106 protein-coding genes and 2 tRNA genes (1 of these 108 running past the window's edge) are annotated in these 113,765 nt (G+C 60.8%); 41 read left to right on the forward strand and 67 right to left on the reverse strand.

What is annotated here, in order from left to right; all coding sequences use genetic code 11:
* Positions 1–385: 385 nt before the first annotated feature.
* The 4 genes from RVM26_RS07205 to RVM26_RS07220 all read left to right on the forward strand — a co-directional run bounded on the left by RVM26_RS07205 (position 386) and on the right by RVM26_RS07220 (position 3,557).
* Complete coding sequence (locus RVM26_RS07205) at positions 386–1,429, forward strand: methionine ABC transporter ATP-binding protein (RefSeq protein WP_498941505.1); 1,044 nt, start codon at positions 386–388, stop codon at positions 1,427–1,429.
* On the forward strand, positions 1,410–2,063 hold the full coding sequence (locus RVM26_RS07210; RefSeq protein WP_498941506.1) for a methionine ABC transporter permease: 654 nt from the start codon (positions 1,410–1,412) through the stop codon (positions 2,061–2,063). Before RVM26_RS07205 ends, RVM26_RS07210 begins: the two co-directional genes overlap by 20 nt.
* Before the next feature lie 136 nt (positions 2,064–2,199).
* Entirely contained in the window at positions 2,200–2,994 is a 795-nt protein-coding gene (locus tag RVM26_RS07215) for a MetQ/NlpA family ABC transporter substrate-binding protein (protein ID WP_498941507.1), read from the forward strand.
* A gap of 95 nt (positions 2,995–3,089) precedes the next feature.
* Positions 3,090–3,557, forward strand: a complete 468-nt coding sequence (locus RVM26_RS07220; RefSeq protein WP_498941508.1) for a GAF domain-containing protein — start codon at positions 3,090–3,092, stop codon at positions 3,555–3,557.
* Positions 3,558–3,599: 42 nt separating this feature from the next.
* Here the strand turns inward: RVM26_RS07220 and RVM26_RS07225 are convergent.
* Positions 3,600–3,676: transfer RNA gene (locus tag RVM26_RS07225), tRNA-Val, on the reverse strand.
* A gap of 20 nt (positions 3,677–3,696) precedes the next feature.
* A tRNA-Val gene (locus RVM26_RS07230) sits at positions 3,697–3,773 on the reverse strand.
* A gap of 181 nt (positions 3,774–3,954) precedes the next feature.
* Between RVM26_RS07230 and RVM26_RS07235 the strand changes: the two genes are divergently transcribed.
* Positions 3,955–4,752 carry an endonuclease/exonuclease/phosphatase family protein gene (locus RVM26_RS07235; RefSeq protein ID WP_498941509.1) on the forward strand — a complete coding sequence of 266 codons (798 nt, stop codon included), beginning with the start codon at positions 3,955–3,957 and terminating at the stop codon, positions 4,750–4,752.
* On the opposite strand, the gene RVM26_RS07240 is transcribed toward RVM26_RS07235, so the two are convergent.
* On the reverse strand, positions 4,727–6,103 hold the full coding sequence (locus tag RVM26_RS07240) for a class II fumarate hydratase (protein WP_498941510.1): 1,377 nt from the start codon (positions 6,101–6,103) through the stop codon (positions 4,727–4,729). The genes RVM26_RS07235 and RVM26_RS07240 overlap by 26 nt on opposite strands.
* A 353-nt stretch (positions 6,104–6,456) precedes the next feature.
* On the opposite strand from RVM26_RS07240, the gene RVM26_RS07245 reads away from it, so the two are divergent.
* A complete protein-coding gene (locus RVM26_RS07245; protein ID WP_100731234.1) occupies positions 6,457–6,831 on the forward strand; it encodes a phasin family protein in 375 nt (124 codons plus the stop codon).
* Between the two features lie 100 nt (positions 6,832–6,931).
* Here the strand turns inward: RVM26_RS07245 and hda are convergent, their stop codons facing one another.
* Together hda and RVM26_RS07255 are read right to left on the reverse strand one after the other, a co-directional pair.
* Positions 6,932–7,636 (reverse strand): DnaA regulatory inactivator Hda, encoded by a 705-nt coding sequence (hda, locus tag RVM26_RS07250; protein ID WP_100731235.1) that lies wholly within the window; start codon positions 7,634–7,636, stop codon positions 6,932–6,934.
* Positions 7,633–8,736 carry an AI-2E family transporter gene (locus tag RVM26_RS07255; protein ID WP_498941511.1) on the reverse strand — a complete coding sequence of 368 codons (1,104 nt, stop codon included), beginning with the start codon at positions 8,734–8,736 and terminating at the stop codon, positions 7,633–7,635. The genes hda and RVM26_RS07255 overlap by 4 nt, the downstream gene beginning before the upstream one ends.
* Positions 8,737–8,928: 192 nt before the next feature.
* Here RVM26_RS07255 and purM point away from each other — a divergent pair, with 192 nt between their 5' ends.
* Positions 8,929–10,008 carry a phosphoribosylformylglycinamidine cyclo-ligase gene (purM, locus tag RVM26_RS07260; RefSeq protein WP_039182255.1) on the forward strand — a complete coding sequence of 360 codons (1,080 nt, stop codon included), beginning with the start codon at positions 8,929–8,931 and terminating at the stop codon, positions 10,006–10,008.
* A complete protein-coding gene (gene purN / locus RVM26_RS07265; RefSeq protein ID WP_096922877.1) occupies positions 10,005–10,748 on the forward strand; it encodes a phosphoribosylglycinamide formyltransferase in 744 nt (247 codons plus the stop codon). Before purM ends, purN begins: the two co-directional genes overlap by 4 nt.
* Before the next feature lie 100 nt (positions 10,749–10,848).
* Here the strand turns inward: purN and dcd are convergent, their stop codons facing one another.
* The 4 genes from dcd to cobA all read right to left on the reverse strand — a co-directional run bounded on the left by dcd (position 10,849) and on the right by cobA (position 14,459).
* Entirely contained in the window at positions 10,849–11,415 is a 567-nt protein-coding gene (dcd, locus tag RVM26_RS07270; RefSeq protein WP_039182260.1) for a dCTP deaminase, read from the reverse strand.
* 11 nt (positions 11,416–11,426) lie between these two features.
* The gene (apbC, locus tag RVM26_RS07275; protein WP_052196470.1) at positions 11,427–12,227 is read right to left on the reverse strand and encodes an iron-sulfur cluster carrier protein ApbC; all 801 of its coding nucleotides are present in this window, start codon (positions 12,225–12,227) and stop codon (positions 11,427–11,429) included.
* 152 nt (positions 12,228–12,379) lie between these two features.
* Positions 12,380–13,465, reverse strand: coding sequence for a coiled-coil domain-containing protein (locus RVM26_RS07280; protein ID WP_498941512.1), 1,086 nt, complete (start codon positions 13,463–13,465; stop codon positions 12,380–12,382).
* A 178-nt stretch (positions 13,466–13,643) separates the two neighbouring features.
* Positions 13,644–14,459 (reverse strand): uroporphyrinogen-III C-methyltransferase, encoded by an 816-nt coding sequence (gene cobA / locus RVM26_RS07285; RefSeq protein ID WP_498941513.1) that lies wholly within the window; start codon positions 14,457–14,459, stop codon positions 13,644–13,646.
* Positions 14,460–14,750: 291 nt separating this feature from the next.
* Here cobA and RVM26_RS07290 point away from each other — a divergent pair, with 291 nt between their 5' ends.
* The 4 genes from RVM26_RS07290 (at position 14,751) to RVM26_RS07305 (ending at position 18,925) form a co-directional block, all read left to right on the forward strand.
* Positions 14,751–15,662 (forward strand): GGDEF domain-containing protein, encoded by a 912-nt coding sequence (locus RVM26_RS07290; protein ID WP_144983261.1) that lies wholly within the window; start codon positions 14,751–14,753, stop codon positions 15,660–15,662.
* 30 nt (positions 15,663–15,692) lie between these two features.
* A complete protein-coding gene (locus RVM26_RS07295; RefSeq protein WP_039182269.1) occupies positions 15,693–16,031 on the forward strand; it encodes a 4a-hydroxytetrahydrobiopterin dehydratase in 339 nt (112 codons plus the stop codon).
* Positions 16,032–17,222: an amino acid aminotransferase gene (locus RVM26_RS07300; protein ID WP_287806543.1), complete on the forward strand. Its 1,191-nt coding sequence runs from the start codon at positions 16,032–16,034 to the stop codon at positions 17,220–17,222.
* Positions 17,223–17,440: 218 nt separating this feature from the next.
* Positions 17,441–18,925 carry an NCS2 family permease gene (locus tag RVM26_RS07305; protein WP_227406560.1) on the forward strand — a complete coding sequence of 495 codons (1,485 nt, stop codon included), beginning with the start codon at positions 17,441–17,443 and terminating at the stop codon, positions 18,923–18,925.
* A 13-nt stretch (positions 18,926–18,938) separates the two neighbouring features.
* On the opposite strand, the gene RVM26_RS07310 is transcribed toward RVM26_RS07305, so the two are convergent.
* From RVM26_RS07310 to leuC, 18 genes are all read right to left on the reverse strand, one after another.
* Complete coding sequence (locus RVM26_RS07310) at positions 18,939–20,270, reverse strand: MATE family efflux transporter (protein WP_498941514.1); 1,332 nt, start codon at positions 20,268–20,270, stop codon at positions 18,939–18,941.
* A 109-nt stretch (positions 20,271–20,379) separates the two neighbouring features.
* Positions 20,380–20,964 (reverse strand): YceI family protein, encoded by a 585-nt coding sequence (locus tag RVM26_RS07315; RefSeq protein ID WP_016914033.1) that lies wholly within the window; start codon positions 20,962–20,964, stop codon positions 20,380–20,382.
* 70 nt (positions 20,965–21,034) lie between these two features.
* On the reverse strand, positions 21,035–21,610 hold the full coding sequence (locus RVM26_RS07320; RefSeq protein WP_498941515.1) for a cytochrome b: 576 nt from the start codon (positions 21,608–21,610) through the stop codon (positions 21,035–21,037).
* A gap of 221 nt (positions 21,611–21,831) precedes the next feature.
* On the reverse strand, positions 21,832–23,031 hold the full coding sequence (locus tag RVM26_RS07325; RefSeq protein ID WP_498941516.1) for an O-succinylhomoserine sulfhydrylase: 1,200 nt from the start codon (positions 23,029–23,031) through the stop codon (positions 21,832–21,834).
* Between the two features lie 90 nt (positions 23,032–23,121).
* A complete protein-coding gene (purF, locus tag RVM26_RS07330; RefSeq protein ID WP_498941517.1) occupies positions 23,122–24,642 on the reverse strand; it encodes an amidophosphoribosyltransferase in 1,521 nt (506 codons plus the stop codon).
* A 104-nt stretch (positions 24,643–24,746) separates the two neighbouring features.
* Positions 24,747–25,295, reverse strand: coding sequence for a CvpA family protein (locus RVM26_RS07335; RefSeq protein WP_039179928.1), 549 nt, complete (start codon positions 25,293–25,295; stop codon positions 24,747–24,749).
* Positions 25,296–25,297: 2 nt separating this feature from the next.
* Positions 25,298–25,981: an SPOR domain-containing protein gene (locus RVM26_RS07340; protein WP_498941518.1), complete on the reverse strand. Its 684-nt coding sequence runs from the start codon at positions 25,979–25,981 to the stop codon at positions 25,298–25,300.
* Positions 25,982–25,998: 17 nt separating this feature from the next.
* Positions 25,999–27,294 (reverse strand): bifunctional folylpolyglutamate synthase/dihydrofolate synthase, encoded by a 1,296-nt coding sequence (folC, locus tag RVM26_RS07345; RefSeq protein ID WP_498941519.1) that lies wholly within the window; start codon positions 27,292–27,294, stop codon positions 25,999–26,001.
* Entirely contained in the window at positions 27,287–28,288 is a 1,002-nt protein-coding gene (gene accD, locus RVM26_RS07350; protein ID WP_498941520.1) for an acetyl-CoA carboxylase carboxyltransferase subunit beta, read from the reverse strand. Before accD ends, folC begins: the two co-directional genes overlap by 8 nt.
* A gap of 95 nt (positions 28,289–28,383) precedes the next feature.
* A complete protein-coding gene (gene trpA, locus RVM26_RS07355; RefSeq protein WP_498941521.1) occupies positions 28,384–29,187 on the reverse strand; it encodes a tryptophan synthase subunit alpha in 804 nt (267 codons plus the stop codon).
* A gap of 8 nt (positions 29,188–29,195) precedes the next feature.
* Positions 29,196–30,434 carry a tryptophan synthase subunit beta gene (trpB, locus tag RVM26_RS07360; protein WP_039179913.1) on the reverse strand — a complete coding sequence of 413 codons (1,239 nt, stop codon included), beginning with the start codon at positions 30,432–30,434 and terminating at the stop codon, positions 29,196–29,198.
* Between the two features lie 72 nt (positions 30,435–30,506).
* Positions 30,507–31,139 carry a phosphoribosylanthranilate isomerase gene (locus tag RVM26_RS07365; RefSeq protein WP_498941522.1) on the reverse strand — a complete coding sequence of 211 codons (633 nt, stop codon included), beginning with the start codon at positions 31,137–31,139 and terminating at the stop codon, positions 30,507–30,509.
* The gene (truA, locus tag RVM26_RS07370) at positions 31,136–32,074 is read right to left on the reverse strand and encodes a tRNA pseudouridine synthase A (RefSeq protein WP_498941523.1); all 939 of its coding nucleotides are present in this window, start codon (positions 32,072–32,074) and stop codon (positions 31,136–31,138) included. Before truA ends, RVM26_RS07365 begins: the two co-directional genes overlap by 4 nt.
* Before the next feature lie 9 nt (positions 32,075–32,083).
* Positions 32,084–34,069, reverse strand: a complete 1,986-nt coding sequence (locus tag RVM26_RS07375; protein WP_498941524.1) for a type IV pilus assembly protein FimV — start codon at positions 34,067–34,069, stop codon at positions 32,084–32,086.
* A gap of 195 nt (positions 34,070–34,264) precedes the next feature.
* Positions 34,265–35,377, reverse strand: coding sequence for an aspartate-semialdehyde dehydrogenase (gene asd / locus RVM26_RS07380; protein WP_096922862.1), 1,113 nt, complete (start codon positions 35,375–35,377; stop codon positions 34,265–34,267).
* Between the two features lie 160 nt (positions 35,378–35,537).
* Entirely contained in the window at positions 35,538–36,623 is a 1,086-nt protein-coding gene (leuB, locus tag RVM26_RS07385; RefSeq protein ID WP_498941525.1) for a 3-isopropylmalate dehydrogenase, read from the reverse strand.
* A 30-nt stretch (positions 36,624–36,653) separates the two neighbouring features.
* On the reverse strand, positions 36,654–37,301 hold the full coding sequence (gene leuD / locus RVM26_RS07390) for a 3-isopropylmalate dehydratase small subunit (RefSeq protein ID WP_039179896.1): 648 nt from the start codon (positions 37,299–37,301) through the stop codon (positions 36,654–36,656).
* A gap of 3 nt (positions 37,302–37,304) precedes the next feature.
* Positions 37,305–38,756, reverse strand: a complete 1,452-nt coding sequence (gene leuC, locus RVM26_RS07395; protein WP_498941526.1) for a 3-isopropylmalate dehydratase large subunit — start codon at positions 38,754–38,756, stop codon at positions 37,305–37,307.
* Between the two features lie 169 nt (positions 38,757–38,925).
* On the opposite strand from leuC, the gene RVM26_RS07400 reads away from it, so the two are divergent.
* On the forward strand, positions 38,926–39,810 hold the full coding sequence (locus RVM26_RS07400; protein WP_287806580.1) for a LysR family transcriptional regulator: 885 nt from the start codon (positions 38,926–38,928) through the stop codon (positions 39,808–39,810).
* A gap of 46 nt (positions 39,811–39,856) precedes the next feature.
* Here the strand turns inward: RVM26_RS07400 and RVM26_RS07405 are convergent, their stop codons facing one another.
* Positions 39,857–40,699: a FadR/GntR family transcriptional regulator gene (locus RVM26_RS07405; RefSeq protein WP_498941527.1), complete on the reverse strand. Its 843-nt coding sequence runs from the start codon at positions 40,697–40,699 to the stop codon at positions 39,857–39,859.
* A gap of 215 nt (positions 40,700–40,914) precedes the next feature.
* Between RVM26_RS07405 and RVM26_RS07410 the strand changes: the two genes are divergently transcribed.
* The 3 genes from RVM26_RS07410 (at position 40,915) to RVM26_RS07420 (ending at position 44,498) form a co-directional block, all read left to right on the forward strand.
* Positions 40,915–41,580, forward strand: coding sequence for a DUF1028 domain-containing protein (locus tag RVM26_RS07410; protein ID WP_498941528.1), 666 nt, complete (start codon positions 40,915–40,917; stop codon positions 41,578–41,580).
* A gap of 222 nt (positions 41,581–41,802) precedes the next feature.
* Entirely contained in the window at positions 41,803–43,068 is a 1,266-nt protein-coding gene (locus RVM26_RS07415) for a M20 family metallo-hydrolase (protein WP_498941529.1), read from the forward strand.
* 17 nt (positions 43,069–43,085) lie between these two features.
* The gene (locus RVM26_RS07420) at positions 43,086–44,498 is read left to right on the forward strand and encodes a YfcC family protein (RefSeq protein ID WP_498941530.1); all 1,413 of its coding nucleotides are present in this window, start codon (positions 43,086–43,088) and stop codon (positions 44,496–44,498) included.
* A gap of 67 nt (positions 44,499–44,565) precedes the next feature.
* On the opposite strand, the gene RVM26_RS07425 is transcribed toward RVM26_RS07420, so the two are convergent.
* A complete protein-coding gene (locus RVM26_RS07425) occupies positions 44,566–45,273 on the reverse strand; it encodes a Rossmann-fold NAD(P)-binding domain-containing protein (RefSeq protein WP_498941531.1) in 708 nt (235 codons plus the stop codon).
* Positions 45,274–45,380: 107 nt separating this feature from the next.
* Between RVM26_RS07425 and RVM26_RS07430 the strand changes: the two genes are divergently transcribed.
* Together RVM26_RS07430 and RVM26_RS07435 are read left to right on the forward strand one after the other, a co-directional pair.
* On the forward strand, positions 45,381–45,602 hold the full coding sequence (locus RVM26_RS07430) for a TA system antitoxin ParD family protein (protein ID WP_016914058.1): 222 nt from the start codon (positions 45,381–45,383) through the stop codon (positions 45,600–45,602).
* Positions 45,595–45,882, forward strand: a complete 288-nt coding sequence (locus tag RVM26_RS07435; protein WP_016914059.1) for a type II toxin-antitoxin system RelE/ParE family toxin — start codon at positions 45,595–45,597, stop codon at positions 45,880–45,882. The genes RVM26_RS07430 and RVM26_RS07435 overlap by 8 nt, the downstream gene beginning before the upstream one ends.
* Before the next feature lie 111 nt (positions 45,883–45,993).
* On the opposite strand, the gene RVM26_RS07440 is transcribed toward RVM26_RS07435, so the two are convergent.
* A complete protein-coding gene (locus RVM26_RS07440; protein WP_498941532.1) occupies positions 45,994–46,404 on the reverse strand; it encodes a thiol-disulfide oxidoreductase DCC family protein in 411 nt (136 codons plus the stop codon).
* A 51-nt stretch (positions 46,405–46,455) separates the two neighbouring features.
* Entirely contained in the window at positions 46,456–46,623 is a 168-nt protein-coding gene (locus RVM26_RS07445; protein ID WP_498941533.1) for a GNAT family N-acetyltransferase, read from the reverse strand.
* Positions 46,624–46,910: 287 nt separating this feature from the next.
* On the opposite strand from RVM26_RS07445, the gene RVM26_RS07450 reads away from it, so the two are divergent.
* The gene (locus RVM26_RS07450; RefSeq protein WP_498940534.1) at positions 46,911–47,948 is read left to right on the forward strand and encodes an IS630 family transposase; all 1,038 of its coding nucleotides are present in this window, start codon (positions 46,911–46,913) and stop codon (positions 47,946–47,948) included.
* A 31-nt stretch (positions 47,949–47,979) separates the two neighbouring features.
* Here RVM26_RS07450 and tnpC read toward each other — a convergent pair whose 3' ends face one another.
* On the reverse strand, positions 47,980–49,419 hold the full coding sequence (gene tnpC, locus RVM26_RS07455) for an IS66 family transposase (protein WP_498941534.1): 1,440 nt from the start codon (positions 49,417–49,419) through the stop codon (positions 47,980–47,982).
* A 556-nt stretch (positions 49,420–49,975) separates the two neighbouring features.
* Between tnpC and RVM26_RS07460 the strand changes: the two genes are divergently transcribed.
* Complete coding sequence (locus RVM26_RS07460; protein ID WP_081138960.1) at positions 49,976–51,292, forward strand: hypothetical protein; 1,317 nt, start codon at positions 49,976–49,978, stop codon at positions 51,290–51,292.
* 1 nt (position 51,293) lies between these two features.
* On the opposite strand, the gene RVM26_RS07465 is transcribed toward RVM26_RS07460, so the two are convergent.
* A complete protein-coding gene (locus RVM26_RS07465; RefSeq protein ID WP_039179834.1) occupies positions 51,294–51,812 on the reverse strand; it encodes a zinc ribbon-containing protein in 519 nt (172 codons plus the stop codon).
* 163 nt (positions 51,813–51,975) lie between these two features.
* Here RVM26_RS07465 and leuS point away from each other — a divergent pair, with 163 nt between their 5' ends.
* From leuS to RVM26_RS07490, 5 genes are all read left to right on the forward strand, one after another.
* A complete protein-coding gene (gene leuS, locus RVM26_RS07470) occupies positions 51,976–54,561 on the forward strand; it encodes a leucine--tRNA ligase (RefSeq protein WP_498941535.1) in 2,586 nt (861 codons plus the stop codon).
* Positions 54,558–55,052, forward strand: coding sequence for an LPS-assembly lipoprotein LptE (locus tag RVM26_RS07475; protein ID WP_498941536.1), 495 nt, complete (start codon positions 54,558–54,560; stop codon positions 55,050–55,052). Before leuS ends, RVM26_RS07475 begins: the two co-directional genes overlap by 4 nt.
* Positions 55,049–56,116, forward strand: coding sequence for a DNA polymerase III subunit delta (holA, locus tag RVM26_RS07480; RefSeq protein WP_498941537.1), 1,068 nt, complete (start codon positions 55,049–55,051; stop codon positions 56,114–56,116). Before RVM26_RS07475 ends, holA begins: the two co-directional genes overlap by 4 nt.
* 100 nt (positions 56,117–56,216) lie before the next feature.
* On the forward strand, positions 56,217–56,615 hold the full coding sequence (locus RVM26_RS07485; protein ID WP_498941538.1) for a PA2779 family protein: 399 nt from the start codon (positions 56,217–56,219) through the stop codon (positions 56,613–56,615).
* On the forward strand, positions 56,593–57,555 hold the full coding sequence (locus RVM26_RS07490; RefSeq protein ID WP_498941539.1) for a PA2778 family cysteine peptidase: 963 nt from the start codon (positions 56,593–56,595) through the stop codon (positions 57,553–57,555). Before RVM26_RS07485 ends, RVM26_RS07490 begins: the two co-directional genes overlap by 23 nt.
* A 187-nt stretch (positions 57,556–57,742) precedes the next feature.
* On the opposite strand, the gene sthA is transcribed toward RVM26_RS07490, so the two are convergent.
* From sthA to RVM26_RS07535, 9 genes are all read right to left on the reverse strand, one after another.
* Positions 57,743–59,134 (reverse strand): Si-specific NAD(P)(+) transhydrogenase, encoded by a 1,392-nt coding sequence (sthA, locus tag RVM26_RS07495; protein ID WP_016914076.1) that lies wholly within the window; start codon positions 59,132–59,134, stop codon positions 57,743–57,745.
* A 33-nt stretch (positions 59,135–59,167) separates the two neighbouring features.
* Positions 59,168–59,422 (reverse strand): (Na+)-NQR maturation NqrM, encoded by a 255-nt coding sequence (gene nqrM, locus RVM26_RS07500; RefSeq protein WP_039179819.1) that lies wholly within the window; start codon positions 59,420–59,422, stop codon positions 59,168–59,170.
* A 181-nt stretch (positions 59,423–59,603) separates the two neighbouring features.
* Positions 59,604–60,836, reverse strand: coding sequence for an NADH:ubiquinone reductase (Na(+)-transporting) subunit F (gene nqrF, locus RVM26_RS07505; protein WP_096922836.1), 1,233 nt, complete (start codon positions 60,834–60,836; stop codon positions 59,604–59,606).
* Positions 60,837–60,906: 70 nt separating this feature from the next.
* The gene (nqrE, locus tag RVM26_RS07510) at positions 60,907–61,524 is read right to left on the reverse strand and encodes an NADH:ubiquinone reductase (Na(+)-transporting) subunit E (protein WP_039179812.1); all 618 of its coding nucleotides are present in this window, start codon (positions 61,522–61,524) and stop codon (positions 60,907–60,909) included.
* A gap of 1 nt (position 61,525) precedes the next feature.
* Complete coding sequence (locus tag RVM26_RS07515; RefSeq protein WP_081138947.1) at positions 61,526–62,194, reverse strand: NADH:ubiquinone reductase (Na(+)-transporting) subunit D; 669 nt, start codon at positions 62,192–62,194, stop codon at positions 61,526–61,528.
* A gap of 2 nt (positions 62,195–62,196) precedes the next feature.
* On the reverse strand, positions 62,197–63,012 hold the full coding sequence (locus RVM26_RS07520; RefSeq protein WP_039179806.1) for a Na(+)-translocating NADH-quinone reductase subunit C: 816 nt from the start codon (positions 63,010–63,012) through the stop codon (positions 62,197–62,199).
* Positions 63,012–64,238 (reverse strand): Na+-translocating NADH-quinone reductase subunit B, encoded by a 1,227-nt coding sequence (locus RVM26_RS07525; protein ID WP_498941540.1) that lies wholly within the window; start codon positions 64,236–64,238, stop codon positions 63,012–63,014. The genes RVM26_RS07520 and RVM26_RS07525 overlap by 1 nt, the downstream gene beginning before the upstream one ends.
* The gene (locus tag RVM26_RS07530; protein ID WP_498941541.1) at positions 64,238–65,587 is read right to left on the reverse strand and encodes an NADH:ubiquinone reductase (Na(+)-transporting) subunit A; all 1,350 of its coding nucleotides are present in this window, start codon (positions 65,585–65,587) and stop codon (positions 64,238–64,240) included. The genes RVM26_RS07525 and RVM26_RS07530 overlap by 1 nt, the downstream gene beginning before the upstream one ends.
* A gap of 283 nt (positions 65,588–65,870) precedes the next feature.
* Entirely contained in the window at positions 65,871–67,334 is a 1,464-nt protein-coding gene (locus tag RVM26_RS07535; RefSeq protein ID WP_287805209.1) for a glyceraldehyde-3-phosphate dehydrogenase, read from the reverse strand.
* A 245-nt stretch (positions 67,335–67,579) separates the two neighbouring features.
* Between RVM26_RS07535 and mfd the strand changes: the two genes are divergently transcribed.
* Positions 67,580–71,029 carry a transcription-repair coupling factor gene (gene mfd, locus RVM26_RS07540; protein ID WP_498941542.1) on the forward strand — a complete coding sequence of 1,150 codons (3,450 nt, stop codon included), beginning with the start codon at positions 67,580–67,582 and terminating at the stop codon, positions 71,027–71,029.
* 97 nt (positions 71,030–71,126) lie between these two features.
* Positions 71,127–72,251 carry a L,D-transpeptidase family protein gene (locus tag RVM26_RS07545; protein ID WP_498941543.1) on the forward strand — a complete coding sequence of 375 codons (1,125 nt, stop codon included), beginning with the start codon at positions 71,127–71,129 and terminating at the stop codon, positions 72,249–72,251.
* Positions 72,252–72,431: 180 nt separating this feature from the next.
* Here the strand turns inward: RVM26_RS07545 and RVM26_RS07550 are convergent, their stop codons facing one another.
* From RVM26_RS07550 to RVM26_RS07575, 6 genes are all read right to left on the reverse strand, one after another.
* On the reverse strand, positions 72,432–72,695 hold the full coding sequence (locus RVM26_RS07550; RefSeq protein ID WP_287805203.1) for an Lpp/OprI family alanine-zipper lipoprotein: 264 nt from the start codon (positions 72,693–72,695) through the stop codon (positions 72,432–72,434).
* Positions 72,696–72,921: 226 nt separating this feature from the next.
* Positions 72,922–73,554: a L,D-transpeptidase family protein gene (locus RVM26_RS07555; RefSeq protein WP_287805201.1), complete on the reverse strand. Its 633-nt coding sequence runs from the start codon at positions 73,552–73,554 to the stop codon at positions 72,922–72,924.
* A 186-nt stretch (positions 73,555–73,740) separates the two neighbouring features.
* Positions 73,741–74,205 carry a 2-hydroxyacyl-CoA dehydratase gene (locus RVM26_RS07560; protein WP_498941544.1) on the reverse strand — a complete coding sequence of 155 codons (465 nt, stop codon included), beginning with the start codon at positions 74,203–74,205 and terminating at the stop codon, positions 73,741–73,743.
* Between the two features lie 60 nt (positions 74,206–74,265).
* Positions 74,266–74,727 carry a DUF6586 family protein gene (locus RVM26_RS07565; protein WP_287805197.1) on the reverse strand — a complete coding sequence of 154 codons (462 nt, stop codon included), beginning with the start codon at positions 74,725–74,727 and terminating at the stop codon, positions 74,266–74,268.
* Positions 74,724–77,351 (reverse strand): type I DNA topoisomerase, encoded by a 2,628-nt coding sequence (gene topA, locus RVM26_RS07570; protein WP_498941545.1) that lies wholly within the window; start codon positions 77,349–77,351, stop codon positions 74,724–74,726. The genes RVM26_RS07565 and topA overlap by 4 nt, the downstream gene beginning before the upstream one ends.
* Positions 77,352–77,671: 320 nt before the next feature.
* Positions 77,672–80,098 (reverse strand): DUF3141 domain-containing protein, encoded by a 2,427-nt coding sequence (locus tag RVM26_RS07575; RefSeq protein ID WP_498941546.1) that lies wholly within the window; start codon positions 80,096–80,098, stop codon positions 77,672–77,674.
* 226 nt (positions 80,099–80,324) lie between these two features.
* Here RVM26_RS07575 and RVM26_RS07580 point away from each other — a divergent pair, with 226 nt between their 5' ends.
* Together RVM26_RS07580 and lipA are read left to right on the forward strand one after the other, a co-directional pair.
* A complete protein-coding gene (locus tag RVM26_RS07580; protein ID WP_039179984.1) occupies positions 80,325–81,323 on the forward strand; it encodes a LysR family transcriptional regulator in 999 nt (332 codons plus the stop codon).
* Between the two features lie 85 nt (positions 81,324–81,408).
* Positions 81,409–82,461 carry a lipoyl synthase gene (gene lipA, locus RVM26_RS07585; protein ID WP_498941547.1) on the forward strand — a complete coding sequence of 351 codons (1,053 nt, stop codon included), beginning with the start codon at positions 81,409–81,411 and terminating at the stop codon, positions 82,459–82,461.
* Between the two features lie 73 nt (positions 82,462–82,534).
* Here lipA and lipB read toward each other — a convergent pair whose 3' ends face one another.
* From lipB to RVM26_RS07640, 11 genes are all read right to left on the reverse strand, one after another.
* Positions 82,535–83,185 carry a lipoyl(octanoyl) transferase LipB gene (gene lipB, locus RVM26_RS07590; RefSeq protein ID WP_498941548.1) on the reverse strand — a complete coding sequence of 217 codons (651 nt, stop codon included), beginning with the start codon at positions 83,183–83,185 and terminating at the stop codon, positions 82,535–82,537.
* Position 83,186: 1 nt separating this feature from the next.
* Entirely contained in the window at positions 83,187–83,501 is a 315-nt protein-coding gene (locus RVM26_RS07595) for an HP0495 family protein (RefSeq protein ID WP_039179775.1), read from the reverse strand.
* 127 nt (positions 83,502–83,628) lie between these two features.
* Positions 83,629–84,834 (reverse strand): D-alanyl-D-alanine carboxypeptidase family protein, encoded by a 1,206-nt coding sequence (locus RVM26_RS07600; RefSeq protein ID WP_498941549.1) that lies wholly within the window; start codon positions 84,832–84,834, stop codon positions 83,629–83,631.
* Positions 84,835–84,900: 66 nt separating this feature from the next.
* The gene (locus RVM26_RS07605; RefSeq protein ID WP_287805185.1) at positions 84,901–85,878 is read right to left on the reverse strand and encodes a septal ring lytic transglycosylase RlpA family protein; all 978 of its coding nucleotides are present in this window, start codon (positions 85,876–85,878) and stop codon (positions 84,901–84,903) included.
* Positions 85,871–86,896, reverse strand: a complete 1,026-nt coding sequence (gene mltB / locus RVM26_RS07610; RefSeq protein WP_498941550.1) for a lytic murein transglycosylase — start codon at positions 86,894–86,896, stop codon at positions 85,871–85,873. The genes RVM26_RS07605 and mltB overlap by 8 nt, the downstream gene beginning before the upstream one ends.
* 45 nt (positions 86,897–86,941) lie before the next feature.
* Positions 86,942–88,105, reverse strand: coding sequence for an FtsW/RodA/SpoVE family cell cycle protein (gene rodA / locus RVM26_RS07615; RefSeq protein ID WP_498941551.1), 1,164 nt, complete (start codon positions 88,103–88,105; stop codon positions 86,942–86,944).
* Entirely contained in the window at positions 88,105–90,012 is a 1,908-nt protein-coding gene (gene mrdA, locus RVM26_RS07620) for a penicillin-binding protein 2 (RefSeq protein ID WP_498941552.1), read from the reverse strand. The genes rodA and mrdA overlap by 1 nt, the downstream gene beginning before the upstream one ends.
* A 65-nt stretch (positions 90,013–90,077) precedes the next feature.
* On the reverse strand, positions 90,078–90,545 hold the full coding sequence (rlmH, locus tag RVM26_RS07625) for a 23S rRNA (pseudouridine(1915)-N(3))-methyltransferase RlmH (protein WP_016914102.1): 468 nt from the start codon (positions 90,543–90,545) through the stop codon (positions 90,078–90,080).
* The gene (gene rsfS, locus RVM26_RS07630) at positions 90,542–90,928 is read right to left on the reverse strand and encodes a ribosome silencing factor (protein WP_096922824.1); all 387 of its coding nucleotides are present in this window, start codon (positions 90,926–90,928) and stop codon (positions 90,542–90,544) included. The genes rlmH and rsfS overlap by 4 nt, the downstream gene beginning before the upstream one ends.
* 107 nt (positions 90,929–91,035) lie before the next feature.
* Positions 91,036–91,686, reverse strand: a complete 651-nt coding sequence (gene nadD, locus RVM26_RS07635) for a nicotinate-nicotinamide nucleotide adenylyltransferase (RefSeq protein WP_498941553.1) — start codon at positions 91,684–91,686, stop codon at positions 91,036–91,038.
* Positions 91,683–92,990 carry a gamma-glutamyl-phosphate reductase gene (locus RVM26_RS07640; RefSeq protein WP_498941554.1) on the reverse strand — a complete coding sequence of 436 codons (1,308 nt, stop codon included), beginning with the start codon at positions 92,988–92,990 and terminating at the stop codon, positions 91,683–91,685. The genes nadD and RVM26_RS07640 overlap by 4 nt, the downstream gene beginning before the upstream one ends.
* A 149-nt stretch (positions 92,991–93,139) precedes the next feature.
* Between RVM26_RS07640 and RVM26_RS07645 the strand changes: the two genes are divergently transcribed.
* The 3 genes from RVM26_RS07645 to RVM26_RS07655 are packed head-to-tail and all read left to right on the forward strand — an operon-like array spanning position 93,140 to position 96,333.
* Entirely contained in the window at positions 93,140–93,994 is an 855-nt protein-coding gene (locus tag RVM26_RS07645) for a hypothetical protein (protein WP_287805174.1), read from the forward strand.
* A complete protein-coding gene (locus RVM26_RS07650; protein ID WP_498941555.1) occupies positions 93,991–94,917 on the forward strand; it encodes a nucleotidyl cyclase domain-containing protein in 927 nt (308 codons plus the stop codon). Before RVM26_RS07645 ends, RVM26_RS07650 begins: the two co-directional genes overlap by 4 nt.
* Before the next feature lie 18 nt (positions 94,918–94,935).
* A complete protein-coding gene (locus RVM26_RS07655) occupies positions 94,936–96,333 on the forward strand; it encodes a bifunctional DedA family/phosphatase PAP2 family protein (protein WP_498941556.1) in 1,398 nt (465 codons plus the stop codon).
* Between the two features lie 37 nt (positions 96,334–96,370).
* Here RVM26_RS07655 and RVM26_RS07660 read toward each other — a convergent pair whose 3' ends face one another.
* From RVM26_RS07660 to mpl, 3 genes are all read right to left on the reverse strand, one after another.
* A complete protein-coding gene (locus RVM26_RS07660; protein WP_287805168.1) occupies positions 96,371–96,991 on the reverse strand; it encodes a LysE family translocator in 621 nt (206 codons plus the stop codon).
* A gap of 84 nt (positions 96,992–97,075) precedes the next feature.
* A complete protein-coding gene (locus tag RVM26_RS07665) occupies positions 97,076–97,690 on the reverse strand; it encodes a flavin prenyltransferase UbiX (protein WP_498941557.1) in 615 nt (204 codons plus the stop codon).
* Positions 97,683–99,083, reverse strand: a complete 1,401-nt coding sequence (gene mpl / locus RVM26_RS07670) for a UDP-N-acetylmuramate:L-alanyl-gamma-D-glutamyl-meso-diaminopimelate ligase (RefSeq protein WP_498941558.1) — start codon at positions 99,081–99,083, stop codon at positions 97,683–97,685. The genes RVM26_RS07665 and mpl overlap by 8 nt, the downstream gene beginning before the upstream one ends.
* 219 nt (positions 99,084–99,302) lie before the next feature.
* Between mpl and RVM26_RS07675 the strand changes: the two genes are divergently transcribed.
* Positions 99,303–99,692, forward strand: a complete 390-nt coding sequence (locus tag RVM26_RS07675; RefSeq protein ID WP_498941559.1) for a glutaredoxin family protein — start codon at positions 99,303–99,305, stop codon at positions 99,690–99,692.
* A gap of 24 nt (positions 99,693–99,716) precedes the next feature.
* On the opposite strand, the gene RVM26_RS07680 is transcribed toward RVM26_RS07675, so the two are convergent.
* Positions 99,717–100,232 (reverse strand): hypothetical protein, encoded by a 516-nt coding sequence (locus RVM26_RS07680; protein ID WP_287805163.1) that lies wholly within the window; start codon positions 100,230–100,232, stop codon positions 99,717–99,719.
* Between the two features lie 265 nt (positions 100,233–100,497).
* Here RVM26_RS07680 and RVM26_RS07685 point away from each other — a divergent pair, with 265 nt between their 5' ends.
* From RVM26_RS07685 to pepQ, 7 genes are all read left to right on the forward strand, one after another.
* Positions 100,498–102,069, forward strand: a complete 1,572-nt coding sequence (locus RVM26_RS07685; RefSeq protein ID WP_498941560.1) for an ABC transporter substrate-binding protein — start codon at positions 100,498–100,500, stop codon at positions 102,067–102,069.
* Positions 102,070–102,215: 146 nt separating this feature from the next.
* The gene (locus tag RVM26_RS07690; protein ID WP_144983133.1) at positions 102,216–103,265 is read left to right on the forward strand and encodes an ABC transporter permease; all 1,050 of its coding nucleotides are present in this window, start codon (positions 102,216–102,218) and stop codon (positions 103,263–103,265) included.
* The gene (locus RVM26_RS07695) at positions 103,262–104,206 is read left to right on the forward strand and encodes an ABC transporter permease (RefSeq protein WP_498941561.1); all 945 of its coding nucleotides are present in this window, start codon (positions 103,262–103,264) and stop codon (positions 104,204–104,206) included. Before RVM26_RS07690 ends, RVM26_RS07695 begins: the two co-directional genes overlap by 4 nt.
* A gap of 7 nt (positions 104,207–104,213) precedes the next feature.
* Positions 104,214–105,230 carry an ABC transporter ATP-binding protein gene (locus RVM26_RS07700; protein WP_081138905.1) on the forward strand — a complete coding sequence of 339 codons (1,017 nt, stop codon included), beginning with the start codon at positions 104,214–104,216 and terminating at the stop codon, positions 105,228–105,230.
* Positions 105,227–106,282: an ABC transporter ATP-binding protein gene (locus tag RVM26_RS07705; protein ID WP_498941562.1), complete on the forward strand. Its 1,056-nt coding sequence runs from the start codon at positions 105,227–105,229 to the stop codon at positions 106,280–106,282. Before RVM26_RS07700 ends, RVM26_RS07705 begins: the two co-directional genes overlap by 4 nt.
* A gap of 49 nt (positions 106,283–106,331) precedes the next feature.
* Positions 106,332–107,243: a LysR family transcriptional regulator gene (locus RVM26_RS07710; RefSeq protein WP_287805151.1), complete on the forward strand. Its 912-nt coding sequence runs from the start codon at positions 106,332–106,334 to the stop codon at positions 107,241–107,243.
* Positions 107,244–107,253: 10 nt separating this feature from the next.
* A complete protein-coding gene (pepQ, locus tag RVM26_RS07715; protein ID WP_498941563.1) occupies positions 107,254–108,558 on the forward strand; it encodes a Xaa-Pro dipeptidase in 1,305 nt (434 codons plus the stop codon).
* Between the two features lie 81 nt (positions 108,559–108,639).
* Here the strand turns inward: pepQ and RVM26_RS07720 are convergent, their stop codons facing one another.
* Both RVM26_RS07720 and RVM26_RS07725 read right to left on the reverse strand, forming a co-directional pair.
* Positions 108,640–109,251, reverse strand: a complete 612-nt coding sequence (locus tag RVM26_RS07720; RefSeq protein ID WP_096922812.1) for an OmpW/AlkL family protein — start codon at positions 109,249–109,251, stop codon at positions 108,640–108,642.
* Positions 109,252–109,822: 571 nt separating this feature from the next.
* Positions 109,823–110,917 (reverse strand): diguanylate cyclase, encoded by a 1,095-nt coding sequence (locus RVM26_RS07725; protein WP_498941564.1) that lies wholly within the window; start codon positions 110,915–110,917, stop codon positions 109,823–109,825.
* Positions 110,918–111,031: 114 nt separating this feature from the next.
* Between RVM26_RS07725 and RVM26_RS07730 the strand changes: the two genes are divergently transcribed.
* On the forward strand, positions 111,032–111,796 hold the full coding sequence (locus RVM26_RS07730; protein WP_498941565.1) for a Rossmann-fold NAD(P)-binding domain-containing protein: 765 nt from the start codon (positions 111,032–111,034) through the stop codon (positions 111,794–111,796).
* A gap of 74 nt (positions 111,797–111,870) precedes the next feature.
* On the opposite strand, the gene RVM26_RS07735 is transcribed toward RVM26_RS07730, so the two are convergent.
* Both RVM26_RS07735 and RVM26_RS07740 read right to left on the reverse strand, forming a co-directional pair.
* On the reverse strand, positions 111,871–112,935 hold the full coding sequence (locus RVM26_RS07735; RefSeq protein WP_498941566.1) for a 2,3-butanediol dehydrogenase: 1,065 nt from the start codon (positions 112,933–112,935) through the stop codon (positions 111,871–111,873).
* Positions 112,936–112,950: 15 nt separating this feature from the next.
* Positions 112,951–113,765 carry the final stretch of an NAD(P)-binding domain-containing protein gene (locus tag RVM26_RS07740; protein WP_498941567.1) on the reverse strand. It continues 1,000 nt past the right edge of the window, so the window shows 815 of its 1,815 coding nt (coding positions 1,001–1,815); its start codon lies beyond the right edge, outside the window; the stop codon is at positions 112,951–112,953.

Genomic DNA, 113,765 nt, shown 5'->3' on the forward strand with positions numbered 1-113,765 from the left:
ACCTTGTGCAGTGCAGGCCCGGCAAGTGCTTGAACAGCGTGTTTTTTGCTGTCTAATGCGGCCTGAAAAGGCCTAATTCAGAATCAAAAACTAAAAACAAGCTTAAAAAAAGCGGAAAAATCTGCATAAGCACGCTTAAACATGAAATAGACCGTATTTAATTGACAATTCTCCTACCTCTCTTTAGACTTTCGCCGCAAATGTAATGACGCCGATTTGTACCCAGATTGCGGGCGTCCACGCGGTTCCTGTAACCACGTGAAGTGCAGCTAAAAGGGTGTGTCCAGCGTTGATGGCCACCCGCAAGGGTGGCCTTTTTTTTGTTACCCTCCCTACGCTCGCCTCTTCCGCACTCCGTCTTCGGCCTAACATTAAGGCAGACGCTATGATTGAACTTAGCAACGTAAGCAAAACCTACGGCAGCGGCCCCAGCGCCGTTCACGCCCTTCAGGATGTCAATTTAACGATCCCCAAGGGCAGCATTCACGGCGTCATCGGCTTATCCGGCGCAGGTAAATCGACCCTGATCCGCTGCGTCAACCTGCTGGAGCGCCCCACCAGTGGCAAGGTACAGGTCGACGGCCAGGAAATGACTCAGTTGAGCCGCCGCGACCTGAATCAGGCACGCCATCGTATCGGCATGATCTTTCAGCACTTCAACCTGCTCACCACGCGCACCGTCTTCGATAACGTGGCGCTGCCGCTGGAGCTGATGGGTGAGAAGCGCAGCGCCATCAAGAACCGCGTCTTGCCACTGCTCGACATGGTCGGCCTGGCCGACAAGGCCAAGCAGTACCCCGCGCAACTCTCAGGTGGTCAGAAACAGCGCGTGGCCATTGCCCGGGCGCTAGCCAGCAAGCCCAACGTACTGCTCTGCGACGAGGCCACGTCGGCCCTGGACCCGCAAACCACCAGCTCCATTCTGGAACTGCTGCGCGACATCAATCAGCAGCTGGGCATTACCATCCTGCTGATCACTCATGAGATGGAAGTGGTCAAATCGATCTGCCATCGCGTCAGTCTGATTTCCGGCGGGCGACTGGTGGAAGACGCCGAAGTCGGCGATTTCTTTACCGCCCCAGCCACCCAGCTGGGTCGCGAATTCCTCAACGATTTCCTGCAGCTGAGCCCGCCCAAGGAGCTGCTGGCGCGCTTGCAAGCGCAGCCCGGCGAGCAGACCCACCCGGTGGTGCGGCTGACCTTCTCGGGCGATGCGGTCTCCACGCCGCTGATTTCACGCCTGGCGCGGGAGTGCAGCGTGGATGTCAGCATCCTGCAGGCCAAGGTCGAGTCGATTCAGGACCGCACGCTGGGCCTGATGATCGCCGAGCTGCTGGGCACTCCGGCACAGACCGAGCAAGCCATGTCTTATCTGGAATCGCATCAACTACAGGTGGAGGTACTGGGTCATGTCCAGCGCAATGTTTGATCTCGTGTTACAGGAGACGCTGAACACCCTTTACATGGTGACCGTGTCCGGCGTCATCGCCACACTGCTGGGCCTGCCGCTGGGGGTGCTGCTGTACGTCACGCGGCCTCGGCAGATTCTGGCCATGCCGGTACTCAACCAGGCACTGGGCATCATCACCAACGTAGGCCGTTCGATTCCGTTCATCATTCTGATGGTCGCCATCATTCCTTTCACGCGAATGCTGGTCGGCACCTCCATCGGCATCAACGCGGCATCGGTCCCTTTGACCATCGCGGCCATCCCCTTCGTCGCCCGCTTGATCGAAGGCGCGCTCAACGAAATTTCGCCCGGCCTGATCGAGTCCGCCCAGTCGATGGGCGCCACGCCCTGGCAAATCATCACCAAGGTGCTGATCCCTGAAGCACGCGGCGGCATCATCACCGGTCTCACCATCACCGTGGTGACTCTGGTGAGCTACTCGGCCATGGCAGGCGCCGTTGGCGGCGGCGGCCTGGGCGATTTGGGCATTCGCTATGGCTACAACCGCTTCAACCCGACCATCATGCTGATCACCGTGGTGATTCTGGTGGTCATGGTGCAAGGCTTCCAAAGCCTGGGCGACTATCTGGTACGCAAAAGCGATCGCAAGTAAGCCACCGACGGCTCAGCGAAATGACATAGCTTTTAGCTTTGATCAGCATAGCCACATATAGCGAAAACGAATTAGACTTGCGTTTCTTATTACCGCATCATTGCAACACGATTCACCACAACACTGGAGCAACGCCATGCAAAAACTCGTTATTGGCAGCCTGACCGCCCTGGCACTGGCCATCAACGTCGCCAACGCCGACACGCGTACCATCAAGATGGGCACGGTCGCTGGCCCGGAAACCGAAGTCATGGAAGTCGCGGCGCGCATTGCCAAGGAAGAGTTCGACCTGAACGTCGAAATCATCGAGTTTACCGATTACGTGACGCCCAACGCGGCACTGGCCGATGGCAGCCTGGATGCCAACGCCTACCAGCACGAGCCCTACATGCAAGCCATGGTCAACGACCGTGGCTACGACTTTGCCATCGCCGGTTACACCTTCGTGTATCCCATCGGCGCTTACTCTGAAAAGTACGACACCATTGATGAGCTGCCGGACGGCGCGCAAATCGCGCTGCCCAACGACCCTTCTAACGAAGGTCGTGCGCTGATTCTGATGCACAATGAAGGCCTGATCACCCTAAACGATCCGACCTTCCTGGAAGCGACGCCGATTGATATCGCCGAAAACCCGCGTAACTTCCGCTTCCGTGAAATCGAAGCCGCCCAGCTTCCCCGCGTCCTTCCCGACGTGGACATGGCCTTCATCAACAACACCTTTGCTCAGCCAGCAGGCCTCAGCCTGGATGACGCACTGATCAAGGAAGGCCCCGAGTCCCCCTACGTCAACCTGATTGCCGTACGCAGCGGTGACGAAGAGCGCGAAGAGATTCGCCAACTGGTCGAAGCCTACCAGCGCGACGAAGTCATCGAAAAAGCCGAAGAGCTGTTCAAAGGTGCCGCCGTACCTGGCTGGATCGAAGACTAATCCGCCGAGCAGCACACACGCTTTGCCATCAGGCCAGCCGCGAGGCTGGCCTGATGCGTTTTGATCCGAGACATTGATCCGAACCGGGAAACAACATGACCCCCATCGATTATGACCTGCTCAATCGACAGCTCGCTGCCCTGCTGGACACACGCGACTGGCTGACCAACAGCGCCCAGACCAGCGCGTTCATCCAGCAATCGCTGGAACAGCTCAACTGGGTAGGCTTTTACCTGCAGCGCCAGCCGGAAATATTGACCCTGGGCCCCTTCCAGGGCAAGCCCGCCTGCAACCCGATTCCGTTCAGCAAGGGAGTATGCGGCGCAGCGGCGCGCAGCCGCACCACCCAGCGGGTCGACGACGTACACGCCGTAGCCGACCATATTGCCTGCGATGCGGCCTCCCAGTCCGAACTGGTCATCCCCATCGTTCAGAATGGCTGGCTATGGGGCGTTCTGGATATCGACAGCCCCCAGCTGGCCCGCTTCAGCGCCCAGGACCAGGCCGGCATCGAGGCGCTGGTCGATACCTTCATCCTCCACACTGATCTGCCCCGCCCATAACGCAAAAAGCCCCGAGCACTGCTCGGGGCTTTTTGGGGAATCTGGTAGGACCAGGCGGATTTGAACCGCCGACCTCCACGATGTCAACGTGGCGCTCTAACCAACTGAGCTATGGTCCTGAAACGTGGCCGCACATGATTGGTAGGACCAGGCGGATTTGAACCGCCGACCTCCACGATGTCAACGTGGCGCTCTAACCAACTGAGCTATGGTCCTGCTGTGCAACGGATGCGTATTCTACGGCTTTATAGCTGAATTGCAAGTCATTTTTACGTCTTCTTCTCTGCAAGGCTCTGGCAACCGCCTGAGCTGGAAGAATTATATCGACACTTGATAAACGTAACCACTAAGCTTCATCTACGTTAAATCGTCCTATCATGATGCCAGGAGGTATCGCTTGCTCGGTCCATTACTGGGTTGTACCGCTCTGACACTCCTGTTCGCCACGCTGCTGGCCAGAGTCCGCCTACGCTGGTGGTGGATTCGCAGCGTCGAATTTCCACGTTTGCAGCTGGCGACAGCAGCGGCGCTCTGTGCGCTGCTGAGCGGCCTGATACTGCCTGCTGGCAATTGGCAGAGCATTGCTCTGGCAGCTTCCCTGGTGAGCCTGTTGCTTCAACTGCGCTACATCATCCCTTGGACCCGCTGCTGGCCAGTCCAGGTCAAGGCCACCCACGCCGACAGCCAGGCCCCGACGCTGACGCTGCTGATCGCCAACGTGCTCACGCCCAACCGCCAGTCAGCGAAACTGCTGGCCATGATCGAGCGCCACCAGCCAGACGTGGTGCTCACTCTCGAATCCGACCAGTGGTGGCAAGAGCAGCTCGATAGCGTTCTCCACGAACGGTGGCCCCACAGCGTCAAGGTGCCGCTGGACAACCTGTATGGCATGCATCTCTATTCGCGCCTGCCGCTGAGCAACCCACAGGTAAAGTGGCTGATTCAGGACGACATCCCTTCCATCCACACGCGCGTCACCCTGGACAACGGCGAACAGATTCGCTTCTACGCCCTGCACCCCAGACCGCCCGCCCCCAGCGAGAGCGAAAAGTCGCTGTGGCGCGACGCCGAGTTGCTATGGGTAGGGCAAGAAGTCCACGAAGAGCCTTTCCCCACCATCGTGGCGGGCGATCTAAACGATGTAGCCTGGTCGCGCACCACGCGGCTGTTTACTGAGGAATTCCCCCACGCGTGAGCACCGCCGGGTCCAGCAAGCGCTCTAGGGTCGCGCGGTCCAGGTCGGTTTCTTCCTCGGCCACGTCGATGATGGGCCGACCCGCCTGATACGCCTTCTTGGCAATGGCAGCGGCGGCGTTATAGCCAATGACACTGTTCAGTGCCGTGACCAGAATCGGGTTGCGCGCCAGTGGCCCCTGCAAATTATCCTCGCGCACCTTGAAAGTGGCGATGGCCCGCTCGGCCAGCAGCGTGGCGGTGTTGCTCATCAGTGTAATGGAGGTCAGCAGATTGGCCGCCACCAGCGGTAGCATCACGTTCAGCTGAAAGTTACCGCTCTGCCCGGCCACGGTCACCGCCGTATCCAGACCGATCACCTGAGCCGCCGCCTGGGCCGCAGACTCGGGAATCACCGGATTGACCTTGCCAGGCATGATGGAGCTCCCCGGCTGCAGCGCCTCCAACTCGATCTCACCCAGCCCTGCCAGCGGCCCAGAGTTCATCCAGCGCAGGTCATTGGCAATTTTCATCACCACACAGGCAAAGCCGCGCAGCTGCCCGGACAGCTCCACGGCAGCATCTTGAGAGCCCAGGCTGGCGAAGAAGCTGTCGTTGGGCACCAGGGAAAGCCCTGTTTGTCGACTCAGGTCCTCGGCCACCCGCTCGGCGAACCCTGCAGGCGCATTGATGCCCGTGCCCACTGCCGTACCGCCTTGCGCCAATCGGCACAGCCGCTGCTGGGCGCTGTCAAAACGCTCGATGGCCTGCCCCACCTGGCTGGACCAGCCGCCCAGTTCCTGGTCCATACGCAGCGGCATGGCGTCCATCAAATGCGTGCGCCCGGTCTTCACCACGTGGGAAAGCCCTTCGGCACGGCGGTCGATGGTCTCTTTCAGCTGCACCAGAGCAGGTCGGAGCTGGTCATGTACCGCAATCGCCGCGGACAGGTGAATGGCGGTCGGGATGACATCGTTACTGGACTGACCCATATTGACGTGATCATTGGGCGTGACCTCGACCCCTTCACGACTGGCCAGGGTCGCCAGCACCTCATTGACGTTCATGTTGGTGGAGGTGCCCGACCCCGTCTGGAACACATCCACTGGGAAGTGCTCATCGTACTGCCCGTCGATCACCGCCATGGCCGCCTTTTCGATGGCCGCGGCGCGCTGTTCATCCAGCAGCCCCAGCGCCTGATTGCTGCGCGCGGCAGCCAGTTTGATGCGCGCCACGGCGTGAATGAACGCCGCGGGCAGCGGGGTGCCCGACACCGGGAAGTTGTTCATCGCCCGCTGTGTCTGGGCACCGTAAAGGGCTTCTGCGGGCACTTCCAGCTCGCCCATGCTGTCTCGTTCAATCCGCGTGCTCATGGTGCTCTCCTTTTCCAATTGGCTCATCGAGTTCAGTTCGCTCGTCAATGGCTGGCATAGCCAGCACCGACGAACAAATGATAATGATTATCCATAACTTAAAGTGTAGCGATGTTCCGTGGATCGGTAAACAGCGTCCACACAGCATGGAGGGCAAGAGGCGATTGCGCCATGTTGCACTGCACAAAAACAGCTGTTATGCTGCAAAGCAAGATGAGGTCAGCAGTTGCAGTAGCGATTTCAGGAACGCGGTTGCTGAGCCTTGAATATTGGATTGCCCTACTCGATCAGCAATCCGTTTGCCTAAGACTTTTCCCAAGACTTTGCCCAAGACAAGGCCAGGAGACATCACCATGCGTACCTTCAACACCAACGAAATGACTCAGCAGTTCGACAACCTGTTCATGGCACCTGCCCGTGCTTACATGACCCTGAGCATCGACTACTCTGAAAAACTGCTGAAAGCCCAACTGGACGCGAACAAAGCGTACGTGGACACCGGCATCGCCCAGGTGCGTCAGCTGATGAGCGTCAAGGATGCCGATGGCCTGCGCAGCTACATGGAAAGCCAGCAAAAAGTGGCCAAGGACCTGGCCGAGCGCGTCAAGGGCGACGCTGACAAGGTGGTATCGCTGCAGCAGGATTTCCTGCAGAAAAGCCAGAAGCTGACCGAAGAAAACGTCAAGCAGGCTCAGGCAGCCGCCAGCAAAATGAGCAAGAGCGCCTGATCAAACGCCAGGCTGGTGGCACGTGAGTGAGGCCAGCCCAACGTAAAAAGCCCCGAGCACGCTGTGCTCGGGGCTTTTTCATGGTGCCTGCCAATGATGTCTACCAGTTGAGTGCGCCTTTCACGAAAGGGATGGTCAGCTTGCGCTTGGCCGACAGCGACGCCTGATCCAGGGTCTCCAGCGCCCGACACAGCTCGCCAAGCTCTCGGGGGCCGCGATGGAGGATATACCGCCCCACATCGTCGGGTAACTCCATTCCCCTGACCCGAGCCCGCAGCTTCAAGGCGGCCAGGCGCTCCTGGTCATCCAGCGGGTGAAGATGAAACGTCACCCCCCAGGTCAACCGTGAGGCCAGGTCCGGTAGCACGACGTCCAGCCGCCTGGGCGGCGCATTGGCGGCGATCAAGAGCGCTTTCCCGGCATCTCGCAAGCGATTGAACGCATGGAACAACGCCTCTTCCCAACGCTTGCGCCCGATGACGTATTCGAGGTCGTCGATGGCCACCAGGTCAAGACGCTCGATATCCTCCAGCATCAGCGGTGGGAAATGGCCCAGGTCGGCCAACGGCAGGTAAAGGGCACGCTTGTCCTGATCCGACGCCGCGTGGCAGGCCGCCTGCAACAAATGACTACGGCCGCTGCCCGGCGCGCCCCAAAGATAGATGAACGGCTCGGCGTCTGGCGACAGCTGTTGCGTCAGATGCTGCACCAGAGCTGCATTACCGCTCGAGGGATAGTAATTGTCCAACGTTGCGTCATCACGCAACCCCACCCCGAGCGGTAACTGTGCCGGCAATCGACTCATGAAGACTCCCTTTTGTCCTGGAGACCCAGTTCGTGCGGCGGTAACGTCGGCTCCAGCGTCTCATCATACAAGGCACTGTTCTGGTAACGCTCTTTGACTTCCTTGAGCAGCACCATGATGACCGAGGCCGCCGGCAAGGCCAGAAGCACCCCGGTCAGGCCAAACAGATTGCCCCCCGCGAGTACCGCAAAAATGACCGCCACCGGGTGCAAGCCAATCTTGTCACCCAGCAATTTGGGCTGCAGCACGACACTTTCGATGACTTGCCCCAGGCTGAATACCCCCAGCACTCCCAACAGCGCCCACCAGCTGTCGAACTGGAACAATGCCACCACCAAGGCACTGCTGAGCCCAACGATGAACCCCAGAAAGGGGACGATGCTCACCAGGCCAGAAATGACACCGATCAACAGGCCAAAATTCAGCCCCATCAGGGTCAGACCCACCGCATAAATAATGCCCAGGCACAGCATGACCAGCAACTGCCCCCGCAGGAAAGCCGCCAACACCTCGTCGCAGCGCTTGGCCAACCGAGTGGCGTCATCGACCCAGTGGCGTGGAATCAAGTCGATCAGATTGTTCAGCAACCGGTTCCAGTCGAGCAACAGGTAAAAGGTGACCACCGGGATCAACGCCACGTAGGTCACCCACGTGGCAAACGCCATGCCCGAACGGCCGATCTGACCAAGCGCCTGGGCCAGGTAGCTACCGGCATCGCGCCAATTTTCAGCCAGGGTCTCCTGAACATTGTCCAGCTCGGAACGCAGGTCATACCCCGTCCACTCCTGCACCTGCGGGGCCAGGTAGTTTTCCACCCAGTCGAACACCCCCGGCACCATCTCCCCAAGCTGCTTGATCTGCTGGATGACCAGCGGAATCAGAATCAACAGACTGATGGCCAGCACCAGCAATAAAATGAGGAATACGCTACTGACCGCCCACACCCGCTTGAGACCCAGCTGCTGAAAATAGTTGGTCAACGGGTCTGCCAGGTACGCCAGAATCAGTCCGGCAATGAAGGGCATCAAGACGGCATCCAGCAAATACACAACGCCAACCAGGGCCACCAAAAACAGGATGCCCCACCACGAATGTCGCATTTAACTCTCTCCTTCCCGGATAAACGGTCAGCGTCAAGCAATGAATAGTAACAAAACCTGGCCAGCACGCATCTGATAACGTGTCCATCGGTGCGACTTACGTCGCGCAGTGATACAATCGCAGGCTGTTATCGCTCCGGCACTGGCAATTTGCCAGCACAATCGCTTTGCATAGGCTTCACAGGACCCGTCATGACCGAGACCTCCTCTTCCCAGTCGACTCCCTCTCTCAGCTACAAGGACGCAGGCGTCGATATTGATGCAGGCAATGCCCTGGTGGACCGCATCAAGCATGTGGCCAAGCGCACGTCACGCCCGGAGGTCATGGGCGGCCTCGGCGGTTTCGGCGCCCTGTGCGAGCTGCCTGCGGGTTACCGTCAACCGGTACTGGTCTCTGGTACCGACGGCGTAGGCACCAAGCTGCGTCTGGCCATGGACCTGGGCAAGCATGACACTATTGGGATCGACCTGGTAGCCATGTGCGTCAATGACTTGATCGTGGCCGGTGCCGAGCCGCTGCTGTTTCTCGACTACTATGCCACGGGCAAGCTGGACGTGGATATCGCCGCCGACGTGGTCACCGGCATTGGTGCAGGCTGCGAACTGGCCGGCTGTGCCCTGGTGGGCGGCGAAACCGCCGAGATGCCCGGCATGTACGAAGGCAACGACTACGACCTGGCCGGCTTCTGCGTTGGCGTCGTGGAGAAAGAGGAGATCCTGGACGGCAGCAAGGTTGCCGAAGGCGACGTGCTGCTGGGCCTCGCCTCTTCCGGCCCTCACTCCAACGGCTACTCCCTGATTCGCAAGATCCTCGAAGTCAGCCAGGCGTCGCTGGAAGAGCAGGTGGACGGCAAGCCGCTGAGCGAGGCACTGATGGCCCCCACGCGCATCTATGTGAAATCGCTGCTCTCGATGATGCGTGAAACGGAGCTGGCGGTGCATGCGCTGTCGCACATCACCGGCGGCGGCCTGTTGGAAAACATTCCCCGCGTGCTGCCCGACCACCTGGCGGCACAGATCGACCTGACCACCTGGCAGCGCCCGGAAGTATTCAACTGGCTGCAAGCCAAGGGCAACGTCAACGAAACCGAAATGCACCGCGTGCTGAACTGCGGCATCGGCATGGTGGTGGTAGTGCCTGCGAGCCAGGCGGAAGCCGCCAAGGCTCACTTGCAGGCTCAAGGTGAAACCGTGTACCAGATTGGTCACATCGTGGCACGCGAGGACGAGGCTGTGGTACTGAACAACCTCAAGGCAGGCCCGCAGGCATGAGCAGTACCGAGTACAGCACGGACACCATCAACGACCTGACCCCGGAACCCGTGGGAGCGCGCCGTGTGGTGGTGTTGATCTCCGGCAGCGGCAGCAACCTGCAGGCCTTGATCGATGCCCAGCAGCACGACCGTCTGGGCGGCGAGATCGTCGCGGTCATCTCCAACGAGCCGGACGCTTACGGTCTGAAGCGCGCCCACGAAGCGGGTATCGAAGCGGTGGCTCTGCCCCACCGTGAATACGATAGTCGCGACGCCTACGACGGCGCGCTGATCAAAGTGATCGAACGCCATGAGCCGGATCTCATCGTTCTGGCGGGCTTCATGCGGATTCTGACGCCACGCTTCGTACAGCGCTTCCTGGGCAGAATGCTCAACATTCACCCGTCGCTGCTGCCTGCCTACCAGGGCCTCAACACCCACGCCAGAGCCTTGGCCGATGGCGTTGCCCAGCATGGTTGCAGCGTGCATTTCGTCACCGAAGAGCTGGACGGAGGGCCGGTGGTCTTGCAAGCCGAGCTTGCCGTCACCGCCGACGACAGCGTCGAGACCCTCAAGGAGAAGGTCCACGCCCGTGAACACCTGATCTTCCCGATTGCCGTTCACTGGTTCCTTGAAGGACGCTTGCAATACACCGCCGAAGGCGCACGCATGGACGGCCACCTGTTACCGCCCCATGGCATGCGTCTTTCCCATGCGGATGCCGCCGAAGAGCTGGACGAAGAAGCCAACGACGCCTGACCCATCGTTGCGCCCAATCCAAAACGCCCTGATGCATCACTGCATCAGGGCGTTTTTTCTCCTGCCATCTGACGATGGCTGATTACTCAGTCCTTCCCCATCACGTTCTGGGCAAGGTCACCCCACGCTGTCCCATGTACTTGCCGCCACGATCCTTGTACGAGGTTTCGCAGACCTCGTCGGATTCGAGGAACAGCATCTGGGCAACGCCTTCATGGGCATAGATTTTGGCAGGCAGGTTGGTCGTGTTGGAAAACTCCAGCGTCACGTGGCCTTCCCACTCCGGCTCCAGCGGCGTCACGTTGACGATGATGCCGCAGCGCGCGTAGGTCGATTTGCCCAGACAAATGGTCAGCACGTTACGCGGAATACGAAAGTACTCCACCGTGCGCGCCAGCGCGAACGAGTTGGGGGGAATGATGCACACGTCCCCTTTTACATCGACGAAGCTCTTGTCATCGAACGACTTGGGATCGACAATCGCCGAGTGGATATTGGTAAACACCTTGAACTCATCGGCACAGCGCACATCGTATCCGTAGCTGGACGTGCCGTAGGAGATCACCCGCTGATCGTTGACGTAGCGCACCTGCTCGGCTTCGAAGGGCTCGATCATGGCATCGCTCTGCGCCATGCGGCGGATCCACTTGTCTGATTTAATGCTCATCGGTTACTTCATCACTCGCTAAAGGAAATCGTCGGGCCACCGGATTGATGGGCGTTGACGGACTGCGCCACCTGACGGGCAATCTCGGCAAACGTTTGGCTCACGGAACTCTCCGGCTCGGCAACCACGCTGGGGCGCCCGGAGTCGGCCAATTCACGAATCGACAGGGTCAGCGGCAGCCGACCCAGCACCGCCGTATCATACTCTTCGGCAATGCGGTCACCGCCACCGGTGCCAAAGATCGCCGCTTCATGGCCGCACTGTTCACAGTGGTAAAGGCTCATGTTCTCGACTACCCCCAGCACAGGCACATTGACCTTGCGGAACATTTCGATGCCCTTGCGAGCATCCAGCAGCGCGATGTCTTGAGGTGTCGTCACGATCACCGCACCCGACACGGCCACTTTCTGCGCCAGCGTCAACTGAATGTCGCCGGTACCGGGCGGCATGTCGATCAGCAGGAAGTCCAGGTTGTCCCACTGGGTCTGGGTGAGCATCTGCTGGAATGCCCCCACCACCATAGGGCCACGCCATACCATGGCATCACGGGTATTGACCATGAACGCCATCGACATGGCCTGGATGCCGTGTGCCTCCAGAGGCAGAAACGTGTTGTTCTCCCCGGCTTGAGGACGCATGCCCTCCTTGACGCCCAGCATCTGGGCCTGGCTGGGTCCATAGATATCGGCGTCCAGCACGCCCACACGGTAGCCCTGAGCCGACAATGCCAGCGCCAGATTCACGGTCACGGTCGACTTGCCGACACCCCCCTTGCCCGAGGCCACGGCCACGATATGTTTCACACCATCCATCAATGGCTCTCCCGTTGTTGAATACCTGCATGGTCTGGCGGGAATGATACTCCTCCACCGCCCATTTCTAAACCGACAAAACAAAAGCGGGCATGGGAAGCCCCGTGCCCGCTCTTGGAAGAACACGATGGCCTCAGCCATCGGAACTCCGTTTACTGCGCTTGCGTATCGTCAGCGTCGTCGCCCTCGCTCTCTTGATCACCTGACAAGTCAGGCACCTCATCGTTGGCAGCATCATCCACGTGCAGGCGGTCGCCTAGCGCGGCCAGCTCTTCACGCCACTCGCGCAGTTGGCTCTCCAAGCGTTCCAGCTGCTCTTCGCGAGTCTCGATATCGCTCTCGACATTGGCAACTTCCTCACGGCCAATGTCCAACGCCACCATCAGGTCATCCATTTCACCGCGCACCTGGCTCAGGCTCTCTTCTTCCTCCTCGCGCAGCTGGGTCATGGACTCGATCTCGGACTGCATCGCATCGCGCTCGCTGGTCACGCTATCGCGCTCTTCCTGCAGCGACTCCAGCTCGCTCTGCTGGCTGGCAATCTGCTCTTCCAGCTCGGCCAGGCGCTCATTGGCCTCGTTGACCTGGGATTCCAGCTCACTGAGCTCGTCTTCGGCAGCCGTCTGCTCTTCGACCGCCTGCTGGCGCTGCTCTTCGGCTTCCTGACGGGCCGCTTCAGCCTCCTGACGCGCCTGCTCCGCGCTTTCACGGGCGTCTTCGATCTGCTGCAGGCTAGACTCGGCCTCATCACGCTCACTGACGATCTGATCGCGCGCTTCGCGCAGGCTTTCCATCTCGCTCTCGGCGCCCGCCAGACGCTCTTCCAGTGACGTCACTTCCCGCTCAAGGGCATCCCGCTGCGCTTCCAACTCCTCCAGACGAGACTGCACGGTGCCTACCTCGCCCTGAGCAGACGCCAGCGTTTCAGAGGCTTCTTCCTGCTGCTGCGCCAACAAGGCAATTTCTTCACGCATGGCGGTCAGGTCGGCTTCGGCTTCTTCGACCTCGGCCAGGCGCTGGCTCAACTGGGCATTCTCCTGCTCGACACTGTTGAGCTGGCCTTCCAGCCGCTCGACGCGATCACGATGGGTGCCTGCATTGGACTGCGCCATGATGGCCCATATCACCGCAATAGCCGCGATACCGGCAATCCCCTTGACGCGGTTATCCTGAAACAGCGTCTTCATATCAGGCTTGCCAGCAGGTGTGTGCGGCTCTGGGTGGTTTGCTTCTGACATGCTGCATCCCTCTCTTCGCTTGGCTGCTGGTAATAGCAACGTGAGTGACAAATCGCTCGATATCGTCAACGATCGTTTCTAAAAGTAGTCCTTACCAGCATACACAGCCACCCGCATATCGCCAGCGCTCAGCAAGATACGGCTTCGAACCCTGCCTCTCTCGAGTGACCAGATGCCGTCACGGGCGACGCACTCTGCAAAGATGGCTCTCTTCACCGAAGCCCTGAGCGGCTCCCTGCTCCACCTCGAACCACGAAAGTCGCGCATGCAATGTCACCACGCTTCCCACGATCAACAGCGTAGGCGGCTGGATGGCACCTTGCAGAAAAGCCGTCGGCAGTTGCCGTAGGGTGCCCGTATGGGTCTGCTGCTGGCGCGTGGTTCCCTGCTCGATCAGCGCCAAGGGCGTTTCCGGTGGCAAACCATGGGCCATCAGCCCCTCACAAATGGCCGTCAAATTACTCAGCCCCATGTAAAACACCAGGGTCTGGCCAGGCTGCGCCAGGGTAGGCCAATCGAGGGTAAACTCACCCTGCTGCAAATGCCCAGTCACGAAACGCACGGATTGCGCATGATCGCGATGGGTCAGCGGTATGCCAGCATAAGCCGCACACCCCGAGGCGGCGGTGATGCCGGGCACGACGTCTACCTCGATACCGGCAGCCACCAAGGTTTCCAGCTCTTCCCCCCCACGCCCAAAAATGAACGGGTCGCCACCTTTCAGACGCACCACCTGCTTGCCCTGCCGAGCCCACTCAACCAATGCCTGATTGATCCCCTCCTGAGGCACACTGTGGGACGAACGCGCCTTGCCGACATAGTAGCGCGCGGCTTCCTGTGGCAGCAGCGCGATGATTTCATCACTCACCAGACGGTCATAAAGCACCACCTCGGCACTTTTGAGCCGACGAAAGGCTTTCAGGGTCAGTAACTCCGGGTCGCCTGGCCCTGCGCCTACCAAACTGACACGGCCAACGCCTGTCTGTGCGCTCATGGTTGCCATTATGGACGTATCCACCTCGTGTGATTGCTGTGCAGCCAAACCCGCCACCAAAGTAATAAGAATAATAATTCATATGCCGAAAAGTAATTTTAAACCGAATGGTGCGCTCTGCACAGGCCATCTCCGCCAAAAACGGACCATATAGAATTTAAAACCTGCTTTTAATTCCAAAAAATTATTAATAAAAGACAATTTGTCAGCAATGGCTTACATCCCATTTACCTATTTAGGGCTAATCTTCACAGCTAACTTATAATAGGCCTATCGTCTGGAGATTCACGCATGTCCGTGAATGAGGCATCCGTTACTTCCAAGCCTGCCGCCCCGGGCACGGAAGAGTTGATCAGCAGCATCCCAGGGGTCATTTTTCAGTTTTACCGCACGCACGCTGGCCACATGCATTTTCCCTATCTGGAAGGGGGTGGCATGGCACTTGCCTATATCGACAAACACCAGCTCGCCGAAGATGCCCAGCCGCTGCTGGAGCAACTCACTGGCAGCGACTACCCAAAGATCATGTCGGCCATCGAGCGCTCAGCACGCTGGATGCTGCCGCTGACCACCCGCTTCCGATTCCCCTTTCCAGAAGAAAACCCTCGCTGGATCGCGGTCAGCGCCAACCCAGAACCTTTCACCAATGGCGTGCGCTGGAGCGGTATCATGATGGACATCACCGACCAGGTGCTGGAAGAGCAGCGCCTGCGTCGGCTTTGCGACACCGACCCGCTGACCGGCCTGGCCAACCGGCGCAAGTTGATGCTGCAACTGACGCATTTGAGCTCCCTGAGCACGCGCCACGGCTCACCACTGTCGGTCATGATGATCGACATCGACCACTTCAAGCAGCTCAATGACGCCTGGGGACATCTGCAGGGCGACAAGGTACTCAAACAGCTCGCCACGTTGACCTGCTCGCTGCTGCGCTGTGAAGACGTGGTTGCCCGCCTGGGAGGTGAAGAGTTCATGGTACTGTTGCCGCTCACCTCGCTGCAGCAATGCCATGCGCTTGCCGACCGCCTGCGCAAAACCATCGCCGAGCACGATTTCGGCATTGGCCAGAGCAGCGTCACGCTGAGCATCGGGGTTGCGGAGTACCGCTGTGGCGAACCCCTGACCAGCCTGATGGAGCGCGCGGATCAGGCGCTCTATCGCGCCAAGGAGGTTGGCCGGGACTGCGTGCGTCTTCTACCCTGACGCTAGTAACGTCGCCTTCGGAGACCGACCATGCAAAGCCTCGCTCGCACTGCCTTCCAGCCCGTGTCGTCAGATGCCATGCCGCTCGCTCATGAGGCATGCCAACCCCATCTGGCCGCACTTCCAGAGTGGCAGATTATCGAACACGATGGCATCATGAAGTTGACGAGACGCTTTGCGTTTCGTGATTTCGCGGATGCGTTGGCTTTTACCCAGCGTGTCGGTGAGGTCGCCGAGCAGGCTGGGCATCACCCGGTCCTCGTGACCGAGTGGGGGCACACCACCGTGACCTGGTGGACGCATACCCTGCGCGGCCTGCATCTCAATGATTTCATTCTTGCCGCCAGAACCGACGAGGTAGTCGAATAAATGTTTGAGCAAATTGAGCGAGTCCCTGGAGACGCCATTCTCGGGTTGATCGAAGCTTTCAAGAAAGACACCAATCCGCAGAAAGTGGACCTTGGTGTCGGTGTATACCGTGACGCAGCGGGCAATACCCCGGTCATGCGCGCGGTCAAGGAAGCAGAAGCTCGCCTGCTCAAGAATGAAACCACCAAGACCTACATCGGCTCCCATGGCGCGCCTGCTTATGGCGATGCCGTGCTGCCCATGGTACTGGGTGCCGACTCAGCGGTATTGAAAGCCAACCGTGCCAGCGCCACGCAGTCACCGGGCGGTACGGGCGCTCTGCGCCTGGCGGCCGATTTCATTGCCAGCCAGTTGCCCGGCAAAGGCATCTGGGTCAGCGACCCCACTTGGCCCAACCACCACGGCATCTTCACCGCGGCGGGCATTGCGCTGCACAAATACCCCTACGTCGATGCCGAGAACCGTCTGGATTTCACGGGCATGCTGGCAGCCCTCAAACAGATTCCAGAAGGCGACGTGGTCGTGCTGCATGCCTGCTGCCACAACCCTACCGGCTTCGATCTTTCTCAAGCCCAGTGGCAGGAAGTCATGGCCGTTCTGCAAGAGCGCAAGCTGCTGCCGCTGATCGACTTCGCCTACCAGGGCTTCGGCGAAGGGCTGGAAGAAGATGCCTACGGCGTTCGTCTGCTGGCTGAAAACCTGGATGAGGTGATCATCACCAGCTCCTGCTCCAAGAACTTCGGTATCTACTGCGAGCGCACTGGCTGCCTAATTCTGGTGGCCAAGGACGCCGAGCAGATGGAAAACGTACGCTCTCAGGCGGCCATCGTTGCCCGGGAAAACTACTCCAACCCGCCCGCCCACGGCGGCGCCATCGTCAGTGAAATCCTCCACGATGCCGAGCTGTCCGCCCTGTGGCGTGAAGAGCTGACGGAAATGCGCGACCGTATCAACACCCTGCGTCGCGATTTCGTCGAAGCGCTGAAGCCTTACGGTCTGGCGGAAAAATATGCCTGCGTAGCCGAGCAGCGCGGCATGTTCTCCTACACGGGCCTGACCCCGGAACAGGTAGACCGCCTGCGTGATGAGTTCGGCATCTACATGGTGCGCTCGGGCCGTGCCAACGTGGCAGGCTTCTCCCACGAGAACCTTCCCTACCTGGCCAAGGCCATCGCGGCAGTCAACGACTGATCTCGCGCACTGACGTATGACGCCCAGGCTTTGGCCTGGGCGTTTTTGTTTAGAAAGATCAACCTCTTGAACAATGATGTGTACAATTGCGCCTTCGCCGCCAGAGCCTGGGGCGCCCGCGCGGCGTCCGTGACAACGCAACGCTTGACCGATTAGTCAAATATTCGGCACACTCAGCGTAGCCTTGTATACAACACACCATAACCGAGAGGCACAACATGGCGGCTGCCAGCACTCCCTACCCCTGGTACAAAAAAGAAGATACCGACGCTTTCTTTGCGCTGTTTCAGAACAACATCGCCAATTTCGTCATTATCGCCATTACCATGCTGGGCATGGGTTTTCCTGCCTCCATCGTGTATGGGCAGGTGCTGCCAGGGGCGGCGGTCGCCGTCATGGTGGGCAATTTCTACTACGCCTGGAGCGCCGCTCGCTTGGCGCGCAAGGAGAACCGCAGCGACGTCACGGCGCTCTCCTACGGTATTTCCACGCCGGTGATGTTCGTCTTCCTGTTCGGGGTGCTACTGCCCGCCAAACAGCTGACCGGCGATGCCGAACTCGCTTGGAAAGTCGCCGTGGCCGCCTGCTTCATCAGCGGTGCCATCGAAGCCCTGATCAGCGTCGTAGGCCGCTGGGTACAGTATCACCTGCCCAGAGCCGCGATGCTGGGTGCCGTGGCAGGCGTTGCGCTGACCTTCATTGCGGGTGAAATGCTGTTCAAGACGCTGGAAATGCCGGTGATTGGCCTGCTGGTGCTGGGGATCATCATCGTGGGCCTGGTCGCCAGGGTGAGCATGCCCTTCAAGCTTCCCACCTCGCTGTTTGCCATCGTCATCGGGACGACCATGGCCTACCTGATTGGCGATGCAGGCACCGAGCGCTTCAGCGATGCCTTCACCCACTTGGGGTTCTACCCCTTGCTGCCCAATCTCGCCTGGTTCGAAGGGCTGGGCCTGCTGTTCACCGGCATGCTGGCCGTCCTGACCGTGGTGCTGCCCATTACCCTGTACAACGCCATCGAAACCATGAACAACGTCGAGGCCATGGAAGCCGCAGGCGACAAGTACGATGTACGGGAATGCCAGGCCGTGGATGGCGCGGGCACCATGATCGGGGCGCTGTTTGGCGGCGTGTTCCCGACGACGGTCTACATTGCCACGGTGGGTGCCAAATGGATGGGCGCCGGGCGCGGCTACAGCCTGCTGAACGGCGCCGTCTACGCGCTGGCCACCATGTTCGGCCTGATTGCTGCCCTGGCGGCCATCATTCCGGTCTCCGTCGTGGCGCCTATTCTGGTATTCGTGGGGATGTCCATGATCGCCACTGCGTTCCAGGCCAACGATACCCGCTACTACCCGGCCATCGCCCTGGCGATGCTGCCCTACTTCGCCAATTACGTGATGACGCGTTTCAACCGGGGAGCCGGTGAGGTGGTCAGCGACATCTCCAGCGCCATCGTCGTGCTGGGGCAAGGGGCCATGTTCATGGCCATCCTGTTAGGCGCCATGACCGTGTCGGTGATCGACCATCAGTTCCGCAGGGCAGCGGCCTTTGCCGCCATCGCGGCGGGCTTTTCATTCGTTGGCCTGATGCATGCGCCCCAGCTGGCCTTCAATGCGGCCCCCGACTTCGTCATGGGCTATCTCGCCATGGCGCTGCTGTTCCTGTATTTCTCGTTTCAGGAATCACGTCGCCAGCACTGAAGCTGTCGTCGGGTCATGACACTCCCGCCCGCCGATGCGGGCGGGAGAGAATCCGCCGCAGCGCTCCCCAAGCCATCAGGCCTGCCAGCACATTCCCCAAAGCGGCACCCGCAGCCAGCCCCGTCCAGCCAAACAGCTGCGCCCCCACCCAAAGGCACGGCAGGTAGCACACGAACAGCCGCGCACTGGAGAGCAGCATGGCCCGCAGCGGCCAGCCCAGCGCATTACCCGCCGACACCACCAGCATGCATACACCCAGCGCCGCATAGCTGGGCAGCAAAAAACGTATCAGCAGCGCCAGCTCGCTCTGCACTTCCGGATTACCGGCCAGCGCCATGGCCACCCAGGGTGACGCCAGCGCCAACAACACGCCCAACGCCAGCTGCCAGGCCACGGCCACGGTCAGCGCCAGGCGCATGAGACGATGAATCTGCTCCCAGTCTCCAGCCCCATAGCAGCGCCCCAACCAGGGGGGCAGCGACATGGTCATGGCAAGAATCACCATCAGCGAAAGGGTTTCCAACCGGCTGGCCAACCCCCAGGCCGCGACTTGGGTATCCCCCAGCCCCGCCACCGCCGCAATCGCCAGCATAGCGGCCAGCGGCGGCATCAGCTGGCTGACCATGGCTGGCGCGGCAATGCCGGTGAAAGGCCGCCAGGAGCGTTTGGCCTCTGGCCACAGCGCGACCATCGTCGCCCAGTCACGCCGATAGAGCATGCGGCAGGTAAACCACAAGCCCACGGCAAAGGCGATGGCCGTGGCCCAGGCAGCCCCCGGCAACCCCCACCCCTCCCAGGGGCCTATGCCAAAAATGAACAGCGGGTCCAGCACCAGGTTCACCAGACTGCTGACCACCATCATCTTGCCAGGCAACCGAGTATCGCCATGGGCGCGAAACACGCTGTAGATGAAGTAAAGCAAGGCGCCCAACCAGACGGCGAACAGCTGCGGCGCCCAGTAGGCTCGGATGCGCCCTAGCGCACGCTGGTCGGCCCCCAGCAGGCTGAACAAGGGCTCCTGCAACGCCCAAAGCACCACGACCAGCACACCGATGACCGCACCACCCGCCAACAGCACCAGGCTGCTCAAGCGCCTGGCTCTGGCCTGCTCACCGGCCCCCAAGGCTCGGGAGATTAGCGCCGCAATGGCGATGCCCATCCCCACCTGAATACCAATGATCAAAAACGACAGCGGAAAAGTGAACGACTGCGCGGCCAGCGGGGCCGTGCCCAGCCGCGCGATGAAGGCGCTGTCGACCAGCTGAAACCCGAGCAGCGCCAGAACACCAATGGCCATGGGCCAGGTTTGACGCCACAGGGTGATAGCCAACTCACGTTGTTGCATAGCGGCTGCCAACGGCGGCCTCCTTGGTGTATTGCTCGATTTACGGGGGCTTTAAAACGCAAAAAACGCCACCACCCGTGAAGGTGGCAGCGTTCTGGTCAGTCATCGCTTACTGGCGGATGCCTTCGAAGGTGACGTACAGCTCCAGCTCGTGCATGGCTTCCGGGAAGTCGCTCATGTCGATGCCGAAATCACTCAGCGTCAGCATGGTGCTGCCTTCGAAACCAGCGCGGTAGTTACCCCAGGGGTCTTCACCTTCGCCCATCAGGGTCACCGGCATTTCGATTTCCTGAGTTTCGCCATGCAGCGTCAGCTCGCCGGTCACCACGCCTTCGTTGTCACCCGTGGCTTCGAAACCAGTGGACGTGAAGGTCGCCGTGGGGAATTCGCTGGCGTTGAGGAAGTCAGCGCTCAGAATATGACGGTCACGCTCGGCATGGTTGGTGGTCAGGCTGTTGACCTGCACTTCCATGGAGACGGAAGACGCATCCAGGTCATCGGCATCGTAATGGAACTGGCCATCGAAGGTCTCGAAGCTGCCCAGAATGTAAGAGAAGCCCAGATGGTTGATCTTGAACTGCACGAATGCGTGCTGGCCTTCGATATCGATCTGATAATCAGCCGCCTGAGCCTGGCTCAAGGGAACCAGAGCCGCTGCGGCCAGTGCCGTGGCAATCGCTGTCTTCTTCAACATTGCTATCTCCTCGCTTTCCTTGGTCAAAACTGCGGATCCATCATGAGTCCGCGGTGAGTAGAACAGGGGTTCAAATTTTAGGCTGGGCATGGGGCTTTGGCTGCGCATGGCGCGGGTTGACCATGCGGCGCAGCGTGTCGTGCCGCCAGTGCCAATGATGCACCAATGCCGCCAACGCATGCCCACCTGCCAATACCATGAGCGCCAACGCGCTGTACCAGTGTATGTCGCCCGCCACGCTGGCCTGATTGGGCAGGCCATGCAGGATGGCAGGAGCATCGAACCAGCCAAACACACTGATGGAACGCCCGTTGGCGGTCGAAATCAGGTAGCCACTGAACAGTACCGTCAGCACCAAAACATAAAGTGCGATGTGGCCAAGGTGAGCCGCCAGACGCTCGAATCGCCCTCCCTCGGCCGCGGGGGTCGGCTGTATGAAACGCCAAGCCAATCGACCAAAGGTGACCAGCAGCAGTAGCACGCCCACCGAGCGGTGTATCCAGGGAGCCTGATTGTACCAAGGGTCATAATAACCCAACCCGGTCATCCACCAACCTAACGCGAACAACCCAATGATGGTCAAAGCGCTCAGCCAGTGAAACGCGATACTGATCACCCCCCAGCCACTGCGTGTATTACGCCACATCCTTGATTCCCCATTGACGGCTGCACGCTGCCCCACAGCATGCTTCACTTGTTATGAAAATCATAACCTTTCGAATGGCAAAACACTGCTGAAAAAAGCAGAACGCATCGTTCGGAAAAACCGTTTCATCGTGCCCGTACCGTGTCACTTTATGAAACGTTGGCGTGTTTCGCCAATAAAAAACCGGCCTCTCGGCCGGTCAGTCGTCACAATATCGTACTTCAACGAGCCGCCAGCGCATCCAGGCCACGCGCCAGGTCACGCTGGATATCCGCCTGACTTTCAAGCCCGACAGCTACCCGAATCAAACCCGGCGCAATGCCTGCGGCGGCCTTTTGTTCCCCGGAAAGACGCCCGTGGGTCGTGGTGGCCGGGTGGGTGATGGTGGTTTTGACATCGCCCAGATTGCCGGTAATCGACAGCATGCGCGTGGCGTCGATCACCTGCCAGGCGCCCTCTTGCCCACCCAGCACCTCGAATCCCAGCACGGCACCAAAGCCCTGCTGCTGGCGCTTGGCCAACGCATGCTGAGGGTGCGCTTCCAGGCCGCTATAATACACCCGATTGACGGCGGGATGCTGGTCGAGCCAGCGGGCCAGGCTCAAGGCGTTCTCGCAGTGGGCCTTCATGCGTAGCGACAGGGTCTCGAGCCCCTTGGTGAAGATCCACGCGTTGAACGGACTCAGGCAGGGGCCGCAGGTCCGCACGACGCCAAACACCTCTTCCAGCAGGTCATGACGCCCCACCACCGCTCCGCCTACGGCGCGCCCTTGGCCATCCAGGTATTTGGTGGCCGAGTGGATCACCAGATCGGCCCCCAGTGCCAGCGGCTGTTGCAGGGCAGGCGTAAGGAAACAGTTATCGATGGCCAGCAAAGCCCCGCTGCGCTTCGCCAACGCTGCCAGGGCCGGAATATCGGCCACTTCGGAAAGCGGATTGGACGGCGTTTCTGCAAACATCAGCCGAGTTGCGGGCGTCACTGCGGCTTCCCAGGCTGCCAGATTGGAAAGCTCCACATAGCGCGTGGTAATGCCAAACTTGCCCAGATACTTGTCGAACAGGCTGACCGTAGAGCCAAACAGCGAGCGCGAGGCGACGATCTCATCCCCCGCCGACAGCAGTGCCAGGGCAGTGGAAAGAATGGCGGCCATGCCAGAGCTGGTGGCTACACAACGCTCACCGCCTTCCAGGGCCGCCAGTCGGCGTTCGAAGGTATGTACCGTCGGATTGGTGAAGCGCGAGTAGACGTTACCCGGCTCTTGACCACCGAACTTGCGGGCAGCTTCGGCAGCACTCTCGTAAACAAAGCTCGAGGTGGGAAAAATCGGCTCGGCATGCTCCTGCTCAAACGTGCGGTGGTGCCCCGCGCGAATGGCGAGCGTTTCGAGCGACCACTCCTCCTGGTGATGATCATCGTGCATGGCAGCGCCCTCTTTTCCAAAACGTCCAGCTTCCAAAACGTCCATTCCCCCGGCAACTCCCCCTGAGGAAAGTTGCCAGCGCATGCGCGCTCAGTCGTCCAGGTCATCGTCTTGATTGTGCATGTCAACCAGCGCATGGTCACCCGCGCTGTTGTCCTTGGCCGCATCGTTACGGCTAGCCTCCAGTACCGCCAGGTAAGCCTCGTCGATATCGCCGGTGACGTAGTTGCCATCGAACACCGAGCAATCGAAGGCTTCCATCTCGGGGTTGACCTCGCGACAGGCGCTCTTCAGGTCTTCGAGGTCCTGATAGAAAATGCGGTCGGCGCCGATCAGCTGACCCACTTCATCTTCCGTACGGCCATGGGCAATCAGCTCGGTGGCCGCGGGCATGTCGATGCCGTAAACGTTGGGGTAACGCACTGGGGGCGCCGCCGAGGCGAAATAGACCTTGCGGGCACCGGCATCCCGAGCCATCTGGATGATCTGCTTGCAGGTGGTGCCGCGCACGATGGAGTCATCCACCAGCAGTACGTTCTTGCCGTTGAACTCGACATCGATGGCATTCAGCTTCTGACGCACCGATTTCTTGCGCTGGGTCTGCCCGGGCATGATGAAGGTCCGGCCAATGTAGCGATTCTTCATGAAGCCTTCGCGGTAGGTGACGCCAAGATGCTGGGCCATCTCCAGTGCCGAAGTACGTGAGGTGTCTGGGATCGGGATGACCACATCGATATCGTGGTCGGGCCACTCGTTCATGATGCGGTCGCCCAGCTTGCGACCCATCTGCATGCGCGTGCCGTAGACATAAGCGCCATCGAGGATGGAGTCGGGGCGCGCCAGATAGACGTGCTCGAAGATACACGGACGCAGTTCGGGGCGGTCGGCACATACCTGGGTGTGAACCTGACCCTGCATGTCGACGAAGATGGCCTCGCCCGGCGCCAGGTCACGCGCCAGCTCGAAACCACCCACGTCCAGCGCCACCGACTCGGAAGCGATCATCACTTCCTGGCCGTTGGGGTCCTGACGCGTGCCGAACACCACCGGACGAATGCCGTGGGGATCACGGAAGGCGACCATACCGAACCCGTTGATGATCGCCACGGCCGCATAGCCACCCTTGCAGCGACGATGCACGCGACGAACCGCATCGAAGATGTCCTCGGCTTCCAGGTGAAGCCCTTGCTTGCCCAGCTCGTGGGCGAAGACGTTGAGCAGCACTTCCGAGTCGGAGCTGGTATTGATATGGCGCAGGTCCGTGGAGAACAGCTCCTGCTTCAACTGCTCTGAGTTGGTCAGGTTGCCGTTGTGGGCCAGCGCGATGCCGTAGGGGGAGTTGACGTAGAACGGCTGAGACTCGGCCTCACTGGAGGAGCCTGCCGTGGGGTAGCGCACGTGACCAATGCCCAGGTTGCCTTTCAGGCGCGCCATGTGGCGAGTATGGAAAACGTCACGGACCAGGCCGTTACTCTTGCGCAGTAGGAAGCGTCCCTCGCTCCAGGTCATCATGCCGGCAGCGTCCTGGCCCCGATGCTGAAGTACGGTCAGGGCATCGTAGATTCCCTGATTTACCGCCTGCTTGGCCAGAAGGCCCACTATACCGCACATTCCAGTTACCTCGCTTTAAAACCACGGCTTGCTGGTGCAAACCCGTATGATCATCAAACTTACTCGTGCCGCTGCCAGACAGCGGCACGACATCCACCGCTCGGCTATTGCTGAACGGGAACGCGCAATTCGGGGAGCGAGACATCGCGCAGCGACGCCGGTGGCGTCGGCAGCTCACGCTCCCACTGGTCCAGTTGGCTCACGGCCCAGTCCCGCAACTCGATGAAGGTGGGGCGCAGCGAGGCTTCCTGCCATGCCTGAAGGTCTGCCAACGGTGTCAAGGTGATCAGCACGGTTACCACCAGCAGGATGACCGCGCCACGGGCAAGCCCGAACGCAGCGCCCGCAAAACGGTTCAACAGCCCCATGCCCACCCACTCCACGGCGGCGTGAACGATACGTATCACGATGCCGCACAGCAGAATCACCGCAAAGATAACCAGCGCAAAGGCCAGCACCAGGCGAGCATCGAAACTCTCGATGAAGCCGGCCATCAGCTCGGCCACCGGCTCGGCCAGCACCCGCGCCACCATCAGCGCGACGACCCAGGCAGCCAGCCCCAGCGATTCACGCACGAAGCCCCGTACGAAGCCTGCCAGCATCGATAGCGCCAGCACGGCCAGAAAAACGGCATCAATCCATGTCAGCGCCATGATCAGTCTCTTACCCGCACCAGAAGGCCTTGAACATTGGCACGCTCTTTCACCAGCGCCAACGCCGCCTCGCCATCTTCCGAAGAGCCGTACGGGCCCACCAGCACGGTGGTGAGGTTGTTGTCACGCGGACGCTGGAAAACGCGAAAACCTTGATTGGTAAGTTGGTCGCTGATTCGCTGTGCATTGGCGGCATCGCCAAAACTGCCTACCTGAACGGCCCATTCGCCCTGCTGCTGAGCCTGGGGAGCAGAACCATTGCTGCTGCCGCTGCTACTGCTGCCACGGTTCTGGTTAGCGGCCACCAGCTCGGCAATCGGGTCATTGGCGGGAGCGGGCGTCGGTTCGTTGCGCGGCGCTTCGGCGGGTGCTGCTGGCGGAGGCGTCTCAGCGGGCGCACTGGCAACGGCCTCGGTCTGCGGTTCCAGCGGCACGACCTCGATGGGCTCGTCCACTACCTCGGCATTCTCCAGCGGCTCGAGGGGAGACGGCGCGTTGATGGAAGCAGGCATCTCGGGCACAGGAACGTCCTGACGCACCACGTTCACCGGCTGTTCGATCACGAAGGTGGGCTGCGGACGCTCCTCCCGGGGAGCCGGGTCACTCATCAACCACGGCACGATGATCGCCAGCACGGCCAGCAGAATCACGAGACCGCTAATGCGTTCCGTTTTACCGTATTTCATATCCCTCTCCCTCCAGCTTAACGTGCCTGCGGCGATGCTTGAGGCAGTGACATCGCCAGTAGCGCTGCCACGGTAAAGAATGACCCCGTTGCCAATACCCGATCCTCTGGCGTCAGCCGTTGAGCCAGCCACTCTGCCCCGGCCTGCGGAGAATCGGCGCAATGATACACGCGCCCACCCAGCAACGTAATACGCTCGGCAAGCTCGCTGGCCAAGCGGCCACGTTCGCCTTCCAGGCTGACGCAGACCCAGTCACGGATACGCGGCAACAATGCCTCGATCACACCGTCGGCATCCTTGTCATTGAGCATGCCAAGCAGCCCCCACTGGCGACCACCGGCTGGCGGGGCAGGAAGCCTGCGCGCCAGATAGCTGGCCGCATGCGGATTATGCCCCACGTCCAGACACCATTGCCCGCTCCACTGCATGCGCCCCGGCAGCGTCACAGTGGCCAGCGCTTCACTGACCGGCCGCACCTTCAACGGCACGCCTGCCAGCGCCAGCGCCTGCAGCGCCGTCGCCGCATTGTCGATGGGCAAGCCTGGGTCGGGCAGCGCGTCAAGGGAAAGAGTATCCCCTTCACGGTTGAGCCCATGCCAGCACCAGGGAGTTCCTGGCGGCTCATCACCCGCGCTATGGCTGAAACCCACGCCCAGCACGTAGCTGGGCGCAGCCACGGCAATGGCCGTGTCCAGCACGCTCGTGGGCAGCGTCAAGCTTCCCAATACGGCGGGTTTCAGGGGGCGAAAGATGCCCGCTTTTTCGCGCCCGATCTGAGCCAGATCGGTTCCCAGGAAATTGGCATGATCCAGCGCGATGGTGGTCACGATGGCCACATCGGCATCGATGATGTTGACGGCATCCAGCCGCCCGCCCAGCCCTACCTCCAATACCGCCAGATCCAGCTCGGCATTGGCCAGGCACCAGAGCGCACACAGCGTGCCCGCCTCGAAGTAGGTCAGACTGATGGCGGGCGCTTCCAGGCGAGCATCCTCCACCTGAATGAAGCCTTCGACCAGGGTTTGGTCACTAGCTTCGCGCCCTTCCAGCGTGACCCGCTCGTTATAGCGCAGCAGATGAGGAGACGTGTAGGTACCGGTGCGCAGGCCATGCGCCCGCGCCACCGCATCGATCATGGCAAGGGTCGAGCCCTTGCCATTGGTACCTGCCACGGTAATCACCTGGCGGGCCAGGGGGCGGTCCAGCAGCCCCATGCGCCGGGCCACCTGCGACACCCGCTCCAGGCCCATGTCGATGCCTACCGGGTGCAGCGTCTCAAGATGATTCAGCCATTCGGCTAACGTGCTAGGCATTGCGCGACGCGTCATCGCTCGCAGGCTGGGCAGGCTCTGCCTGAGCCCTGCTCTCTGCAGCATCCGCCAATGCGGCTTCTTCCACCACAGGTTCGGTGATTTCACCTTCGACCACCGGTTCAGCGCTGGTTTCCACGGCGGGCTGATGGGTCAGCTTGCGCAGCACACCACCGACACGCGCACGCATGTCATGGCGATGTACGATCATGTCCACCGTGCCGTGTTCCAACAGGAACTCGCTGCGCTGGAAACCTTCCGGCAGCGTTTCGCGCACGGTCTGTTCGATGACCCGAGGGCCTGCAAAACCGATCAGTGCGTTGGGTTCGGCAATGTTCAGATCACCCAGCATGGCCAGCGACGCGGAAACGCCACCAAACACCGGGTCGGTCAGCACGGAAATATAGGGGACGCCCGCCAGCTTGAGCTTCTCCAGTGCTGCCGAGGTCTTGGCCATCTGCATCAGCGAGAACAGCGCTTCCTGCATCCGCGCGCCACCCGAGGCAGCAAAGCAGATCAGCGGAATACCCTCGTCCAGCGCAATGGTGGCCGCGCGGACGAACTTTTCGCCGACCACGGCACCCATGGAGCCGCCCATGAAGGTGAACTCGAAGGCCACGGCCACGACCGGCAGGCCATCCAGCTCGCCCCGCATGGCAACCAGCGCGTCTTTTTCACCGGTCTCTTTCTGGGCAGCCGTCAGGCGGTCCTTGTACTTCTTGGAGTCGCGGAACTTGAGGCGGTCATTGGGCTCGATCTCGGCCCCCACCTCTTCGCGCCCCTGCTTGTCCAGGAACCAGTCAAGGCGCTTGCGGGCGGTCAGACGCAAGTGATGGTCACACTTGGGACAGACGCTGTGGTGCTTTTCCAGCTCCGGCAGGTACAGCACCGCCTCGCATTTGGGACATTTACGCCAGAGGCCATCGGGCACGCTGGCACGACGGTCCTTCCGCTGGATACGCCCCATGGAGGGCACGATCTTGTCTAACCAGCTCATATCAAAAAGGCTTCCGTATACGTCAACGCTTGGCCAAGCCAAGCTTGATGAGTGTCGTCAATTCAAGATTCAGTGTAGACGATGAGAGGATGCACTCAGGCATCCATGGCGGTCCGCATTTCAGCCAACACGCTCTTCAACTGTCCGGCGATGGTTTCAGGGGCATCCTCGCTGTCCGCAATGCGGTTGACCAGCGCGCTGCCGACGATCACGCCATCGGCGACTTTCGCCACCTCGGCGGCCGTCACCCCATCGCGAATGCCGAACCCAACGCACAGCGGCAAATCGGTCATGTCACGCAGCGGCGCCAGGTGTTCAGCGACATCGGCTGCGTTCAATGTGGCCGCCCCGGTCACGCCTTTGAGCGACACATAGTAAAGATACCCCTCACCGTGGGCGCATATTGTAGCGGCACGGGCATGAGAAGTGGTAGGCGCAACCAGGAAAATCGCTGCCAAGCCGCGCTCTTTGAGCAGCGGGCCGAACTCGTCCGCCTCTTCCGGCGGCATGTCCACCACCAGCACGCCGTCCACACCGACGCTGGCGGCTTTATCGGCAAAGGCCGTGTAACCGATGCGTTCGATAGGATTCAGGTAGCCCATCAGCACGATGGGTGTCTGGGTATCGGTCTGGCGAAACTCGGCCACCATGTCCAGCAGGTCCACCAGCCGGGTGCCCTGCTTCAGAGCCCGCTCGCAGGCCTTCTGGATGACCGGGCCATCCGCCATCGGGTCGGAGAACGGCACGCCAAGCTCGATCACATCGGCCCCGGCATCCACCAGGGCGTGCATGAAGCCTACCGTATACTGGGGCGCAGGGTCCCCGGCGGTGATGTAAGGGATCAGAGCCTTGCGGCCCTGCTGCTTCAATTCGGAAAAACGCTGGTCGATTCGATTCATGCTAGCCCTTAAAACTCGATGCCGTCGATGTTAGCCACGGTCATGATGTCCTTGTCACCACGCCCTGAAAGGTTCACCACGATATGCTGATCAGGCCGCATGGTGGGCGCCAGCACTTTGGCATGGGCCAAGGCATGGGCAGACTCCAGCGCAGGCATGATGCCCTCCATGCGGGTCAGCTCGCGGAACGCTTCCAGCACCTGCTGGTCATTGGCGGCCACGTACTGCACGCGACCGGCGTCTTTCCACAGCGCGTGCTCGGGGCCAACGCCAGGATAATCGAGGCCTGCCGAGATGGAGTGAGTATCCATCACCTGGCCCGCTTCGTCGGACATCAGGTAGGTGCGGTTGCCGTGCAGTACGCCACGCGGTGCATTGGAAGACAGCGGCGCGGCGTGACGGCCGGTTTCCACCCCGTCGCCCCCTGCCTCGACACCGTACATGGCCACGGCGTCATCTTCGACGAACGGGTAGAACAGGCCAATGGCATTGGAGCCCCCGCCCACGCACGCTACCAGCGCATCCGGCAAGCGGCCGATCTGCTCCAGCGACTGGCGGCGCGCCTCGCGCCCCACCACTGCATTGAAATCGCGCACCAACAGCGGGTACGGGTGCGGTCCGGCCACGGTACCGATGATGTAGAAGGTGTTGTCCACGTTGGTGACCCAGTCACGCAACGCCTCGTTCATGGCGTCCTTGAGCGTGCGGGTGCCGGACTCCACCGGAATGACCCGGGCGCCCAGCAGCCGCATGCGGTAAACGTTCAGCTTCTGGCGCTGGACATCGGCGGCGCCCATGTAGACATCGCACTCCAGCCCCAGCCGCGCGGCAACCGTGGCCGTGGCCACACCGTGCTGACCCGCGCCGGTTTCAGCGATGACCCGAGGCTTGCCGGTCTTCTTGGCCAGCAGCGCCTGACCGATGGTGTTGTTCACCTTGTGGGCGCCGGTATGGTTGAGGTCTTCGCGCTTCAACCAGATTTGTGCGCCACCCAGTGAGTTGGACCAGCGCTCGGCGTGATACAGCGGCGAGGGGCGACCCACATAGTGCGCCAGGTCGCGGTCGAACTCCGCCTGAAAGGCCGGGTCGTCGCGCAGGCTGAAGTAGGTCTGCTCCAGCTCTTCAAGAGCGTAACTCAGGGTTTCCGACACGAACCGGCCGCCATAGGGGCCAAAGTGACCACGGGCATCCGGCATTCGGGTCAGGTCGCTGAACTTGGTTTCAGTTGCTGAGACTGTCACAGGCATACCTCACAGGATCGCCAGAAAGGCAAAGATGAATGAATACATAAAGGCAGAAGAAGGGTTTCACTCCCCTCGTCAGCGCTGATCGGCCCGCCCGACCTGAGCCACGAAGTCGGCCATTCGCCGAGCATCCTTTTGGCCTGGGGCGGCTTCGATTCCCCCTGATACATCAACCGCATAGGGAGCCACCTGCGCCACCGCGGCAGCAATGTTCTCGACCGTCAGCCCACCCGCCAGAATAACAGGTTTTTGCAGGGCTGCGGGGATTCTAGACCAGTCGAAGGTTTCTCCGGTTCCGCCTGGCACGCCCGGTCGGTAGGCGTCCAGCAGCAGTGCCTGGGCGGCCGCGTACTGCTGCGCTGCCTGATGCAGGTCGAGGTCGTCACGCATGCGCAGCGCCTTGATCCAGGGGCGATCGAACTGGGCGCAGAAGTCGGCGGACTCGTCACCATGGAACTGGATCAAATCCAGATGCGGCAAACACGCCTCCACCAGCGCTACGTCAGGGTTGACGAACAGCCCCACCCGCGTCACGAAAGCCGGTACCGGTGCTGCCAGCGCCGCCAACGCATCAGGGTCGATACCCCGCGCGCTCTTGGGCCACATGACGAACCCCAGCGCATCGACCCCCAGCGCCACGGCCTGGGCCACGTCCTCGTGGCGAGTAAAACCACAAAACTTGATACGCGTGCGACCAGATGCGGTCATGAGGCGCTCTCCTGCTGTTCAGGGCTGGCTTGCTGGGTAAAAGTGAGCTGGCGCCGGGCGGCCACTCGGGGCGTCTCCGGCAGCGCCCGCTCGCCGGTCCACTCGCCGGTGAAGGCCAGCAGATTGGGCCCCAGCGGCTCCTTGGGGATCGCGAAACGTTCGTCGTAGAGGGAGTCGACGAAATGCAGGCCGCAGGCAGGCGCCGTGACATCGCCCTTCTGGCGATTTTTCATCGCCAGCAGGCGGGCGATATGCCCTTCGTCCTGCGCCCCCCGGCCAACGCTGGCCAGCGCTCCGGCAATGTTACGGATCATGTGATGCAGGAAGGCATTGCCTTGGATATCGATCACCACCAGCGGGCCGTAACGCTTCACTTCGACGAAGTGCATCTGGCGCCAGGGGGATTTCGACTGGCAGCCCGCCGCGCGGAAGCTGCTGAAATCGTGCTCGCCCACCAGCACCTGGGCCGCACGATGCATGGCATCGGCATCCAGCGGGTCGCGACACCAGGTGACGTTGTGGCGCTCCATGACCGGGCGGCTGATCTGATTCAGAAAGATGTAGCGGTAACGGCGTGCCAGCGCGCCAAGGCGCGAATGAAAATCATCGGACACCGGCTTCACCCAACGCACCGCCACGTCTCGGGGCAGATAGGTATTGGAGCCGAAGATCCACGCTTTTTCAGTGCGCTGTACCGGCGGGTCGAAGTGAATCACTTGGCGCGTGGCGTGCACACCGGAATCGGTGCGGCCGCTGGCGTAGATATGCACGGGCGCCCCCGCCACCTTGCCCAGCGCATCTTCGATGGCCTGTTGCACGGAGGCGGCATGCTTCAGGCGCTGAAAGCCACAAAAACGTGTGCCGTCATATTCCACGCCCATGGCCAGTCGGCCAGCCAGCGGTTGTGTTTCATCAAAGTGGTAGAACAGCGTCATCAAGCCACGTCATTTGGAGGATTTGGAAGAGTCGCTATTATCCCGACGTCGCGGCTCGAATGCCACCTCTTCGATTTCCCACTCCTCTTCAGGGGTATAGCGGGTGCGCAGCGGCGCAGCGTCCGCGTTTCCTGACAAGGAGGGCTCGGCCTCGTCTGGCTCGTTGGCCTGTAACGAGGGCGGATGATAATCGATATAGTGCGCCCGATGATCGTCCGGCACCGGTTGCGCAGGCGCCTGGGACGTCGACGGCTCCGCAGCATCCTCCTCCCGTTCCGGCGGAGCGTCGGGCGCGGCCTGATTCACTCCGGCAGGCGTCGGCTCGACGAGCATTGGCTCTTCCATCGCCAGCGGCGAGCGTGGGCCTGGCTCTTCGACGGGCTCGGGGGTGTCCAGGAAAGCCGCTTCCAGGGCGGCTTCGTCTTCATCGACAGCGGATTCGGCGTCTTCCTGAATTGAATTCCACGTCACAGGGTTGGCTTGCGAAGGCGGCTCCTCCGAGGGGCCATGCTCGCCAGACGCTTGAGCAACAGGCTCTTGGACAGCAAGCTCCTCGGTCACCGGCTCGACAGCAGCAGACACCTGCTCATAGCGCTCGGCTACCTGCGGCGACGCTTTCGGGATATCGAAAGGCGGTGGTTCGGCAAGGGGCGGCTCCGCCAGAGGCGCGCCAGCGGTGCCGGTGCTTTCCATGACTGGCTCGGCGCGCCGTGGGGGCACTTCCACGGCAGCAGCGGGCGCTGGCACGTCCTCCCACTGGCGCTCGCGGCGTTTGCGTGACCACACCAGCGCCCCCAGCAACAGCGCCAGGGCGGCACTGGCCAGCGGCCACTGATAGGCCTCCAGCCGTGCGATCACCCCCGGCCCGGACGCTCGCGCACCGGCCGCCTGACCCGCGCTGGCCGCCATGGCTTCTGCGGCGGCCAGGGCACGCTGGGTTTCCTGTTGAGACGCCTGTAGCGCCTCTGTCAACGAGGCCACCTCCTGACGCAGCGCGGCCATTTCCGCCCGCATCAGATCACGCTCTTCGAGGACGGTTTGCAGCATGGCCTGGCTTTCGCGCAACTGTTCTGCCAGGTCGTTGAGGGTCAGCCCTGCCAGCTCGTTCTCTGTCTCGCCCTCTGTATCGCCCTCGGCATTACCCTCGGCCAATGGGCCTTCTGGCGCGCCCTGTGGCAACTGCTCGCTTGCCGCAGGGGTTGACGCAGGTGCGGGCGCAGCCGCCGTTTGGCGCATGGCCTGCACCGCCTGGGATGCCTGACTGGGGCTGCGTGCCATGATTTGCTCGCGACCTGGCACCATCAGGGTTTGCCCGGCGCGAAGTTCATCCGGGTTACCGGAAGGGAACGCCGCCGGATTGGCTTCGACCAGGGCCAGCATCATCTGCTGGACGCTGACCTCGGCGGGCTTGACTCGCGCCGCCACGCCCCACAATGAATCACCGCTGGCCACATAGGCCGTTCCGCCAGGCGCCTGGGCCGCACTGGCCACGGATGCGAGCGATGGCGATGGCGAAGAAGAGACTGCCTGTGGCGGGGCTTGTGCAGCCGTCGCGGACGGGCTGACATGGCTGGCAGGTGCCGCCACCGGCGCGCTGGCGGCGCTCTCCGGCAGGTCGAACAGTAGCGTGAACGCCTCGGCGCTACGCCCCTCGGGGCCGCTGATGGTCAACAGCAGATCCAGCCAGGGTTCCAGCACCTCCTGCTCGGTGCGCAGCACCACCCGAGCACCGCCGGGAAGGCGCTCGATCTCGGCGCGCACGCTGGCCGCCAGCGGTGTCCACTCCAGCCCTTGGGCGGTAAAGGCCGCTTCGTCAGCGACCTCCACCCGTAACTCGCCCAGCGCAGCCTCGGAGACATCCACGATGGGTGCGGAGGCATTCAGCGGTGCCTGCAGCGGTGAGTTGACCGTCACCTGCCCCAGCCCCACGGCCAGCGCCAACGGGCTTACCGCACCTAGCGGCAGCCATGACAACCATGCCAGCTTGTTTTTCATTACGGCCCCTACTGCCTGCGATTCCCTGCGTTACATTGTGCCGAGACGTTCACCCATCACAATGACTTAATTCGTTTTTATCATAACGTATTTAACATGCCGCTTGGGCCAATGCACCCTCGACACGCCTGACAGGCAAAAAAATGGGAAGCTGCGAACAGCTTCCCACTGGTTTACCTGACGACCCGCGCTGGATTACTGCTCGCGCAGGATCTTCAGCATGCGCTTGAGCGGCTCGGCGGCCCCCCACAGCAGCTGGTCGCCCACGCTGAAGGCGGAGAGGTATTCACCGCCCATGTTCAGCTTGCGCAGCCGACCGACCGGCACTTGCAGCGTGCCCGTGGCTGCTGCCGGGGTCAGGCCTGCCACGGTGGCTTCCTTGTCGTTGGGAATCAGGCGCACCCACTCGTTGTGCTTGGCAATGCGCTCTTCGATCTCGTCCAGCGGCACATCCTGCTTCAGCTTGATGGTGAATGCTTGGCTGTGGGAGCGCATGGCCCCGATACGCACGCAAAGCCCATCGATGGGAATCGGGTTGTTCTGCAGACCCAGAATCTTGTTGGTCTCGACGCTGCCCTTCCACTCTTCGCGGCTCTGGCCGCTCTCCAGCTTGGTGTCGATCCACGGCAGCAGGCTGCCCGCCAGCGGCGCAGTGAAGTTTTCCGTGGGGAAGTCGCCGCCACGCATGGCCGCAGTGACCTTGCGGTCGATATCCAGAATGGCGCTGGCCGGGTCGGCCAATTCGCTGGCCACGCTATCACGCAGGTGGCCCATCTGGTTGAGCAGCTCGCGCATGTGCTTGGCACCGGAGCCGGACGCCGCCTGATAGGTCATGGAGGTCATCCACTCGACCATATCGGCCTCGAACAGGCCGCCAAGGCCCATCAGCATCAGGCTGACGGTGCAGTTGCCACCCACGAAGGTTTTGGCACCTTTTGCCAGCTGCGCATCGATGACCTTGCGGTTCACCGGGTCGAGGATGATGGTGGCTTCGTCTTCCATCCGCAGGGTGCTGGCAGCATCGATCCAGTAGCCTTGCCAACCGCCGTTGCGCAGGTCGCCGTAGACCTTCTTGGTGTAGTCACCGCCCTGGCAGGTGATGATCACGTCCAGCGCTTTCAGGTCATCCAGTGCAAACGCATCTTTCAGCGGAGGCACGTCCACGCCGATGTCGGGGCCGGGCTGGCCAACTTGAGAAGTGGTGAAAAAAATCGGCTCGATACCGTTGAAATCACCATCTTCCTGCATGCGCTGCATCAGCACAGAGCCCACCATGCCACGCCATCCCACGAAACCGACTTTCAACATGTGAAGTCCTCCAACCAAGAATGAGATAAGTATTATACACAAATATCCGACACGACGTCGGCCACCCCTTGGGGCAGCCGACGTTGGTTGCTTTGCGACGAGTCGAAGCGAATCAACCCATTAGCAGGCTTTCTTTTTGCCCATGCTCTTCTTGCTAGCCTTAGGCTGAGCGTTGTGCAAAGGCCGCCAGCACCGCATCGCCCATCTCCACCGTGGAGACCCGACGGGTGCCTTCGGAAGCGATATCCGCCGTACGCAGGCCGTCGTCCAGCACGCTGCCCACCGCCGCTTCAATGCGCTCGGCCATGGCGGGCTCATTGAGCGAGTAGCGCAGCATCATGGCCACCGAGAGCATCATGGCCAGCGGGTTGGCGACGTTCTGGCCTGCGATGTCCGGCGCGCTGCCGTGGCAAGGCTCGTACATGCCCTGCCCGCTCTCGTTGAGCGATGCAGAAGGCAACATGCCGATGGAGCCGGTCAGCATGGCGGCGGCATCGGAGAGAATGTCGCCAAACATGTTGCCAGTGACCACCACATCGAACTGCTTCGGTGCACGCACCAGCTGCATGGCGGCGTTGTCCACGTACATGTGCGACAGCTCTACATCCGGGTATTCCGGCGCCAGCCGCTCCATGACCTCACGCCACAGAATCGTCACTTCCAGCACGTTGGCCTTGTCCACCGAGCAGAGCTTCTTGCCGCGCTTCTGGGCCATCTCGAAGGCGACACGACCAATACGCTCGATTTCACTTTCAGAGTAGATATAGGTATTGAAGCCGACCCGCTCGCCGTCGCGCACTTCGATACCCCGGGGCTGGCCGAAGTAGATGCCGCCGGTCAGCTCGCGCACGATCATGATATCCAGCCCGGCCACCAGCTCGGGCTTCAAGCTGGAAGCGCTGGCCAACTGCGGGTAGAGCATGGCCGGGCGCAGGTTGCCAAACAGCCCCAGGTTCTTGCGCAGGCCCAGCAAGCCTTTCTCAGGACGCTTGGAGAGGTCTTCGATCTTGTCCCATTTGGGGCCGCCCACGGCACCCAGCAGAATCGCGCTGGCAGCCTTGGCTTTTTCCAACGTTTCGGCGGGCAGCGGCTCGCCGTGTACGTCGTAGGCCGAGCCGCCCACCAGACCCTCTTCCACCTCGATGTCCAGGCCAGCGTCTTGGCAGGCTTTCAACAAACGCGCCGCCTGGGCGGCAATTTCCGGGCCGATACCGTCACCGGGCAGCAGTAACACCTTATGAGTCATGCTCAATCCTTAGCACAAAAAATGGAAGACTTACGCGGGCTGACGGAACAGCCACGGGCGCTGCTGACGATGCTGCGCTTCGAAGCTGCGAATGGCCTCTTCGTCTTGCAGGGTAATGCCGATATCGTCCAGGCCGTTCAGCAGGCAGTGCTTGCGGAATTCATCGACCTCGAATTCCAGAATCTCGCCGCTGGGCGTGATCACGCGCTGATGCTCTAGGTCGACGTCCAGCTGGTAGCCTTCGTTGGCGTCCACCTCGGCAAACAGACGATCCACCTGCTCTTCGGCCAGCGTCACCAGCAGGATGCCGTTCTTGAACGCGTTGTTGTAAAAGATATCGGCAAAGCTGGGGGCAATCACTACTTTGAAGCCAAAATCTTCCAGCGCCCAGGGCGCGTGCTCGCGGGAGCTGCCGCAGCCAAAGTTACGCCGTGCCAGCAGCACCTCGGCGCCTTTGAAGCGCGGCTGGTTCAGAACGAAATCCGGATTCAGCGGGCGCTGGGAGCAGTCCTGACCGGGTTGGCCTTCGTCCAGGTAGCGCAGTTCATCGAACAGGTTCACGCCAAAGCCGGTCCGCTTGATGGACTTCAGGAACTGCTTCGGAATGATCAGATCGGTATCGACATTGGCACGGTCCAGAGGCGCGACGATGCCTTCAAAACGTTCGAACTTTTTCATGGCTCAGGCCTCCTGGGCGTGGGTGGCATCGTTGGCAGGCAAGGTACGGACATCGACGAAGTGGCCAGCAATGGCGGCCGCAGCGGCCATGGCCGGGCTCACCAGATGCGTACGCCCGCCGTAGCCCTGACGACCCTCGAAGTTACGGTTGGAGGTCGAGGCGCAGTGCTCGCCAGCGCCCAGCTTGTCGGCATTCATGGCCAGACACATGGAGCAACCCGGCTCGCGCCACTCGAAGCCCGCTTCGATGAAGATCTTGTCGAGGCCTTCGGCTTCCGCCTGGCGCTTCACCAGGCCAGAACCCGGCACCACCATGGCCAGCTTGATGGTATCGGCCACCTTGTTGCCCTTGGCCACCTTGGCGGCTTCACGCAGGTCTTCGATACGCGAGTTGGTGCAGGAGCCGATGAACACCTTGTCCAGCTTGATATCGGTAATTTTCTGGTTGGCCTGCAGGCCCATGTACTCCAGCGCGCGGGAGTGACTGCGCTGGACGGTTTCGTCATCGGCGGCCTGGGGGTCGGGCACCTGACCGGAAATACCGGTGACCATTTCGGGGCTGGTGCCCCAGCTTACCTGAGGCTCGATCTCTTCAGCCTTCAGGGTGACCACTTTATCGAAGTGGGCATCGGCATCGGAGACCAGCAGACGCCAGTCGGCCACGGCGGCTTCCCACTGCTCGGTGGTGGGCGCAAAGGGGCGCTCGGCGAGGTAATCGATGGTGGTGTCATCGACCGCAATCAGCCCCACTCGGGCACCCGCTTCGATGGCCATGTTGCACACGGTCATGCGGCCTTCCATGGAGAGCGATTCGATGGCGCTTCCAGCAAACTCGATGGCATAGCCGGTGCCGCCGGCGGTACCAATCTTGCCGATGATGGCCAGCACCACGTCCTTGGCGGTCACGCCCAGGCCCAGCTCGCCTTCCACGCGCACCTGCATGTTCTTCATCTTCTGCGCCAGCAAACACTGGGTAGCCAGCACGTGTTCCACTTCCGAGGTGCCGATACCGTGGGCCAGCGCGGCAAAGGCGCCGTGGGTGGCGGTATGCGAGTCGCCGCACACCACGGTCATGCCGGGCAGTGTGGCACCCTGCTCGGGGCCCACCACGTGCACGATGCCCTGGCGGGGGTCGTTGATCTTGAACTCTTCGATACCGAAGGCCTGGCAGTTGTCGTCCAGGGTCTGCACCTGAATCAACGAGACCGGGTCCTTGATGCCGCTGTTGCCCTCGGCACGCTCTTTCACCGTGGTGGGCACGTTGTGATCGGGGGTGGCCAGGTTGGCATCCAGACGCCAGGGCTTGCGGTTGGCCAGACGCAGGCCTTCAAACGCCTGTGGCGAGGTCACTTCGTGGAGCAGTTGGCGGTCGATGTAGATCAGCGCCGTGCCGTCATCGCGCTGCTTGACCAAGTGCTGGTTCCAGAGTTTGTCGTAAAGGGTTTGACCTGACATGTGGCTCTCCTGGGCAGTGCCCTGCTAGTCGTGTTGGCGGCTTCTACGGGCCGCTCTTGTCGCGGGCGTCATGGACGATGACCCGAGTGTTACCCGACTCGCACATAAAAGCAATTCATGTTATTCATACTTTAGATTCCAAACAGGAATAGATAATCAGGGAGCCGCCGTGGATACCCAAAGCCTGCAAGCCTTTCTTGCCGTGGCGCAAACCCAAAGCTTTTCCCGGGCCGCCGAGCAGCTTCACCTTACGCAGCCAGCGGTGAGTAAACGCATTGCCACCCTGGAAGAGCTGCTGGGCACGCGGCTTTTCGACCGTATCGGGCGGAAAATCACCCTTACCGAGGCAGGCAACCTGCTGCTGCCCCGCGCCCAGCGTATCCTCTTCACCGTGGACGACAGCCGCCGCGCGCTGGCCAACCTTTCCGGCCAGGTAGGCGGCAAGCTCACCCTGGCCACCAGCCACCACATCGGGCTGCACCGGCTGCCGCCGCTGCTCAAGCTCTACACCCAGCGCCATCCGGAAGTGGCCCTCGACCTGCACTTCCTGGACTCCGAGCTTGCCTATCAGGGCGTGGTGGATGGCACCCTGGAAATGGCCATCGTCACCCTGGCGCCCCACCCGGTGGAGCAGCTGCAGGTGGTCGAGCTCTGGCGCGACCGGCTCTGCTTCGTCTGCGCCAAGGACCACCCACTGGCCCAGCGCAGCCGCACCCAGGCCACGCTGAGCCTGGCCGAACTGTGCGAGGTGAACTGCGTGATGCCCGGCGCCAAGACCTTCACCCACACCCTGATCGGCCAACGCTTCCAGGCCGCCGGCCTGACCCTGCCGGTCAGCATGTCCACCAACTACCTGGAAACCCTGAAGATGATGTGCAGCGTCGGGCTCGGCTGGAGCCTGCTGCCGGAAAGCATGCTCGACAGCGAACTGGTCGAACTGCCGGTGGATACCGACCCCATCCACCGCCCACTGGGTTATCTGGTGCACCACAACCGCACGCTCTCCAACGCAGCGCGCCGGATGATCGAGGCGCTGGAGAATGACCGCGAGTGATGGCCTGGTAGGCAGGTTTACAGTGCCAAGGCGTGAGGGCGTGCATTTACCTCTGGCTGTCGCGGCCATCATTCAGCAGAGTTGCATAATCCACCAAGGCCAGATAATCACGACTGGCGCCTTCACCTGTGTCACTACTGGCCTTGAAAAAGGCCTTTTCCAGCATTGCCTCACGCGACTCCATCAACTCCTGAGCAGCCTGCATGTGCTCGCTGACAATACGGCGTGCCTCTTCCATGTTGGCAGCTCGTAGTGCGTCCACCAATCGTCGCTGATAGCGATAACCACGCTGCCGGAGTTCCGGGTAGGGTAAATCGTAGATTTTTTGGCACACCGTCAGGCTCATAAGAAGGCGAATAGGAAAACGGCACATCATGGCGAGCAGCGGATTCGGGCAGTAGTCCACCAGCACGAGATGAAACTCCAGCTCCTTGATACGCTGTATTCGCTCTTCGTCCAATGACTCAGGTGCATGGTCATAGTAGGTAATCGTCTCTTCCAAACGGGCGAAGGCCGTCTCGTCCAACTGCCCTTCCAGACTGGTGATCAACGCGGGCCAGAGTGCTTTGCGGGCTTCGTAGATATCATGAATGGTGGGCGGTTTGAAAAAAAAGTAATTGCCCAGCAATTCCATGGCGCAGTCATCGCTCACGTTGCTGATAAAAGCGCCGCCACCAGGTCCTGTACGCGTTTGAATGAGCCCTTGTGCTTCAAGCCCTCTCAGGGCTTCTCTGATGGTCCCCTTGGAAGCCTGGAGCGCGTCAATCAAGTCAGACTCTTGCGGCAACCGGTCGCCAGGCTTGAGGCCATGACGGGCGATGTACTCCTTGACCGCGTCGGCGATGACTTCGGTGCGTTTGCGCCTGATAGGCTGGCGTGGTCGATTCATGCGATTCCTGAAAGAATTAACAAGCGCGAAAGGACAATCATCCATGGCTCGAACAGTGGCGTATAGGAGACGTTGGTAGAGAACCTGGCTAAGGCGCAAGCCACCCCGCACGTCTACCCATCAACATTTTGACTATGCTGTCAGGATGATGAACGATGCTTCGTTTCCAGCGCTTTGCTGCCTTCCTTTTTACTCAGCAGCCACGAGGTATGCCCATGACCTACAGCCTAATTGCACTGGATGCAGATACCAACACCCTGGGCGTTGCCTGCGCGACGGGCGGGCCAGCTTTGGGTGGTTTTGTGCCCCATCTGCTGCCTGGCGTCGGTGCCGCCATTACCCAAGGATTTAGTACGCATGTGATGGCGGCCGAACAAGGCCTCGCGCGGTTAGCACAAGGCATGGAGGTCGAAAACGTGATAGCGCAGCTGCGACATCATGATCAGGGAGAGGCGTGGCGACAGATAGCCATCATGGATATTCATGGCCAAAGTGCAGGCTGGACAGGCGAACAGAATGTCCCCAAGGTTGGGATGCACCTTTCGACGGGGCTTGTGGTCGCAGGGAACATGTTGGCCAACGATCTGGTGATCCCGGCCATGGTAGATGCATTCCAGCAACACCAGTACTCCGAGGGCTTGGCACACGCCCTGCTGGCCGCACTACTGGCCGCGCAAAGCGCAGGTGGCGACCAGCGCGGTACGCGTTCGGCAGCTATCAAGATGCGAGCTCCCGGCGGCTTGCCGTTGGACTTACGGGTGGATGATGCACCCAACGCGGCAACAGAGCTAGCCAAACTCTATCACCGCTTACAGGGTAACGAGGAATACCAGACGTTCTTGCAGCGGCTCCCTACCGCCAACAATCCCCATCGGCACTAGCCTTTGTGCACTTGCCCATCTGCCCAGGGCTAGACATACGTCTAACCCTGGGCGCACATCTTCCTGGTTAAGCCCCTGCCGTTACAAACGTTTTTGAAGCGCACTATCCGACAGCCCTGACATGGCCGTGAGCAAAGCGTTGACAGAGCCAAAGTGCGTCGCCTAGCCTAATTTATCATGATAAATAGACACGACACGCGCACGCTTGATAACGAGGTCACCATGACAATAACGCTGGAAGCGGCAGGTCAGCAGGCTTGGCATTGGCTTGAAGCAGCAGCACGCTGCTCGGAAACTCAGGACAGCGCTCAACAAGGCGTTACTCGCTTATGCGCTACGCCTGAGCACGAGGCAGTACTGGAAAAGCTGTCGAGCTGGATGGAAGCGCTGGGCATGTCGGTGAGGCGGGACCATGGCGCCAACCTCATTGGACGCCATGCCAGTCATTTACCCAACGCTAAAGTGCTACTGATGGGGTCTCACCAGGATACCGTTCCCAACGGTGGCAAATACGATGGCATGATGGGGATCATTCTGCCGCTAGCCTTGATCAATTATCTCCGCGCCCAGCAAATTTCTCTCCCCTTTCATATCGATATCGTGGCCTTCAGCGATGAGGAAGGCACTCGCTTTAGCTCTACGCTACTGGGTTCCAAAGTGCTGGCAGGCACGTTCGATGCCGACAGTCTTTCCGCCACCGACGACAACGGCATTTCCCTGGCACAGGCATTGCGCGATTTTGGCTGTGACCCCGACAGTATTCCTGAAGACCGCTACGCTCCTGACGAGGTATTGGCCTTTCTGGAAGCGCACATCGAACAGGGGCCCCAACTGGAAGAGGCTTCGCTACCCGTAGGCGTGGTCAATGCGATTACCGGAATCGAGCGTCACCAATTCGTCATTCAGGGCATGGCTGGGCACGCTGGCACTGTCCCCATGGCTCTTCGTCGCGATGCGCTAGTGGGTGCTGCCGAAGTCATCCGGCTGGTCGATAACCTTTGTAAACAGACCGATCAGCTGGTCGGCGTGGTAGGTAAAATCACCAATGCGCCCAACGGGGTCAATGTCATTCCGCAAACCACCACACTCACGGTGGAGTTACGTTCGCCGCAAGATGCCATACGCCAGCAGGCGCGTTCAACGCTGCTTGATCAAGTCAGCCATGCACTGCCAGCGCTGAACCTCACTTACACGCATACCCAAACCTACGAACAAGCCGCCGTGCAGTGCGCCCCTTGGCTAACATCGACGTTGGAGCAAGCTGTGCAAGACAGCGGCGTCGCCCCGAAAGTGTTGTTCAGCGGCGCAGGCCACGATGGGTTGGCCATGGCGCAGCTATGCGATATCGGCATGCTCTTCGTGCGCTGCCACAAGGGGATCAGCCATCACCCGGACGAAGCCATCACCCCAGAGGACCTGATGAAGGCGATTCAGGTGCTCTACCACACCTGCCAACGCTTGGCTAAATGCTGCAATCCACCACGATAACGACCCATGGGTGCCTCATGAACCAACCACCGCAACACTCCAACAAGGCGTCTGCGACGGCGCAACGAAAATGGTACCAACAGGTACCTGACCCGATGGTCCTGATTTTCCTGATTCTGGTAGCCGCCTACCTGATGACGTTCATCGTCCCAGCAGGCGAGTTCGAGCGGGAAACCATCGATGGTCGCACCACCGTGATTCCGGGATCGTTCGATTACCTGGCCGATGTCGCCAATTTGCACTTATTCCGAATCTTTGTCGCCATTCCCGAAGGCTTGATCAACGCCTCGCAATTCCTGTTCATCGTGTTTATCGCAGGCGGACTGTTTCATATCCTGCAGCGCACGGGCGCCCTGGAAAATGCGATTGGCGTGGCGGTACACCGAGTCGGCGCAGAAAACAATCCTCGAAGCCGTAACCTCATCATTGCCGCAGGCACTTTCATTTACGGCTTTTTTGGTGTCGCAGTCGGCTTTGAAAACAATATTGCGCTGGTACCCATTGGCGTACTGATTGCCACTGCTATCGGCTGTTCACGCCTGGTCGGTGTCGTCATGGCAGTGGGCGGTATCGGTATCGGCTTCGCACTCTCTCCCATCAATCCTTATACCGTAGGCGTCGCGCAGGGCATTGGCGAACTACCCACCTTTTCGGGCTGGTGGCTCCGACTGCTCATGGTGCTGGCTTGCCTAAGCACCCTAACGGTCTTTATCTGCCGCTACGTAGTGAATGTCGACTACAAGGACGACCAGCCCGCCGAGTTGAACAAGCGCCTTCAGGATTACAGCTTATCGCGTCGCAACATCATGACGCTGGGCATTTTCATTGCTGGCTTGGTTATCATGCTGGTCGGTGTTTTTACTCGCGGCTGGTACATCAATGAAATCGCTGCGATGTTCTTGCTCATGGCCATCGTGATCGGCTTTGCCAATGGCCTGGGCGCCAACGAGCTGGTCAAGCAGATGATGGAAGGGGCAGCCTCCGTCACTGCGGGCGCGCTGGTGATTGGTGTAGCAGCCTCGATTCAGGTCATTCTTCAGGATGCCCATATCATCGATACTATCGTCAATTCGCTGAGCAGCCTGGTAGGCGACATGCCTATTGCCATGGCAGCGGTGGCTTCCAGTGTCATCCAGGGGATCATTAACCTCTTCATTCCCGGCGGATCAGGCCAAGCGTTGGTCACCATGCCGATACTGATTCCTCTGGCGGATCTCATCGGCATGAGCCGCCAGTTGATGATCACATCGTTCCAGGTAGGCGACGGCCTCACCAACCTGATCGTTCCTACCTCAGGCGGCACCTTGGCCATGCTGGCACTGGGAAAAGTGTCTTATGCCCAGTGGCTAAAGGTAATCATGCCCCTGTTGGCACTCACTTACGTCATGTGCTGGATAGCGCTCGTGGCAGGGCATTATCTCGGCTACTGATCTCCAGTAACCAATGGGGAAGCGCCCGCTTCCCCTATAATATCTACCTCTTGGCGCAGATGCGTCACTAGCCACTAGCCCCCTGCCCCATAACCTCACTACAGCGGTGCATGTCAGCATTCGACAACACCCGCGACGTGGCTCCCGGAGCCTCCCCCAGAGCCGCCACCGCCATGGCAGTAGCCACCTGGCGGACATCGATGGGCCTCACGGAGGCGGGCATCCAGCCTGATGCGGGTGCCAGCACCGCGCTCGCCCACGTCTCTGCCAAGCGCCCATCCTGCGGCCGCCCCAACAACAGCGAAGGCCGAGCAAAGAACACACAGGGCAACCCCAGCGCCCGAATATCCCGCTCCACTTCGCCTTTCACGCGGTTATAAAATATCGACGAGCGAGCATTGGCACCGTGCGCCGTCACCACGGCTAACCGGCTCACCCCCGCCGCTTTACAGGCACGGGCAAACGCCAGCACCAACCCATGATCCACGCGACGAAACGCCTCTTTACTCCCTGCCTGCTTTTTCGTGGTGCCCAGCGTTACAAACGCCATGGCCCCAGCGGGCAACAGCTCGGCAACCTCAGCTTCCAACCGTTCGAAATCCAGCAGCACAGGCTGAAGCCTGGACGCGTTCGCGTGGGGAAATTCACGAGCAAGATCCAGCTCGCGGCGGGTCACGACGATGACGCTTTTCACCTCATCGCGCTGGGAAAGCTGCGTCACGAGGTGTTGGCCAATGGCGCCAGTGGCACCAAGAACGATGGCGGTGGTGGGCATAATTGACCTCTTGAAAATGTGAACGTCTGGTCAAGCCAGTACGCAGCAGCTTGCTACTGGTGTAGCGTCACGCTACAATTTTTTAAGTCCAACGACAGGAGTGACTGATGTCTACTGCAAGCATACGCTTAGATAAAGAACTGGTGGATAAAGCGGCCATCATGGCAAGGGCTTTACACCGTACAACACCCAAGCAAATAGAACACTGGGCAAAAATCGGCGAGATGATGGAAGACAACCCCGATTTGCCCTACGACTTTGTCCGCCAAGCCATCATCGCACAGGCAGAACGTGATGCTGGAAAGCTGGAGGCCTACGATTTTGATTAGCGCTACCAGCGTATTACAAACGCCTTCTTTCAAGAAAGCGGTCAAAAAACTCAAGCCAAATCAAAAAAAAGACCTGGACTCCGTCATCAGGCAGCTAATGGCCGACCCCTATATGGGAGAACAGAAGAAAGGCGACCTGGCTTTCCTGCGAGTACACAAGTTCAAAATGAACAAGCAACTGACCCTCCTGGGTTATAGCTTCCATGAGGGTGTTCTTGTGCTTGAGCTGATGGCACTGGGCTCACACGAAAACTTCTACCGCGATATCAAACGACAGTAGCACGTGGTAACGAGCGACTAGCGAGGCACCCGCGAGGCCGCGCCACCGAGAGAAAAGGTAAGCAACCCACGCCTCACCATCACCGGACTGGATTAACACCCGCCTCACGAATCAGATATCGCCCCCTACAAACCGCGACTTCACCTCTGCTGACGGCACCATACAGGCATCTTTCTTACCAAAGAGCCGATAGCGATGCCGCGCGAATAGTTTATAAGCCGCGTCCCTGATCGGCTTGGGCACCCTCTTGAGCGCATAACACAGCCGCCAAGGCCCTTTCAGGTCTTTGGCAATCTCAAGGGCGGCATCCGAGAGCACATAACACTCACCCTCCTTGATCAGCACCAGGGTGTCCGTGCCCACATCGGGGACGTTGAAGCGCTCCGTCAGCTCCTGGGCCAACTCACTCTGCATCGGGGTGAAGGCAAAGACCCCCTCTGGATCTCGCTGGATGATGAAACTCACTGCACCATTGCAGAAATTGCACACACCATCGAATATCACGATATGCTGATTATCCATAGGCTCCTGCAGAAAGAAGACGTTCGTTCGACATGAGTAGGTTGCCTGACACTACGGGCAACGGCGCACCATGGCAATCCGCTGCATCGGGTCAGGAAGCGCTGCCCAAGGTGCAGTGTTCCAATACCGCATGACCTCATGATCAGAAAAGATTTCCAGCAGGCTATCCGACTCATCGATGGTCAAGGGTTTGAGTACCAACCGCGCGGTTTCAATCACAGGGGAAAAATAATCCTTTCAATATCAGCACTCCATTTCCATATCTAGCACTGGCTGGCTACCATCACCAAGTCAGTCAATTCAACCCCCTGGCATCGCGCCGGAACAAAGCCGCACACTGCGCGCCACCAAGGGCAGCCACCCCTGTAGCGCGTGGTAACGAGCGATCAGCGAGGCACCCGCGAGGCCGCGCCACCGAGCAGCTATCCATGCTCAAAATTGTGATGCGTGGCGTGATCAAACACACTATTAACCCGGCATCCAAATAGCCATGCTATAATGCCGGCATGAACAGAGAAGATGCTCGCACACTCCATCCCGCCGCTCAGGAAGAAAAGCGAAAACTTGCGGTTCGCCTTTCCAAGCGTGGGATGAAGAACAAAGAGATCGCCAAGGAGGTTGGCGTTCACCCCCTCACCGTCGGCCGGTGGCTTACGAAATACCGTGAAGGCGGTCTAAAGGCCTTGCTCGCCCAGGTTCGTGGGCGAAGAGAGGGCTCTGGCCGCCAGCTCACCCCTGATGAAGAAAGTCGACTCCAGGCCATGTTGGTCGACAAGACACCTGACCAGTTGAAGCTTCAGTATGCCCTGTGGACACGCAAGGCCGTACAGGAGTTGATCAAGCTGGAAACCGGGAAGTGGGTGCCAATTCGCACCATTGGCGAATATCTGAAACGCTGGGGGTTCACTGTTCAGAAGCCCAAGAAGCAGGCCTATGAGCAGCGTCCAGCCGAAGTAAAGCGCTGGCTGGAGGAGGACTACCCAACCATTCATGCCCGAGCCAAGGCCGAAGATGCCGAGATTTACTGGGGCGATGAGACCGGGTTGCGTAGCGATAGCCAGCATGTGCGTGGCTACTCACCCCAAGGCGTCACCCCCGTCCTCCGGCTCAATGCGAGAAGAGCGACGATCAATCTCATTTCCGCCGTCACTAACCAGGGCAAGGTACGGTTCCGGTTTTTCGACGGCACCATGAATGCGCAAATTCTGATCGACTTCATGAAGCGCTTGATTCGTGATGCCAAGCGGAAGGTCTTCCTGATCCTGGACAACCTCAAGGTCCATCACGCCAAGATCGTCAAGGCCTGGCTGGCGGAGCATCGGGATGAGATTGAAGTGTTCTACCTTCCACCCTACTCGCCGGAATTGAACCCCGATGAGTATCTGAACTGCGACCTCAAAGCCGGCGTGCATAGCGGTACTCCGGCGCGCAGCAGAGACCAGCTGAAGAGGAAGGCGATGTCTCACCTTCGGAAGCTTCAGAAGCTCCCGAGGCGAGTCGCGAAATACTTCAAAGCCCCGTCAATTCGATACGCCGCATCATAGCTATTTTATTGCCGGGTTGTAACTGTTTAGCTCACGCCGCCTGGTCCAGCTCTTCCCGCCGCATGAAGGCGGGCACCTCACCGGCAAACAGCTGCTCCAGTGCCGTGTGCGCCGCCAGGCCCTGTTTGACCGCGGTCGAGAGGAAGCTGCGCATCCGGCAGAAGATCTCGGCGCCCTCCCAGGAGCGAAAACAGCCCGAGATCTTCTGCTGAACCTTGGTCATCCGCAGATCCCGCTCCCCCTGATTATTGGTGAAGGGAGCGGCAGGGTCGTCGAGGAAACGCAGCACGTCGTCCTCGTACGCCCGGAGGCGTTCCAGCAGATTGCGCGACTTAGTGCGCTTGACCCGGCCTCGTGTTCCAGAGGGTGGTGTGACCGGCGGTGGGCACTCGGCGTCCCCTTTTGCCAAACAGTCTCGGTAACGCTGTCGCCAAGCGCGCGTCTCATCGGCCGATAACCTGCCATCCGCCGCCTCCACGGCGCGACGCATGTCCAGCAGCAGGTCATGCAGCGCCTTGGCCCATGCATGGCCATCGTTCTCCCAGGCCGCCGTCAATTCCCGCAGGTGGTGGGCATTGCACAGGGCGTGCCGGCAATCCGAGTAGCGGTAGTAGGGCTTCCAGTGATCATGCACCAGCACACCATTCACGAAGGGCAATACGCCGATGGCGTCCATCGCCTCCTGGCCGCGTTTGGCGTGTGGGGCCAACCAGGTCAGGGCCTCGTTGGAGGCACTGTGAAGCCAGTAGCGCTTGCCGCCGACCTGCATCCCGGTCTCATCGGCATGCACTGTGGCCGCTTCGCGTAGCGCCGGGATCACCCACTCGGCGAACGCCTCGGCCCGCTGGTAGGCCTCCTGGTTGAAAGCAAACAGGGTGCCGGTGCTCAGCGCCAGGCCGCACTGGGAGGTCAGCAACTCGCGGATACGGGCATAGGGCAACAGCTGATACTGGGAGAGATAGACGACATGCGCTTTGAGGCGGGGGCCATACTGGATGGGCCGCGTCACACCCTCGGGAAACGGCGCCACGTAGCGTTGTCCCTTATCGTCTTCAAGAACCTCGGCTTGGTACTCGGTGACCACGGCCTGGATCACGATGTCCTGCACTTGGCGCGTTTCAACACCCACCGGGCGGTAAGTGCGCCCCTTGGGGAGTTGCCGACGATCGACGCGGAGCTTGACCACCTCGTCGGGGTCCGTCACCGGCGCCAACGTCTTGCCCTCATGCCCCGGTTGTCCGCCGGGGCGCCGCTCGCCTTTGGCGCGCGTGCGGCGCTGGCGGTTGGGGTCCTGGGACGGTGGCTTGCTGCTGTTGCGGCTGCTGGTGGCCAGTCGGTCGGCCATCAGCTTGACCAGCAGCATCAGGACATCGATGGCCGCACGCAGCGACGGCGAGACCGTCTGGTCTTCCTTGAGCTGCTGCCGGACCCGCTCCAGGGCCTCGTCGACGTTGATATCGCTGATGGTCATGTCACCGCATGGCATGTCGGTTGTCTGGGTACACTATGCAGAAAAATCAGGTGGTTGGCGACCCCCTACCTACAGCCAACTGAATAGTTACCCGGGTTAATATCGTGCCCGCTCGTTTTGCCTGTTAAATCATACTCTATGCATAAAATCTGCTTAGGTCACCTATCTGGCGAAAATTTTTCTCAGCTTGGGTGGCTGGATCGGCACTGCGTTGCAGTGCTTCGCGGGTGCCTCGCTTTGCTCGTTACGCCGCGCTACGGGGTTGGTCGCGTTATCGTTGGGTTGGTGGCTTGATCGTCGCGCGCTGAAGCGTCCTCCCACATCTCTCATCTGACACGCCTGCCTTTTCCCCACACCGTCCAACTCTGACAACTGTGATCTCTCACATATGTCAGCTCGCACCGCTGTCATTTCTCACACCTGTTATCTCCCTCATCTTTCATCTCTCACATGGTGCATCCCCAGCATTTGCTGTCTCACCTCTCCCCTCGTTCTTGCCGCTGGCCTTCTTTTGCAAAGCAGCTTAGCCTGCTAACTCAACCAGTAAGGGTGTGCGATGCAAGAGACGACGAGGCGGCAGCGGGTGGCGGGTGGGTTGTTGTTGCTGGGGCTGTTGGTGCAGGTGGTGGGCTTTACCGGGGCTTTTGCGGCGGCGCAGGGGGTGAGCTATCTGCTGTGGGCGGCGGTGGCGTTGCTGTGGCGGGAGATTCCTCGGCGTTCACGGCGTCAGGCGGGGGTGTTGAGCGCGCTGGGGGCTACGATGCTGGTGGTGGCGCACTCGGTGTATGGCGCGGCGGTGAATTGGCCTGCCATGCTGCAGGGCAATGTATTCGTGGCCACCATGCTGGTGGGGGTGAGCTTTATTTCCCTGATCGGCACTCAGGGCAACAAGCGTGCGCCGGGCAGGCGGTTGACAGGGGCGGCGGGCGTGCTGCGTACCTGGCTGGGGGTGCATTTTCTGGGCACCATTCTGAACCTTTCCACGGTGCTGATGGTGGGCGACCGGCTGGCCCGGCGCGGGCCGTTGACCACGCCGCAGCTGTTGGCATTGAACCGGGGGTTGAGCAGCGCGGCGCTGTGGTCGCCGTTTTTTGCCTCCATGGCGGTGGTCATCGCCCTGGCGCCAGAGGTGCAGTACGCGCAGATTGCCGTGGTGGGGTTTCCGCTGGCCATGCTGGCGGGGCTATTTACCACCTGGGAGCTACGGCGGCGGTTCGATTTGCGCGAGGTGGATGGCTTTTCGCTGTCGCCGCGTAGCCTGTTCATGCCTGCGGGCATGGCGGCGCTGGTCATGCTGTTCCATGTTTGGCTGACGCCTGCGCTGAGCATCGTCAGTATCATTACCTTCCTGATTCCCGGCGTGGCGCTGCTGAGCAACCTGCCTGCGGGGCCGCGCTTTACCCTGCGCCGTTTGCGTCAGCACACCGTCACACGGTTACCGGCCATGCGCGGGGAGATTTCGCTGTTTCTGGCGGCGGGCTTGCTGACCGTGGGGCTTTCCACGCTGGTGGCCGCAGCGGCAGGCGATGCGTGGACGCTGTTTGCGCGGTTTGGTGCGCCCCAGGCCATGGCCAGCTTTGCAGCCATTGCCCTGAGCGCGCTGGTGGGGCTGCACCCGATCATTGGGGTGTCGGTGCTGGCCTCGGTGCTCAACCTCAGCGGTGCGGAGCAAACCCTGTTTGCCTTCGTGGGGCTGAGCGCCTGGGCGGTGGGCACCAGCGTGGGGCCGCTTTCCGGCATCAACCTCTCGTTACAGGGGCGTTATGGGGTCAGCGGCTACCAGATGATGAAGAACAACCTGCCCTATGCGGCGCTCATGAGCCTGCTGTCGCTGGGCGCGATAGCAGGCTTGAGCGCCTGGTTGGGCCTGTAGCTCAGGTTTCGATGATCTTGTTGGGGAAGCGGTAGAAGTAGCGGTGGCCGCACTGGTGGCAGGGCTCCAGCCGGGCGACTTCGTTGAGCATCACTTGGGCGTCGCAGTGGGTGCAGGCCATCAGGCCCGGCGCGGCGATTTCGCCTTCGCAGTAGTCGGCACGGGCGGCTTCCAGATCGTCTTCGAAGCGCTCCCGCTCGACGATGCTGCGGTCGGCAATGGAAAGCAGCGACTCTGCCACGCGGCGGGAGAGCCGGTCCAGGTCGATGCCCAGCCAGCTGGCTACCTGCTTGCCGGTATCGGCCATGTAGTAGCGCATGTCTTTCAGGTCGCGCTCTACCCAGGCGCGCAGCAGGGCCAGCTCGTCCTTGGTGTACTCTTCCAGTTCGGCTTCAAAGGCAACGGCGTCGTCCAAATCCTTTTGCAGGTTTTCCCAGGTGAGTTCGTTGGCGCCATCCTGCATGCGTTCCAGCAGGCGCTCGTAGCCTTCGCGAAGGCGATGATCGTTATGTTTTTCCATGGGTCCTCTCCTTTTGTTGCCACAGGTGCTGCCTATCATCGGTTAGCCGTTCAAGGATACACCGGCATAGGATACAATCGACGTTACTTATCTGACAGTCGTCATCCACTATTCACTTTGCGCCCTTTTTCGGGCGAATGACCCCAAGGCATTGAAAACACCGATGGACGCACACTACAGCCCCCGTGATATCGAACGTGATGCTCAGCAGTACTGGGAAAAGCACCAGTGCTTCAAAGCCGTAGAAGACGCCAACCGCGAGAAGTTCTACTGCCTATCCATGTTCCCCTACCCCAGCGGCAAGCTGCACATGGGCCACGTGCGTAATTACACTATCGGCGACGTTGTCTCACGTTTCCAGCGCATGCAGGGCAAAAATGTCATGCAGCCCATGGGGTGGGATGCCTTCGGCATGCCGGCGGAAAATGCCGCGATCCAGAATCAGGTGCCGCCCGCCAAGTGGACCTACCAGAACATCGATTACATGCGCAACCAGTTGAAGGCACTGGGGTTTGCCTACGACTGGAGCCGTGAATTCGCCACCTGCGATACCAGCTACTACCGCTGGGAGCAGTGGTTCTTCACCAAGCTGGTGGAGAAAGGGCTGGTCTACAAGAAGATGTCCACAGTGAACTGGGACCCAGTCGATCAGACCGTGCTGGCCAACGAGCAGGTCATCGACGGCTGCGGCTGGCGTTCCGGTGCGCCGGTAGAGCGCAAGGAGATCCCGCTGTGGTTCCTGAAGATCACCGACTACGCCGATGAGCTGCTGGCGGACCTGGACAACGTCGAGTGGCCCGAGCAGGTCAAGACCATGCAGCGCAACTGGATCGGCAAATCCCGTGGCGTCGAGCTGAGCTTCGAGATCAAAGCTGCCGATGGCAGCGCCTGCGAGCCGCTGGCGGTGTACACCACCCGCCCGGACACGCTGATGGGCGTGACCTACGTGGCCGTGGCCGCTGGCCATCCGCTGGCCAAGCAGGTCGCCGAGCAGAGCAGCGAGATGGCTGCGTTCTGTGAAGAGTGCGCCAAGGGCGGCACTTCCGAGGCGGAAATGGCCACCAAAGAGAAGCTGGGCATGGCCACGGGCCATAAAGCCATTCACCCGTTAAGCGGTGAAGAAGTGCCGGTATTCGTGGCTAACTTCGTACTGATGGAGTTCGGCACCGGCGCGGTGATGGCCGTTCCCGCCCACGACCAGCGCGACTGGGAGTTTGCCACCAAGTACGGCATCGAGCTGAAGCCGGTGGTCGCCGACGAGCACGGCAATACGCCGGATATCTCTGAAGGCGCTTACACCGAGCGCGGCACGCTGATCAATTCCGGCGAGTTCGATGGTCTGGAATTCCAAGCCGCGTTCGATGCCATTGCCGCCAAACTGGCCGAGCTGGGCCGTGGCGAGGTGAAAACCAACTACCGCCTGCGTGACTGGGGTATTGCCCGCCAGCGTTACTGGGGCGCGCCGATTCCGGTGAAGTACGGCCCGGAAGGCCAGACCGTGCCGCTCTCCGATGACGAGCTGCCGGTGGCGCTGCCCATGGAAGTCACCGTGGATGCCTCCGGTTCGCCGCTGAAGAAGATGCCGGAGTTCTCCGAGCTGGGCGATGGCTGGGTGCGTGAAACCGACACCTTCGACACCTTTATGGAGTCCTCCTGGTATTTCGCCCGCTTCTGCTGTGCGGATAACCACGAAGCGATGCTGGATGAGCGCGCCAACTACTGGCTGCCGGTGGATCTCTACATTGGCGGCATCGAGCACGCCATTTTGCACCTGCTCTACGCCCGCTTCTTCCACAAGCTGCTGCGCGACTTCGGCATGGTCGACTCCGACGAGCCGTTCCAGCAGCTGCTCACCCAAGGTATGGTGATCGCTGAAACCTTCTACCGCATCAAGGATAACGGCGGCAAAGAGTGGTTCAACCCCGCCGATGTGGAAGTGAAGCGCGATGAGAAAGGCCGCCCGCTGAGCGCCGTACTGATGAGCGACGGCCAGCCCGTTGAAATGGGCGGCATCGAGAAGATGTCCAAGTCGAAGAACAACGGCGTGGACCCGCAGTCGATGATCGACAAGTTCGGGGCCGACACCGTGCGCCTGTTCATGATGTTTGCGGCACCGCCCGAGCAGTCGCTGGAGTGGTCGGATTCTGGCGTGGAAGGCGCGCACCGCTTCCTGAAGCGCATCTGGCGTCAGGTTACCGAGCATCTGGCGGCGGGCACCCCCGGCACCTTGAACGTGGATGCGCTGAACGACGACCAGAAAGCGCTGCGTCGCAAGACCCACGAGACCATCAAGAAAGCCAGCGACGACATTGGCCGCCGCACCACCTTCAACACTGCCATTGCCGCCGTGATGGAGCTTTCCAACGCGGTTGCCAAGTTCGACGACAGCTCTGAGCTGGGCCTGGCGGTGAGCCGTGAAGCGCTGGAAGCCTGCGTACTGCTGCTGGCCCCGATCACCCCGCACCTGTGCCACACGTTGTGGCAGCAGCTGGGCCACACCCAGCCTGCCATCGAAGCGCCGTGGCCAGCGGTGGATGAAGCCGCCCTCACCCGCGACAGCATCGAGCTGGTGGTGCAGGTGAACGGTAAACTGCGCGCTCGCCTGGAAGCCCCGGCCAGCGCCGACAAAGCCGCCATCGAGAAACTGGCGATGGAGAGCGACAACGTCCAGCGCCATCTGGAAGGCAAGACGGTCCGTAAAGTGATCGTGGTGCCGGGCAAGCTGGTCAACATCGTGGTGAGCGGATGAATCGACGTCACTTCCTGACCCTTGGCAGCGCTGCCTGTGCGGTGGCGCTGCTGGGCGGCTGCGGGTTCCGCCTGCGCGGCACCGACTCCATGCCCAACCTGCCGCCGCTGGCCCTGGAGGGGGATGCCAACAGCACCCTGGCCCAACAGCTGCGCACCCGTTTGCAGCAGCTGGGCACCGAGGTGGAAAACGGCGCGCCCTGGCGCGTCACTCTGGGCACCCCTTCGCTTCAGGAGCGGCGCATCGGGACCGATAGTCGTGCCAGCCGTGAGCATGAGCTGACGCTGAGCACGTCGCTGTCGGTGCAGCAGCGGGAAACCAATGCCTACGCCCTGAACAACGCCACGCTGAGTACCAGCACGCGGATTCGCGTCAGCGATGACGACCTGCTGAACCGCGAGACGCTGTTCCAGGAAGCCGAGCAGACCCTGACTCGACAGCTGGCCCAGCGCATCGTCGAGCGGTTGGCCAATCTCGAGGCGCTGCGGTGAAGGTATTTGCCGATCAGCTGCCTGCGGCCCTGGCCAAGAAGCTGCCCAAGGCAGTCATCGTGGCAGGAGACGAGCCGTTGCAGCACCGCGACGCCTGCGATGCGGTGCGTGCAGCGGCGCGCCAGGCCGGTATCGAAGAGCGCGAAGTGCTCGATGTGGAGCCCAACTTTGCCTGGGGGCGGCTGCTGGAAACGGCCAGCAACCTATCGCTGTTCGCATCCAACAAGCTGCTGGAGCTGCGCCTGGGCAACCACAAGCTGGGGCAGGATGGCAGCAAGGCGCTGGCCCAGTACGCCGAACTGATGGAAGGCAGCGATGACCTGCTGCTGATCAGCATGGGCAAGGTCGATGCCAAGCAGCAGAAGTCGGCCTGGTTCAAGGCGCTGGACAAGCACGGCCTGTTCGTGCCGGTCTGGCCGGTCGATGCCTCGCGGCTGGGCTACTGGCTGCGTGACCGGGCGGCCCTGCATGGCCTGCAGCTCGACCTGGACGCCGCCAGGCTGCTGGGCGAACGCACCGAAGGCAACCTGCTGGCCGCCGACCAGGAGCTGCAGAAACTGGCGCTGATGCACCCGCCCCAGGCCCGCCTGGGGGTCGAAAGCATCGCCCAGGGCGTGGAGGACAGCTCGCGTTTCGATGTCTTCAACCTGGCGGATGCCTGCCTGAAGGGAGAGCCCAGCCGCGCCTCGCGCATCGTCAACGGCTTGAAAAGCGAAGGTGTGGAAGCGCCTATCGTGCTGTGGGCACTGACCCGTGAGCTGCGCACCCTGCTCTCGCTGCATCAGCATCTGGATCAAGGGCAGAGCTTCGAGCACGCCTGCAAAAGCCAGAAGCCGATGATTTTCGACAAGCGCCGCCCGGCGTACCAGAAAGCCATCCAGCGGCTGCCCATGAAGCGGCTGCACAAGCTGTTGCTGATGGCCCAGCGGCTCGATCTGGCCGTGAAAGGAGCATCGCCGGTGCCGCTTTGGGCCGGGCTTCACGATCTGGCCATGAGCATGGCAGGCGCCCGGGGCATTCTCTCGGAACCCCCCTGGACCTACCGAATTAGTGCAAATAATTAGCACTTTTCCATTTTGTCTTAAATCTCTTGACGTTTGTTTCTATACTATTGATTCAAGCGCTAAAAACGCTTGCTCCCCGACCAGTCTAAGGAAGAAGACGATGAAAACAGTGCGTGCTTACCTCTCGACCCTTTTGATTGCTGCGTTAGTGCTGGCCAGCCTGCCCGTCGTGGCGGCACCCACCGCTCCTCAGGGCATGGATCTGGTATCGACGCAGTCTGTTTTAGCAGGCGACCGTGCCGGTGCGGACCGCGAGCGTATCAGTGAAATCCTCGCTCGTGCCGATGTGCAGGATCAACTGCTAAAGCAGGGTGTGAACCCCGCCGATGTGGAAGCCCGTGTGGCGGCGCTGAGTGATGCAGAAGCGCAACAGATGGCCCAACAGCTGGAAGAACTGCCGGCCGGTGCGGGTGTGATCGGAGCCCTGTTTGCGGTCTTCATCATTCTGCTGATCACCGACATTCTCGGGTTGACCGATGTCTATCCGTTTACCCGCTAAGCGCCTCGGCCTGCTCCACCGCTTGTTCAACGCCCGCACTGCGGGCGTTTTAGCGTTGGTACTGCTGCTCGGTGGCTGTGCCCGCGCCCCCGTGCTGCTGGAAAGCACCCAGCGTGACCTACCGCCGCAAGCAGAGCTGCAAGACGTGCCGTTCTTCGCCCAGACCGAGTACCAGTGTGGCCCCGCCACCCTGGCCATGGTGCTGACCCATGAAGGGGTGGACACCAGCGTCGATGAGCTGATCCCCCAGGTGTTCATTCCGGGGCGAGATGGCAGCGTGCAACCGGAAATGCTGGCCACGGTGCGTCGCCAGGAGCGGCTGGCGATCCCCATTCGCGCCACCATGGATGCCCTTCTCGGCCACCTGGCGGCGGGTGACCCTGTGGTGGTCATGCAGAACCTGGCGCTGCCCGCCTTCCCCATGTGGCACTACGCGGTAGCCATTGGCTACGACCTGCCCGATGAAACGCTGTTGCTGCGTAGCGGCGAGATCGAGCGCCATCGCCTGTCGTTCAGCCGCTTCGATGCCACCTGGGCGCGCAGCCAGCGCTGGGGGTTCGTGGTCAGCCAGCCGGGCACGCTGCCCGAAGGTGTCACGGCGCGCAATGCGCTAGAGGCCATTAGTGCCTTTGAAGAGCAGCACGGATCAGAGAAAACGCTGAGCAGTTGGCAGGCATTCAGTGAACGCTTCCCGCACAATCCTACAGGGCAATTTGCGCTAGGCAATGCGCTGTATGCCGATGGCCAGCCCGAAGCCGCCCTGGCCGCCTTCGAGACGGCCACGAACCTCGACCCGGAGATGGGTGCTGCGTGGCTCAACCTGGCCATTTTACAATTCCAGCAAGCGCGCCTTGCAGACGCCAGAGCATCGCTTACCCAAGCCGCTTCCCTTGAAGGCGAATGGCAGCCCCGGGCTAGACAGCTTTTGGAAACGCTATAGCGTCGCCCTGAAGAGCCGTGAGAGGAAGCTTCAACTCGCGACGGTGCTGAAATGCACCCGTGGGAGGGAGCTTCAGCTCGCGATGGGGGCCTGGCCGAGGCGTCTGACGACGCCATTCGCCCGCTAAAGCGGCCTCCCACCGATACTGACCAGGGCCAACCTTTGCAGGAAGACCCGCCCCGACCGCTTAGAACACCCGGTTCAGACCGTTTTGTGCCGCCACTCGATAGGCTTCTGCCATGGTGGGGTAATTGAAGGTGGTGTTGACGAAGTACTTGAGCGTGTTGGCCTTGCCCTCCTGCTGCATGATGGCCATGCCGATGTGCAGGATCTCCGATGCCTGGTCGCCAAAGCAGTGGATACCGAGGATCTCCAAGGTGTCCTGGTGGAACAGGATCTTCAGCATGCCGACCGTATCGCCGGTGATCTGGGCACGGGCGGTATCCTTGAAAAACGCCTTGCCGACTTCGTAAGGCACTTTCGCTTCGGTCAGCTCGCGCTCATTGGGGCCAAAGGAGCTGATTTCGGGAATGGTATAGATACCGGTCGGCACGTCGCTGACGAAACGGTACTCCTTCTCCAGCAGCTCGTTGCACGAGTTGAGCCCCTGATCGTAGGCGGCACTGGCCAGGCTTGGCCAACCAATCACGTCGCCTGCGGCATAGATATGTGGAATCCCCGTGCGGTAGTGTTCGTCCACGCTCAGCTGACCGCGGCCATTGGCCTCCAGGCCGATGTTCTCGAGCCCCAGGCTGTCGGTGTTGCCGGTGCGGCCGTTGGCCCACAGGAAGGCATCGGCGCGGATTTTCTTGCCGGACTTGAGGCGCACCACTACGCCGGCTTCGTCGCCTTCGACACTGGCGTACTCTTCGTTGTGACGAATCAGCACGCCGTGCTTGCGCAGGTGATACGACAGCGCATCGCTGATCTCGTCGTCCAGAAACGACAGCAGGCTATCGCGGTTGTTGATCAAGTCCACCTTGACGCCCAGGCCGGAAAAGATCGAGGCGTATTCACAGCCGATGACCCCGGCACCAAAAATCACCAGGGTGCGCGGCGTATGCGACAGGCTGAGAATGGTATCCGAGCAGTAGATGCGCGGGTGGCGGAAGTTGATGTCTGCCGGGCGGTAAGGCCGGGAGCCCGTGGCAATGACGATCTTCTTGGCCACCAGCTCTTCCATGCCTTCCTGGCGGTCACGCACCACCACGGTGTGTTCATCCTTGAAGCGGGCAACGCCATGGAACAGGTCGATGCGGTTACGCGCATAGAAGGTGGTACGCATTTCGACCTGTTTGTCGATGGTGCCGCGAGAGCGCTCCATCACCTTGGGAAACGAGAACCAGCGGGGTTCACCGATGTCGCGGAACATGCGGTTGGTGTTGAAGGCCATGATCTGCTTGACCTGATGGCGCAACGCCTTGGAAGGAATCGTGCCCCAGTGGGTACAGTTGCCCCCTACCTGCGCCTGCTTTTCGATGATGGCCACCCGCATGCCATGTTTGGCTGCATTGATGGCAGCGCTCTCGCCAGCCGGGCCAGTACCGATTACCACGACATCATAATTGTGAACCGCCATAGGGTTTCGTTCTCCTTGAAAATAAACGGGAGCTTAGCGACGCGTGGCATCGTAGCCCAGGTCGGCACCGCGGCTCTCGTCGCTGCGGCGGCGCGCACTGTTACGTTTGCGGTTCTCTTCTTCGCATACTTCGTCCTTGCCGCCGCAGATATCGCAGCCATCTTTCAAACCGAGCTGGTTGAGCCCGCCACAGGAGCCTGCAATGGGCTTGCGTCCCATCAATACGCCCACCGCCATTGCGGTCATTACCAGCGCCATGAAGCCAAATACCAGTAGCCAGATTGCCATGATGTTCTCCCAGCTGTGTTGCTAGCATCGTTGAATGGTCACACCTGCCGACCACGGTTGGGCCAATAAGTGCCTTGAAAGTTGGCCCTATTGTACCTCAGCCAACACAAAATGATCAGGCATAAACGCCAACGGGGCTGACCCGAAGGTCAGCCCCGTTGTGGAGCGCGTCTGCGCTACCTTAGCCGCCGAAGTCATCCAGCAGGATGTTTTCCGGCTCGACTCCCATATCAAGCAGCAGCTTGATGACGGAAGCGTTCATCATGGGCGGCCCACACATGTAGTACTCGCAATCTTCAGGCGCCGGGTGGTCCTTCAGATAGTTTTCGTACAGCACGTTGTGGATGAAGCCCGTCGGGCCTTCCCAGTTGTCTTCCGGCTGCGGATCGGACAGCGCCAGATGCCACTCGAAGTTCGGGAACTCTTCGGCCAACTGGTCGTACTCTTCGTTGTAGAAGGTCTCGCGCCAGGAGCGCGCACCATACCAGAACGAAATCTTGCGGTCCGACTTCAGTCGCTTGAGCTGATCGAAGATATGGCTACGCATCGGGGCCATACCGGCACCACCACCGATGAAGACCATTTCCGCGTCGGTGTCCTTGGCGAAGAACTCACCAAACGGACCCATGACCGTTACCTTGTCACCCGGCTTCAGGTTGAAGACGTAGGTAGACATTAGGCCAGGCGGATGGCTGCTGCCCGGAGGCGGCGTGGCGATACGGATGTTGAACTTGAGGAGGCCTTTCTCTTCCGGATAGTTCGCCATGGAGTAGGCGCGGATGACTTCCTCGTTGTTCTTGTGGGTAATATCGAACAGGCCGAATTTTTCCCAGTCGCCACGATACTCTTCTTCGATGTCGAAATCGGAGAACTTGATATCGTAAGGCGGTGCCACCAGCTGCACGTAACCACCCGCACGGAAGGCCACTTCTTCACCTTCAGGCAGCTTCAGGTTCAGCTCCTTGATGAAGGTCGCCACGTTGGGGTTGGCGGTGACTTCGGTTTCCCACTTCTTCACGCCGAAGACTTCTTCCGGCACTTCCACTTTCATGTCCTGCTTTACAGGTACCTGACAAGAGAGGCGCCAGCCTTCTTTCTTCTCACGCATGGTGAAGTGAGATTCTTCGGTGGGCAAGATCGAGCCGCCGCCCTCTTCCACTCGGCATTTGCACTGGGCGCAAGAACCACCGCCACCACAGGCAGACGACAGGAAGATGCCGTTGGCCGCCAGGGTGTTCAGCAGCTTGCCGCCAGCCTGGGTTCTCAGGGTGTGCTCGGGGTCGCCGTTGACTTCGATCGTCACGTCCCCGCTACTCACTAGCTTGCTTCGCGCTGCCAGAATGATCGCCGTCAAGCTGATGACGATGATCGTGAACATGACAACACCGAGCAAGATGACAGATGTATCAACCATGTCGGTTTCCTATTGCTGAAGGTTTTCTGTACCTCGGCAGCCCAGGGGCTGCCGAGAAAACCGGCTCCGATTACAGCTGGATGCCCGAGAAGGACATGAAGCCCAGTGACATCAAGCCAACGGTGATGAACGTGATGCCCAGACCCTGCAGGCCGCCAGGCACGTCGCTATACTTCAGCTTCTCGCGGATACCGGCCAGCGCGGTAATGGCCAGCGCCCAGCCTACTCCCGAACCGAAGCCGTACATGACGGATTCGCCGAAGTTGTAGTTACGCTCCACCATGAACAGTACGCCACCAAGAATGGCGCAGTTTACGGTGATCAGCGGCAGGAATACGCCCAGCGCGTTGTACAGCGCAGGTACGTATTTATCCAGGAACATCTCCAGGATCTGCACCAGAGCAGCAATAACGCCGATGTAGCTCAGCAGGCCAAGGAACGAGAGGTCGATATTCTCTGCACCGCTGATACCCGTCCAGGTCAGTGCACCCTCTGCCAGCAGCAGGTTGAATACCAGGTTGTTCACCGGTACGGCAATGGTCAGTACCACGATGACCGCGATGCCCAGACCAAATGCCGCCGAGACCTTCTTGGAAACCGCCAGGAAGGTACACATCCCGAGGAAGAAAGCCAGCGCCAGGTTCTCGACGAAAACCGAAGCAACGAAAAGGCTTAGATAGTGTTCCATGTTACACAGCCTCCTTCGGCTTGGTGTTGTGCTTCATCTTGAACTCGTTGTCTTCTACCTGCTCGGGGTTGTAGGCACGAATTGCCCAGATCAACAGACCGATGATGAAGAAGGCAGACGGCGGCAGCAGCAGCAGACCGTTCGGCACGTACCAGCCGCCGTTTTGCACGGTGGGCAGTACGGTGAAGCCGAAGATGCTGCCCGCACCCAGCAGTTCACGGAAGAAGCCAACGACCATCAGAACGAAACCGTAGCCCAGGCCGTTACCAATACCGTCCAGGAAGGACATGCCGGGAGAGTTGGTCATGGCAAAACCTTCTGCACGACCCATGACGATACAGTTGGTGATGATCAGACCGACGAAGACCGACAGCTGCTTGGACATTTCGTAGGCGTAGGCTTTCAGAATCTGATCGACCACGATAACCAGCGAGGCGATGATCGTCATCTGAACGATGATACGGATCGAGGAAGGAATGTGATTCCGAATCAACGATACGAACAGGTTCGAGAAAGCCGTTACGAAGATTACCGCCAGGGCCATGACCAGCGATACGCTCATGCTGGTGGTTACCGCCAGCGCAGAACAGATACCGAGGATCTGCAGGGCAATCGGGTTATTCTTGAAGATCGGCGCCGTCAAGACGCTTTTTGCATTTACGTCCGCCATGATCAAGCTCCTTCCGCTTCGAGTTCGACGTCAGCGTCCTGAACGTCTTCCTGGTCAACGCCGCTGCGGAACTTGGCCAGGTATTCACCGAAGCCTTCCGGGCTCAGCCAGAACTGCAGCATGTTGTTAACACCGTTAGCGGTCAGGGTGGCACCCGACAGGCCGTCGACTTCATAGTCACCGCTACCGCTACCCTTCACGACACGGATAGCCGGCACCAGATCACCCTCTTCGTCGAAGATCTGCTTGCCTTCCCACTGAGCCTGCCAACGGGGGTTGTTGACCTCGGCACCCAGCCCTGGCGTTTCGCTGTGCTCGAAGTAGGTGATACCGACGATGGTATTACCGTCACCTTCGACCGACAGGAAGCCGCGCATCAGGCCCCACAGGCCCTGGCCACGGATGGGCAGGATGATCTGCTCGGGGCTGTCCGGGTCGCCCACCAGGTAGACGGTAGCGTAGTTTTCGACGCTGGACAGACCCGCCGGGTCACGCTCACCTGACAGGGTGCGCGAGGCCGCCGGATCACGACGAACTTCGAAGCCGTCGAAGGTCTCGGGATCGTGCTGGTCCGAGTACTCGCCCGTTTCGAGGTTGACCACGCGTGGGGTTACCTCACGGAAAGCGGCTTCTACGTCCATGCCGCTCTCATAGAGATTGGCAACGCGCAGGATATTGGTCTTACGGTCGAGTTCCTGATTGAGCTGCTGCGCAGGGCGCAGTGCCACGGCCGCTGTCGAAACGATGACCGAGCACACGATGCACAGCGAAAACGCTACGATCAGTACTTTCTTGATGGAGTTGTTACCTTGTGCCATTAGGCAGTCTCCTCGGCCGGTGTGCCAGTCCGCTTGAGACGGCGCTTGACATTGGCCTGGACGAACATGTGGTCAATCAGCGGTGCGAACAGGTTGGCAAACAGGATAGCCAGCATGATGCCTTCCGGGAAGGCCGGGTTCACCACGCGGATCAGCACGGTCATGACACCGATCAGCGCACCGAACAGCAGGCGGCCCTGGTTGGTCATCGCGGCCGACACGGGGTCGGTTGCCATGAACACCATACCGAAGGCGAAACCACCCACCACCAGATGCCAGTACCAGGGCATCGCGAACATGGCGTTGGTGTCGGAACCGATCAGGTTGAACAGCGTGCTGGTGATCACCATGCCCAGGAAGACGCCCAGCATGATGCGCCAGCTGGCGATCTTGGTCCAAAGCAGTACCGCGGCACCGATCAGGATAGCCAGGGTCGAGACTTCACCCACGGAACCTGGCATGAAGCCCAGGAACGCATCCCACCAGCTATAGGTGTTGGTCAGCGCAGACATACCGTCTTGAAACGCCATGGAGAGCGCTGTCGCACCCGTGTAGCCATCGGCGGCCACCCATACTGCGTCGCCGGAAATCTGCGCCGGGTAAGCAAAGTAGAGGAAGGCACGGCCGGTCAACGCGGGGTTCAGGAAGTTCTTGCCGGTACCGCCGAAGATTTCCTTGCCGATCACCACACCGAAGGTGATACCCAGGGCCACCTGCCAGAGCGGGATGGTCGCCGGGAGGATCAGTGCGAACAGCACGGAAGTGACGAAGAAACCTTCGTTGACTTCGTGGCCACGCTTGACCGCGAACAGGACTTCCCAGAAACCGCCGACCGCGAAGGTCACCAGATAGATGGGCAGAAAGTAGGTGGCACCGAGGACGAAGTTGGCCCACAGGCTAGCCGGATCATGGCCACCCGCCAGGGTCATCATGATCGCTTCGCGCCAACCGCCCATGGAAGCATAGCCTGCTTCGATGGCAGTGTTGGCTTGCCAGCCAGCGCTCCACATACCGAAGAACATGGCCGGGAAAGTACACATCCACACGGTGATCATGATGCGTTTCAGATCGACGCCGTCACGAACGTGGGCAGTGGTCTTGGCGACACTCGGGGGTGAGTAGAAGATGGTGTCTACCGCTTCGTACAGCGGATAGAACTTCTCGTACTTGCCACCCTTGTGGAAATGCGGCTCGAGATTATCGAGTGTTTGTCGAATACCCATCATCAGGCCTCTTTCTCGATCATGGTGAGATTGTCACGCAGGATGGGGCCGTACTCGTATTTGCCGGGGCAAACGTAGGTACACAGCGCCAGATCCTCTTCGTCCAGCTCCAGACACCCGAGCTGCATGGCAACCTCAATGTCGCCCACAATCAGCGAACGCAGCAGCTGCGTCGGCATGACATCCAACGGCATGACGCGCTCGTAGTTGCCCACCGGCACCATGGCGCGCTCGGAGCCATTGGTGGAAGTGGTTGGCGCGTAGTTGCTCAGGCCTTTGAACTTGGACAGGTAGATGCCCATGATGGAGTGACGGTTCGCACCCAGCGAGAGCCATCCCATGAAGGTGCGCTTGTTACCCTCTTCCAGCAAGCTGACCTGATTATGGAAGCGACCCAGATAGGTGATATTGCCCTCGGCGGCAAAGCCTGAAAATACCGAACCGGAGATGACACGAGTATCCTCGGGTTGGATCACTTCGCCTGCCAGGAGTTCCTGGGTACTGGCGCCCACGCGGGTGCGCAGCAGACGAGGTTTCTCGGCGCGTGGGCCGCCTACCGCGACGATGCGGGAGACGTCCAGCTTGCCTTCCACGAACAGTTTGCCGAAGGCAATCACGTCCTGATAACCGATGTGCCACACTTTCTTATGCAGCGCCACGGGCGAGAGGTAGTGAATGTGTGTGCCGACCAGACCTGCAGGGTGCGGCCCGGCAAAGGTTTCGGTCTTGACGCCGCTGACATCGCTGCCGGGCAGTGATGCGTTGGCACCCGTGCACAGAAAAACGTTGCCCTCGGTCAGGTGGGTTAGCACCTTGAGGCCGTCTTCAAATGCTTGGGCATTTTCATTGATGATAAAGGCAGGGTCAGCGCTTAGCGGATGAGTATCTACAGCGGTGACAAAGATATCGGCAGGAACGCTATCGATGGCAGGCGTACGCGAGAAGGGACGGGTGCGCAAGGCAGTCCAGAGACCCGACTCGACCAGTTGGTCGACAACGGTCTGACGATCCAACTGTCCTAAAGTGCCACGATCATGGGAAGCGAATGTCATCGCTTCTTCATTTTCGTCGACTTTAATGACCACAGACAGCAAACGACGTTTTTCGCCACGGTTGATAGCTACCACTTCACCAGCGGCGGGTGCGGTGAAGCGCACGCCGTCGACTTTCTTGTCGGTGAAGAGCAGTTGGCCTAGTTTGACCTTGTCCCCTTCCTGAACTTCCATTGTTGGTTTCATACCAACATAGTCAGTGCCCAGGATTGCCACGTGACGCACAGGCTGCGCATCTTCAATACGCTGCTCGGGCGCTCCCGTGATGGGGAGATCCAGGCCTTTTTTGACTTCGATCATAGTCTCGCCCAGTTGATGGATCGGATATACGAAGGTAAGGGGTTCGAATGCTTAATTTCTGCTCAGCGAATTCTTGTTTTCTGTTCAGATTGTTACCAGTCCGGCCCAAGCAAGCTTGGACCACCCCGAAAAAATCCATCGTATTATAAAGATAAGCGCGGCCAATGACCACATCCCTGACCGCCTCCGAAAGTGCTATATACAAAACGCCACCCGAAGGTGGCGCTTGAAAGGCATGGTGTTTCATCTAATGCTGTATTAGTCGAACACCCTCCCCGATCGCTCAGCTGGCCTGACGCGGCAGTTTCAGGAACTGCACGTTGGACATGTGCTGAAGAATGCGGATGACCTGGCAGCTGTAGCCGAATTCGTTGTCGTACCAGACATAGACCACGGCATGGTTGCCGTTGGCGATGGTAGCCTTGGCGTCCACGATACCGGCATGACGGTTGCCGACGAAATCCGACGAGACCACCTCCGCAGAATCGACGAAGTCGATCTGTTTCTGGTAGGCCGAGTCGATAGACATGCGACGCAGGTAGTCGTTGAGCGCCACTGCATCGGTGCCCTTCTCCAGGGTCAGGTTCAGAATCGCCATGGAGACGTTGGGCGTGGGCACGCGAATGGCGTTGCCGGTCAGCTTGCCTTCCAGCTCGGGCAGCGCCTTGGCGACGGCCTTGGCCGCACCGGTTTCGGTCAATACCATGTTCAGGGCAGCGCTGCGTCCGCGACGATCGCCCTTGTGGTAGTTGTCGATCAGGTTCTGGTCATTGGTGTAGGCATGCACGGTTTCTACATGGCCGGTCACCACACCGAACTCATCGTTGAGCACTTTCAACACCGGCACGATGGCGTTGGTAGTGCACGACGCCGCCGACACGATGCGGTCGCTTTCGCCGATGGCTTCGTGGTTGATGCCAAACACGACGTTCTTGATATCGCCTTTGCCCGGCGCCGTGAGCAGCGCCTTGGCCGCGCCCTTGCACTCCAGGTGCTGGCCCAGGCCTGCTTCGTCACGCCAGATACCGGTGTTGTCCACCACCACGGCGTTATGGATATCGTAAGCGGTATAGTCGATCTCGCTGGGCGAATCAGCGTAGATCACCTGAACCACGTTACCGTTGATGGTCAGCGTACGCGCTTCGGCGTCTACCGTGATGGTGCCATCGAAGGGCCCATGGACAGAATCACGACGCAGCAGGCTGGCGCGCTTCTCGAGGTCCTTGCCCACGTCGCCACGGCCACGCACCACGATGGCGCGCAAACGCAACAGGTTGCCGCCACCGGCTTTTTCGACCATGACACGGGCCAGCAGGCGACCGATACGGCCAAACCCGTAAAGCACCACGTCCTGGGGCTCACCGGTGCTGGCACCGGGCTGGTAGCCATCGATGATATCGTTCAGCTCGCCGCGCAGGAAAGCGTTCAGGTCACCACCGCCCTGGCGCTTGAACATCACCGCCAGCTTGCCCACATCGACGTGGGCAGGACCCAGATTCATCTCGCTCATGGCCTGAACGATCGGGAAGGTGTCTTCCACGGACAGCTCGGTGCCCTCGATCTTGCGCACGAAACGATGGTCTTTAAGAATCCGAATAACCGACCGCTTGATCAGAGAACGTCCGAACATGGTGGCGACAACATTGTTCTGGCGATACAGCTTCCCGACCAGCGGGATCATTTGCTCGGCCAGAGCTTCGTTGTTCTGCCAATCCTGAAAAACGTTGTCGAGAGTTTGCTGACTCACGGGCGGCCTCATAGGTAGTGAAGGGGATTTTCAGGGGGCATTATCCGGAGCCAGCGGCGTGGCCGCAATGAATGGATAGTCGCACAGGATGTAGGGGTATTACAGAAATAGGGCATTGACTACAAACACCAATGATGCAACGCGCGATGACGACCCCGCCCGACCCACGGGCCGAAAGGCGCTGCGTAAAAGTGTCGTTCGTGTATGATTCTGGTTCCGTTCCAGCGCAAAACGAAGCCGACTCCATGACCTCTTTTTCTCTGCTCGAACCGCCTCAGCCGCAAGGGATACGCGATACGCTCTACCTGAAAGCGCCGCCGGGCAGCGCCACTGCGCTGGCACTGGCCCAGGTGGCGGCCAGCGCACCACTGCTGGTCATTACACCCAATACCGCCAGCGCCCAGCGCCTGGAGCAGGATCTGGCCTTTTACAGCAGCGTGCCGGTGCTGCCGTTCCCCGACTGGGAAACATTGCCTTACGACAGTTTTTCACCGCACCAGGATATTATCTCCGCCCGCCTGCGCACGCTGAGGCAGCTGCAGGACGGCGCGCGCGGCATCGTGCTGGTGCCCATCAATACGCTGATGCAGCGCTTGCCACCGGTGTCTTACATTGCAGGCCGCGTCATGACCCTGCAGTCCGGCGCCAGGCTCGACCGGGAAACCTTCCGCGAATCGCTTTCACGGGCGGGCTATCGCGCGGTGGAAACGGTCTACGAGCCGGGCGAATACGCCATGCGCGGAGCCATCATCGACCTGTTCGCCATGGGCATGGACGAGCCGATTCGTATCGACCTGTTCGATGACGAGATCGACACCCTGCGCCACTTCGACCCAGGCAGCCAGCGCTCTACCGACAAAATCGACGGCATCGAACTGCTGCCCGCCCACGAGTACTCGCTGAGCCGCAGCGCCATTGCCTGCTTCCGCGAGCAGTTCGAGACCCTGTTCGACGTCGACCCGCGCCAGTGCCCGCTCTACAACGACGCTCTGAAGGCCATTCCTTCACCGGGACTGGAGCAGTACCTGCCGCTGTTCTTCGACGAAACCGCGTCGCTGTTCGACCACGTGACAGATGACACCCGGATCGCCCTGCTGCCGGGCGTCTTCGCTGCCGCCGAACAGCACTGGCAGGCCATCGAAGCGCGCTACGTCAATCTGGGCGTCGACCCGACACGTCCCCTGCTGCCGCCCCATCGTGCGTTCTTTCCGGTCAGCGACGTGTTTGCGGCCATCAAGGCACGGCCCCGAGTGGAATTCACCGAGGACGAGCAGCAGCGCCATGCGCTGGCACCCCAAGCCCGCGCCCTGCCCTCGCTGGCCATCAATGCGCGGGCCAAGCAGCCGCTGGCCGAGCTGGCAAATTTCATGGCGGCGCAGCCCGCGACACGCCTGCTGTTCGTGGCGGAATCTCGTGGTCGCCGAGAAGCACTCGAAGAAGTCCTGGCACCGCTCAAACTCTCGCTACCCCACGTAGAGAGCTTCCACGCCTTCCTGCAAGGCAATCAGCCCCTGGCGATCACCGCAAGTCTGGTGGCCAGCGGCCTGTGGCTGGAAACGCCCGACCTGGCGGTGATCAGCGAAACCGAGCTGTTCGGCGACGTGGTACGACAAAGCCGTCGCCGCGAGAAAGCCACCGATGACAACGAACTGGCAGTTCGCCACTTGTCGGAACTCCGCGAGGGGGCGCCGGTGGTCCACCAGGCCCACGGGGTGGGCCGCTATCTGGGCCTGGAAACCCTGGAAGCCGGGGGCCAGGCCAACGAATTCCTGGCGCTCTCCTATGCCGACGGGGCCAAGCTGTACGTTCCGGTGGACAGCCTGCACCTGATTTCTCGCTACAGCGGTGCCGACGACGAGCTGGCACCGCTGCACAAGCTGGGCTCCGACCAGTGGGAGAAGGCCCGCCGCAAGGCCGCCGAGAAGATTCGCGACACCGCCGCCGAACTGCTCGACATCTACGCCCGGCGCGAGGCCCAGCAAGGGGTGGTCTACGAAGCCCCCGGCGAAGAGTACGTGCGCTTCGCGGCCAGCTTCCCCTTCGAGGAGACTCCCGACCAACAGGCCGCCATCGAAGCCGTGATCAGCGACATGGTATCGCCCCAGCCCATGGACCGTGTAGTCTGCGGCGACGTGGGCTTCGGCAAGACCGAAGTCGCCATGCGCGCAGCGTTCCTGGCCGTGCAGTCGGGCAGGCAGGTGGTGGTCCTGGTGCCCACTACCCTGCTGGCACGCCAGCATTTCGAAAACTTCCGTGACCGCTTTGCCGACACGGCGGTGAACATCAGCCTGATCTCGCGCTTTACCGGCGGCAAAGAGATGACCCAGACCCTGGCAAGCATCAAGAGCGGGCAGACCGATATCGTCATCGGCACCCACAAGCTGCTGTCCAAGAGCGTCGAGCTGCCCAAGATGGGGTTACTGATCATCGATGAAGAGCACCGTTTTGGCGTCGCCCAGAAGGAGAAGCTCAAGACCCTGCGGGCCGAGATCGACATTCTCACGCTGACCGCCACGCCCATCCCGAGAACGCTGAACATGGCGATGAGCGGCATTCGCGACCTCTCCATCATCGCGACGCCACCCGCCCGGCGCCTGTCGGTCAAAACCTTCGTCCAGCAGCGCGACGACAGCGTGATCAAGGAGGCCCTGCTGCGTGAAATTCTGCGCGGCGGCCAGGTCTACTTCCTGCACAACGAAGTCAAGACCATCGAAAACGCCGCCGAACAGATTCGCGCGCTGGTGCCGGAAGCCCGAGTGGCGGTGGCCCACGGCCAGCTACCGGAGCGTAGCCTGGAACGCGTGATGTCCGACTTTTATCATCGGCGCTTCAACGTGCTGGTGTGTTCGACCATCATCGAAACCGGCATCGACGTGCCAAGCGCCAACACCATTCTGATCGAGCGGGCCGACAAGTTCGGCCTGGCCCAGCTGCACCAGCTGCGTGGGCGCGTGGGCCGTAGCCACCACCAGGCCTACGCTTATCTGCTCACGCCTTCGCCGAAGGCAATGACCCTGGATGCCGTCAAACGCCTGGAAGCCATCAGCGCCTCCGACGACCTGGGCGCGGGCTTCACCCTGGCCAGCCACGACATGGAAATTCGCGGTGCCGGGGAACTGCTGGGCGACGAACAGAGCGGCCAGATGGAAACCATTGGCTACTCGCTTTACATGGAAATGCTCGACCGCGCCGTGAAGGCCATTCGGGCAGGCAAGACGCCCAACATCGACGCCCCCTTCAACACCGGCGTGGAAATCAGCCTGAACCTGCCCGCACTGATCCCCGACGACTATCTGCACGACGTGCAGCAGCGCCTGGTGATGTACAAGCGCATTGCCAACACCCAGTCGGATGGCGAGCTCAAAGAGCTGCAGGTAGAGCTGATCGACCGTTTCGGCCTGCTGCCTCAGCCGTTGAAGAACCTGATCCGCCAGACGCGGCTGCGCCAGCGCGCCGAGCAGCTCGGCATTGCCCGCATCGAGGCCGGTGAATCCCGAGGCCGAGTGCTGTTCGACGGCTCTACCCAGGTCGACCCATTGACCCTGGTGACGCTGATCCAGACCGCCCCGCAGCACTACCGACTGGACGGTTCCGACACGTTAAGATTTGAATTTGCGATGGAAACCGCCGAGCAACGCTTTGAGAAGGTTGAAACACTGTTAAACGCCCTTAATCAAAAAGTAGCGAAGGCGTGAACCTTGGGGCAAACTTGTCATTAAGCAGACAACCCTGCCAACGCATGGCCAACCACCGCCAGGCGTCTCTGCAGTGCATACTTGATTAGGAACGACCATGAAGACTCGCAAGATCATCAACCGTTGGGGCCCCACCAGTCTGGCGGTCCTGCTGGCCGCCAGCTTGACCGGACCCGTTTATGCCCAGCCCGCCTCAGAGCAGGCTGCGGTCAGCAGTGAAGCCACTGCCGGTGCCGAACAGGTCGCCGAGGCGCGCCACGACCTGCCACGCGGGCATTTTCGCCTGCCCGAGCAGGGTGACATCATCGGTGAGTACTACACGGTAACGGTGGACAACCCCGAGGACACCCTGATCGACATCGCCCGTCGCCACAACATCGGCTACGAAGAGATCCGCATGGCGAACCCTGGCGTCAGCATGTGGGTACCTGGCGAAGGCACGGAAATCGTCATTCCGGCCCAGTACATCCTGCCCCCCGCACCGCGTGAAGGGGTGGTGGTGAATCTGTCGGAACTGCGCCTGTACTACTACCCGGCCAACAACCCCGGCATCGTCGAGACCTACCCGGTCAGCGTCGGTCGTGACGGTTTCGCCACCCCGGTCGGCATTACCCGCACCACCATCAAGGTCAAGGACCCCGCCTGGGCACCGCCCGCCTCCATGCGTCGTGAAGCCGCCGAGCGCGGCGAGCCTGCCCCGGCCATCGTACCGCCAGGCCCTGACAACCCGCTGGGCCGCCACGCCATCCTGCTGGCCATGCCGAGCTACCTGATTCACGGCACCAACCGTCCTGACGGCGTCGGCATGCGCGCCAGCCGCGGCTGTATCCGCATGTACCCTGAAGATATCGAGTCGCTCTACGAGCGCCTGCCCAGCGGCACCCAGGTCAACTTGATGGATGCTCCCTTCAAGGCAGGCTGGGCGGCTGACGGCACGCTGTTCGTGCAGTCTTACCCGCAGCTGGAAGAGAACGTCGAAGGCTCTGAGCCCCTGCGCGACGCCATGGAGCGCCTGAACGCCCTGGTGGAAGACCAGGTGGATATCGACGAAGCCCAGATCCAGCGCGCCATCGCCGAGCCTGACGGCCGCTTTGTCGCGCTTCACGGCCCGCAAGCCGCCGCTGAAGAACAGCCCCAGCCTGAAGCGCAGCAGCCGCAGCTGGAAGGCATTCTAGGCGACATCGAGCTATCTACCGTGGTTCGTATCGAAGGCGACGCTTAACGCCTTCCAGGGCCGCCTCTGGCGGCCCTGTCATCCTCCGCCAAGCTCGCTCGACGATTGGCGACAGGAATGAAGGCTAAATCTGAAAAAACGTCAAAAAAAACCCCGCCAGTTGGCGGGGTTTTTTCACATCTAACAGCAGCCGTCGGGTTCTTGACGAACCTGACGACCCAAGCAGAATTACTTCTGCATGGAACGCTGGAACATGCGGTTCATTTCTTCACGGTTCTGCTCAGACATCTGCAGGGCAGCTTGCGCGTCGCGCTGAGCCTGGTTTGCAGTGTTCAGAGACTGTGAAGCCATGCTGCGAGCTTCTGCAGCGTCAGCTTGTGCAGATTCAGCAGTCATGCGAACTTCTTCCAGAGCGCTGGTAGAAGCACAGCCAGCCAGGATTGCCAGAGAAGCGGCAGCGGCGGTCATTTTCAGAGCAGTCTTAAGAGTCATGATGTTCTCCTTGAGTCTTCCTTGGGTACTACGTTTAAGGGTATGACAAAAAATAAAGCTAAATTATTAGCTTAGATTTGTCTACCTGCGATGCAGGTTCTTTTCACCGACTTGTACCAGGGCTTACCCGTGGGGTACGCAAGTCAAACGCTGTTTTATAATAGACCACAGCGGTTGTCTATAGTCGCGTGTCCAAAAACCTGGAACTTCCTTCAACAACGTAAGCCTAGCGGATCACCACGCGTGTGCCAACTCCTACTAGCTCGGCAACCCGCTCGATTTGCTCATTGGTCACTGCCACACACCCTTGGGTCCAGTGGAAGTTGCCATGGATATCGGGGTCTCCTCGGCCAATGCCGTGAATCCCAATGGCTCCCCCCAGCGCGGTATCCTGCGGTGGGGAGCCGTAACGCCGATAGTGGTCGAAATAGGCCTCGTAGTCCGCCTGGGAGTAGATGCCTTTTTCGAGCGCCATGCGCGCGTGAGGTGGCGTAGGATAATCGATACCAATAAAGATATGCCACTGGCTTTCGAAATTAAATCGATTAATTCTGAACTCACCCAGCGGCGTCACGTTACCGCCGCGTATACGATGCGTTCTGGCGCCCCCACGGCCTAGCGATACCGGCGCGAACCGCTCCAGCAGCGCATGACCACGAAACACGCTCAGCGTCGCCTCCTTGTCGTCTACCAGCACCCACACCTCGTTGCTGTGGCGTGGCACATCTGCCCTGGCCAGCAAGGTGGCGACCAGATCGGTAGGCTCGTAATCAGGCAGGGCACTGGTAGCCGCTGCACTGGCCACTACAGGCCAGCCCAGTGCCAGCGCCAAAAATCGGCGACGGTTTACAGGCATCATTGTTGCTCTCGAAAATGGGGTCGGCTCGACAACAGGTAAGCCAAGGCCGACCGATAACGCATGGATGGAGGCTGTTATACCCTATTCATACGGCTTTTGTCAGCGTATCGACCCCACAATAAACGCCCAAAATACCCGCCATCTCAACCGCCCACTGTGCTTCAACGTAGCTTTGCAGACCTGGCGCTAGACGCCCTCCAGCTCTTGCAGGCTAGCCACCAGCTTGCGCGCTTCGGCGGCATGCCCTTGGGCCAAGGTCGTAAAGAACGTTTCCTCAGGGGCCACTCTGGCCCGCGAGGCGCGATGCTCATAAAGGGCCTGAAGCTGCTCGTGCGACTCCACGGCCGTGGCGGTCAACTCATCCAGTGAACCGGCCACGTCCCGCTCAGCCAAGGCTTCCAGCATCGGCGGCTGAGGAAAATCGCCGGACTCGTCGAACCATAGCTCCAGCACTTCGCGCTGATCCGAGCCATCGTGAAACAGCGCCTCCAGCCCGGACTTCATGGTCAATTCACTGCTGGCGAGATAGTTGAGCGCCATGGCCAGCCGTTCGTGCTCTGCCGCATCGGCTGCTGCGCTGTACTGACGCGCCATACGCTCATGATAGCCAGCAGCCCACTGCATCAGATCCTTCACTTGGTTGTATCGCATCCTTGCCTCCTGTTGAGTGACACACTCCATAGCATGGACATGATCGGCCATTTTTCAAGCCTACCACTCCAGGCTAGTCTCCCTGAGCAGCGCCATTTCACGCTTCGCCGACTGAAGATGTTCCAGCAATTGCTCGCCCAGGGACGCCTGAGCGCCTACGGCGATCATGGCGGGGTTATGCACCTGACGCCGGGCTGCGCCCTCGTCGCCATGCAGCTTCTCCAGTTGCGCTGTGAGCCACGCCAGCCAGCTATCCGGGCGCTGCAGCTCGTCACGCAGGCGCTGCAGCTCGGCCAACTCTGGGCCATCGCTGGCCAGCAGCCGCCGCCAGTCATGATCCGGCAAGCGCGCATGCTCGGTGACCTCTTTCAACAACGACACCAGCGCCAGCTCGAACAGCGCCAGTGCGCCCTCCTCCAGCGCCATCTGACGAGCAGCAGCGTGCTCGTCATCGCCCACCGGAAGCCCAATCATCAGCTCAGCTTGATAGACGAGCTGGTTAGTACGCGAACGGGCACTCACTTGCGCTTGTCCTCCACGTGCCATTTACCGCCTTCGTAGGTGGCTTTCCAGCCCGTGGCCTTGCCCTCTTCATCGGTCATCACGTACTGCTCTTTATTCTTGCGTGAGTAACGAATCTGCGCCGGGCGGCCGTCCGGGTCTTCGCTGGGTGCCTTGAGCAGGAAGTGGTACTTCTCGGGCAGCTCGTCGGCATGGGCCTTCAGCTCGTGAACCAGCGGCGGGCGTGTTTCACGGTTCTTGGGGAACTTGCTGGCCGCCAGGAACAGGCCGCTGGCACCATCACGCAGCACGTAGTGGTCTTCCACCTTCTGACAGGCCAGCTCCGGCATGGGAATCGGGTCCATCTTGGGCGGTGCCACTTCGCCGCTGCGCAGCAGCTTGCGGGTGTTCTTGCACTCGCTGTTGGTGCAGCCGAAATATTTACCGAAGCGTCCGGTCTTGAGCTGCATGTCCGAGCCACACTTGTCGCATTCGATCAGCGGGCCATCGTAGCCTTTGATCTTGAATTTGCCGCCCTCGACTTCGTAACCATCGCAATCCGGGCTGTTGCCACAGATATGCAGCTTGCGGGTTTCGTCGATCAGATAGTTGTCCATGGCCGTGCCACACTTCGGGCAGCGACGCTTGGCGCGCAGCGCATCGGTCTCTGCCTCTTCCCCGGCATCTTCAGCCACGGCTTCTTCACCGGGAATGAGGTCGATGGTGGTCTTGCAACGCTCCTTGGGCGGCAGGTTGTAGCCGCTGCACCCCAGGAACACACCGGTGGAAGCGGTTCGAATCTGCATCTGACGGCCACAGCTGGGGCAGTCGATGTTGGTCGCCACCGGCTGATTGGGGCGCATCCCTTCATCGCTCTCGGCCTTGGCCAGCTCACGACGAAACTCGTCGTAGAAAGCATCCAGCAGCGCCCGCCAGTTGCGCTCGCCCTCGGCGACTTCGTCCAGGCTGTCTTCCATGCGCGCCGTGAAGGAGTAATCCATCAGGTCCGGGAACGACTCCTTGAGGCGCTCGGTGACGATATCGCCCAGCTTTTCGGCATAGAAGCGGCGGCTTTCCAGCTTCACATAACCCCGATCCTGAATAGTGGAAATGATCGAGGCGTAGGTAGATGGACGCCCGATGCCCTGCTTCTCCAGCTCCTTGACCAGGCTGGCTTCGGTGTAACGTGCAGGCGGCTTGGTGAAGTGCTGCTGAGGGTCGAGCACTTCGAGCCCCATGGGCGTGCCGGTGGGCAGGTCGGGGAGGGTCTGATCCTCGTTCTTGCCGGTCGGCTTCATGACTCGGGTGTAACCATCGAACTTGAGCACGCGCCCTTTGGCACGCAGCTCGTAGCCATCGACCTCGACACTCAGGGTGCTGGAAAGATATTCCGCCGGGGTCATCTGGCAGGCCACGAACTGCCGCCAGATCAGCTCATACAGGCGCTCGGCGTCACGCTCCATGCCCACCAGATCCGTGGACTTGCGCTCCACGCTGGAGGGGCGGATCGCTTCGTGGGCTTCCTGTGCACTCTCTTTGCTGCTGTAGCGGTTGGGCGCTTCGGGCAGGTAGCGCTCCCCATACTCATCACCAATAAACGAACGCACGCTCTCGACCGCATCCTTGGACAAATTGGTCGAGTCGGTACGCATATAAGTGATGTAGCCAGCTTCATACAGCCGCTGGGCCATGGTCATGGTCTTCTTGACCGAGAACCCTAGCCGCCCGCTGGCAGCCTGCTGCAGCGTCGAGGTAATGAAGGGAGCGGTGGGCTTGGAGCGTGTCGGTTTGTCTTCGCGCGACGTGATCGACAATTTGGCCTTGCGCAGCTTGGCAATTCGCTCCAGGGTCTCTTTTTCCGAAGTGGGGCGGAAGGCCTGGCCATCCTGCCGCGCCAAAGCAAAACGCACCAGCTCACCCTCGGGCGAGACCAGGTCCGCATGCACGTCCCAGAACTCTTCGGGGATGAAGGCACGAATTTCCCGCTCACGCTCGACGATCAAGCGCACGGCCACCGACTGTACACGGCCGGCAGACAGGCCGCGGGCAATCTTGGCCCACAGCAGCGGCGAGAGCATGAAGCCCACCACGCGGTCGAGGAAACGGCGCGCCTGCTGAGCTTCCACACGGGGGATGTTCAACACACCGGGGGTCTTGAAGGCATCCTGGATGGCATTCTTGGTGATTTCGTTGAACACCACGCGTTTGTAGCGGCTGTCGTCACCACCGATGGTTTCCCGCAGGTGCCAGGCAATGGCCTCCCCCTCGCGGTCCAAATCCGTGGCGAGGTAGACGGCATCGGCTTTCTCGGCCAGCTTCTTCAGCTCGGCCACGACCTTTTCCTTGCCGGGCAGAATGTCATAGTTGGCCGCCCAGCCATTGTCCGGGTCGATACCCATGCGGCGAATCAACTGGTCGTGGGCCTTGCGCTGCTTGTACTCGGCTTTCTCTTCCGCTGACATCTTGCGCGTTGCCGCGGCCTGGCGAGCGCGCTCCTTTGGGTCGGAGGCTGCCTTACCCGAGCCGCTGGTCGGCAGGTCACGGATGTGACCCACGCTCGACTTCACGATGAAATCGTTGCCGAGATACTTGTTAATCGTCTTCGCTTTCGCGGGCGATTCGACGATGACCAGTGACTTGCCCATAGTGCTCCACTTTCCTGATGCCGAGGCGCTATCGCCACGGCGCTAAATACGTTGTCGCCCCAAATCATGCCTTGGCGACCATGAGAAAAATGCGCCTACCCTACCCCAGCCCTTGCCCAAGCGCTAGTAGCAACCTTGTGCAGCGGCACACACGATGAGGTAGTGCCTCCTCGAAGAGGCCGTCGCAATCGACCATGCTTTTTTATATCGAGTAGCTAGACACTAGACTGCCGTATAGCACTCGGCAACCTAAAGCGGGGTTCTCCAACCAATCGCCCCCGCTGAAAAGCGGGGGCGTCGGCGGTGATGGCACGAGACGACTAGTGCTTGCGTGACGTTCCGCGCCGCGCATTGGCTGACCTGGCCGCAGTCTTTTTAGCGGCCGCGGCAGGGGCTGAAGATGCCGCCGAAGGCTTGGCTTCTTGAGTGGTCGCGCCCTCGGTGTCGGTGACGACTTCGGCCTTGGCTTCTGGCTTGTTCTCAGGCTTGACCTGAGGTTTGGTGTCAGGTTCAGCCTCCGAGCTTTGGACGGTTGCAGGCAGCACAGGACGCGCTTGACCAAACAGCGCCTTGACCTGTTCGAAACGCTCGGCGGCATGGGCAGTCAGCTCACCGCTGGCCGAGAACACGTGCTCCAGATGCTCCAGGTGACCATCGATGGCCGCATTGTCCTCACCTTCCAGCAACACGGGCAGCGTGCTCAGGGCCTGTTCACGATCCAGCTTGAGAATGAAGAACTGCTCACGCACCAGGCGCTTGAACTCGCTCAGCGAGCTACTGGGCTCGAGCTTCGCACGCGAGGCTCGCAACCGCTTGAAGTTGCGCTCGTCGGTGGCGGGCGCACCGCCCAGCACGTAGATCACCGCTCGCATCACGGCTTCATGCGGGCCACCTTGGGTGATTTGCTTGCGCAGCTCGTCCTGCTGATGCTGGATGAAGCGACGATGCTCCGGCTCGGCACCCGGACGACGACGATGCACATGGGCATCACCATAAAGCCCGACGGCCGCCTGCAGCAGTGGCTGGCCATAGATATCCATGAACAGCCGCTCGGTGCTGCTGTCCCTGAAATCGCGCCAGGCATTGAGGCTGGCGACGATCTGATCCGAGGCCATGGTTTCGAACGCCTTGAACACGTTGTCCTGCCCTACCGGCTCACGATGCTTGCGCACGTAATCGGCCATCACCGGCAGCGGCACGCTCAGCGGGTTACGGTCCGACAGCAGCTTGTAGCCCAGGCGAATGGGGTGCATGCGTCGGATCCAGCGTGCGGCCTCGGGCGTCATTACCGCCTGCAGCCAGGGCTGCATGTAAATCCGATACAGCCCGAGATTGATCTCCGAGATGCGTGCAACGGTGGCGAAACGGCGGTCATCTTCGGGCTTGTGCATGACATCCCGATCCAACTCCTCGAAGTTGCGCGGATTGAATTCGAGCAGGTAGTCACGCTCGATCAGCTCGGCATCGGCTCGTTCACTGGCATGGGAAATCGTCGTTTCGTAAAGCCCTGGCGGCATCACGTCGATGTAATCCATATTGGCCGTGAATTCGGAGTGTTCCTTGCGGGAAACGCTGCCGGAAACGAAGATTCCCAGATGGCCCGTGGTGTCATGCAGGCAGTAGATGATGGTCTGGTCGTTGGCGATGATGTCCTCTTCGCCTTCGTACAGGTCACGGATCCATCCCAGCGCCTGCGGCGGCGGGGTAATGTCGTCGCCACGGGAGCAGAACACCACCACCGGCGAACGTACGTTGCGCAGATCGATGCGCCGCCCGTCGCGGGTCACCAGCTGGGCCGTGGAGAGCCGGTTGCCCACGAACAGATTATCGACGATGTACTGGATTTCTTCCCCACCCAGCACCACATGACCACCCCACCAGCGCTCGAACTCAAGATAACGCGAGGTTTCGGTGTCGATATTGGCGTACAAGTGGTACTGCTTTTTCCAGTAGGTGTTGGCTGGGTTCAGGCGCTCGAAGTTCTGCACCAGCCAGGCGCCATCGAACAGGCCATTGCCCATGTCACTGGTCAGCGCCGTGATCCAGCTACCGCCCACCATGCCGCCGGTATAGCGCATCGGCGCCTTGCCGTGCTCGCCCGCCCAGTAAGAGAGCGGCGCACCGGCAATCAGGATGGGTCCGAACACGCCGGGCTCCAGTGCCGCCGCCATCATGATCTGCCAGCCCGCCTGACAGTTGCCTATCACCATCGGCTTTTCAGTGGTTTCTGGATGCAGCTCGATGACATGACGCAGGAAAGCGATTTCGGCTTCGACCACATCCTCGACCGTCTGACCGGGCTCGGGAAAGGGCAGAAAGCCAATGAAGTAGCAGGGATGGCCCGCCTTGAGCGCCACGCCCAGTTCGCTGTCGGGCTTGAAGCCGCCGATGCCTGGGCCATGCCCGGCCCGTGGGTCGACCACCACGAACGGGCGCTTGCTGGGGTCGGTGACCGTATCGCCCTTGGGCAATACGCGCAGCAGTTCGTAATTGGTCGGGTTGGGCAGCGTCCGCCCATCCATCAGTACTTCGGTATCGAACCCCAGCACGTTGGGCTTGGTCTGCTCCATATGGGCCAGGTACTGGTTGCCCCGTTCGCGCATCACATCCCAGTACAGCACGTTGCGCTCGACGCTGTCGCGCCAGTAGCTCAAGGCAGCACGGCCAAACCCGAAGGGGTCCATCATGCTCGTCAGCGCGCTGTTGACCAGAGTGGGGGAAAGCAAGGGATTAGCGAGAAAGTTCATAGAGTCTCCCGTGGGGTTGATGCGGGGCACCAAGCCCGAAGCCATGATGCTGCAATGCAATATAGTTTAGGGCACTCCTTGCCAGACGTCGATCATTACCCATGCATGAACCATCGAGCGACAGCGATTCAAGGCGTTAGCGGGCAAAGGATGGTAGCATTTCGACATGGATCCACGCGCTTGGGCGTCGCTGACGCTGACCGAGCACGTTTACCTCGAGGTGGTTATGTCATCCCCGTCGCTGCTCAACCGCTTGACGTTTCGCCAACTGCAGGTGTTTCAGGCCGTACATCGCCAGCGCTCGTATTCGCGTGCCGCCGAACAGCTGGGCCTGACTCAACCCGCCGTGAGCGCCCAGATTCGCCAGCTGGAACAGGCACTGGGGCAGCCGCTGTTTCGCTATGCCGGTAAAACCCTGCATGTACTGCCTGCGGCGGATACGCTGGCGCTTTCCACTCGGGAAATCTTCGGGCAGCTCTCGCGCCTGCAGATGCACCTTTCAGATATTAACGGCAAGATCAGCGGCAAGTTGAGCATTGCAGCGGTTTCTTCTGCCCAATACGTGGTGCCCTACCTGCTGTCACGCTTTCGCGCCCGCTACCCCGATGTGCAGCTGCGCCTGAAAGTATGCAACCGCAGCCAGGCACTGGAGCGCCTCGCCGACCAGCAGGATGACGTGGTCATCATGGCCATGGTGCCGGAGGACGATGGCTTGGTGGTCATGCCGGTATTGGAAAATGAGCTGGTGGCCGTGGTATGGCCGGAGCATCCGCTGCTCCAACTGGCCAACCCTACCCTCTCGGACTTTGCCCGCCACTATGTATTGATGCGTGAGCCGGGGTCAGGCGTGCGCAGCGCCTTCGAGCAGCTGGCGGTCGATCAGGAAGTCGGGCTGCCCCACCGTATCGAGCTGGGCACCAACGAAGCGATCAAACAAGGCGTGATGGCGCATCTGGGCGTGGCGGTACTGCCGCGCATGGCCATTCAGCTGGAGCTGGAACAGGGGCTGCTGGCCACGCTGGCGCTGCCCCACTTTCCGATCCGCCGCGCCTGGTGCACCGTCTATCGCCGTGACCACTTTCCCACGCCGGTGGCGGAGCTGTTCTTGCGTTTCACCCGCGAACACCTCAGCGAGCTGCGTGCGCATTTCCAGGCGCCCCCCAGCCCCCTCCCCAGCCACGGCGTTTCCTGCCTGCCTGGCCTGAGCGTCGAACAGACCCCGTGATGCGCGACGGTGTCTTGTTGATTGCCAGATATGTTACATTATCTACCACCTACGTATCAGTTAGCGTGACTCGAGGCTCTCTCCTATGAGCAACACCCCTTCCCAGCGCGTGCCCAGCGGCGAAAAATTCCGCAACGAACACGGCATGACGGTGATCAAGGACGGCATGAAGCAGCGCAAGGCGCAGGCCGATGCGCCCGCCCTTGAACGCAAGCCCAAATGGCTGCGCGCCCAGATTCCAGGCGGCGAGCGTTTCGAAGCCGTCAAGAAAAACGTATCGACTCACCGGCTGAGCACGGTGTGCGCCGAATCCCACTGCCCCAACATGGGCGAGTGCTGGAGCAACGGCACCGCGACCATCATGCTGATGGGCTCCGTCTGTACCCGCGCCTGCCGCTTCTGCGCGGTGGACACCGGCAATCCCAAGGGTTGGCTGGACAAGGAAGAGCCCGAGAATACCGCCAAGTCCGTCGAGCTGATGGGCCTGCGCTATATCGTGCTGACCTCGGTCGACCGGGATGACCTGGAAGATGGCGGTGCCACGCACTACGCCTCGTGCATTCGCGCCATCAAGGCACGCACCCCCGAGGTCGTGGTGGAGGCTTTGACGCCGGATTTCGACGGTGATCAGGCCGCCATCGAGCGCGTGGTCGACTCCGGTCTGGAAGTGTTTGCCCAGAACGTGGAAACCGTGGAGCGGCTGACCTCCAAGGTACGCGACCCGCGTGCCGGTTACCGCAAGACGCTGGACGTATTGGCCCATGCCAAGCGCCACCGCCCGGACGTGATCACCAAGACCAGCCTGATGCTGGGGCTGGGTGAAACGGAAGAAGAGATTCTGCAGACGTTCGACGACCTGCGCGCCATCGGTGTAGATATCGTCACGCTGGGGCAGTACCTGCGCCCCACCAAGAACCATCTGGCGGTAGAGCGCTATGTCACGCCGGAAGAGTTCGAGCGCTATCGCGTGCTGGGCCTCGAGAAAGGCTTTATGGAGGTTCCCTCCGGCCCACTGGTACGTTCGAGCTACCGCGCCGACCGCGTGTTCGAAAAGAACAACCTGGGCCTGGCCGCCCCTGCCGCAGTGCCTGGCCAGGAAACCGGCAGCAACCGTATTCCGGCCTTCAACGTCGGCTGACACCCCGCACGAATGTCACCGGCATGCCCCTTTCGGCATGCCGGTGAATCCGTCTTTTGCAGCACTTACTCGATCACGACGCCGAATCCACCAGTGATCGGCCTAGCTGCTCCGCCAGCGCCAGGGCCAGTGCCCCCCCGATATCTGCGCCATCGTCCAGCGTCACCAGATCGCCCAAGCGCGTCACCTGCATACCTGCATAGCCACAGGGGTTGATGCGCCCAAACGGCGACAGGTCGCCGTCCACGTTCAATGCAACACCGTGGTAACTGGCCCCTCGACGAATGCGCAGCCCCAGCGATGCAATCTTGGCCTCCCCCATCACCGTGCGGGTATACACGCCCGGCGCATCCGGCTTGGCCCAGGCATCGACACCATGGCGGGCCAGCACGTCGATCACCGCATTTTCCAGGGCGCTGACCAGCTCACGCACACCGATCTTGCCACGCCGCACGTCCAGCAACGGGTAAAGCACCACTTGCCCAGGCCCGTGGTAGGTCACTTGGCCGCCACGGTCGGTATTGACCACCGGGATATCGCCCGGCATCAGCAAATGTTCGGGTTGGCCCGCCTGCCCCTGAGTGAAGACCGGGTCGTGCTCGACCAGCCAGAACTGGTCGGGCGTATGCTCGTCACGGCAGTCGGTGAGCTCGCGCATGGCTTCCCAGACAGGCTGGTAGGGCCGACGCCCCAGGCGGCGCAGCTCGATGGGTGCGGGGCTCATGTCACACCACCATGTGCACGCGGCCCGTGGCTTTCAGCTCATCGAACAGGCTGGCCAGCTGTTGTTCACCGGTCGCCACGATGGTCACCCGTACCGATTGGAAGCGGCCATTGCGACTATCCACCACCTGCAGGGTGGTTTCGTCGAAATCCGGCGCGTGCTTGACGATGACCTGGCATACACAAGCGGGAAAATCATCCGCCGCATCGCCTACCACCTTGAGCGAGTAGTCGCAGGGAAAAGTGATCTTGGGCGGCTCACTGGCCGTGGAGGGCTGGCGCAGGTCACGCAGCGGAGACTTGGTATCTTTTTTCATGAGTTGCCTATCTATGACGAATGCTAAAACGAATGAAACCCTGACGATGACGCCAGAGCTTCTGGTTGCGACCGGGAGGCTGGAGCACCGCAGGCAGGCCACGTCGGCCTGCGGTGCTCGAGGCTCGTCAGCTTCTGAAGTTGCCGATCAGGTTGCTGAAGAAGCGCTGCACCTGATCGAAGAAGCGCTTGAACAGGCCGCCCTCTTCGACGTTTTCCAGCGCCACCAGCTGGCGCTCGCCGACCATTTCGTCACCCAGGTAGACTTCCAGAGTACCGACTTCGTCGCCAACGGCGACGGGCGCACTCAGGTCGCTATCCAGATTCAGACGCGCGCGCAGCTCTTCGTTGCGGTTGCGCGGCAGCGTCATGAAGACTTCACCATCGACACCCACGCGTAGTTCATTGGTGTCACCACCCCACACCCGCGGCGTGGCCAATACGGCACCGCGCTCATAGAGCTTCATGGTTTCATAGAAGCGGAATCCGTAGCTCAGCAGCTTCTGGGTTTCCTGGGCGCGAGCCTCTTCGGAGCTGGTGCCCATGACCACGGAGATCAGGCGCATGCCATCACGCTCGGCAGACGACACCAGGCAGTAGCCCGCTTCGGTGGTCCAGCCGGTTTTCAGACCATCCACCGACGGGTCACGCCACAGCAGACGGTTGCGATTGGGCTGGTCGATGCCGCCAAAGGAGAAGTTGCGCTGTGAGTAGATGGCGTAGTGGTCAGGGTAGTCGTTGATGATGTACTGAGACAGGATGGCCATGTCTCGCGCCGTGGAGTAGTGCTGGTCACCCGGCAACCCGGTGGCGTTCTGGAAATTGGTGTTGTGCATGCCCAGGCGCGTGGCATGCTGGTTCATCAGGTCGGCGAACGGCGCTTCGCCGCCGGCCAGATGCTCGGCCATGGCCACGCTGGCATCGTTGCCGGACACGATGATGATACCGTGCAGCAGATTTTCCACCGATACGCGGTCGCCCACCTCGATGAACATCTTGGAGCCACCGGTACGCCAGGCATTTTCGCTGATATTGACCATGTCGGTCAGGTTGATGGTGCCACGGTCCAGCTCCCGCTCGACCAGGTAGGCGGTCATCAGCTTGGTCAGGCTCGCCGGCGGCAGGCGCTCGTCGGAATTGTGCTCGGCGAGAATACGTCCGCTATTGGCATCCATCAGAATCCACGAGCTGGCCGCCAGCTGTGGAGGTGCAGGAATGATGGTCTGGGGTTGCGGCTGAGGAATCACCTGCGCCGAAGCAGGGATCGCCACGACGGTCATGGCAGCAAAAAGACACAGCTTGGCGGTCCGGCGAATCGATATCAATACATTCATCACACACGTCTCACTTACATTGGGTGGCAGCAGGGTGACGCTGCCGGGTGACTAAATTGGAACGCATTATCGCACTATAAACACTTGAGGAAAGCCCGCCCGGCGCAGATCTTCTCGGGCCTGGTTTTCCTGGGCAGGACTGACGGGCCCTACCTGAACACGATGCACCTCGGCCTCGCTTTTCACACGCACGCCGTGGGCCAACTCCCCAGAAAGGCGCTGCTGCAATTGCTGGGCACCCTCTGCCGTGCCTAACGCGGCAATTTGCAGGAAGATGCCGTCGCCGCTTGCCTGAGCGGGCGCTGGCGAAGGGGAAGACGCTGGCGCAGCCGGAGCGCTCTCGATACTCGGTGCCGACGCCGCGGGTACCGGTGCGCTTGCCACCGTCGAGCGGGTCGCCTCCCCACCTCGACCACGCTCTGCCAACCATTGCGCAGGGTCGATGGCCTCGACGCGAACAGGCCCCGTGCCATCGTCCAGAATGCCCAGCCGAGCCGCAGCGGCGTAGGAAAGGTCGATTTCGCGATCACTGTGGAAAGGGCCACGGTCATTGACGCGCACGATCACCGAACGGCCATTGGTCAGGCTGGTGACACGGGCAAAGGTCGGCAACGGCAGCGAGCGATGCGCCGCCGTCATCTTGTACATGTCGTAGATCTCACCGTTGGAGGTGGCGTAGCCGTGGAATTTTTCACCGTACCAGGAGGCCGTGCCTTGGCGAGCATAGCCCCGCGAGTCCGGCAGCACACGGTAGGTTTCGCCCCACACCTCGTAGGTGGGGCGATTGCCTGCACGTGAGGGCTGCTCGATGCGCGGCTCGGCATCGGGCACCTGGCTGACGTCCGGCGGTGCTACCGGATAGGCATCGCCGGACATGGCATAGCGTTCGCCGCTGGGAGCGGCGCTGGCCACGGGCGAAGCGCTGGGCTGCGACGCGGCGCTGCCGCTGTCACGCTGCGGCGCTTGGCTGGCACAGCCGCTCACCAGCATCGCCAACACGAGAGAACCGCTCACATAACGGGCATTGGTCAACAGGTTAGTCATGCTCACTCTCAAACTGATGCTGGATCGCGTCCGCCAATTCGGCCACGGCCATGCCGTAAAGGTGGCTGTGATTGTAGCGAGTAATCACATAGAAGTTGAATTCACCCAGACGGTAGCCTTGCTCATCTTCTGAAAAATCCAGCAATAGCGGCACCACGGGGGCATCAGGGGCCAGCGGCGCCTCACTAGTGATGCCCTGCTCCACCATGTCGGCGGCGGTCAAGGAGGGGCGCGAGGTCTGGTTGAAGGCGATGCCTTCGGGGGCTTCCTGTGGGCCGACGGCATCGTGGTAGATGGCGCCATCACGCTGCCAGCCATGCTCGGCAAAGTAGTTGGCTACGCTGCCGATGGCATCGACCGGGTTGTTCCACAGGTCGCGAATGCCGTCGTCATCGAAATCGACCGCGTAGGCCTGGTAACTGGTAGGAATGAACTGCGGATAGCCCATGGCCCCGGCGTAAGAGCCGTAGAGCGTTTCCGGCTCGACACCCTGCTCGTAGGCAATGGCCAGGAAAGCAGCCAGCTCGCCACGGAAGAAGCGCCCCCGCTGGGGGTGATGAAAGGCCAGCGTTGCCAGCGAATCGAGCACCTTGTGCGTGCCTTTGTGACGCCCGTAATAGGTTTCCACGCCAATGATGGCGGTAATCACCTCAGGAGCGACACCAAAGAATTCTTCGGCACGCGCCAGCGTCTCGGCATGCTCGCGCATGAACTCGGCACCTTCTTCGATACGCTGCTGGTTCAGAAAAATATCGCGATACTCGAACCAGCGCAGACGCCGTTCTGCCGCCCCCGCCATGGCATCCAGCACGTTCTGGCGAAATGTCGCCTGCTCCAGCGCTTGCGTCAGCCACTGCTCGGGTACGCCCTGCTCCACCAGTTCACTGACCAGTTGGCGCGTCTGCTCATTGACGCGGGGGTCGAAATCGACCTCCTCGGCCGCCCAGCTGGCCGAGGCTGAACATGCCATCAGCGCCGCCAGTAAATACCCGCCCGCTCTTCTTCGCGCCCTGTTCATTTGCTTACCACTCCTGTGAAAAAGCGTCGACTGCACTTTGATCATTCAACGCGGCAATAGCCGCCGATGGGCGTGTATCGACATGAGAATACCGAACCCGGCCAGCAAGGTCACGCTGGAGGTGCCGCCGTAGCTCACCAGCGGCAGCGGCACCCCCACCACGGGCAGGATGCCGCTCACCATGCCGACATTGACAAACACATAAATGAAGAACGTCAGAATGATACTGCCCGCCACCAGACGCCCAAAGGTGTCCTGGGACGCCGCCGCCAACCACAGCCCACGACCGACGATCATCACGTACAGCAGTAGCAGCAGCAGCATACCAACCAGGCCGAACTCTTCGCCCAGCACGGCAATGATGAAATCAGTGTGGCGCTCGGGCAGGAATTCGAGCTGTGACTGCGTGCCCTCCAGCCACCCCTTGCCCCACAGGCCACCGCTACCGATGGCGGTGGTGGACTGGATGATGTTCCAGCCGGAGCCGAGCGGGTCGCTCTCCGGATCCAGGAAGGTCAGCACCCGCTGACGCTGGTAGTTGTGCATGTTCATCCACAGTAGCGGCAAGCCCGCCACCACCAGGGCCACTACCAGGCTAATCAAGTGCCAGGAGAGCCCCGCCAGCAGCACCACGATCAGCGCCGCGCCGGCCATCAAGAGCGAGGTTCCCAGGTCTGGCTGGATCGCCGTCAAGACCACCGGCACGCCAATGATCAGGGCACACACCGCGATGTCCCGCAGCCTCGGGGGGAGCTGACAGCGATTGAGGTATGCCGCCACCATCAGCGGTACGGCCAGCTTCATCATCTCAGAGGGCTGGAAGCGAATCACGCCGGGTATTTCCAGCCAGCGCTTGGCTCCCATGCCGATATCGCCAGCAATCTCCACGGCCACCAGCATGGCAAGCCCTGCGCCATAAGCCAGCGGCGCCCAGCGCAAAAACGTGGTGGGGGAAAACTGTGCCAGCACGAACATGCCCACCAGGGCCAAGCCAAAGCGCATGGCCTGAGCAATCACGACTTCGATGCGCTGCCCAGAAGCGCTGTAGAGCACCAGCAGGCCGCCCGCCATCAGCGCCAGCAGCAGGCCCACGAGCCAAGGGTCGATATGAATACGCTCCCAAATGCTCTTGCGCCTGGCGATGCCGCTATCGGGTGGGCGAACCGGGTGCCCTCGCCAAGAGCGCATCAGCAGTTGCAGCGGCATCATCAGTTACCCTCCACGCGGCCGTTATCCTCTTCCAGCACTTCCTTGACCTCATCGGCTTCCGGCGCCGCCTCTTTCAGCAGCCAGGCATCGGTCATGGCGCGCGCCATGCGGGCAGCATGGGTACTGCCGCCCCCGGCATTCTCGACGATGACCGATACGGCGATTTCAGGCTCTTCCAGCGGGGCAAAGGCCATGAACAGCGAGTGGTCGCGCAGCCGCTCTTCCAGCTCTTCGGCGTTGTAGCGCTGATCCTGGCCCAGCGAAAACACCTGGGCCGTACCTGACTTGCCACCCATGCGATACTCCAGGCCCACCCCGGTGCGCCTTGCCGTTCCTTCGCTGCCGGTGAGCACTTTCTCCATGCCGTTGAACACTCTGTCCCACCAGTTCTCATTGGCCAGGTCGATGTCGGGCAACGTGTCCGGCAGTTCCAGCGGGACGGGGTCTTCACCAATGCGCAGCGCCAGCCGAGGCTTGACCCAGTGACCACGGTTGGCCAAGGCCGCCGTGGCACTGGCCAGTTGCAGCGGGGTAATTTGCCAATACCCCTGACCGATACCGACCGAAAGGGTTTCCCCCGGGTACCAGGGCTGGTTGAAACGTGCGCGCTTCCAATCACGAGAAGGCATCAAACCGGTGCTTTCTCCCTGAACGTCGTGAGCGACCCGCTGCCCGAAGCCAAAGTTGGACATCTGATCATGCAAGCGATCGATGCCAAGGTCGTGGGCCAGGGAGTAGTAGTAGGTGTTGTTCGACACGGCAATGGAGCGTTCCATATCGACACGCCCATGCCCCCACCGCAACCAGTTACGGTAGCGACGGGAGTCATTGGGCAGCTGATAGAAGCCCGGGTCATTGATGGTGCTGTCCGGGGTGATCACCCCTTCCACCAGCCCTGCCAGCGCCAGAAACGGCTTGATGGTGGAACCCGGGGGGTAGTGGCCACGAATGGCGCGGTTGAACAGCGGCAGGTCGATGTCTTCCTGCAGGGCGCGGAAAGACGCCACATCGATCCCGGTGACGAACTGGTTGCTATCGAAACCAGGCGTCGACACCATGGCCAGAATTTCCCCGGTGCGCGGCACGATGGCCACGATGGAGCCTCGCCGACCCTCCAGCAGCTCGTAGGCGAGCATCTGAAGCGAGCGGTCCAGGGTCAGGGTCAGGTTGGCACCGGGTACCGGGTCAGTACGCCCCAGCTCGCGCAGCACCCGGCCACGGGCGTTGGTTTCGACCTTGCGAAGGCCCGCCTGGCCGTGCAATTCCGACTCGTAAAAACGCTCCACTCCGGTCTTGCCAATAAAGTGGGTGCCTGCGTAACGGCCGGTGTCCAGGGTTTGCAGCTCTTCGGCATTGATCCGCCCCACATAGCCCAGCGCATGGACCATCATTTCGGCATCCGGGTAGTAACGCAGCAGCTGAGCTTCTACCTCGACCCCGGGCAGGCGGTGGCGATTGATGGCCAGGCGGGCAATCTGCTCTTCACTCAGGTCGCTCATCAGCAGCGCGGGCTGAAACGGCCGCTGGCGCTGGCGAGAACGAATGTTGAAGGCCTCGATCTCTTCTTCCGGCAGCTCCAGAAGTTCCACCAGCAGCGCCAGGGTATCCTCCAGGCTGTCGACACGCTCACGCACCAGCGTCAGGTTGTAGGTCGGTCGATTTTCTGCCAGCAGGGCGCCGTTACGGTCGTAGATCAACCCGCGATTGGGCGGCAGCGGCTCGACCCGCACGCGGTTTTTCTCGGAGCGGGTGCTGTAGAGGTCGTGCTGGACGATTTGCAGATACCCCAGCCGACCGACCAGCAAACCGGTCAAGACGATGACCACGAACACTGCCAGCAGCGACCGAACACGGAAGATACGCAGCTCTTGCTCAGGGTTCTTTAGCGTGTCACGGCGCTTGGGCATGGCAACAGACAACTCTCAATCAAACGATGAACGCAACGGCCACAAGGGTCGACAACAGGTAACTTCTAACGGTGATAAGGGTGACCCACGAGCAGGGTCCATGCCCGATAGAGCTGTTCGGCGAGCATGATCCGCACCAGCGGGTGCGGCAGTGTCAGCGGTGACAGCGACCAGGCCTTGTCGGCCATGGCCGAGAGAGAAGGCTCCAGCCCATCGGGCCCGCCGACCAGCAGCACCACGTCCTGACCAGACATTCGCCAGGCATCGGCTTCCTGAGCCAGCTGCTCCGTGGTCCAGGGCTTGCCCTTGACTTCGAGAGCCACGACGATTTCATCGCCGCGCAGCTTGTCGCGGATCCGCTGGGCTTCTTGAGCTCGTGCTTTGGCGATGTCGGCATTCTTGCCGCGCTGGCCCAGCGCGATCTCTTCGATTTCCAGGGCAAAATCACGCGGTAGCCGTTTGCGGTAGGTCTCCACGCCTTGTTCCACCCAGGCAGGCATTTTGGTTCCCACCGCCAACAGCCGAACCTTCATGACATGGAGGCTCGCTCTTCGACCTGACGCAGCGCATCGCCGATGGCGCCCGCATCGTTGGGCAGGTCTGCCCACAGACGCTCGAGGTCATACAGCGCGCGCGCTTCGGGAAGCATGACATGAACGACGATGTCACCCAGATCGACCAACACCCAATCCGCGTTCTCACCGCCTTCGACACCGCGAGGGTGCAGACCGGCAGCCTTGGCTTTCTCGACGAGATTCTGCGCCAGTGCTGCCACATGACGGGTAGACGTACCGCTGGCAATCAACATGAGGTCGGTGACCTCGGTCAATTTCGACACGTCCAACTGCGTAATATCACGAGCTTTAAGTTCTTCTAGCGCTTCGATGGCTAGGTTTTTCAATGTATCGATGTGCATGTCTCCTGACGACAACCCCATTATTGACCTGACGATGATAGACACCCGCCATTGGCAACGGGCGTTTGAGGCGGCCATTGTAACGGCTTCTTTCACGACTGCCAGCGCTATTCGCTGCTTTGATACCAGCCCTGTTGCAAAATGGCCGTTTCCACCGCGTGGGGCAGTAAATAGCGCACGCTTTCGCCTGCTTGCAGACGCTGGCGAATGTAGGTCGCGGAGATGGCCATCAGGGAGGGCAACTCCAGCACCAACAGATGCCCTTGAGCATGCTGCATCATCGTCTCGACGCTGTAGACTTCGCGATTGCCCACCAGTTCCTTCAACGTTGCTGGCCAATCGTTGTTGTACCCAGGCCGAGCGATCACCACGACGTGCCCTAGCGCCCAAAGACGCTCGGCACGGTCCCACTGATGGAGTCGCAAAAAAGCATCCATGCCGATCACCATCACCAGTCGGGCCGAGGGGCCGTAAAGGTCACGCAGCTCCGTCAGCGTATCCACACTATAAGAGGGGCCTGCTCGGCGCAGCTCACGGCCATCGGCCAGCAGGCCAGGGGTATCCGCGATGCCTGCTTCCAGCAGGGCCAAGCGCTGCTGCGGCGATACCTGCGGCACACCGCGCAGCGGTGGCTGCGGCGCAGGCACCATGTGCAGCACTTCCAGGCCCAGCGCGTCGCGCACTTCCAGGGCACTGCGTAGATGGCCGTTGTGCACCGGGTCGAAGGTGCCACCAAACATGCCGATACGCTGGCTCATTGGCGAACCTGGCCGTCTCCGAACACGATGTATTTCTGCGTGGTCAGGCCTTCCAGGCCGACCGGGCCACGGGCGTGCAGCTTGTCGGTGGAAATACCGATCTCCGCCCCCAGGCCGTACTCGAACCCATCGGCAAAGCGTGTCGAGGCGTTGACGATCACCGAGCTGGAGTCCACTTCGGCCATGAAACGGCGCGCCAGCGTGTAGTCCTGCGTGACGATGGCATCGGTGTGGTGGGAGCCGTATCGTTCGATGTGTTCGATTGCTTCGTCCACGCCATCTACCACTTTGATGGCCAGGACCGGGGCGAGGTACTCCGCGTGCCAGTCCTCCTCGGTTGCTGCCAGCGCCTGGGGCAACAGCGCCCGCGCCCGCTCGCAGCCGCGCAGCTCTACCTGGTGCTCGGCGTAGGCACGCGCCAGCTCCGGCAGCAGAAGATCGGCAACCGGGGCATCCACCAGCAGGGTTTCCATGGTGTTGCAGGTGCCGTAGCGGTGGGTCTTGGCATTCAGTGCGATGGCCAGCGCCTTGGCAGGGTCGGCGGTGGTATCGATGTACACATGGCAAACGCCATCCAGGTGCTTGATCACCGGGACACGCGCTTCCCGCGAAATGCGCTCGATCAAGGACTTGCCGCCACGCGGGATGATCACATCGACATACTCGGGCATGCTGATCATCTCACCCACCGCGGCGCGATCCGTGGTAGCAACAACCTGAACGCTGCCCTCGGGCAGGCCCGCGTCTGCCAAGCCTGCCTGAATGCATCGGCTCAGGGCCGCATTGGACGCACTGGCTTCCGAGCCTCCGCGCAAGACGCAGGCATTGCCGGACTTGAGACACAGGCTGGCGGCTTCCAAAGTGACGTTGGGGCGCGATTCGTATATGATGCCGATCACCCCCAGCGGAACCCGCATCTTGCCGACCTGGATACCGCTGGGCCGATAGCTCATGCCATCGATGGCACCGACCGGGTCCGGCAGCGCCGCCACTTGATGCAGCCCCTCGATCATGGCATCGATCCGCGCGTCATTGAGCGCCAGACGGTCCAGCAGCGCGCTGTCCAGGCCATTGTCCCGCCCCCGCTGCATGTCCTCCTGATTGGCCTTCATGATCTCGCCGCGCGACGCCTCAAGGCGCTTCGCCATGGCATACAGCGCCTGATTCTTGGCCTGGGTATCGGCACGGCGCAATACGCTGGCCGCCGCCCTGGCCCCCTGCCCCACGGCCACCATGTAACGAGCCACATCGCCGGCCGCCAGATGGTGTTGGGCGTCTTGTTGGAATGCGTCAGCGCTGCGCATGGGATCTCCCTGTGTAAGCAATACTGAAAGTAGGTAGGCTTATATTACGCCATGAGGGCATTATACTGAGGGATTCACAGGTTCGAGCCAAGCAATGCGTTATGCTACGGCCGAGTAACCCCCGTTTATCAGCCAGATAGTAAGCCACCATGCAAAGCAAATACAAAATCAGCCCGCTGAGGGCGACGTTGTTCGCTGCCGCCGTCGTGCTGGCCTTCTGGGCACCCACCGCGCCGCTGGCAGCCACCATTGCGCTATGGCTGGCCGTGGCCTGGCTGTTCATTACGGCGCTACTGCTCGACTTCAGCCATCGACGCTCGAGAGGACTGCCTTGGCAGTTGCTGGCCGGTACGCTCCTGCTATCGCTGATTGCCGTTGCCCCTGAGCGTCACCTGTTGCTGATATGGGCCTGGGGCGCGGTATTCATGCTGCCGCAACCCCGCTGGGTGGCCACCTTCAATGTCTGCGCTGCCCTGCTGGCCTGCCTGATCATCCAGCCACTGCTCACCCTGCCAGAGTGGTGCCTGCTGGTGGCATCCTTGGGGACGCTGTGCCTGCTGGCCATGGCGCGGACTTACCTGCTGGTGCACTTGAGCAGCACCATGCGCCAGCGCCTGCGGCTGATTCCGGGGCTCAACCTATGGGCAGGGGAGCAACTGCTGCGTGATTTGACCAAGGAGCAGACACGCTCCGAACGAGAAGCCATTCACGCCGAAGTGCTGGTCATTCATCTCCGGCTCCACCAGCTCTGGCCCGCGGCTCACAAGCTGTGCAGCCTGGTTTACAGTTTCGAAAACGTTTATCGCCTCAATGCCACGACCCTGGCCACGCTGATACTCTCCAAGACGCCCCGTGAAGCCGAACATCGTCGTCATTTGCTGTGTGCCGCGCTGCCCGAACACGCCTTTTGCCAGCCCATGCCCTTGATGGAGCTGGAGCTGGAAGCGCTCACCCTGGAGGCCCTTGCCCAGATGGGCAAACAGCGGCCGAGCGACATCTCATGACCACCAGCCAGCCCCCCAAACGGCTGATGGGCCTGGCCTACGGCGCGGGCCTGATCATCATCTGTGCTTACACCGCCTGGCTTTATGCCATCGGCAGCTACCGAGAGCTTCTGGTACCGCTGTTCATGACGACCCTGCTGCTGGCCAGCCTGATGATGCACCTGGGCCAGGGGGTCAAATCGTGCCTGCCGCGCCTTTTGCTGCTGGGCAGCCTGTTTCTGGTCGTCGTGCACGCGGTGCTCACCCATGCCAACCTGTCACTGCATTGGCTGGGGCTGCCGTTGGCCGCCGCGTTCATACTGCTGCCGCTGTGGGGAGCCCTGGCCATCAACCTGATGGCCATGGTCGTGATAGGCTGGCAACTGCCCGCACTGCAGGGAGAAACTGCGCTGGGGTTCGCCGCACTGACCCTGCTGCTGGCGCTTCCCCCGTGGGAGCACGCCCGGCGCAAGGCGCTGTTGAGGGCAACCGACCCCAACGACAACGATTGCGATGCGTACCATATCGATACGCTGAAGGAGCGCCTCAGGAATGAGTTTCAGCGCGCCGCAATGCTCAACAAGCGGCTGGCCGTGCTGGTGCTGCACTTGCCGCAGCTGGACATGGCAGAGGAGCAGTTTGGCCAGCGCGCCAAGACCGCGCTGCTGGGCGCGTTGTGCAGCGAGGTCAATAGCCGCTGCCGTGATCACGACATTCTGGGCCGTGCGGGCAGTGCGACCTTCTGGCTGGTCTTGCCCGATACCAGTGAAAGCGGCGCGCTACTCGTGAAAGAGCGCCTTCAGCGCGCCCTGTCACGGCGCGTATTGGTGGAAACAGGCCAGTTGGAAGCACGGCTCGCCACTTGCCTGCCCATGCGCAAGGAGAGCTTCGAGCGCTACTTGCAGCGTCTGGAAGCACGCGCAGAAACCATTACCCATTTATAACCGCAGACGGAGTCACTCTTGGCGATTGTCGATACCCTGCTCTCTCTTACTCTTTCCCCTCCTTTGCTGCTGCTTCTTGTGTTGGGTATCGCCCTGGTCGAGTCGCTGGCACTCATTGGCCTGCTGGTCCCCGGGGTCGTATTGATGACCGCGGCTGCCACCTTGGCGGGCCACCAAGGGCTCGACCTGCCCTGGCTGATTGGCGCGGCGTTCATTGGCGCGATCATCGGCGACAGCGTCAGTTACTATCTCGGCTATCGGCATCGAGAGGCGGTATTGTCCCGTTGGCCGCTGTCGCTTCATCCCGAGTGGGTGGGTCGTGGGGCACGCTTTTTCGAACGTTATGGGGTCTACTCGGTCTTCATTGGCCGCTTCGTCGGGCCCGTCCGCCCGGTGATCCCGCTGGTGGCCGGCATGATGCAAATGCCGGCACGCACCTTCGCCTGGGCAAACATTACCTCGGCAGCGCTCTGGGCTCCCGCCTATGTACTGCCTGGCTATCTGGTCGGCCATACCTGGCAGCAACGGCTGAACCTGCCCACGAACGTGGAAATGGCCGTCATTCTGATTGCCGCCACGGTGGTGGTATTGACCGTGGTGTTTTCATGGGGGCGCGCCCAGGTGGACCGCCAGGGGCGCCTCTATTTTGCGCTGGTACGCATCGTGCGGCGCATTCCGATCATGCGTCGCCCCTGGTTGGCCATGAGCCGTTCGGGGGAAGTGCCGCTGGGTTCCCTGCTGCTGCTCATTACCGCGATCACCGGAGCCTCCGCCTGGACGCTGTACGTGATGCACCATGTGACACCGTTGACGGTCGATCTGGAAGCCCAGCGGCTATTCGACTGGCTCGACTCCCCCTGGCTTGCCCACGCCAGCCTGCTATTGGCCATGATCGGTGACAAGGCGGGCATCGTGGCACTGGTCAGCCCGTGGGCGTGCTGGCTGCTGGTGGTCAAACGCTTCGATGCACTGCTGCATGGGGCTCTGGCCCTTGGCGGCATTGCCCTGATCAACACCGCGGGCAAGGCACTGTTCGCCCGGGCACGCCCCACCACCCCGGACCACCTGACCGGCTCATACGCCTACCCCAGCGCGCACACCTCTACCTGGGTGGTGATGATCGGGCTGGCGGCCGCCGTGATGGCCGCACGGCTGCCTCGCCAGCGGCGTGCCTGGGTCTACTGGATGGCCATTGTCGTCACGCTGCCGATGGCGCTCTCGCGCTTGGCTCTAGGCGTGCACTGGCTGAGTGATCTGGTGGGAGGCGCGCTCATGGGGCTGGTGGTTTGCGCTCTGGTTCAGCTCAACTGGCAGCGGCGCTATCGCACGCCGCTACCACCCATCCCCTGGGTGACGCTCACAGGAGCATCGCTGCTGCTGGTGAGCGCGAGAATGTTGCTGTTCGGTCCGGTTTGAGGGCGCGGCAAAGCGTGGCTGCCACGGGCTGGCGTGATCAGCCCAGCGCCAGCCACGCGCCCACGCCAAACATCAGCGTCCCGGCAATGCGGTTCAGCAGGCGTACGTTACCGCTTTTGCCCAGCACGCGACGCAGCGTCTTGCCTCCCGTGGCATACACCAGCATGCTGCCGAACTCGATGACCAGGATCAACGCGATCAACAGGCTGAGCTGGGGGGCCAGCGGGCGGCTGCTGTCCAGAAACGGCGGCAGCAGCACCATGAAGAATGCCCAGCCCTTGGGATTGGCCACTGCGGTCACCAGCCCCTGCATGGCCAACTGCCAGCGGCCTGCAGGCGGCCCTGTGTCCAGCTCGCTGGGAATGGCCATGCGCCCCCGCGAGCGCCACATCATCATCCCCAGATACGCCAGGTAAGCCCCACCAATCCACTTGAACGCAGTGAACAGCTCAGGCTGGCGCAACATCAACGCGGCCACCCCTGCCCCTGCCGCCGCGGCCACCAGCCCCACGCCAATCAACTCACCGATCATCATCCAGAGCGTACGCTTCACCCCCTGGGTCATCCCCAGCACCATGGCCAGCGTCATGCACATGCCGGGAGTCAGCGATACGAACAGAAAGGTTGGCACGAAGACCGATAGAGTAGCCCAGGACATGGTGACACTTCCTTGTGATGAACGGTGACGAAAGTCAGTGAGATGGAGAATCGCAAACCCAAAAGGGCTGTGGCACCGCCGGGATTACCCTTCGCCCCAGCGTGGCATCAAGCGGTGCTCGATGCCCAGTTGATTGAGAATCCGCGCGACGATGAAATCGATCAGATCCTCCATGGACTGGGGGCGATGATAGAACCCGGGTGCGGCAGGCAGGATCACCACGCCCAGGCGACTCAAGGTCAGCATGTGTTCCAGATGAATGGGGGAAAAAGGGCTCTCCCGGGGGACCATGACCAGCGTGCGCCGCTCCTTGATCGCCACATCGGCGGCGCGTTCGATCAGGTTGTTGCTGGCCCCGGTGGCCACCGCAGAGAGGGTGCCGGTGGAACACGGGCAGATCACCATGGCGGAAGGCGCGCCGGAGCCCGAGGCCACGGGGGCCATCCAGTCTTCACGCCCAAAGCAGCGAATTTGCCCGGGCTTGGCACCGCTTTGCGCCACCAAGGCCTCTTCCAGTCGCTGAGGCTGAGCAGGCAGCGATACATCCGTTTCCGTGGCAATGACCATATGGGCCGCCTTGGAGATCATGACCCACACTTCATGGCCCGCCTCGACCAGCACGTCGATCAAGCGCAGGCCATACTGCGCCCCCGAAGCGCCCGTCAGCGCCACCGTCACAGGGGGTTTGAACTCACTCATCGGATACTCCCGTGTCAGGGTTTGCCACTGCCAACGCCGCCAACAGGCGCTCGTGAACGCCATCGAAACCACCGTTGGACATCACCACGATACGGTCGAGCGGTGACGCCTGGGTGACCACTGCCTGTACCAATGCATCGATATCTCGATACAGCGACGCCCGCGACCCTTGCGCCTCTACCAAAGAGTCCATCGACCACTCCACGCCAGCAGGCTGGAACCAGAAGCTGTGATCCGCGTCGGCAACGCTGTCGTTCAGACGTTCACGCAGCGCGCCCAGCCGCATGGTGTTGGAGCGCGGCTCGATCACGGCCAGCAGCCGCCCCCGCGGTGTGGCGGCACGCAAGCCCTGCAGCGTGGCGGCAATGGCCGTGGGATGGTGGGCAAAGTCGTCGATCACCTGAATGCGGTTGACCTCGCCACGCACCTCCTGACGACGACGGGGTGTCTGGAAGCGTGCCAGCGCCGCGCAGGCGCGTGGCAGGTTCACCCCGCACAGTCGTGCAGCCGCCAGGGCGGCCAAAGCGTTGCGGGCGTTGTGCTCCCCCGTGAGTGACCATTCCACCACGCCATCCTCCTCCTCTTGCCCACCGCTATACAGCACCTGAAAGCGGCTGGCGTCGGCATGCTCCAGGCGCAGCTGCCACTGGCTGCCGGCCTCGCTGCCAAAGCGTGTGACCGGGCTCCAGCTGCCCATGGCCAGCACACGATCCAGCGCGGGCTGCTGGTCAGCCACCAGCAGGTGCCCCTGGCCTGGCACGGTACGCACCAGGTGGTGGAACTGGCGTTCGATGGCGGCCAGGTCGGGAAAGATATCGGCGTGGTCGAATTCGAGGTTGTTCATCACGGCGATCGTCGGGCGGTAGTGCACGAACTTGGAGCGCTTGTCGAAAAAGGCGGTATCGTACTCGTCCGCCTCGACCACGAACGGTGCCGCCGCGCCCCCGAGCCTGGCCGAGACGCCAAAGTTGCGCGGCACACCGCCAATCAGAAAGCCGGGCTCCAGGCCCGCGCTCTCCAGCAGCCAGGCCAACAGGCTGGCCGTGGTGGTCTTGCCGTGGGTGCCCGCCACCGCAATGACCCGGCGGCCCGGCAGCACGTACTCCGCCAGCCACTGGGCACCCGAGGTGTAGCGCAGGCCGCTATCGAGCAGCGCCTCGACTTCCGGGTTACCGCGCGAGAGAGCGTTGCCCACCACCACCAGGTCCAACGGGCCCTGCAGATTGTCGGCGCGATACCCCTCCATCAGCGTGATGCCCGCCTCGGCGAGCTGAGTGCTCATGGGCGGATACACGTTCGCATCCGACCCACTCACCTCGTGCCCCAACTCTCGGGCCAGCAGCGCAAGACTGCCCATAAAGGTGCCGCAGATACCAATCACATGTAAACGCATGGGCGAGCGCTCCTTCCATGACCCTGACAACGGACTGAAATATCAGCCTAAATGCATACATTGGGGGAAAGATTATCATGCCCGGGACGCCAGCTCATCTGGTTCCCTTCGCGATGCCTCGTCACAGGGCAGGAAAGTGACAATGGGTGGCTTTTGATGCAGGATGCGGCACCTACCGACCTAAACCACCCCGCTGCGCTGGCGAGAGGAGCTTTTATCATGCGCATTATCGTTCGTTACTTTTTCCGTGGCCTTCGCGTGCTGCTGGCCCCGGTGATGCTAGTGTCGGAAAAACTCTCCACGCCGCGCTCGGTGGAGCGCAGCGCCGAGGAGCAGGCTGAGGTCGACGCGGCCTGTGAGGCATTGGCGCTGTATCAGTTTCGTACCTGCCCTTTCTGCATCAAGGTACGCAAGGAGATGGCGCGGCTTGGTTTGAATATCGAACTGCGCGATGCCCAGTTGGATCCAGACCACAAGCAGGCACTGCTGGAAGGCGGCGGCAAGGTCAAAGTGCCCTGCCTGCGCATCGCCCATGAAGACGGTCGTGAAGAGTGGCTCTATGAGTCCGATGAGATCAATCGCTGGCTGCATCAGCGCTTTGGGGCCTGATTAGGTGCCTTAGCACCTGCCACCTCAGAATTCGACCTTGCGCGCCGTGACATCGAATTCGATAGCCAAGCTGACTCCCTCTTCCGCAAGAGGGTCAGCCTCCGGGCTATGCTGTAGCGCCAGCAGCCCCTCGAGGGTGCCCTGAAGATGTAACCGGCTGCCTTCGCGCTCCACCCGAGCAAGCACCACGGTCAGCTCGTCATCGCTGGCCGTGTAGTACGGCGGGTGAACGACATCGCCGATCAGGTGCAGCACTCGGGCATCGGTGAGCCGCTCGTCGGCCAGCACCAACTGAATGACCAGCGCGTCTCGGGCCGCCCATTTATCCGGGTCCCGGTAGCCGGTCATCTCCACCACCCAACGGTCTCCCTCTTCGATGAACGTGGCGCCGGGCTCGCTGCTTGGATCGAGGACGAACCACTGATGGTCGTCGCCATCCAGCGTCCCCGTGATCTCGGCCACAGGGTCACCGGCGCCCGCCCAGCCTGTGGTGGCCAGCAAAACAGCCACCAGTAACGGTTTAACGCCTTGTATTTTCATTGCCTTTCCTTGTTACCTAGCTACTGAGCACGATTGGACGGCTCCGATATTGCGACTTTAGTCTAATTTAAAGACCTATGGTTGCCGCGCCAGCCCTGATCATTCAGTAGATGAATGAGGCCTGTCATTATTTCGATTGTGTGTCACAACCACCTGTCTCTATGTTGTCAGGATAGCTTACGGGCTGACCGTGTCTGTTTTGTTGATGGGTAAGCACTAGCCCCTCCAGCAGAACGAACAATAAACAATACACATGGGAACGATCATGACGCTGAAAAAGACACTACTGGCCACTGTCGTGGGTGCTGCCATGGCAGGCACCGCACTACTGCCGCTGACTGCCAGTGCAGAAACCCTGCGCATCGGTTACTCGGCCGACCCTGAAACCCTCGACCTGCACGAACAGCTTTCCGGCGGTGTCCTGCGCTTCTCGCATCTGGCCTTCGACCCCCTGGTGCGTTGGACCAAGGACTTCCAATTCGAACCGCGTCTGGCCACCGAGTGGGAACAGGTAGACGACACCCATGTACGTATGACCCTGCGTGAAGGCGTTACCTTCCATTCCGGTAACCCGTTCACTGCCAAGGACGTGGTCTGGACCATCGAGCGCTTGAAAGAGAGCCCGGATTATCGCGCCATTTTCGAGCCGATCGCCAGCGCCGAAGCGGTCGATGACTACACCATCGAAATCACCACCACCGAGCCTTACCCGCTGCTGTTGAACCTGGCCACCTACATCTTCCCCATGGACAGCGAGTTCTACACGGGTGAGACCGACGACGGCAACGACAAGGCGGAAATCGTCAAGGCAGGCAACTCGTTTGCATCACGTAACGTTTCCGGCACCGGGCCCTTCGTGGTCACCGACCGTCGCCAGGGCGTTCGCGTCGACTTCGAACGCTTTGAAGACTACTGGGACACCGAAAGCGAAGGTAACGTGACCAGCATCGTGCTGACGCCGATTGCCGAAAACGCCTCCCGCGTGGCAGCCCTGCTGTCCGGTGGCGTCGACTTCATCGATGCCGTACCGCCCAACGACCTGGACCGTGTGCGCGATGCACAAGGCGCCAATCTGGTTGAAATCCCCGGTACGCGTATCATCGGCTTCCAGCTGAACGAAGAGCGTGTCGAGGCTTTCCAGGATGCACGCGTGCGTCAGGCCGTCGACCTGGCCATCAACCAGGAAGGCATTGCCGACCGCCTTATGCGTGGCTTTGCAACGCCTGCAGGCCAGTTCTCACCGGAAGGCTACTCCGGCTATAACGCAGACCTGGTGCCCCGCTACGATCTGGAGCGTGCTCAGGAGCTGATGGCGGAAGCGGGCTACGAAGAGGGCTTCAGCGTCGACATGATCGCTCCGAACAACCGCTACGTGAACGATGCTCAGATTGCCCAGGCCGTGGCCAACATGCTGGCGCGTATCAACATCAACGTTAACCTGCGCACCATGCCGCTGGCCCAGTACTGGCCGGAGTACGACACGCGTCAATCCGACATTGCCATGATCGGCTGGCACTCGGACACCGAAGACACCGCCAACTTCTTCCAGTACCTGTCGTTCTGCATCGACACCGAGAGCGGTGCCGGTCAGTACAACTACGGCAGCTACTGCAACGAGGAAATCGATGCGCTGGTAACCCAGGCCGACAGCGAAACCGACCTGGAAAAACGTGGTGAAATGCTGCGTGAAGCCGAAGCCATGCTGTACGAAGACGTTGGTTTCATCATGCTGCATTGGCAGAACCTGGCCTATGCCGCCGCTGACGGCGTCGACATCGAGCCGGTGGTCAACGCCACCGACTTCCCCTACCTGGGCGATCTGGTGATTACGCGCTAATCCCTACCTAACGACATAACCCACGCAAGGATGCTTCGCTCTCCAGGATTCTGGAGGGCGAAGCGTCGTGCATGGCGCGACCCACCGGGCAGCGCCATGCCTTGCCCTGATGTTTAGTGAAACTTTCCACACAGGTGGCGTACGCCATGATTGCTTTTCTAATCAAGCGGCTGATGCACGCAATATTGGTGATGTTTGTCATCAGTGTACTGGCCTTCGCCATCCAGGATAACCTGGGTGACCCTGTACAGCAGATGGTCGGACAGTCGGTCCCCGAAAGTGAACGTGAAGCCATTCGCGAACGGCTGGGGCTCAACGACCCCTTCCTGGTGCAATACGCACGCTTCGCCAAGAACGCCGTTCAGGGCGATTTTGGCTACTCCTATTTCTACCGTGAACCGGCGCTGGAGGTGATTGCTCGCCACTTGCCTGCCACCCTCGAGCTGGTGTTCGCGGCCACGCTGATCATCGTATTGTTCTCTGTTCCCATCGGGGTATACAGCGCCATCAAACCGCGCTCCCCCGTGTCACGCTTTTTCATGGGGGCCTCGATCATCGGCATTTCGATACCGGTGTTCTTGACCGCCATCGTGCTGATCCAGATTTTCTCCATCGGCATGACCGTCTCGCTGTTCCCGGAGGGCACCGCCTGGGGCGCCTGGCTGAACGGTGCGCTCTCCACTCAGGGCAACATGCCCTCTTTTGGCCGGGGTTACGATCTGGTTCATGTGGTCGGCCACTGGGAAACCAACCTGGTCACCTGGGATGGCATCAAGCACCTGGTGCTGCCTGCGGTCTCGCTGGCCTCCATCATGCTGCCGCTGTTCATCCGCCTGATCCGCGCCGAAATGATGGAAGTACTGCAATCGGAGTACGTGAAGTATGCCCGCGCCAAGGGTATTTCCATGCGCCGGGTCTACTTCGTGCATGCGCTGAAAAACACCATGCTCCCGGTGATTACCGTGGGGGGCGTTCAGATCGGTACCATGGTGGCCTACACCATTTTGACCGAAACCGTATTCCAATGGCCGGGCATGGGGCTGATGTTCCTGGATGCTATCAACCATGCCGACATTCCGCTCATTGTGACCTACCTGATGATTGTCGGCGTCATTTTCGTGGTTACGAACACCATCGTAGACCTGATCTACGGCTTCGTGAATCCCACCGTTAAACTGACTGGTAAGCCCGCATGACAACGTCCACAACTTCCACTGCACCAAGCCGCTGGGAGCGCCTGCGCGACTCCTTTTTGTGGTACAGCTTCAAACGTGACCGTACGGCGCAACTGTGTTTGGCGGTCTTTATCTGCTTACTCATTGCGGCATTTTCGGCGCCGCTATTAGCGCCGACCGACCCTTATGACCTGGCTCAAATCGACATTCTCGCCTCCGAGCTGCCGCCTTTCTGGATTGATGGCGCCGACGAGATGTATACGCTCGGCACCGACGCCCAAGGGCGTGATCTGCTGTCGATCATTCTTTACGGCACGCGGGTATCGCTGCTGATCGGCTTTGGCGCGGTGGCACTGCAAGCCCTGCTGGGCGTGACCTTTGGCCTGATGGCCGGTTATCTGGGCGGGCGAGTCGATGCCTTTCTGATGCGCCTGGCAGACATTCAGCTGTCGTTCTCGACGCTGATGGTGGCCATCGTGGTCGGTGCCGTGGTGAAAGCCACCATGGGCAGCGCCTTCTACAGTCAATACGCCGTGCTCATGCTGATACTGATCATCGGGCTCGCCGAATGGCCGCAGTATGCGCGTACCGTGCGCGCGTCAGTGCTGGCCGAGAAAAACAAGGAGTACGTGGACGCCGCCCGCGTCATGGGGCTGCGTAGCCGACGCATCATGTTCCGTCATGTGCTGCCCAATACGCTGTCGCCGATCTTCGTCATCTCTACCGTTCAGATCGCCAACGCGATCATCTCCGAAGCGGCACTGTCGTTTCTGGGGCTGGGCATGCCGGAAACGCACCCGTCGCTGGGTTCGTTGATCAAGGCGGGCTTCGACTACATTCAATCCGGCTCCTGGTGGATCACCATGATGCCCGGCGCGGTACTGGTGGTGCTGGTGCTGTCGATCAATCTGCTGGGCGACTGGCTGCGCGATGTCATGAACCCACGACTGTATAAAGGCTGAAGACACCATGGCACTTCTTGAAGTCTCACAACTGGATGTTCGCTTTGCCCTGCGTCAGGGTGAGGTCCGCGCCTTACGGGATGTCAACTTCACCCTGGAGCGTGGCGAACGGCTGGGCATCGTCGGTGAGTCCGGCGCGGGCAAGTCGGTGGCGGCCTTTTCACTGCTCAACCTGATTTCACGGCCCGGATTCATTGCCGGTGGCAGCATCACCTTCGAGGGTAAAACCCTCAACACCATGTCCGAGCGGGGCCTGCGCAAGGTGCGCGGCAATCGTATCTCGATGATCTTCCAGGACCCGATGATGACCCTCAACCCGGTGCTCTCGATCGGTGAGCAGATGGTCGAGTGTCTGAAAGCGCACCGCCGAATCTCCACCCGAGAGGCCCGTGCCATTGCTCTGGACAAGCTCAAGCAGGTGCAGATCCCGTCGCCGGAAAAGCGCCTGGACCAGTACCCCCACGAGCTTTCCGGCGGCATGCGCCAGCGCATCATCATCGCCATTGCGCTCCTGCTGGACCCCGACATCATCATTGCCGATGAGCCGACCACGGCGCTGGACGTCACCATCCAGGCGGAAATCATGGCGCTGCTGCTGGAGCTTTGCGAGCAGCACAACGTGGGCCTGATCCTGATCACCCACGACCTGGGCGTGGTCAGCCAGGTCACCCAGCGCATGCTGGTCATGTACGCAGGCCGCGTGATCGAGCAGGGGCCGACTCGTGAAATCATCAATGACCCCCAGCACCCCTACACCCAGGGGCTGATCAACGCCCTGCCCCAGATGGCCACCCCCGGCGAAAAACTGAATCAGATTCGGGGCAGCATGCCGTCGCTTTCCAACTTGCCCACCGGCTGCGCGTTTCATCCCCGCTGCGACTTTATCCTGCGCAGCGACGGTCAGCCGCGCCCGGCGTGTACTCAGCAGGTGCCCACGTTCGTGGAGTCGGGCAACTGCCGCGTTGCCTGCCATATGGTGGCTGAAATGCTCGAAGATCGCCGCCTGAAGGAGGAGAGCCTATGAACGCCCAGGCCGACACACGCCCAACGACCGCGCAAGCGCCAGCCAGCGAGACGCTGCTGGAAATACGCGACCTGAAAAAGCGCTTTTCGCTATCGGGCGACTTTCTCGAGCAGCTGCGCTTCAAGGGCGGCAAGCTGGTTCGTCATCAGGAGTACGTGCACGCCATCAACGGGGTCAACCTGGAGATCAAGCGTGGTGAAGCGCTCTGCGTGGTCGGCGAATCCGGCTGCGGAAAATCCACCGTAGCACGCACGGTGATGGGGCTAATCACCCCCTCCGAAGGCGAAATTCGTTACGGCGGCGAGCGCATCGACCACCTCTCCACCCGTCAACTGCTGCCTTATCGAAAGCGCATGCAGATGATTTTCCAGAACCCCTACGCGTCGCTGAACCCGCGCATGACGATCCAGCAGACGCTGGAAGAGCCACTGCGCCTGCACCACCCAGACTGGAATCGTCAGCAGATTCTCGACAAGGTGGAAGAAGTGATGCGCTCGGTGGGCATCGACCCGGACTGGGGCAAGCGCTTTGGCCATGAGTTCTCCGGCGGCCAACGCCAGCGCATTGCCATTGCCAGGGCGCTGGCCGTGGACCCGGAATTCATCGTGGCCGACGAGCCCATCTCGGCTCTGGACGTGTCGATCCAGGCCCAGGTGCTGAACCTGCTGATGGATGCCCAGCGTGACCGCCACCTCACCTACCTGTTCATCACCCACGACCTGGCCGTGGTCGAGCACTTCGGCACGCGCGTGGCGGTGATGTATCTGGGCACGGTGTGTGAAGTCGCCACCACGGCCACGCTGTTTGCCAAGCCGCGCCATCCCTATACGCAGGCGCTGCTGTCGGCCATTCCTCGGCTGGAAGATGACCGACCCCAGCACATTCGCCTCTCCGGTGAAGTGCCTACGCCGGTCAATCTGCCTAGCGGCTGTGTCTTTCATGGCCGCTGCCCACATGCCAACGCCCGCTGCAAGCAGGAGATCCCGGCATTGCAAACACAGGATGACGGCACTCGCGTGGCGTGCCACGCTGTCGAGGAGGGGCGCTTGTAATGGCCCGCTTCATTCAGGCCTCACGCGAGGCCGTCTTGCGAGGTAAGGCATGGAAATTCGCTGGCTAGAAGACTTCATTGCCCTGGCCAGAACGCGACACTTCTCCCGCGCTGCCGACGAGCAGCACGTGACACAGCCTACTTTTTCACGGCGCATCAAGCTGCTGGAAGAGGAAATGGGCGTGACGTTGATCAACCGACAGACCCTGCCGCTGTCGTTGACTCCAGCGGGGGAAGAGTTCCTGACGCTCTGCGAACAGGTCACCGAGCGCGTGCGCCTCACCAGAGAGCGCGTACGGGCGATCAGCGCTGGCCAGCAGCGCCGCATCATGGTGGCTGCCCCGCAAAGCCTGCTGGCGCACTTTTTGCCCGAATGGCTGACCCAACTGGGTTGGCAAGACCGTGTGCAGCCCTACTTGCGCGCCACGGGCTGGGTGGCCAGCGACTATTTTCAGGCGCTGGCCAGGGCCGAGTGTGATCTGGCCATCTGCTACTGGCCCGTGGGCCGCTGCGATCTGGACATCGACACCAGCAGCAGCACCTACCGCGTCATTGGCCAGGAGCGGCTGATACCCGTGACGGGCCTGGCCAGCGATGGATCCCCCTGCACGCAGCTACCTGGCACGCGCCAGCAGACGGTGCCCTGGCTTGCCTACCCCAAACGCGGGCTGTTGGGTTCGGCGGTCAAGGCACACCTTGCCCGCCTTCCCCATACGACCTACCTGACCGCGCAGAGCGAGAACCTCTACGCCGCAGGCATCAAGGAACTGGTACTGTTGGGCTACGGCATGAGCTGGCTACCTGAACGCAACGTGGCCAGCGAACTGGCCAGCGGTCAGCTGGTGCGCGCAGGCGACAGTCGCTGGGACGTGCCCATGGAGTTGAGGCTCTACCGTCACCAACAACACCACCACGCAGAGCTGGACAGCTTATGGAGCGAGCTCCCTCCCCTACGACCCTGAAGGAAACCCCATGTCTGCATCACTGAACGCACTACAGCGTGAGCATATCGCGCATCTTTGCCAGGCTTATAGCCAGTTGCTTGAGCAGCATCGGCTGGATTGCCTGGCCATTTACAGTGGCCACGCCCGCTACCATTTCGCCGATGATCACACCACGACCTTTCAGGCCTACGGGCATTTCACCCACTGGGTAGGGTTGGCCGATGTTCAGCACAGCTGGATCGTGGTGCAGCCCGGTCAGCGGCCACAGCTCTATATCTACGCGCCAGCCGATTTCTGGCACTTGCCCACCCAACTGCCGGAAGAGCCCTGGGTAGCCGAATTCGACGTGCATTTGTGCAGCGACAAGATCACCCCGCCGCTAGCGGGCAACGCAGCCGTGATTGGCGATATCGAGACCCTGGAGAGCGTTTCAGTGCTCGCCAACACCGCCAAGCTGCACCCCAACGCCCTCGTCCGTGCGCTGGACGAACTGCGCATGTACAAGACCGCCTATGAGATTGCCTGCCTGAGGGAAGCCAATCGCCTGGCCGTTGCCGGGCATCAGGCCGCCAAGGCCGCTTTTGTGGGCACCGCCAGCGAGCTGGATATCCAGTTGGCATATTTGCAAGCCAGCCGTCAGCGCGAGTCGGACGTGCCGTACCAGAACATCATCGGGCTCAATCAGCACGCTGGCGTGCTGCATTATCAGCGCTATGACCTGAGCGCCCCCAGCCAGCGCCACAGCTTGTTGGTGGATGCCGGGCGGCGCTTTCGCGGTTACGCGGCAGACATCACCCGCACCCACGCAGGCCCCGACGCCCCGGCCGCCTTTGGCGAGCTGATCACTGCCCTGCACCACCTGAAAGATCAATTGATTCAGCACGCCGCGCCCGGCGTGGAGTTCGTGTCGCTCCACGAGCAGATGCACCGCTATCTGGCCGAAATTCTGGTGCAGCACGGGCTGTACGAAGGCAGCGCGGAAAGCGCTATCGAGCTGGGCGTGACCCGTGCCTTCTGCCCGCATGGTCTGGGCCACTCGCTGGGCATCCAGGTGCATGACGTGGCGGGGCTGATGCACCCCGATGGCACGCCAGCGCCGCCGCCACCGCAACATCCGGCACTACGCCTGACGCGCACGCTGCACCCCGGCATGGTAGTCACCATCGAACCCGGGCTCTACTTCATTCCCATGCTGCTGGCACCGCTGCGCCAGCAGGGAATTGCCGTCAACTGGGCCACGGTGGACGCTTTGGCCGCCTGCGGTGGTATCCGCATCGAAGACAACATCGTGATCACGGAAAGCGGCTGCGACAACCTGACACAAACACATTAGTGCCAGGTAAAAAAACGCCCGGTTCCAATGAAGGAACCGGGCGTACCTTGGCGATTAACCGCCAGACTTAAAACGATAGGCTTAGAAACGGTAGGTAATACCACCGCCTACGGTGACAGGCTCGATGTCCACTTCACCTACACGGCCAGCGCCATCCAGGTTGATGTCGGAGTTGACGTCGGCGTAGCTCACATAGCCGTTCAGCATGATGTTTTCGGTGACGGCCAAATCAAGACCTGCCTGACCGATGACACCATAGCTGCTTTCCACGCTCAGACCTTCCGGCTCACCCGAGAAGCGGGTGTAGTTCAGGCCCACGCCCACGTAGGGCTGTACACGAGAGTCCAGACCACCCATCGGGTAGTAGTTGACCAGCAGGTTGACCGGCAGGCGATCGACGCTGCCTGCATCGCCACCCGGGCGCGTGTTCAGATCATGCTCGAATTTTTCAGAGCTGTTCAGCTCCATACCGATTTTGTCGGTGAACAGGTAACCCGCACCGAAGGTGAAACCACGGGCACTTTGCACGTTCAGGTCTGCATCACCCACGTTGCCGTTGCCGGAACCAGTATCTGTTTGGGCAACACCGCCACGGACGAACACATCACCCGCTTCGTAGGCCATGGCAGCTTGGCTGGCCATGAACGCGCTGGCAGAAACAACGGCGGCAGTCATCAGTTTTAGCTTGCTCATCAGGGTATCCTCTTGCGTCTTCCTTGGGGGTAAGTGCCGGAACACACCAGCTATCCTATACAACATATACTATACGAACACTGTTTCCAAATTTCCTGTGAAATTTTATTATAGGTTTTTGGTCTCTGATAGCTTTTTTTAAAGAGGCATACCATTAGGCACGCAGGTGACCCCACCATGAGGTATCTGGGCAAGTTGCCTCGATACCTCATAGTGGCAAAACGACAGGGTGGCAAAACGACAGGCATAAAAAAAGTCCCCCGAAGGGGACCCAGGTGGAGCACGCCAGCTCACTCGTTGTACCGTGCGACAGGTCGCATCGGCATGGCAAAGAAGGGAGAGCTTCGATAATCCGCGGGTCAGGCTAACGGTGAAGACTCTATTCATTTGCCGCTTGCCTAATATATAGCGAGCAACGTGCCAATATTTTATAAAAACATTAAAAACAACATCTTATAAAAATTCCCACCTATTTCTCGTATCATCCTCAGCGCCAGGAAGCGCGGATCGCACCAATGGTGCGCAGGAACTCAGGCCTATGCTTCATAACGACGCTTGGCCCCACCCGGTATCAGCTGCACACCTGATTGCGCCCGCCGCGTTTGGCGCGATAGAGCGCCTCGTCGGCCAGCACCAGTAACCGCTCCCTGTCACTCTCCGCCACGTCCAGGCTGCACACCATGCCGGCCGAGAGCGTACATGCAAACTCTTGCCCGCCCTGACTGAAACGCAGGCGCGAAAAGTACTCGCGGACATCCTCAAGACGTTTACGGCCATCCTCGGCACTGCAATGGGGCAGCACCAGCAAGAACTCTTCCCCTCCGTAGCGGCCAATCATGTCGGTTTGCCGCAAGCGCTGACGCAGCAGAGTGGCGACCGAGGCAATCACCACATCGCCAATGGCATGCCCGTGAGTGTCATTGACCGATTTGAAGTGGTCGATATCGACCATGGCCACCACCACGGAGTACGCCTGCCGATAGCTGCGGGCGATTTCATTGATCGCCGCACTCTTGATACTGGCATGCTTCAACAGTCCCGTCAGGCTGTCTTTGTTCAACAAGGCCGACAGCGTACGCGAACGCGCCACGCGAACCCGGATCGAAGCCACCAGCTGCGCGGCCTGAATAGGCTTGGTCAGGAAGTCGTCTGCCCCATGGCTCAACGCATCCACCTGCTTGCCAAGGTCGGTTTCTGCCGACAGGAAAACGATGGGCAGGCTGCTCCACTCATCGTACTGCCGCACCACCGATGCCAGGTCCGGGCCATCGTAGTCGGGCATGTGCACATCCATCAGCAGCAGCTCGGGACGGAACGAGTGCAGCTGATCCAGGATATGGCGTGGATTATCGAGGATTCGTACTTCCATGCCTGCGGCTTCCAGCACCAATTGGTAATACGCTGCCAGCTGCTGGTCATCATCCACCACCAGAATGCGGGCAGGCGGGGACTGGCGTTCTTGCAGCAACTGCTCCAGCCGGTTGACCAACTGCGGGATATTGACCGGCTTCAGAAAGTAACCACAGGCATTGAGCTGAGCGGCACGCATACGCGCATCGAAGGTGTCACTGTCGCTGATGAACAACACGGGGCACGACAACGCCTGCAATTGGCTTTCACACACCCTTGACCCGACACTTACGGAGCGTTTGATATCCTTCAACATGTTTAACTCTATGCATTAAAGTAGGTGCTGTCTTTAGCTGTGTAGATATTTTACATTTGGCTCCGCTAACGCACGTTTCCCCTATTCACTTGGCCTTCAGGCGGTAAAATTGTCATGGTGCAGCGTAAAACAGTGTATGTGACGGGCGGTGCCCAGGGGATTGGTCTGGGCATTGCGAATGAACTCCTTTCCAACGGCCACCAGGTGGCTATCGTCGACATCGATGCAGAGGCGCTACGTGATGCTGCGCAGCGGTTGAAACAGTACGACCGGCTATTGGTTCTGGAAGCTGACGTCAGCCAAGAGGGACACATTGCCCGCACGCTCGAACGTACCGTGCAACACTTTGGCAGGCTGGATGGCATCGTCCATAACGCGGGCATCGCCGACCCGTTTCATGGCACGATCGAACAGCTGCCACTGGAAACCTGGCAAGCCTACTTGAATACCAACCTCACCGGAGCGTTCCTGTGCGCCAAGCATGGGGCGGCGCATTTGCGACCTCATGGAGGCAGTATCGTGCTGATGGCCTCGTCCCGGGCCCTGCAATCCGAGCCCGACACCGAAGCGTATGCGGCCAGCAAAGGTGGCATCGTGGCCCTCACCCATGCACTTGCCGTGAGCCTTGGCCCGGACATTCGCGTCAACGCCATCAGCCCAGGCTGGATCGAAGTAGGCGACTGGCAAAAGCCCAGCCGCCAGCAGCCGGTGGAGCACCGCGCCATCGATCGTGACCAGCATCCGGTGGGACGCGTGGGCACGCCCCAAGACATCGCTGCCCTGACGCGCTTTCTGCTGTCCGACGAGGCCGGGTTCATCACCGGGCAGAACTTTGTCGCCGACGGCGGGATGACGCGCAAAATGATTTATGCCGAGTAGCGGCACCGCCCATCAAAAAATCCCATTAAAAAAGGCCATCCGCGGATGGCCTTTCGCCTTTCAAAAACGTACCGCTATGGCGTGACGATAATTTTCACCTGCGCCTTATCGCTCAGCAGCGCCTCAAAGCCCTCCTCCACGATATCCGCCAGCGGAATGCGTTGAGTGACCATATCCTCGGCGCGGAAGTAGCCCCGCTGCATCAGCGCCATCACCGCTGGGTACACATGGCGATAGGCAATGATGCCTTTCATGGTGCGCTCCTTGATGACCAGGTCATTGGGCTGGAAGCTGGCGTCACCCTCCCAAATACTCACCACCACCACTTCGCCCCCTTCGTGGGTGCTGTGCAGCGCTTGGTTGAGCACGGCGGGAATGCCGGTCACTTCGAAGGCCACGTCCACCCCGCCGCCGCTCAAGGCGTGCAGTTTCTCCACCGCGTCCTCTTGCTGTGGGTCGACGACCATGGCTCCCAGTGCTTCGGCTTTTGCCTTACGGGACGGTGCGACTTCCACCGCATAAATCTGTGCAGCCCCGGCGGCTTTAAGTGCTTCGATGGTCATTAAACCAATCGGCCCCGCACCAAACACCACGGCACTATCCCCGGCTTTGAGGCTGCTCTGGCGTACTGAATGCAGCGCGACCGCCGCAGGCTCGACCAGCGCCCCCTGCTCGTAGCTGAGGTCATCCGGCAGTTTGTGCACCATATGCTCACCCATCACGGTGAACTCCGAAAATCCGCCGCCACCGCCGGAGAGGCCGTGGAAGCCGAGCAGCGGCGTCAGGTTGTAGCGCTCCATCTGGTAAGCGCCATCCTTGTTGGGCGACAGGATCGGCTCGATGGCGACGCGATCCCCCACCTTCACGCGGGTGACTTTTTCACCGACCTCCACCACTTCCCCCGCAAACTCATGGCCCATGATGATCGGCGCCTGTTCGCCGCTAATGGGGTGCGGCTTGTCCACCGGGATGAAAATCGGCCCGGCGGCGTATTCATGCAAATCGCTGCCGCAAATCCCACAGGCGGCCACTTTCACCTTCACCGAGTGAGGGTCGTTAATGGTTGGCACAGGCACCTGCTCCACGCGAAGATCCCTGGCCGCATACCACACCGCTGCTTGCATATTGGTTTGACTCATGACTAGCCCTTCCTATCAAGACACATGATGTACCGGCTGAAGCCCGTACACGGGGGTTTCCAGGCCTTCCATACGCGCTTTCAACTGCAGCGCCAGGTAGTGCGAGTAGTGCCGGGACTGATGCAGGTTGCCACCGTGGAACCACAACGCCTCTTGCTGAGTGGGCTTCCACATGTTGCGCAGCTCGCCTTCCCACGGGCCGGGGTCTTTGGTGGTGTCAGAGCCTAATCCCCAACATTTGCCCACCTTGTCCGCTACCTCTTGAGAAATCAGTCGAGCCGCCCACCCATTCATCGAACCATAGCCGGTGGCGTAGACGATCAGATCAGCGTCCAATTCGCTGCCGTCGGTGAGCGTGATCGAGCGCGGATTGATCCGCTCGATACCCACACCGCTGCGCAGTTTGATATCGCCATTGGCGACCAGATCGCAGGCCCCCACATCGATGTAGTAGCCCGAGCCACGGCGCAGGTACTTCAAAAACAGGCCAGACTCATCGTCACCGAAATCGAGCATAAATCCCGCGTCTTCGAGCCGTTGATAAAACTCAGCATCGCGCTTTTTAATCGCCTCAAACGCCGGGCGTTGGAAGTCAGGCAGCACTTTGTAAGGAATTGAGGCAAAGATCAGATCGGCTTTTTCGTGGGTCAGCCCGCCTGCCACCGCCTCTTCTGAGTAGAGCGGCCCCAGCACTTCTTCCATCAATGAATCCGACTTAACAATATGGGTTGAGGAGCGCTGGAGCATGGTGACATCGGCATCGTGCTCCCAGAGCGCGGCAGCAATATCGTGAGCCGAGTTATTCGAACCAATAATCACGCACTTTTTGC

It is taken from the genome of Halomonas sp. KM072 (assembly GCF_050710315.1).
In the GTDB taxonomy this organism is placed as follows: domain Bacteria; phylum Pseudomonadota; class Gammaproteobacteria; order Pseudomonadales; family Halomonadaceae; genus Vreelandella; species Vreelandella hamiltonii.

Excerpts from the sequence above, each read along its gene's own strand:
- RVM26_RS07440 (WP_498941532.1), bottom strand. The coding sequence starts at position 46,404 with ATGGATAATCAGCATATCGTGATATTCGATGGTGTGTGCAATTTCTGC.
- RVM26_RS07220 (WP_498941508.1), top strand. The coding sequence starts at position 3,090 with ATGACCCCCATCGATTATGACCTGCTCAATCGACAGCTCGCTGCCCTG.
- RVM26_RS07425 (WP_498941531.1), bottom strand. The coding sequence starts at position 45,273 with ATGCCCACCACCGCCATCGTTCTTGGTGCCACTGGCGCCATTGGCCAA.
- nqrF (WP_096922836.1), bottom strand. The coding sequence starts at position 60,836 with ATGGTTGATACATCTGTCATCTTGCTCGGTGTTGTCATGTTCACGATC.
- RVM26_RS07725 (WP_498941564.1), bottom strand. The coding sequence starts at position 110,917 with ATGTTGAAGGATATCAAACGCTCCGTAAGTGTCGGGTCAAGGGTGTGT.
- apbC (WP_052196470.1), bottom strand. The coding sequence starts at position 12,227 with ATGGATGGTGTGAAACATATCGTGGCCGTGGCCTCGGGCAAGGGGGGT.
- nadD (WP_498941553.1), bottom strand. The coding sequence starts at position 91,686 with ATGAGCCAGCGTATCGGCATGTTTGGTGGCACCTTCGACCCGGTGCAC.
- RVM26_RS07460 (WP_081138960.1), top strand. The coding sequence starts at position 49,976 with ATGCAAGAGACGACGAGGCGGCAGCGGGTGGCGGGTGGGTTGTTGTTG.
- RVM26_RS07545 (WP_498941543.1), top strand. The coding sequence starts at position 71,127 with ATGAAGACTCGCAAGATCATCAACCGTTGGGGCCCCACCAGTCTGGCG.
- RVM26_RS07295 (WP_039182269.1), top strand. The coding sequence starts at position 15,693 with ATGCAAAGCCTCGCTCGCACTGCCTTCCAGCCCGTGTCGTCAGATGCC.
- RVM26_RS07485 (WP_498941538.1), top strand. The coding sequence starts at position 56,217 with ATGAAAACAGTGCGTGCTTACCTCTCGACCCTTTTGATTGCTGCGTTA.
- purF (WP_498941517.1), bottom strand. The coding sequence starts at position 24,642 with ATGTGCGGTATAGTGGGCCTTCTGGCCAAGCAGGCGGTAAATCAGGGA.
- hda (WP_100731235.1), bottom strand. The coding sequence starts at position 7,636 with ATGAGTCGATTGCCGGCACAGTTACCGCTCGGGGTGGGGTTGCGTGAT.
- mfd (WP_498941542.1), top strand. The coding sequence starts at position 67,580 with ATGACCTCTTTTTCTCTGCTCGAACCGCCTCAGCCGCAAGGGATACGC.
- RVM26_RS07290 (WP_144983261.1), top strand. The coding sequence starts at position 14,751 with ATGTCCGTGAATGAGGCATCCGTTACTTCCAAGCCTGCCGCCCCGGGC.
- RVM26_RS07595 (WP_039179775.1), bottom strand. The coding sequence starts at position 83,501 with ATGAAAAAAGATACCAAGTCTCCGCTGCGTGACCTGCGCCAGCCCTCC.
- leuD (WP_039179896.1), bottom strand. The coding sequence starts at position 37,301 with ATGAAAAAGTTCGAACGTTTTGAAGGCATCGTCGCGCCTCTGGACCGT.
- RVM26_RS07525 (WP_498941540.1), bottom strand. The coding sequence starts at position 64,238 with ATGATGGGTATTCGACAAACACTCGATAATCTCGAGCCGCATTTCCAC.
- leuB (WP_498941525.1), bottom strand. The coding sequence starts at position 36,623 with ATGACTCATAAGGTGTTACTGCTGCCCGGTGACGGTATCGGCCCGGAA.
- RVM26_RS07645 (WP_287805174.1), top strand. The coding sequence starts at position 93,140 with ATGCAAAGCAAATACAAAATCAGCCCGCTGAGGGCGACGTTGTTCGCT.
- cobA (WP_498941513.1), bottom strand. The coding sequence starts at position 14,459 with ATGAGCGCACAGACAGGCGTTGGCCGTGTCAGTTTGGTAGGCGCAGGG.
- RVM26_RS07255 (WP_498941511.1), bottom strand. The coding sequence starts at position 8,736 with ATGCGACATTCGTGGTGGGGCATCCTGTTTTTGGTGGCCCTGGTTGGC.
- rlmH (WP_016914102.1), bottom strand. The coding sequence starts at position 90,545 with ATGAAGGTTCGGCTGTTGGCGGTGGGAACCAAAATGCCTGCCTGGGTG.
- RVM26_RS07240 (WP_498941510.1), bottom strand. The coding sequence starts at position 6,103 with ATGAGCACGCGGATTGAACGAGACAGCATGGGCGAGCTGGAAGTGCCC.
- trpA (WP_498941521.1), bottom strand. The coding sequence starts at position 29,187 with ATGAATCGAATCGACCAGCGTTTTTCCGAATTGAAGCAGCAGGGCCGC.
- folC (WP_498941519.1), bottom strand. The coding sequence starts at position 27,294 with ATGCCTAGCACGTTAGCCGAATGGCTGAATCATCTTGAGACGCTGCAC.
- RVM26_RS07315 (WP_016914033.1), bottom strand. The coding sequence starts at position 20,964 with ATGTTGAAGAAGACAGCGATTGCCACGGCACTGGCCGCAGCGGCTCTG.
- RVM26_RS07560 (WP_498941544.1), bottom strand. The coding sequence starts at position 74,205 with ATGCGATACAACCAAGTGAAGGATCTGATGCAGTGGGCTGCTGGCTAT.
- RVM26_RS07340 (WP_498941518.1), bottom strand. The coding sequence starts at position 25,981 with ATGAAATACGGTAAAACGGAACGCATTAGCGGTCTCGTGATTCTGCTG.
- RVM26_RS07640 (WP_498941554.1), bottom strand. The coding sequence starts at position 92,990 with ATGCGCAGCGCTGACGCATTCCAACAAGACGCCCAACACCATCTGGCG.
- RVM26_RS07735 (WP_498941566.1), bottom strand. The coding sequence starts at position 112,935 with ATGAGTCAAACCAATATGCAAGCAGCGGTGTGGTATGCGGCCAGGGAT.
- RVM26_RS07580 (WP_039179984.1), top strand. The coding sequence starts at position 80,325 with ATGTCATCCCCGTCGCTGCTCAACCGCTTGACGTTTCGCCAACTGCAG.
- leuC (WP_498941526.1), bottom strand. The coding sequence starts at position 38,756 with ATGTCAGGTCAAACCCTTTACGACAAACTCTGGAACCAGCACTTGGTC.
- RVM26_RS07550 (WP_287805203.1), bottom strand. The coding sequence starts at position 72,695 with ATGACTCTTAAGACTGCTCTGAAAATGACCGCCGCTGCCGCTTCTCTG.
- RVM26_RS07665 (WP_498941557.1), bottom strand. The coding sequence starts at position 97,690 with ATGAGTGAGTTCAAACCCCCTGTGACGGTGGCGCTGACGGGCGCTTCG.
- RVM26_RS07475 (WP_498941536.1), top strand. The coding sequence starts at position 54,558 with ATGAATCGACGTCACTTCCTGACCCTTGGCAGCGCTGCCTGTGCGGTG.
- asd (WP_096922862.1), bottom strand. The coding sequence starts at position 35,377 with ATGTTGAAAGTCGGTTTCGTGGGATGGCGTGGCATGGTGGGCTCTGTG.
- RVM26_RS07575 (WP_498941546.1), bottom strand. The coding sequence starts at position 80,098 with ATGAACTTTCTCGCTAATCCCTTGCTTTCCCCCACTCTGGTCAACAGC.
- RVM26_RS07720 (WP_096922812.1), bottom strand. The coding sequence starts at position 109,251 with ATGAGCAAGCTAAAACTGATGACTGCCGCCGTTGTTTCTGCCAGCGCG.
- RVM26_RS07695 (WP_498941561.1), top strand. The coding sequence starts at position 103,262 with ATGACAACGTCCACAACTTCCACTGCACCAAGCCGCTGGGAGCGCCTG.
- mrdA (WP_498941552.1), bottom strand. The coding sequence starts at position 90,012 with ATGCCCAAGCGCCGTGACACGCTAAAGAACCCTGAGCAAGAGCTGCGT.
- RVM26_RS07335 (WP_039179928.1), bottom strand. The coding sequence starts at position 25,295 with ATGGCGCTGACATGGATTGATGCCGTTTTTCTGGCCGTGCTGGCGCTA.
- RVM26_RS07600 (WP_498941549.1), bottom strand. The coding sequence starts at position 84,834 with ATGAATGTATTGATATCGATTCGCCGGACCGCCAAGCTGTGTCTTTTT.
- truA (WP_498941523.1), bottom strand. The coding sequence starts at position 32,074 with ATGACGCTGTTCTACCACTTTGATGAAACACAACCGCTGGCTGGCCGA.
- purM (WP_039182255.1), top strand. The coding sequence starts at position 8,929 with ATGACCGAGACCTCCTCTTCCCAGTCGACTCCCTCTCTCAGCTACAAG.
- mltB (WP_498941550.1), bottom strand. The coding sequence starts at position 86,896 with ATGAACAGGGCGCGAAGAAGAGCGGGCGGGTATTTACTGGCGGCGCTG.
- RVM26_RS07375 (WP_498941524.1), bottom strand. The coding sequence starts at position 34,069 with ATGAAAAACAAGCTGGCATGGTTGTCATGGCTGCCGCTAGGTGCGGTA.
- RVM26_RS07310 (WP_498941514.1), bottom strand. The coding sequence starts at position 20,270 with ATGCAACAACGTGAGTTGGCTATCACCCTGTGGCGTCAAACCTGGCCC.
- leuS (WP_498941535.1), top strand. The coding sequence starts at position 51,976 with ATGGACGCACACTACAGCCCCCGTGATATCGAACGTGATGCTCAGCAG.
- mpl (WP_498941558.1), bottom strand. The coding sequence starts at position 99,083 with ATGCGTTTACATGTGATTGGTATCTGCGGCACCTTTATGGGCAGTCTT.
- RVM26_RS07205 (WP_498941505.1), top strand. The coding sequence starts at position 386 with ATGATTGAACTTAGCAACGTAAGCAAAACCTACGGCAGCGGCCCCAGC.
- RVM26_RS07280 (WP_498941512.1), bottom strand. The coding sequence starts at position 13,465 with ATGTCAGAAGCAAACCACCCAGAGCCGCACACACCTGCTGGCAAGCCT.
- sthA (WP_016914076.1), bottom strand. The coding sequence starts at position 59,134 with ATGGCGGTTCACAATTATGATGTCGTGGTAATCGGTACTGGCCCGGCT.
- RVM26_RS07730 (WP_498941565.1), top strand. The coding sequence starts at position 111,032 with ATGGTGCAGCGTAAAACAGTGTATGTGACGGGCGGTGCCCAGGGGATT.
- pepQ (WP_498941563.1), top strand. The coding sequence starts at position 107,254 with ATGTCTGCATCACTGAACGCACTACAGCGTGAGCATATCGCGCATCTT.
- RVM26_RS07660 (WP_287805168.1), bottom strand. The coding sequence starts at position 96,991 with ATGTCCTGGGCTACTCTATCGGTCTTCGTGCCAACCTTTCTGTTCGTA.
- RVM26_RS07325 (WP_498941516.1), bottom strand. The coding sequence starts at position 23,031 with ATGCACGATGATCATCACCAGGAGGAGTGGTCGCTCGAAACGCTCGCC.
- RVM26_RS07700 (WP_081138905.1), top strand. The coding sequence starts at position 104,214 with ATGGCACTTCTTGAAGTCTCACAACTGGATGTTCGCTTTGCCCTGCGT.
- RVM26_RS07415 (WP_498941529.1), top strand. The coding sequence starts at position 41,803 with ATGACAATAACGCTGGAAGCGGCAGGTCAGCAGGCTTGGCATTGGCTT.
- RVM26_RS07305 (WP_227406560.1), top strand. The coding sequence starts at position 17,441 with ATGGCGGCTGCCAGCACTCCCTACCCCTGGTACAAAAAAGAAGATACC.
- RVM26_RS07555 (WP_287805201.1), bottom strand. The coding sequence starts at position 73,554 with ATGATGCCTGTAAACCGTCGCCGATTTTTGGCGCTGGCACTGGGCTGG.
- RVM26_RS07450 (WP_498940534.1), top strand. The coding sequence starts at position 46,911 with ATGAACAGAGAAGATGCTCGCACACTCCATCCCGCCGCTCAGGAAGAA.
- RVM26_RS07650 (WP_498941555.1), top strand. The coding sequence starts at position 93,991 with ATGACCACCAGCCAGCCCCCCAAACGGCTGATGGGCCTGGCCTACGGC.
- rsfS (WP_096922824.1), bottom strand. The coding sequence starts at position 90,928 with ATGCACATCGATACATTGAAAAACCTAGCCATCGAAGCGCTAGAAGAA.
- RVM26_RS07365 (WP_498941522.1), bottom strand. The coding sequence starts at position 31,139 with ATGACCGCATCTGGTCGCACGCGTATCAAGTTTTGTGGTTTTACTCGC.
- nqrE (WP_039179812.1), bottom strand. The coding sequence starts at position 61,524 with ATGGAACACTATCTAAGCCTTTTCGTTGCTTCGGTTTTCGTCGAGAAC.
- RVM26_RS07245 (WP_100731234.1), top strand. The coding sequence starts at position 6,457 with ATGCGTACCTTCAACACCAACGAAATGACTCAGCAGTTCGACAACCTG.
- lipA (WP_498941547.1), top strand. The coding sequence starts at position 81,409 with ATGAGCAACACCCCTTCCCAGCGCGTGCCCAGCGGCGAAAAATTCCGC.
- RVM26_RS07300 (WP_287806543.1), top strand. The coding sequence starts at position 16,032 with ATGTTTGAGCAAATTGAGCGAGTCCCTGGAGACGCCATTCTCGGGTTG.
- RVM26_RS07705 (WP_498941562.1), top strand. The coding sequence starts at position 105,227 with ATGAACGCCCAGGCCGACACACGCCCAACGACCGCGCAAGCGCCAGCC.
- trpB (WP_039179913.1), bottom strand. The coding sequence starts at position 30,434 with ATGCCTGTGACAGTCTCAGCAACTGAAACCAAGTTCAGCGACCTGACC.
- RVM26_RS07210 (WP_498941506.1), top strand. The coding sequence starts at position 1,410 with ATGTCCAGCGCAATGTTTGATCTCGTGTTACAGGAGACGCTGAACACC.
- purN (WP_096922877.1), top strand. The coding sequence starts at position 10,005 with ATGAGCAGTACCGAGTACAGCACGGACACCATCAACGACCTGACCCCG.
- RVM26_RS07405 (WP_498941527.1), bottom strand. The coding sequence starts at position 40,699 with ATGAATCGACCACGCCAGCCTATCAGGCGCAAACGCACCGAAGTCATC.
- nqrM (WP_039179819.1), bottom strand. The coding sequence starts at position 59,422 with ATGGCAATCTGGCTACTGGTATTTGGCTTCATGGCGCTGGTAATGACC.
- RVM26_RS07605 (WP_287805185.1), bottom strand. The coding sequence starts at position 85,878 with ATGACTAACCTGTTGACCAATGCCCGTTATGTGAGCGGTTCTCTCGTG.
- RVM26_RS07520 (WP_039179806.1), bottom strand. The coding sequence starts at position 63,012 with ATGGCACAAGGTAACAACTCCATCAAGAAAGTACTGATCGTAGCGTTT.
- lipB (WP_498941548.1), bottom strand. The coding sequence starts at position 83,185 with ATGAGCCCCGCACCCATCGAGCTGCGCCGCCTGGGGCGTCGGCCCTAC.
- RVM26_RS07430 (WP_016914058.1), top strand. The coding sequence starts at position 45,381 with ATGTCTACTGCAAGCATACGCTTAGATAAAGAACTGGTGGATAAAGCG.
- RVM26_RS07530 (WP_498941541.1), bottom strand. The coding sequence starts at position 65,587 with ATGATCGAAGTCAAAAAAGGCCTGGATCTCCCCATCACGGGAGCGCCC.
- RVM26_RS07320 (WP_498941515.1), bottom strand. The coding sequence starts at position 21,610 with ATGTGGCGTAATACACGCAGTGGCTGGGGGGTGATCAGTATCGCGTTT.
- RVM26_RS07410 (WP_498941528.1), top strand. The coding sequence starts at position 40,915 with ATGACCTACAGCCTAATTGCACTGGATGCAGATACCAACACCCTGGGC.
- accD (WP_498941520.1), bottom strand. The coding sequence starts at position 28,288 with ATGAGCTGGTTAGACAAGATCGTGCCCTCCATGGGGCGTATCCAGCGG.
- RVM26_RS07690 (WP_144983133.1), top strand. The coding sequence starts at position 102,216 with ATGATTGCTTTTCTAATCAAGCGGCTGATGCACGCAATATTGGTGATG.
- RVM26_RS07420 (WP_498941530.1), top strand. The coding sequence starts at position 43,086 with ATGAACCAACCACCGCAACACTCCAACAAGGCGTCTGCGACGGCGCAA.
- topA (WP_498941545.1), bottom strand. The coding sequence starts at position 77,351 with ATGGGCAAGTCACTGGTCATCGTCGAATCGCCCGCGAAAGCGAAGACG.
- dcd (WP_039182260.1), bottom strand. The coding sequence starts at position 11,415 with ATGAGCATTAAATCAGACAAGTGGATCCGCCGCATGGCGCAGAGCGAT.
- RVM26_RS07685 (WP_498941560.1), top strand. The coding sequence starts at position 100,498 with ATGACGCTGAAAAAGACACTACTGGCCACTGTCGTGGGTGCTGCCATG.
- RVM26_RS07680 (WP_287805163.1), bottom strand. The coding sequence starts at position 100,232 with ATGAAAATACAAGGCGTTAAACCGTTACTGGTGGCTGTTTTGCTGGCC.
- RVM26_RS07215 (WP_498941507.1), top strand. The coding sequence starts at position 2,200 with ATGCAAAAACTCGTTATTGGCAGCCTGACCGCCCTGGCACTGGCCATC.
- tnpC (WP_498941534.1), bottom strand. The coding sequence starts at position 49,419 with ATGACCATCAGCGATATCAACGTCGACGAGGCCCTGGAGCGGGTCCGG.
- RVM26_RS07675 (WP_498941559.1), top strand. The coding sequence starts at position 99,303 with ATGCGCATTATCGTTCGTTACTTTTTCCGTGGCCTTCGCGTGCTGCTG.
- RVM26_RS07710 (WP_287805151.1), top strand. The coding sequence starts at position 106,332 with ATGGAAATTCGCTGGCTAGAAGACTTCATTGCCCTGGCCAGAACGCGA.
- RVM26_RS07515 (WP_081138947.1), bottom strand. The coding sequence starts at position 62,194 with ATGGCGGACGTAAATGCAAAAAGCGTCTTGACGGCGCCGATCTTCAAG.
- RVM26_RS07465 (WP_039179834.1), bottom strand. The coding sequence starts at position 51,812 with ATGGAAAAACATAACGATCATCGCCTTCGCGAAGGCTACGAGCGCCTG.
- rodA (WP_498941551.1), bottom strand. The coding sequence starts at position 88,105 with ATGATGCCGCTGCAACTGCTGATGCGCTCTTGGCGAGGGCACCCGGTT.
- RVM26_RS07490 (WP_498941539.1), top strand. The coding sequence starts at position 56,593 with ATGTCTATCCGTTTACCCGCTAAGCGCCTCGGCCTGCTCCACCGCTTG.